This is a genomic window from Allocatelliglobosispora scoriae (assembly GCF_014204945.1).
GTDB lineage: Bacteria > Actinomycetota > Actinomycetes > Mycobacteriales > Micromonosporaceae > Allocatelliglobosispora > Allocatelliglobosispora scoriae.
On sequence record NZ_JACHMN010000002.1, the window covers coordinates 915,999 to 1,028,068 of the forward strand.

Consider the following 112,070-nt stretch of genomic DNA (forward strand, 5'->3'; position numbering starts at 1 on the left):
CGGACCTTCCCCGCCCAGCGCGGAGCCTGGCTCAGCAGCTGCTCAAGCTCCTCCGCGCGCGTCTCCGCGTAGTCCAGGACCGCGAGGACCCGGTGGCCGAGGCGCACCGCGTCGTCGATCACCGCCACGTCGAAGCCGACCGGGAGAAACCCGGCGACCCAGCCGTCCCGGTCGACGAGGTCGCACAATTCAAGGGCCAATCGGGTCTTACCGACGCCGCCCCCGCCATGCAAAAGGTACGCCGTGGAGGTGTACGCCGGCTCACGCAGGCACCAGTCCCGCAGAGTGTCGAACTCCGGCCGTGCCTGGAATTCCGTGACGCGGTTCTTCGGATCGAGCCACCATGACGGACGGGGCTCCTCCGTCGGTGGCGGGCTGGGCGCGAACCCGGACCGCCGGAACAGCTCCCGCGCCACCTCGGTGCGCCGGGTCGCTCCGTCCCGCCATGCGGTTCCCGGCCGGTGCAGGGAGGTGTTCGCGGCGACCAGACCTGGGAGATGCTCGGCTATCACCGGCATTGGGATGATCCAGCCGCCCAGCGCCGCGTCGCGGTCCCGGGTGGCCTTGATCAAGCCGATGACACGTCCGCTTTCGCGGTCGAGGACAGCTCCGCCGCTCATGCCTGGCGGTATGGCGTCGCCGGTCACCTTGAGGAGTCCTCCGCTGACGCCGACCACACGCACCGCCACCGTGTCCTCGGCCGGGCCGGCGGTCAGCGTACGCAGACTGAAGCCGTGCCCGCTGACCCACGCTCCTGTACGCAGCTCAACCGTACCGAGCCAGGCTGAGGGAAGGGCGATCGCCTCGGCGATGACCAGCACGGCCAGATCGGGAAGCGGCCAGAAGTCGTCGTCGCCGGGGTCCACGGGTATGACTGTCTCGACGGTCGCGATCAGCGTCCGCCCCTGCCAGACAACGGTCGTTCGCCCTGCCGACTCGGCCCGAGCGGCAGCCCCGACGACATGAGCGCACGTCAACAGCCGGTCCTGACCGATGAAGAAGCCGCTGCCAGCGAAGTACCCGTCAACGTGGACCGCAGCGATGCACTGCCGCAGGAGGTCGACCGGCTGGCTCACGCCCGCCTCAGCTAGCTGGCACCGCAGGATCGGCCGACGCCAGCGGCCAGTCCAGTTTGACCACCACCGATGCTTCGCCGGTCCCCTCGGCCAAGATGCTGACCAGCTGCCCCGACTTCACGCCGAGCTTCAGACCGAACTCCACGGAGATCTGCGACGGCCTGTCTGGCAGCCCTTCTCGGACGTGGGAGAGGATCCAGGACGATACGGACGAGATCTGCCCTCCGAGCGCCTCCGCGTGGAACAGCCGTGGTCGGGCGCCGACATCGCTCTGCGCTGGGACAGTGACTTCCGCGAGGATGCGCGTACCATCCGGAAGTTCGACCTCGACGATCTCAGACCTTGCCCCGGCCATGCCGTCCTCCCCGCGCTGCATCCGATGGGGACAGCAAACCGGAACTCCCGCCCCCTGACAAGTATTCATACAGACAGATGTTTCTGCCAAGCACGGATGATCAACCCGCATCTGCGGCGTGCTGGAGGATTTCACGTCCAGGTTCAGCCTCGACGCTGCCGACTACGACATGATGGGCCCGACCCTCGGGATGTGCCGCCGGTGCGCCAACGACGGCGACACCTACCGCGCGGGCGCGGTAGGGCCAGCAACAGCATTGATCCAGTTACCCAGTCGAATAACGACAGCTTCATCACACGTCCTCCCCTATGGCTAGCGGTCGCCGCGTCGCCGGACGCTGCTCGACGCCGAGCCCGCATGCCTGACCGGTGGACTGCTGGAACCTCGGGAGCGTTGCCCGCTGAGCCGCCATGGCACCGATGCCGACCAGTGCCGGACGATGATCCTGACAATTCGCCGTCAAGCCAGATGCTTTATACGGCGGCCGACGGCAACGAACTCGTTCAGGCTCTGGCGTCAGCAGTTGGACCGTGATGCGGTCGGCCGTACAGCCCGCTGGCGCTATGCCCGCCCGGCATGGATGAACGCGCTCCACCGGCTGGGGCGCAGCGGCTCGCGGTCGCGCAGTGCCACGACAGCGTCGTGCAGCGCTCCAGCAGCCCTACCTGCCATCAGCTGGCCGTCTTCGGCGACCGAGGTGTAAAACTGCTGCACGACCTGAAAGCTCGTGTCGTCTGCTACGGACCACAGTGTGGCAATGACCTGACCCCAGCCGTGGTACTGCATCGCGCTGGCAAGGCTGATCGCCTCATCCGGATTGGACGTACCCGTGGTGGCGGTCTGGCAGGCGGTGAGTACGGCCAGATGCCGGCCAGGCCCGGTTGAGAGCTCGTTCATGGTGAGCAGGCCGTCGCGCAGCAGGATTCCACCACGTGACGGGCGTTCAAGGTTCTGCGTGCCGTGGCAGCTCAGGTGGGCGATGGAGTATCGGCCAAGCGCGTCCTTGACGGTTTGGACTGTTGCGGAATGCTCGTCGAGCACCAGGGAGCCGTCCAGGAGCGACTGGATATGCGATATCTCCTGGCGCACCTGCGGCAGGGGCGCCGCACCCGGTGTTTCGTTCATTCCTACCAGCACCATGGTGCCCGGGTCTGACGTGCGGGGCGTTGACGGTGTCTCGCTGAGGGCGCGCAGGGTGGGCGTGTAGGAGGAGATCACCCGGTCCAGCACGGTCGCGCCGGAAACGGTGTGGTCACCAGCGGCGTGAACGGGAAAGAGCGTCAGCGGGCCGGTCGGGCACCACCACACGTGAGAGATCGTACGCCGGTCCGTGGAGGGGGAAAGGCCGAGCAGCGTCATGACAGGTGCGGTGGCGGCATGCCAGAGCCAGATCAAGGTTTCGGTGATGGTGCGCTCCATAGCGAGGCGATTGACCACGCTGCGGTGGCGATCGAACGTCGTCAGCGCGTTCAGATATCGGCCGTGGTTCTGAAGCACCGTGGGGAGGTCGAGATCGGGCAACTCGACGACCCGTACGCTCGTCTTGTCCACGATGAGTGCGTCGGATCGCCAACTGCTCACGTTCAGCAGGACCACGATATCGCTGTCGCCCATTCCACTGCGCAGATCGTCGATGCGAGGCGGTTTCAGCAGGTGCTGCCAGCCCTCCAGCTCACGTACGCGGCCGACGAGTTCGTTCCACCTGCGCATGAGGGCTCGGGTATGGCTCACGCTGTCATCGAAGCCGGCGGTCAGGTTGGGGTTGTCGAGCTCGCCTCGTACGGCCTCCATCTCGTCGGCGAGTTGGGGATGGTCCTCGCGCAACGCCGTCAGATCGGTGTTGCCGTCGAGAAGCTGGGTCCAGAGCACCCCGCGGGCCTGCTCCAGCAGTTCGACTGCGAGGTCGGGCTGACCTGCGGCGATCGCGGCGGCACACGCTTCGCCAGCCAGTCCCCTGGTCGGGGCGAGTGCTTCCTGGGCGTCCTCGTGGTCCAGCCCGCGCCACGCCAGCAGGGGCAGCACGTCGATGGCGATGGTGAACGCCCGGCATGCTTCGTGCCATTCGCCCGCTGTCATCGCCACCTGCCCCCATCTGCGAGCGGCAGTTAGCCGGCTGAGGGCGGGCAACAGCTCGTCTCGCGCTGCCTCCTCCCACAGCCGTGCCGCCTCACGCCATCCGTCGCCGCTGTCGCCATCGCGCAGGTGGCGGATCAGCAACGCGTTGGCCAGCAGGTCAAGCAGCATCGACCGTTCGAACCGGCCGGGTGAGAGCGTGGCCAGCGCCTGAGCGCCGAGCATGATGATCTCTTCGAGATCCTGCTCGTCCTGGGTTCGAGCAAAGCGCTCATTGATCATTACGCAGAGGAACACCTGGATGGCAGCCCAATTGGCCGACTGGTCGGCCATCACGGTTGCCAGTTGACGTGTCTCATCGATGGTCCGGTGCAGGGGGGCGATGTCCTCCTGCGTCTGCAAGCGGCTCAGCGCGGCCATGGCCCGGTTTAATATGATCATGGCCTGCATTGACTGATCGGCGTCGAGATCGGTGCGGGCGCCGTAGGTATCCGCCCCGGCATAGCTGTCGTCCGAGCCAGCAACCGGGTCCCGCATCCATCCGATCATCTGGAATAGAGTCCGGGCCATTGGCTCGAGCTCATCGGCGTTCACCAACCCATCGAGCGCGTCATCCACACCTGCCAGGTCCGTCGACGACCCGGCGAGCAGATAGCGCGCCTGCCGGAGGTAGGCCAGGGTCGCACGCCGCTCCTGCTGTTCAGGCTCGTCGGCACCGATTCTGATGGCGCGCTCCAGCGCGGAGACGGCGTTGTCGAAGTCGGCGGCGACGCCGCGCACGAAGAAGCTGAGCCACAGCGCCCATGCGTGTTCACTAAGTGTCGCGGCGGTCAACATACCAGCGGCCTCGGCGATCGCCACGGCTTCACCAGTGATGAGGACACCGTCCGAGACGTATGCGACAGCCGCCGCCCCCGACGGATCGGCCCGCAGGCTGAACCCAAGATCGATACGGGCGCCTAATGCCGAGCCGAGCCCTTGCAGGAGCGGCAGTCGCGCTGCCGGCTCAGCGGTCAGTGCTAGCGCCTCGCGGCGAAGATCGATCACCTCATCGAGATCGGCCACGCCCTCGGGCGGTTCGTACCGTGTCCACAGATCGCGGGCGAGGCTTTCCAGGTCGGACGCACGACGGCCGGACTGGCCCGCGGCATCCAGACGCTGCCGCCTGAACTCGATGGCCAGGTTCAGATCTGCGGCGGCGCCGGTGAGGCGATAGCGCTCCCTGTGGCCGATGGCGAGGTCGAACAGCCAGGTATCACGCGCCGGATGATCGGTTGGCGCCAAGCCAACCACGTCCACGAGTATGGCGATGCACTTGTCGAGGTCGCCGCCTTCGCGAAGCGCCCGGTAACGGCTCCAATAGGCATCGGCAAGCAGCCCCTGCTGGATCACCCGATCACCATCGGACTCCGGCAGGACTTCCACCACCCGCTGGCGCGTGGCGATCTCCTGCTCCAGGTCATCGATGATCCCGCTCTTCTGGTATGCAGTGTCGAACCCCCAGGCGAGATGCTTCAGTCCGCTGGTCAGCGTCGCAGACGCGACAGCAGCCGCGTCGACGGCGATCTGGCTGTGCGCAATCCACGCCTGCAGGTCCTGCTGGATCTCCGATACCTCGTGCCGGAGCCGGAACGCGATGCTCAATTGCAGGTGACAGTCAGGTTGAATGCCGAGGTTGCGCTCACCCGGCGCGGTACCCAGAAGCCGGGCCTCGATCTCACGGTCGAGCTCCCCCGCATCGCCCGTGAACCGGTACCTACGCCGGTGCAGTTCGGCGAGTTCGCAGTGGAAGTGTCCCGCGGGACCGCTGTGCTCAGCGGCCTGGATGGCGGCGCGGGCGAAGTCGAAAGCACGGTCGAGGTCTGCGACGTCCTCGTAGCGATGGAACCTGATAACCAGCGCGTCGCCGACGTGGGCCAGTCCCGCCGCCTGATGACGGTGCCCCGTAGGTGTGACCTGCGCTCCCCGCTCGAAGGCGGTGACGGCTTCGTCGATGGCAGAGCGTTCACCGGTGGCGAAGAACCGGGATCGCCACGCTCCCCCCAGTTTGGACAGCCAGGTTGCCAGCTCCGGATCGGTGGGATCGGCCAGGTCAACGGCTTCGGCGAGCGCACCGATCGCGGCATCCACGTCGCTGACCTGGCGAGTAGCTCTATATCGGGCCAGTAGCCGGTTGGCCCAGGCCGCGAGACGCACCGGGCGCTCGCGGGCGTCGGCGGGCGTCAGCACCACGGCTCGGGCACGCGCCTGCACGGCGAGGTCAAGGTCGGCGGCATCCTTCGACTGCTCGAACAGGTTCTCCAGAGCCAGTCCAAGGTTGCCCGCGAACACCGCCTGGTCTGCGGTGTCGCTGCTGTGATCGAGAGCGAACTGATAGAGCTCGATACAGCGCCGGATGTCGTCTGCTCGATGCTCCAGCCAGAACCGATCGATCAGAGTGTTCGCCAGACGGTTGGCGTGATCTGGCCGGTCGGAGTCGGCGGTCGCCAGGGCCCGCTCCCTGAGCTGAATCGCTTCCTCCAGCATGCGGGGATCGCGCGTGGCCTCGTACTTGCTCACGTAGCGGGAGGCCAGCGCGGTCACATACCACGGCGGGGCCTCATCGCCGCGGATGCGTACCGCATCGGACATGGCCTCGATGCAGCCGTCCAGGTCAGCCTGCTCGCCAAGGCGCTTGTACCGCTTGTGGAGCACGTCATCCAGGCTGGACAGCCGCCGAGAGCGGGTAGTGCCCCCGCGCGGGGTCAAGGCGAGGCTGGCTCGGTGGGCGGCGATCGACTCTTCCAGATCCTGCAGCATGTCCAGGAGATCGAACCTGGTTTCCAGGCGTACGCCCAGCGTGAGCAGATGCGCGGATCGTTGTATGTCGTCGTCGGACAGCTCGACGCAGTGCTGGGCCAGCGTGATGCATTCGTCGAGATCCTCCTGCCTGCCGGTGAGCTCATGGCGCTGATGCAGCAGGTCTTCCAGCGCCGAAACGCTGGTGATGCGCTCGGCAGGGTCGGTGGATGATTCGCATTCCTGGCGCGCGGCGGCAATCGCGGCGTTCAGTGTCTCCGGTTCACCGGTGAGCTCGAACTTGTCGGCCAGCGTCCTTCGCAAGGCCAAGAAGGCGGTCGCCCTGTCCTCGGGCGCCGTGGCTACGTCCAGCAGGCGGTGCAGCGTCGCGATGAGGGCATCGAGCGTGGCCACCTCGGGCGTCTGTACATTACGCGCCTGTTGCGCCAGGGCGAGCAGGCTCAAGCGGTCGGACAGGTCTCTGCGTTCGGCGGCTGGCGTCAGGTCCACAGCCTGCTGGGCGAGGTCGACGGCGCGCAAGACGTCGAGGGGATCTGCGTGCCGTATGTGGCGGGCGAGCCACCGGTCGGCCTCCACCGCCAGGCACTCGGCCCGCTGCCGGTCATTGACCGCCAGCGACCGCGCCTGCTGGGCCAGCCGGAGGGACTCCTCCAGGTCGGAGTCGCTCTCGTTTGCGGCGTCACGGGATGCGAGAACGAATGACAGGTCAAGGCAGAGCTGCATCTGCGCCCGGTGCCCGCTGGGGGTGAGCTGTAGCGCCTGGGTGAGCATGCGCACGGACTCATCGGCGTCCTGTGCGGCGCCGGCCCACCCGTCGATCGTGGATCGGCGAAACAGCGATCGGCCCAAGGCTGCGTAGCGACGGGCCATTCGTACCGGCGCGACGCCCTCGGCGAGCAGGGACCTACGCCGTGCATCGATGGAACGTGTCAGATCAGCCTGGTCGCCGCTGAGCTGGTGACGAGTACGTCGCAGATTTGCCATGAGACCCGCCCGAGCGGCGGAGAACCTGCCGGCCACAGTGATCAGCTCAGTTCCGCAGAGACCGGATGCGCATAGATCAAAGGCGGTTCCTCAACGCCCTGCCGCCACTGCAAGCACAGCCGTTCGGCGATGACCTTCTCTGCCGCGCTGTCTGCGGGCAACGGCACATGCAGCTGTTCCAGTAGCTGGAAACGGTAGAGATCGAAGCAGACCTCCAGCGTATCGCCGTACGCCACAGCTGCGGTCGTAGCCGAGCGATACGCCAGCGCGGCCGAGGACAGCGGAATCAGGATTAGTAGAAGCCAGTACCCGGTGGTGGCGAGCAGCCCGCCCGTAGCCGCCGCCGAGACGGTGCAGTACACCGCCAGCGACACCATCATGTCCATCCGCATCCGCCGGTCGTCGGCTATCTCCTGCATCCGGTCCGGCAGCAGCGGGTACAGCCGCGGCCAAGCCACCACCGCATCCCATCCATACCGCGAGCCCGCCCGGCCCTCACTGGCCGACAGCGCGTTACCGAAAGTGGTAGGCAGCAGCGTAGAACCGGGTGGAAAGCGTTTGCGCCACAACGCTCCGATCTCACCGCTGTCGATAAGCGCCTGCTCATCGCCAGCTGCGGCCTTAGCCAACAGGAACTCCTCGCGCCGAATCAGGCGGTCACGTCGGCGGCCTTGGCGCCAGATGCCCAGGGAACTCAACGGGCGAAGCCAACGCGGCCATAACCCTTCCAAGGTCCGCACCAGTCCCAGCAGAGCTGGGCTGAGCAGCAGAGCCAGCATCAGGCTGAGCACGAGGGCAACGAGGATCGCGGCAACGGATGTGTGCGTCATGTTGCGCCACAGCGCCGTCAGGTCAACGCCGCCCGGTGCGCCGGCCTGGACCAAGACGATCACAAACAACCCGGCTAGCGCTGTGGGAAGGAAGGCGACAATGAAGAACCTGTGCAGAAAACCGTCGAGGCCGAGGCCGGATACCTCCATGTCAGGCGCCCGCGGGATCGACGGAGACCCGGCGCACCGGACCGTGACCGTTACGGCACAGCGGCATAGAGCGATGATCAATGTGAATCCGCACCATGGTGAAGTCACAGCTCTCACATGACAACTGGATGATCTGGTAGCGGGGGCGCCCAGGCAGGACAGCCCCGTCGCTATCGCCAAAGCCGCGAGCGGCCCCGATGAGTCTCGCCCGGCTGCACCCGCCGATCGTCTGCCCGCCGACGAGTACGGCCACCTGGTCGACGTCCGGGGCGTCGGCGAAGACCGCATCCAGAGCCTCGGCGAGGGCATCGACATCGATGCCGGGCGGCAGGTCAAGAGTGGCATCAGGCGCTGATGGAGGCTCGGCGTCCAGCAGGACCGCATAGGGGCTATGAGGCATGACCAACTGTAAGTTGCCCGATGACCACGCGCTGTCCCGAAAATGATCGCGACCACTCTGGACATGAGCGAGGATGTCGTCACCTATCTCGGGATCCGGCGGACAGCGCTACCGCAGGACTGCGAACGGCCGCGGCAAACCTACTGAAGTTCACGAGTCGGGGCCTGTGCGTCGGTTGTGGCTGGTCAGGGTGGGTGTAGGCCGGTGGCAAAGGGGCGGTGACGCGGGCGCCGCCCTGGAATGAGAACCATCATGTCGACCCGGCGCATCCCCAAACACCTCATCCAGGCACGACGAGCCGAGACCGGCGAGACGTACCAGCAGGCCCACGCCGCACTCGCCCGCCAGATCCCTGAGGCCCGCCTGCGCGCTCCCGAGGACGACTCGCCGTGCGTCGGCCGGTGCACCTCCCAGTTCAAAGCCGCCGACAGTGCCAGCCACGACGGCGGATCCATGGTCGACTGCGCCGCATGCCCCGGCGCGGTATGCCTCGAATGCCAGACCCGGGCCGTCGACGAGCCCTTCGCCAGATGCAGCCCCTGCGAGACCGCGATCGAGGACCTAGCCCGAGCCCAGCGACTAGCCGACCGCTGCGCGGGCCGCATCTGCATCACCAGAGCCCAGGCCGGCACCTCCGACTCCGCCTCCTACATCTGCGACCTCTGCAACGAGCCCACCTGCCACTGCGGCAGGCCCGTCGAGCACGGAATCATGATCTGCGACCCTGCGACCCTGCGGCAACTACGCCGGTGATACATGCCAGACGACCACGACGACTACCCCGCCCGACGCCTGGAATACCTGACCGGGCTGATCGTCAAGCGAGGCGGCGGCAGCTACCGCCACCTACACCGCATGCTCGGCACCAGCAACATCTTGACCGCCGACGCCGAAGACCAATACGAGGTCATGGAATACGCCCACCGCTGGGCCGCCCGCCTACGCAAAACACGCAGCTAACCGACCTTCGTGTCGCGGCGAAGACCTGCAGATTCGCCGCGACACGAGTCGCAGACGGTACTTAACCGCAACGGGTTCCCCAAGGTGGGTGCCTGTATCCATCTCAATTAAGAGACAGGCAACACCAAGCTCGACCCCTACGTCCCAGGTGTTCCCAGGATCAACTCTGAAGAAGATGAGCCACGTTGGCACTCCATAAAAGCTGTTCAGCGGGCTATTTAAATCGATAAGTCACGTGACTTAACATATATAAGGTCGCTGCAACTAGCTGCTAGACCGAAGGGTGCGTGCTAGCAGCTAAAAGTTTGCGAGATGCGAGACCAAAACGGTTACGTTTCCTGTCTCCAGCTAATACAAGAGACACTCACCGACCGTGTTCCTTCTCCCATAACTCCATCAGGGCGCCGCCATCACCGAATAGGACGCCAGCGCTTCTCGCCAAGTCGCCCGATGGTGACTGTCCATTTTCTACCTTTGAGAGATACCCGCTGCTGTAATGGAGGTGCCTTGCGAGAACCCTCAGCGACATGCCAGCGTTCACCCGTGCTGCCCGGAGTGCTCTCCCGAACTCATTTGTTGATCGTCTGGATGCCGTGGAACTGCTGGTACGTCGAGTTCTAGCGGGCTGACCGACAATACGATCTTCACAGTCGGCCCTTCGTTGCATCCAGGACTCCAGTTCGCGCCCTGGGTCCCGAGACCATGCCTCGACCATGACCGCTAGAAGCCTGCGCGTTGGAAGCGTGGAACCTGCCAAAGCAGCGAAGATCGCAGACTTGCTCACCTTGGCACGGCCGGCCACCTCGGCTATCTCTCGAAACCGGCCAGGCGGCGCGCTTTCTCGTAGCGCGCGAAGAGCCAGCCCGAAGCGGGCCAATGGCCCGTCATCAGGGGAGAGGGATGTTGTTCGTGCTACCACTCTTCTACCGTTCGGGTACGCAAGTCCTTTGAAGTCCGTTCAAGTCCGTGTGCATTGCCGCAGGAAACCTGGCGTATTTGAATGAACAAGCCGGGAAACACCGGCAGGAAACAGCCCCCGCTCGCTCTCGTTGGCGCGTGGTCGAAGCGGGGGCTTTCGACCGAAGGAGTCCGAATGAACGGCTGGCTCGGCTTGGGAGCCATTGTCTCCCAAGCCGGCGCGTTTCGGAAGGGTCAGGTCGCGCCGTACAGGTTCGCCTGCTGCTGTCCGTGTCACGCGCAACATGGTTGGAACAGGGCCCCCAGTTCCATCAATTTCCCCCACCACCCGAGTTCTGTGATGGTGCTGGTATTAGTGGTGGCCAGTTACCCTATGTGGCTGAAGGCTGCGGGATTCAGTTTCGACCAGAGCTCCCGACTGGTCTCGACGTTGGCTGAGGTGTCAGTTCATCTGCACTTGGTCCACATCGCTGCCGGAGCGCCAGCAGCCCTCTTGACGCTGATGCTGGCGATACGTGCGTACCGACGCTGAGGGCGGAATTAGCCTTTAGGCAGTTAGCGGGGGCTGGCCATGACGAGCCTGCCCCCGCCTCGCTGGGGCCCTTCCTCTCACTGTCTAGCCGCTTAGCCCGAGCGGATTTGCCGGGACCGGGCAAGCCGATCAAGTGCGACCTCGGCGGAGTTGCGCAACTCGACTGAGACACTGGGCAGATGTGGTCTCAATTGGTCTGCGCAGCACTGCCAACCCTGACCTTCAGGTGAGCATGATGACTGGGACTTGGGCACGTCTGTCGCGCGTCAGAATCTTTGGCACAGGGGTTTGTTGGTCCTGAGCTAAGGAGTTGACCATGGGTCGTCCGCCCCAGTTCCCGGTCGAGGACAAGCTGCGCATCGTGCTCAGCGTCCTGTCCGGGGAGATGACGATCGTCGAGGCCGCGAGGCGCAACCAGACCAGTGAGCAGTCGATCGGCCGGTGGAAGCAGCAGTTCCTCGAAGGCGGGAAGGCGGGTCTGGCCGAGGGCGGCCGGGTCGTCGACAACCCGCGTGAACGGGCCCTCCAAGAGCAGATCGACGAGCTGACCAGCGCTCTCGGCGAGGCGCATGTCGAGTTGCGGGTGTGGAAGAAGTCCGCGGAGTACCGGCTGGCCCCTTCGAGGACCTCGAGGTGATCCGCGTAGCTGCGGCGATGCCGGTCTCGAGGTTCACAGCGCTGACCGGCATCCCGCGTCGCACCTACCACCGGTGGCAGGCCAACGCCCGGGCCGGCGGTCGGGCGAAGGGGCCGTGGCCGGCACCGGTCGTCGACCTGATCGAGCCCCTCGTGGCGAAGTACGCCGACGACTGGCCGGGCTGGGGACACCGCAAGATCTTCGGCCTGATGCGCGCCGACGGCATCGCGGTGTCGATCTCCAGTGTGGAGCGGGCGATGCGCCGCCGCGGCCTGCTCCAACCCGTCGACTACCAGGGCCTGCGCCGGGAACTGGCGAAAGCGCGCAAGGCGGCGTTCGCCGACCCGCCGACCGGGCCGTTGCAGGTGTGGCAGCTGGACTTCTCCGAGTACGAGACCACCACCGGCGGGGTCTGGCGCCTGGCCGGGGTCTGCGACTACTACTCGAAATACGAGTACGGATGGCACATCGCACCCACCTGCACCGGCGCGGACGCCATCGCCTCGGTGCGCCTGGCGATCGCCGAGGCCGAACGCCTCGCCGACGGAGTGCCTCTCGCGGAGCAGCTCACCGACCCAGCCACGGGGAAGATCACCCGGATCAAGCTGGTCACCGACAACGGCGGCGCGTTCAAGGGCCACGCCTTCGCCGCGTTCATCGCCTCCCGCCCCGAGCTCCTCCACATCCGCACCCGCCGCAAGAGCCCAGGCCAGAACGGGGTCCGGGAACGCGCATTCGGCAGCCTCAAATACGAGCACCTCTACCGGATGGAGATCGAGACCCTGCCCGACCTGCACCGCGAGGCCGAAGCGTACCGGCAGGTCTTCAACCACATCCGCCCGCACGAAGCCCTCGGGTTCTACCGGCCGATCGAGGTCCACCACGATCCAGGACTGAAACCCCAGCCCACACCCAAGATCCCGAAACCCAACCTTCAACCGACGAATCTTGAGCCAGGTTCTTGACGCGGGACATTGCGTCTCAGCTCGGGCGTCGCGGAGGTTGTAAAGCGCGTGATTGGGAACCGCGTTGTCCTTGCCCACCACCTGCGATGCCTCCCCTTGTCGTCAGTGGATGCCTAGTCGCTGCCTACCTCATGCCGTTGTCCCGGTGGCTGCTAGACCTGAGAATGCCGCTTCCGGTCGGATTGACTGGGTCCATCGAAGAAAGCGAAATCGATGGAGGTAGGCGGAATGGATCAGCCAGCACTCCCCCGGCGCGGCCGGCTTGCCTGCCACTCCCGGATCGTCGCGGGGCACCAAGGGCAAGCGCGCCCGACGCGTCCCCATCATCGAGGAGCTGCGCGACCTCGTAGGCGCCCGTCTCGACACCGCTAAGACACCGACCACCCGTCTGTTCACTGGCCCGCGCGGAGGACGGATCAGTACCGCCGTCCTGCGGGACGCCACGCGCTGGGACGAGGTGATCCGGAGCTTGGGTTACGAGCACCTGCGGCGCCACGACCTCCGGCACACCGGCCTCACCTGGATGGCCGACGCAGGGGTACCCGTGCACGTCCTAAGAGTCATCGCCGGACACGGCTCGCTCACCACGACACAGCGCTACCTACACCCCGACCGGCGGAAAATCGACGCCGCCGGTGCGTCCCTGAGCGCCCACCTGACCGGCCCCAGGTCCCCCGATGGTCCCCCGCCGATCAAGGAGAATGACGAGGACGAATCTCCCGAAACGCCGTAGATCACGAAAGAGCCCCGCTGAACTGCCATAATGGCAATCAGCGGGGCTCCTTATTGCTGTCGGGCTGGCCGGATTCGAACCGACGACCCCCTGACCCCCAGTCAGGTGCGCTACCAAGCTGCGCTACAGCCCGATGCTGCCCCATCGGATCTCTCCGCTGCGGCAGCCCGTACAGCGTAGCGCACACCTCGGACTGCCAGCGAAGGCACCCTCCGTGTCCGCTTCAGTCCTCCTCGTCCAGGTCCAGCCCCGTCGCGTTCGCCGCGAACCCCAGCTCGTCGGCGACCAGCTCGATGCTGTTGGTCACCGCTCGCTCCGCGTGCCCCACATCGGCCTCCCGCCGGATCAGCACCGGCCGCCGCGAGCTGGTCGCGTGCTGCAGCGCGGCGGCCATCTTCCGGGCGTGCAGCGGGTCCACCCGGCTGTCCCCGTCGAACACCGTGAACAGCACGTGCGGATACTCGGTCTCCTCCACCACCCGGTGATACGGCGAGTACGCCAGCAGCCAGCCGAACTGCTCGGCGTCGGAGACGGTGCCGTACTCGCCGCTCCAGGTCATGCCGAGTCCGAACTTCTCGTAACGGATCATGTCGAGCAGCGGCGCGCCGCAGATCGCGGCGTTGAACAGCTCCGGGAACTGGGTCACCGCGGCGCCGACGAGCAGGCCGCCGTTGGAGCCGCCCGCGACGCAGAGCCGGTCGGGGGTGGTGATGCCCTGGTCGGCGAGCCACTGGGCGGCGGCGCGGAAGTCGTCGAAGACGTTCTGCTTGTTGGCGAGCATCCCGGCGCGATGCCACTGCTCGCCCTCCTCGCCGCCGCCGCGCAGGTTGGCGACGGCCCAGACGCCGCCTGCGGCGACCCAGGCGGCGATCTCGGAGGAGAAGTGCGGGCTCCAGCCGACGTTGAAGCCGCCGTACCCGTAGAGGACCGTGGGGTGGGGGCCGGGCGGGGTGTCGCGGTTAGTGATGAGGAACATCCGGACCGGGGTGCCGTCGCCGGAGGTGTAGGTGACCTGCTTGGCGGTGATGCCGTCGGGTACCGGGGCACCGGGCGGGCGGGCCCAGACGTCGACGCTGCGGTCGCGGCCGTCGAAGCGGTAGACGGTGGGCCGGGTGGCGAAGTCGGTATAGGTGAACCAGGCCTCGCTGTGCTGGCCGGGGCCGGTGCGGAGCTGGCCGACGGTGCCGACGCCGGGCAGGGCGATCGTCTCGAGGAGCTCACCGGTACCGAGGTCGTGGACGGTGAGCTCGCTGACGGCGTGCCGGGTACGTGCGACGAGCAGCAGCTTGCGGGGCAGCTCGGGTGCGTCGAGGATGGCGTAGTCGGCGAGCACCGCGTCGGGGTCCTCGGCGATCAGGTCGCGCCAGTCGGCGTACCCCAGCCGGTCTGGCGTGGTGACGCAGAGCCGCCAGCGCGGCGCGGACCGGTTGGTGAGGACGTAGGCGCGCCCGTCGTGGATCTCCACGTGGGTGAAGGCGTCGTCGGCCTCCTTCTGGACGAGCTCCAGTTCCGGGTCGACGGCGTCGAGGTCGGCGACGTGGATGTTGTTGCGCGGGTCGGTGCCCTGCTTGTCGGTGACGGTGAGCCAGCGGCGGTCGGTGGAGATCCCCACGGTGAAGTAGCGACCAGGACCGGCGTCCTCCCCCGCGACGAGCCGGTCGGTGTCGGGGTGGTCGCCGAGGCGGTGCAGGTAGACGCGGCGGTAGAGGTAGCCGGTGCCGTCGGGCATCGAGTCGCGGGGCAGGTGCCGCACGTAGTAGAAGGCCTCCTCGCCGGGCACCCAGGCGAGGTTGGTGAACCAGGCCCGGTCGATCGGGGCCTCGACGAGTGCGCCGGACTCGACGTCGAGCACGTGGATGACCGACTCCTCGGAGCCGTTGGCGGAGATGCCGTAGGCGACGTACCGGCCGTCGGGCGAGGGGGTGGCGAAGTCGAGGACCGTATGGCCGGTCGGGTCGATCGCCATCGGGTCGATGAGCAGCCTGCGGGTGCTGTCGGCCCGGATGACCCAGAACGACGCGTGCTCCTGGCCGGCGTCCCGGCGGGAGTAGAAGAGCTGGCCGGCGACCCGGGTCGGCGACGACACGGTGCCCGCGGTCAGGAGCCGGGCGACGCTGTCGCGGAACGGCGTGCGACTCGACCAGCTCCGCCGGTGTGCGGTGAGCAGTTCGTCCTGGGCCGCGGACCACTCCTTGGCCTGCGGCGAGGCCGCGTCCTCCAGCCAGCGGTAGGGGTCCGCTACCGGCTGGCCGTGAATCATGTCGACGATGTCTAGCCGTGGCGCGTCGGGGTAGGCCGTCATGCCTTGAGTGTTACCCACCAAAGCACGCCGCTGTATACACCGGATATCCAACTCTATGAACCGGACGGTTCACCTCACTACGATGCGAAACGCATGACCAGGCGGTTCCGCAGGAGGAGGCGCACATTGCGTGAGAAAAACTCATTCGCGTTGGCGGCGATCGGCCTCCGCAAGGCGTTCGGCACGAAGATCGCCGTCGATGACCCCGATCTGATGGTCCCCGCCGGTTCGCTCTTCGGGCTCGACGGCCCCAACGGCGTGGGCAAGACCACGACGCTGTCCATGAAGACCGGCCCGCGCGATCATGAAGCGGCGTCTGGGACCAAGCACGGGGCACGGGCTGGGCGGATGTAGCGCGGCACGGGCTCAGCGCGGCGCCAAGATCGTCGCGACTCTTCAAGAGTTGGTGTTATCGGTGGGTTAGGAGCTCGACGACGAGGAGCCGATCGAAGCTCAGGGCGGTCCCCCCGGCGCAAGCTCCGTTCGGACGAGACGCTCGCAGGTGTGCCGACGTGTGCGATCCCGCCCCGCGAAGATCACGTCTAATTCAGGAAACCAGACGTGATCATGGGCCATGATCACGTCTGGTTCAGGGAAAGCGACGTAATCACCCCACCACTCTTCGGCGACGCGAGGCGCTCGCATGGATCCTCCCCATGTGATCACACCGTTTTCCCCAAAGATGGCCTGATCAAGGTCCTTGATCAGGCCATCTTTGGGGAAAACGGTGTGATCACCGAACGACGAGCTCGCCCTTAGGACCAACTCTTCAAGAGTTGGCCCTAAGGGAGCGCGATCAGTCGCGGCCCTGCCAGGTGGTGATGCAGGCCTCGTTGCCCTCGGCGTCCGCCAATACCCAGAATCGCGGGGCCGCGGCGTCGGAGAGCAGGACTCCGCCGGCGGCCAGTGCCGCCGCGATGCGCTGCGGTGCCTCGTCGTGCGGCACCGAGACGTCGAAGTGGATGCGGTTGCGCTGCGGCCTCGGGGCATCCATCTGCTGGAACCAGATCGCCGGGTTCTGCCCCAGCGGGTCGACGATCGGGTCCTCCGGGCCGGGCGAGCCGGGCTCGTCGGCATAGCCGAGGATCGCCTTCCAGAAGGGACGGATCGACGCGATGTCGAGCGCGTCGATCGCGATCTCCAGCACCTGCACCGACCGGGCCCCCGCCCGACTGCGGTTGCGTGGCGAGGCCCAGCTCGGCGACGGCGGCGGAGATCTGCTGGCTCAGTTCCACGTCCCGGACGTCCGCCCAGGCGGAGGCGGGGTTCTGCAGGGTGACGATCACGTGGTCCGCGCGCAGGTCGAGCCGTAGCCGCCCTGCGTCGTCGGGGCCGGTGAGCGCTGCGGTCCGGGACGCGACGTCGGCGGCCTGCGCCAGCGAGGCGACGGCGATGTGGGTCCGGATGAAGCCGAGAACGAACCGCCAGCCCAGGTCGCTGACCGCATCGGAGATCGCTTGACGGCTCAGCCGCTCATGAGGTGCCATACCCGCATCCTGGCACCACCCACCGACACCGCACCGCGATCACGACACGGGTGAGAGCGCGCGCCGGTATCGGGTGACGGGCAGGCCGCGCCAGGTGTCGCGGGCCGACTCGGCGAGGAAGCCCAGGTGGCGGTAGAAGCCCTGCGCGTTGGTGTTGGCGTCGACGACCCACAGGACGCACTCCGCGTACCCCGCCGCGGCCAGGAAGGCCAGCCCGTCCGTGACGAGCAGCCGCCCGGCGCCCAGACGCTGAGCCGCGGGCAGGACGTAGACGGCGTGCAGCTCACCCTCGGGACCGGTCTCGGCGGGTCCGCTGAGGCAGCACCCGATCGGCACCCCGCCGGACTCGACGAGCCCGATCCGGAACGCGGGGTCCTCGGCGACCCGTGCCCAGTTGGCGGCGGTGCGGACCAGGTCGAGGCCGTCGACCATGGCGCGGTTCAGGTGGCCGTAGGTCGCTTCCCACGAGACGAGCTGGATCGAGGCGATCGCCTCACCGTCGGCGGCCTCGGCGACACGCAGGCTGAGGGGCACGAGGGCAAGGCTACCGCGCGGTTGTCACCCCGCCCCTACTCGAAGCGGGACGGATCCCCGGCGCCGACGCGGATGATCTCGGGCTCGTCCTGGGACAGGTCGATGACGGTGGTCGGCTCCGTCCCGCAGTCACCGGAGTCGATCACGGCGTCGAGCACGTGGTCGAGGCGCTCCTTGATCTCCCAGCCGCTCGTCAACGGCTCGGTCTGCCCGGGCAGGATCAGCGTGCTCGACAGCAGCGGTTCACCGAGCTCGGCCAGGAGGGCCTGGGCGACGGTGTGCGCGGGGATGCGTACCCCCACGGTCTGCTTCTTGGGGTGCAGCAGCCGGCGCGGAACCTCGGACGTCGCGGGCAGGATGAACGTGTAACTCCCCGGAGTGACGGCCTTGACCAGCCGGAACACCGCGTTGCTGATCTTCACGAACTGCCCGAGCTGCGCGAAGTCGCGGCAGACGAGCGTGAAGTGGTGCCGGTCGTCGAGGTGGCGGATCTCGCGGATGCGGTCCAGTCCCGCCTTGTTGCCCATCTGGGCCCCGAAAGCAAAACAAGAATCCGTCGGGTACGCGATGAGTCCCCCCTCGCGCACCACCTCGACGACCTGCTTGATCGAGCGAGCCTGCGGATTGTCGGGGTGCACGTCGAAATACCTGGCCACCCCGTGAGCCTATCCCGTCGGGCCGCCGCCGTGACCCAACCGGCTGGTTTCGCGGCTTGTCCGTCGTTGTAAAGATGTGGAGATGGTCGATGTCGCGCCGAGGATATTCCTGTCCTATGCCCACGATTCGGCCGAGCACCAGCAGGCCGTCAAGGACCTGTGGTGGCTCCTGCGCGAACTGGGCATCGACGCGAAGCTCGACATCGCCGACGAGCAGCCCGGGCAGAACTGGCCGATCTGGATGCAGCAGCAGATCGACGCCGCCGACTTCGTACTGGTCATCGCCTCGCCGGAGTACCGCCGCCGCGCCGACGGCGAAGCACCGCCCGACGAGGGCCGGGGCGTCTGGTACGAAGCCCACCTGCTGCGCGACATGGTCTACGACAGCAAGGGCGGCGCGCTGCGGCGGATCCTGCCCGTGGTGCTGCCCGGCCGGTCCGCAGCCGAACTGCCCCGCTTCTTCGGCCGCGCCACCAGCAACCACTTCGTCGTCACCGCGATGACCGAGCCTGGACTCGGACGGCTGCTCGGCGTGCTGCTGGGCGAGCCCGGCACCACCGAGACGCCGCTCGGCCGACGGCGGCAACCCGCACCGCTCGTGCATGAGCTGGCGATCGACGTCACCGTCGACGCCGGACGCCTCCACAGCCGCGTCGAACTCGCCGGAACCCTGCTCAGCGAACAGGACGCGGCGATCCCGCTCGGGCTCGCCGACGCCTGGAGCGTCCTGCGCCGTCCGCCGCTGGAAGCCGGCGGCGAGCTCGCCGAACGGGGACGGGCGCTCACCGCCGCCCTCTTCGACCCGGACGCGCTGGCCCGGCTGACCTCGCTGATCACCGAGTCCGCGCTCGGAACCGCCGTCGACGTCGTCGTCACCACCGACGGCGCCGGGCTGGCGCTGCCCTACGAGCTGATGCGGCTCGCCGACGACCGGGCCTTCGCCACCGTCGCCGGGGTACGCCTGACCCGCCACGTCCGGGGCATCGACCGCGCCGACACGGCACCCGTGGCCGGGCCGCTGAAGATCCTCGCCGCCGTCGCCGCGCCCGAGCGGACCAGCAACCAGCCGCTGGACGTCGAGGCCGAGATGCAGGCGATCATCAGCGTCACCCAGGGCCTCGACGCCGAGGTGACGATCCTGGAGGTCGCCTCGCCGCAGCAGATCGCCAACGCGCTGCGCCGCGACCCCTACCACGTGCTGCACCTGTCGGCCCACGGCTCACCGGTCGGCCTGGAGATGGAGGACGAGGACGGCAACGCCGTCCCGGTCGTCGCCGCCGACCTGGTCAAGGTGCTGCGCCACGGCAACCGGCCGGTGCCGCTGATCGTGCTGTCGAGCTGCGCCGGTGCCGGCGGCGGCGACACCGGCCTCGCCGCCACCCTCGTCCGCCAGGGCGCCGACCGGGTGATCGCCGCGCAGACCACCATCTCCGACCCCTACGCCACCGCCCTGATGTCGCGCGTCTACCAGCGGCTCGCCACCGCCAACGGGTCGGTCGCGGAGGCGCTGGCGTTCGCGCGGACCAGCCTCTTCGACGAGGCGACCGCCGCGACGGCCCGCACCGGCCACGCCGTCCGTCCCGAGCACGGTGTGATGACGCTGCTCACCTCCGGTTCCGACGCGCGCCTCTGCGATCCGGCGGCGACCGTCGTGCACCTGCGCCGGCCCATGCTCGCCCCGTCCGGGGCCGGGGTGCGGGAGCTGGCTCTCGGAGAACTGATCGGCCGGCGCGGTCCCCTGCGCAGGACCCTGCGGGCGCTGCGCGACGACCCCCGGTCCCTGGCCGAACACGGGCAGACCTGCGGCGTCGCCCTCACCGGCATCGGCGGGATCGGCAAGACCGCGCTCGCCGGACGGGTCATCGCCCGGCTCAGCACCGACGTGGAGCCCTGGAGCACCGCCGTCCACATCGGCGAGTGGAACCCTTCCGAGCTGCTGATCCGCATCTCCGAGGCGGTCGGTGACCCCCGCGTCAGCGAGTTCCTCCTGTCGTCCGCCGACGACGCCGACAAGCTCGCGCTGGTGTTCGCGCTGCTCTCGCGTACCCGGCTGCTGCTCGTCTTCGACGACTTCGAACGCAACCTCACCGTCGGCGGCGACCGGTTCAAGGACCCGGGGTTCGCCGAGATCTTCGCCCGGCTCTGCGACTCCACCGGCGCCGGACGGGTACTGGTGACCTGCCGCTATCCCATACCGGACGCGGACGACCTGCTCAACGTCGACATTCCGCCGCTGACACCGGCCGAGCTGGACCGGTTGCTGCGCCGGCTGCCCGCCGTCGATGCGCTCGTCGGCGACGACCGGCGGATCATCATCGAGACCATCGGCGGGCACCCGCGATTGATGGAGTTCGCCGACGCGCTGCTGCGCGGGCAGTCCGGGCGGGGGCGGCTGCGGGAGGTGGCGGTGCGGTTGCGGCGGCTCGCGGCTGACACCGAGGTGAGGATCCCCAAATCCAAGGCCGGTGCTCCGGGAGCGGCGGAGGCGGCACGGCAGGTGGTGCTGCTCGGCAGCCGGGACATCCTGCTGGACGAGCTGCTCGCTCTGCTCACCGGAACGCAGCGGGAACTGCTGCTGCAGGCTGCCGTCAGCCGGATGCCGCTGCCGCTGGGAGACCTGATCCTTGCGGTTCACGGTGAGGCACCGTCATCGGCTGATGCCCGCCGCACCGCCGAGGACGCGGACCGACTGATCGACCTGACGCTGCTCGCGACGGTGGAAGGCGAGCTCCAGGTGCACACCTGGGTCAACGAGGCGCTCGGGTCGCATCAGGGGGTTGAGCTGATGACGCGGCAGGTCCGCGCCATCGCCATGCACATCCAGCGACTGGATTCAAGGAGAGCTATATACAGTGATCTCACCGAACTGGGTCGTCACTATGCGGCGGTCGGGGACTTCGACAACCTAGCCCACTTCGCACTCGACGTATGTCGACAGCTTCCCGGCGAGCTGACCGTGGCCGCATTCCTCAACGACCTGAGGCCAATGCTCGCTGATGATCATCCCCTTTATCTCACGCTCTTGGATCGCGAGCGCGAGGCACTGGCGAATACGGGCAATAGCATCGCCACCTCGCGGATCGTTAATGAGATGCTTCGGCTCACTCGTTCGCGGGCCTCCGCCGACCCCGCCGACATTGAATACCAACGAGACCTCAGCATCGCCTTGAATAGGCTGGGCGACCTCGCCCGAGCAGCCGGCGACATGGTCACCGCCCGAGCCAGCTACACCGAAAGCCTCACCATGGCACGCCGACTCACCGCAGCCGACCCCACCAACATCCAATACCAGCGCGACCTCAGCGTCTCCCTGACCAAGCTAGGCGACCTCGCCCGCGCAGCCGGCGACATGGTCACCGCCCGGACCAGCTACACCGAAAGCCTCACCATCGACCGCCAGCTCACCGCAGCCGACCCCACCAACATCCAATACCAGCGCGACCTCAGCATCTCCATGAACAAGCTAGGCGACCTCGCCCAAGCGGCCGGCGACATAGACGCCGCCCGGACCAGCTACACCGAAAGCCTCACCATCCGCCGCCAGCTCACCACCACCGACCCCACCAACATCCAATACCAGCGCGACCTCAGCATCTCCATGAACAAGCTAGGCGACCTCGCCCAAGCAGCCGGCGACATAGACGCCGCCCGGACCAGCTACACCGAAAGCCTCACCATCCGCCGCCAGCTCACCGCAGCCGACCCCACCAATCTCGAATATCAGCGCGACCTAAGCGTCTCCCTGAATAGGCTGGGCGACCTGGCCCAAGCAGCCGGCGACATAGCCGCCGCCCGGTCCACCTATACCGAAAATCTCAACATCGCGCGCAAACTCACCACCACCGACCCCACCAACATCCAATACCAGCGCGACCTCAGCTACTCCCTAACCAAGCTGGGCGACCTCGCCGAAGAACTAGGCGATATGGCCACCGCCCGAGCCAGCTATGCCGAAAGTCTCACCATCGACCGCCAACTCACCACCACCGACCCCACCAACATCCAATACCAGCGCGACCTCAGCATCTCCCTCAGCCGGGCAGGCCTGTTGGAGGCAGTTGGCGGAAATCCAACGGAGTCGGCCGTCTACATCCGTGAGGCCAGGGCGATCGTCCAGCGGTTGTCGGAGATAAATCCGGCAGATGCCCAATACCGTCAGGACATCACCTACTTCGATGCACTACTGGAAGAACTCACCGATCGCTGATGACGGCTCTCCGCGAGCCACTACGGGAAACGCCGGACCAGCCGGCCGACGGCGGCACCGATGACCGACCCGATCATCGACCCCGCCACCACGTCCCCCGGGTAGTGCACCCCGGTGTGGATCCGCGAATAAGCCACCCCCGCCGCCAGCGCGTGCAGCGGCGCCGAGGCCGGGACCAGCACATCCCCCACCGCCGTGGCGAACGCGAACGCCGAAGCCGAGTGCCCCGACGGGAACGACGTAGACACCGGCATCCGCACATGCCGCGACGCCGCCACCGCAGCTGCCGCCCGGTCCGGTCGCCCCCGCACCACGGTCGTTTTCACGGCAAGGTTGACCACCGCCGACGTCAGCGCGATCGCCGCGGTCCCGGCGAGCGCCGCCCGCCGCCCGCGGGCCCCGGCGACCAGGGCGAGCCCGCCGGCGATGCCGAACCACAGCCGCGAGTAGTTGGCCGCCGTGGAGAGCCCTCGCATCCCGATGTCGAGGTTGGGTGTGCTCGTGCCCGCGACGGCGGCGTAGACCACCCGATCGACCTGGTCCATCTCGGCGACGATCGCGGCCGCCCGGCCGCGCAGGGACCGGCGGGCACGAGACGACGCAAGCGTTACCGGACGGTGATGACGCGGGGCATCCATCCTGCGAGACTACGGCGGTGGACCCTTCCGCGCAGAAGCCATCGCTCATCAGCCGGATCTACGCCCTCGCGGCGCTGACCGCCCTGGTGCTGGCGGTGGCGACCTTGGCGTACCTGTTGGTCAATCAGATCCTGGTCCTGATCGGCGCGATCGCGGCGCTGCTCGTGGCGGTCTTCGCGGCCTGGACCGCGCTCATCAACCGCGGCGTGCGGCGTGCGGTGAGCCTCGGGGTCGCGGTGCTCGCGCTCGCCGGTTCCGTGCTGCTGCTGGGGGCGAAGGGCTTCGTCGGCGTGGGGATCGTGGTGAGCCTGACGGTCGCGTCGGCGCTCGCGGCGCGGGCCGCGATCGGACGCCACCGGCCGCTCGGGCTCGGTGAGGCGCTGCCGCCGGGCATGGTCGCGGTGGGCCGCGCCGACCGGCCGGTGCTGCTGCTCAACCCGCTCTCCGGCGGCGGTACGGTCGAGCACACCGACCTGCAGGCGCAGGCGCGCAAGCGCGGTATCCGGACCGTGGTCCTGGGCGAGCGGGACAACCTGCGCGGCATCGCCGAGCGCGAGATCACCGCGGGCGCCTCGGCGATCGGGGTGGCGGGCGGCGACGGCTCGCAGGCGCTCGTCGCCGATGTCGCGCGGCGGCACAACGTCGCTTTCGTCTGCGTACCGGCGGGGACCTTCAACCACTTCGCGCTGGATCTCGGGCTCGATCGGCAGGACCCGGTCGCGGCGCTCGACGCCTTCGGCCCCGCCGTCGAGCGCCGCATCGACCTCGGCATCGTCAACGACCGGGTCTTCGTCAACAACGCGTCGATGGGCGCCTACGCCACGATCGTGCAGTCCGAGGACTACCGCGCGATGAAGTTCGCCACCACGGCGGGTATGCTGCCGGACCTCATCGGCGCCGACACGACCGGATTCGACCTGCACTTCGTCGGGCCGCAGGACGAGGCGTTCAGCGCGGCGGACGTGGTGCTCGTGGCCAACAACCCCTACGCAGTGGTGACGCCGGTGGGGCTGGGGACCCGGCCCAGTCTCGACACCGGCGAGCTCGGCCTGTTCGCGCTCCGCGCTCGGGCGCAGGACCCCCCGGTGGTACGCCACGCGGTGCTGACCTGGTCGGCGGCCGAGTTCCGGGTGGACTCGTCGGCGACGGTCGCGGTGGGGCTGGACGGCGAGGCGATCCAGCTCGAACCGCCGCTCGTCTTCCGCACCCTGCACCGGGCCCTGCGCGTACGCCAGGCGCGCCACTCCGTGGCCCCGGTCGCGCTGGGCCACGCGCCGGGTGTCCGGCAGACCGCGGTCGCGCTGCTGCGCCTGGTCGTCGGCCGTCCCGCGTGGTCGTCGGCCGCCCGGGCGGCCGGGGTCACGCCGCCGCGACCGTCGTAGGCCGGCCGGCGGCGGGGATGCGGCGGTGCGCGCCGGGGCCGGGGCGGGCGACGACGTCCCTCGGCGAGTCGATGTCGTGGCCGTCCGCGCAGGTCAGACGGGTGCGGACGGGGGCGCCGCAGTCGCGGTGGGCCATCTCGACCGGCGAGCCCTCGGGGTCGGCGAGGTAGCGGTCGCCCCACTCCCAGATCGCTACGAGCACCGGGTAGAGGTCGAACCCCTTCGGCGTCAACCGGTACTCGTGGCGCTCGCGCTCGCCCGCCGGACGGTACGGGTGCCGGTGCAGCACACCCCGCTCGACCAGCATCGCGAGCCGGTTGGTGAGCACCTGCCGGGGGATGTCGGTGTGCTCGCGCATCTGGTCGAAGCGGCGCACGCCGTTGAAGACCTCGCGGAGCACGACGAAGGTCCAGCGCTCGCCGAGGATCCCCATGGCCCGGGCGACCGTGCAGTTCTCGACGGACCAGTCCAGCGCGGGTGGGTGCATCACACCACGCTAGGTCTTGTTGACAGACTCAGCAAGCCGGTGCGAGGCTGAGTTCATGACGCAGACTCAGAGTCCTTCCGAGCCGAGGACCCGCACCTTCACCTGGGACGACCCGTTCGGAGTCGACTTCGCGGCCGTCGCCAAGCTCAGCGGGCTGGAGCTGATCCAGGAGATGATCGCCGGACGGCTGCCCGCCCCGCCGATCATGCGCCTGATGGACATGGAGAGCATGGAGGCGCAGGAGGGCCGGGTCGCGGTCACGATGCGGGCGCAGGAGTTCCACTACAACCCGCTCGGCGGGGTGCACGGCGGCGTCATCGCCACCCTGCTCGACACCGCCGCCGCCTGCTCGGTCCACACGACCCTGCCCGCCGGTACGTCGTACACGTCGCTGGATCTGACCACGAAGTTCCTGCGGCCGGCGTCGGTCGCCTCCGGCCTGCTGCGCTGCGAGGGCCGGGTCATCTCGCGCGGCCGGCGGACCGCGCTCGCCGAGGCGCAGCTCACCGACGAGGCCGGGCGCCTGATCGCCCACGCGACCTCGACCTGCCTGATCTTCGAGCTCTAGGCCCCGCGCGCCGGGAGCGGCCCGGCCCGGAGCGGCGCGTCCCTGGCCTGAGCCCCCGTCACGTTTTGCAGCAAAGCGTGGCCATTTCGCTTCGCGAGGCCACGCTTTGCTGCAAAACGCCCCGGGTTGACCGCGCGGCCAGCCCGGGGCGGGTCAGAGCGGCTTGATCGCGCGGGTGGCGAAGTAGCCGGGCATGTGGTCCTTCGTGCCGTCGGCGTGGTGCGGCGCCTCGCTGAAACCGCTGATCAGGAACCCCGCCGCGAGCTGCCCGCCGATCTGCTCGGCGAGGCTGTGGCTCCACTCCAGCGGCGCGTCGGCGCCGAAGCGCTCCGCGCGCTCCTCCGCCGTGTAGTGGGTGACGTCGCTGTAGGGCAGCTTGTGCTTCACGACCATCTCGCCGGTCTTGTCCAGCAGGACGCTGTCGAAGAGGTAGAGGTCGGGGTTGAGGAACCCCGCGAGCAGCGTTCCGCCCGGCCGCAGCACCCGGAAGCACTCCCGCCAGACCGGCGCGAGCTCCGGGCTGAACAGGTTCGAGACCGGGTGGAAGACGAGGTCGAAGCCGGCGTCGGGGAAGGCGCTCAGGTCGCGCATGTCCCCCAGGACGGTACGCAGGTCGAGCCCGTCGCGCCGCGCCACGAACTCGTCCTGGCCGAGCTGCTTGGGGGAGTTGTCGAAGACGGTGACCCGGGCGCCGGCCGCGGCGAGGGTCGGACCCTGCTGGCCGCCGCCGGAGGCGAGGCACAGGACGTCGGCGCCGACGAGCGGCGGAAACCATGACGGGTCGACTGGTTGGTAGCCGATGAGCACCACCGACCAGTCGCCGTTCCGCGCTCGTTCGATCACGTCGGACGAGACAGGCCGAGACCACTCGTCCTCCTGGTCCACCTGGATGTCCCAAGCGAGACGGTTATGGGCGACGGGATCGATCTCAGAGGTCATGACCACGGAGGTTAGCCGCTGATCACGACTCGACCAACGCGGTTTACCAACACCACACCGACAGCCCCGCACCTGTGGCCGTCGGCGTCTACCTACTTACGTGGTGAGGTCGAACTCGCCGGCCTTGACGCCCTCGATGAAGGCACTCCAGTCACCGGCGTTGAAGGCGAGCTGTCCGCCCTCACGGTCCTTGCTATCGCGCAGGTGAACCTGCTCATCGGCGTACCGCGCCTCGACACACGCACCGTTGGTGCCGCTGCGGGTGCTTACCCGCCAGGTGTGGTTCAGGGCCCTCACGCTTGCTCCATCTCATTCGGTTAGACGATTTGGTGGACCATGTCGCGAATGAGCTTAAGGGATTCGGCCTTGCTGAGTGACGCGGCGCGAAGCTCGTCGAAGACAAGCCGATAACGATGTGCGTCGGTGTCGTCCTCGACCGACATGCCGTTGACCGCCTCGTTGAAGACGATGGGCTGATCGGGCGGCGGGAACTCGATGATGGTGAAGCTCGCGGTCATGCCCGGGTGCAGCGCGTGGACGAGCGGCAGGATCTGGATCGAGACATGCGGGCTGCGAAGCGTGACGTCGACCAGGTGCAGCAGCTGCGTGCGCTGCACCTCCGGCCCGGCGAAGCAGCGCCGCAGCACGGCCTCGTCCATCACCGCCCAGAGCTTGAGGGGCTTGTCGCCGACGAGTCGGCGCTGGCGGGTCAGCCGGATCTCGACGAGCCGGTCCGACTCCTCCGCCGTCAGCCGCGGGATCGCCTGGCTGTTGAGCGCCTTCGCGTACTCCTCCGTCTGCAGCAGGCCGTTGATCACCGCCGCGTCGAAGCAGAGCAGTGACGTGCCCTCGTCCTCGAAGCCGATGTAGCTGGCGTACGGACCGGTGATGCTCGAGCCGAAGTGGCTCCACCAGCGCCGCTCCTTGGAGTCGCGGGCCAGCATCTCCAGCTCGCGGTGGATGTCGGGGTTGGTGACGCCGTAGAGGCTGAGCAGGTCGCGCAGGTCGCGGGGGCGCAGCGCCTGGCGGGCCGTCTCGACCCGGCTCACCCAGGAGTCGGAGCGCTCCAGGCGCTTGCCGACCTCTTCGCCGGTGAGCCCGGCGTCCGTGCGCATCAGCCGCAGGATCAGCCCGAGCCGTCGCCGCCGGACCGTGGGATTTCCGCTGGCCATGGCCACTCCTCCCGAGTTAGCCGCCATCTTAGTGTCGACGCCGTCACTCTGAGGTACCCGGACACGGGTGACACCTCCCCCAACCGTGTCATATTCCTGCCGCCACCGGTTAAATTGGGCAGCCGATTCTTGCAGTTGCGTAAATCGTCTGCGACGCTGACGGGGATGGATCTCGAGGAGGTGCCGCGATGGTCGACCCGACCACAGTGGAGTCCGCCGTGGAGCACGGTGAACCGCCCGCTGAACCCCCTGCTGGTTGCACCGATCCGGGCGTGTGGCAGATCGCTCACGAGCTCTACCTAGCCCATCGTGGCCCGTCCGGACAACCGTGTCCAGAGTGCGGTGAGGCCTCCCCGTGCGCCGGCGACGACCTGGCCAGGCAAGGCCTCGCCACCGCGCTCGGCGAGCAGGTGACGATGTCGGGCTACTGGCAGGCGCTCGCCGGTCTGCGCCGTCGACGCGCCACCGCGGCGGCCTCGTGAGCCGCCTGCCCTTCCCCGCCGGGCTCATCGATCTCTGTGTTCAGGTTCTCGCCGAGCATCACGACGACGGCACCGGCACCTGCGCCGCGTGCCGACGGCGCCTGGGCGACTGCAGCGCCCGCCGCAATTGCACAAATGTGCTGCGGCGCGCCGGCTACAACCCGGCGAAGTTCGACACCACCGCGCTGATGGGTGAGACGGCCTACGTCAGGCCGGCCTTCGTCTTCGAATAGCACGGGGCAGACATCTCCTCCCGCACCGCCTGTCAGGGGGTGGAGGCGGGCCTGGGGAGAGCAGGGGACACGGACCGCACCCCGTTCCCCGCCTGGGCGGGAAGCTTGCGAAAGCTCGTTTCCCGCCCATTGGTGCGTCCGGAGCCCGGTCAGGCGCTGCGGAACGCGTCGTAGAGCGCGCGGACGGAGTCCTCGCCCAGCGCCGCCATCGTGACGAGGCGTTCGAGGTCGCCGAGGAAGTCGGCGGGCCCCCTCGGCTCGAGGAACCCGCGCTCGACGCAGAGCGCCAGCGTCGCGCTCTCGTCGAGGCGGTGCAGGTAGAGGAAGAGGTTGGCGCCCTTGGGGGTGTTGGGCGGCGCCCAGCCGGTGATCCGGGTCGCGCCGAGCAGGCCCGGGATCGTGGCGACGGCGGCGGCCGCGGCGGCGGGATCGGCCCGGCGGCTGATCTTCTCCGCCGGGGCGAAGCGGACGTCGTTGAAGAAGCAGTACCCGTCCGGGGTGATGCCGCGCCGCTCGGCCGCGGCCGCCACCAGCGCGTCCAGGGCGCGCGGGTGGTATTCGCAGTGCCAGTAGGAGTTGAGCGCCGCCTGCACCGCCCGGCGCAGGAACGCCGCGACACTCTCGTCGGCGATGCCGAGCCGGAACAGCGCGTTCTGGTTGAAGGCACCGACGAGGTCGCGGCTCTCACGGTGGAACCTGGTCGCGACGATCGTGCGCAGCGCCGCCTCGCTCTCCCCGGCGTACGCCGCGAGCAGCAGCGACGACGCGGCCAGCAGCACGACCGACGGCGCGACTCCACCGTGGATCGCCAGCGCCCTCGTCGCCAGTGCCAGCGCCGGGGACTCGATCCGGGCCCAGACGAAGTCGGGCGCGCGATCGCCCCGAACGCTGGCGATCATGCGGTCCGGGATCTCGGCGAGCTGCTCGGACCAGAACGCGAGCGCCTTCGCCTCCCGCTGCCGCCCTTCGGCGGAGGCCTCGTAGGCGGCCCGCTCCAACGGCTGCTGCCCCGCCGGGCCCGGCTCGGCACCGGCGAGCAGGGCGTCGAGGTCGGCCAGGACGATGCGCAGGCTCCAGCCGTCGAGCGCCATGTGGTTCAGGGCGAGCAGCAGGGTGACCGGCCGGTCGTCGCGGCAGAGCACGGCGACCCGCAGCGGCAGGTCGGTCGCGTTGTCGAAGGCGGCCGCCACGAGCCGCGCCGCGACCTCCTCCTCGTCGGCGTCCCGGTGCACCTCGACCGGGATCTCGCCGCTGCCCCGGGCCTCCTGCCGGGGTCCGTCGGGGGTGTCGTAGTAGACCGAGCGCAGCGAGTCGTGCCGCTCGACCAGCACGCGCAGCGCGGTGCGGACCGTGTCGAGGTCCGCACCGGCCGGCACGTCGCAGCGGGCGGAGAGGTTGAGCGAGGCGTCACCCGGCGGCAGCCACGCGAAGACGTCCCAGATCGCGATCTGCCCCCAGGTGAGAGGTCCGACGCCGGTGCGGGCCGCCTGGAAGCGCAGCGGTGCTTCACTCATGAGACTCCGTGGTGTACGCGGGATGTGCCGCTCCCCACCGTGTCACAGTGGAGCGGCTGCGCACATCAACCGGCTCTGCGCAGGAACCCCCGCTTCGCGGGCGGTGCCGCCGCCTCCCACCTCGCGACCTGCCCGCCACCGCGGCGATCGGCGCCGTGCTGCCACACGTTGCGCGGCGGCGCCGCCACCCGACCGCCGAACACGGGGTCGCCCCGCAGGATCGCCCGGTGCAGGATCTGCAGCTCCGCACCCGGCTCGATGCCGAGCTGCTCGGCGAGGGTGGCCCGGCACTCCCGGAAGAGCTCCAGCGCCTCGGCCCGGCGGCCGCACCGGTGCAGGGCCAGCATCGCCTGCCCGCGCAGCCGCTCCCGCATCGGCAGGGACCGTGTCAGCGCCACCAGGTCGGTGACCGCCTCGACGTGCCGGCCGAGGGCGAGCAGGACGTCGCCGTGGATCTCGTGTGCGCGTACGCGGGCCTCGATGAGCCGCCGCGACTCGTCCTCGACGGCGGGGGTGTCGCGGGCGTCGGCGAACGGGTCGCCGCTCCACAGGGCGAGCCCGCCGGCCAGCAGCTCCGCGGCCTTCGCGAGCTCACCGCGGCGGAAGGCGACCTCGGCGCGCTCGACCATCGCGCCGAAGCGCAGCGAGTCGAGGTCGCCCTCGGCGACCCGCAGCACGTAGCCGGAGGCACCGTGGCCGATGAGGCTCTCGTCGACGAGGGTCCGCCGCAGCCGGTGGACGTAGACCTGCATGACCTTGTGGGCGTTCGCCGGCGTGCGGCCCGCCCACAGCTCCTCGACGAGCGCGGGGCCGGGGATCGGACGGTTGGGCCGGCTGAGGAAGACCGCGAGCAGCCGGCGCAGTGAGGGTGCGAGCGGGACGGCTGTTCCGTCCCGGTGGGCCGCAAGCGGTCCCAGGACCCGGAAGGTCGTCACCGCGGTGCGGTGCCAGCCATCGAGCCGAGATGGTATCCAGACATCAACGTATCCCCCCGTGGCGTTCGGGATCCTCCCGACACCGGTCAAGCATCGACGGATGCCAGCCTCCGGCACAACGTCCGCTACTCCTGAGGAAAACACCCAGGTCGCAAGGGGTGGGATGGGAACGTCACACGATGTTGTGCTCCGCCAGGGCGATGCCGCCGCGGAAGCGCCGGACGTCGAGGGAGGAGATGTCGATCGCCTGCGGCGCTCCGAGATAGAGGTCGCGGATCGCCGCTCCCGCCGCCGGCCCCATCTGGAAGCCGTGCCCGGAGAAGCCCGCCGCGTAGAGCACCCGCGACATCCCCGGCACCTCCCCGATGATCTGGTTGTGGTCGGGTGTCACCTCGTAGAGGCCCGCCCAGGCCGACCGGATGCCGGCGTCCAGGATGGCCGGTGCGCGCCGCCCGATCAGCTCCACCAGCCGGTCGAGCCACTCCCCCGGCTCGTAGCGGGTGTCGAAACCCGGCGCCCGGTCGTGGTCCGAATAGGAGACCGCCAGCCCCGGACCCTCGCGGTGGAAGTAGAGCGTCGTGGGCATCTCGATCGTCAGCGGCGTCTCGCCGAGCCCGTCGACCGGCCCGGTGAAGACCACCTGCCGCCGGATCGGCACCACCGGCAGGTCGACCCCGGCCATCGCACCGACCGCGCCGCTCCAGGCACCGGCGGCCACTACCACGGTCCCGGCCGTGATCAGACCCCGGCCGGTACGCACACCGCGCACCACACCGCCGTCGAGCTCGATCCCGGTCACCTCGACCCCGGTGAGCAGCCGCGCACCGTGGCCCCGGGCGGCTCTCGCATACCCCTGCACCACGGCGTCCGGCGTCGCCTTCGCGTCGTCGGGCGACCACAGGGCCGCCACGATCCCGTCGGTGGAGATCAGCGGCGAGATCCGCTGCGCCTCCTCGGCCCCGATGATGTGGCTGCGGATGCCGTACTCCCGCTGCAGCGCCGAACACCGCTCGAACTCCGGCAGGTCGGCGGCGTCGGCGATGAGGAAGAGGTACCCCATCCGGTGGAAATCGATCTCCTGGCCGAAGCGGGCCCGGAACCCGGCGTACTCGCCGATGCCGTGCAGGCCCATCTCCAGATTGACCCGGGTGGTGTACGCGGACCTCGCCCCGCCGGCGGCTTTGCTCGTCGAGCCGGCGCCGAGCGTGTCGCGCTCGACCAGCGTGACCCGCACTCCCGCCGCGGCGAGGTGGTAGGCGCAGCTCACGCCGATGATGCCACCGCCGACGACGACCACGTCCGCATCCGTCATGCGAGAAATCCTCCCAGCCGCCCGGCCGCCGGGAAAATCTTGCGGCCGGGGTTTACCGTTCGGGCCATGTCGTACAGCCCGCCCCCGGACTCCTTCACACCTCCACCGACCGCGCAAGCACCCAAGCCCAAGCGCACCCTGCGCACCGTGCTCATCATCGTCGGCATCGTGCTCGTCCTGTGCTGCGGCGGCCTGGGCATCGGCGGCTACCTGCTCTACCGCGGCATCGACGAGGCGACGGGACCGGCCAACGACGCCACCGACGCGTTCATCGACGACATCGAGGCCGGCGCCTACCCGCAGGCCTACGCCCGCTACTGCGACCAGGTGCAGCGGAGGATCTCGGAGGAGACCTTCGTCCGGACCCAGTCGGCGCGGCCGAAGATCACCGGCCACGAGATCACCGGCACCAGCGTCAGCAACATCAACGGCAGGGTGTCGGCACGGGTCACCGTCAAGGCCACCCAGGCCGACGGCACCATCTTCACCCAGACCTTCGTCCTGGTCCGGCCGGATGAGACCTGGCAGATCTGTGAGTGACGCGACCGAGCCGCGCCAGCGCAGCCGGGTCTTCGGCGAGGTGGTGCAGGCCTACGAGAACGCCCGGCCCGACTACCCGGCGGCGCTCGTCACCGACGTGATCGCCTTCGCCGGACCCGGTCCCGCCCTGGAGGTCGGCGCCGGGACGGGCAAGGCGACGGTGGCCTTCGCCGCCCACGGGATCGACATCACCTGTGTGGAGCCGGATCCGCGGATGGCCGAGGCGCTCAGCCGCAACTGCGCGGCCCGCGTCATCGTGACCCCGTTCGAGTCGTGGCAGCCCGACCGCGAGTTCGGCCTGCTCTACGCCGCCCAGTCCTGGCACTGGGTCGACCCCGCGCGGCGCCTGGACCTGGCCCACGCGGCGCTGGCACCGGGCGGTGCGCTCGCCCTGTTCTGGAACAGCTTCTCCACCACCGACCAGCCGCTGCTCGAAGCGCTGACGGCGGTCGACACCCGGCATGGCGTGCCGGTCGGGTTCACCCCGCACGCCCGCCGCACCGAGGAGGTGCGCGCGGAGCGGACCGGCGCCTTCGACCAGGAGTGGCAGAGCCTGGACCTCGTCGACGACAGCCGCTTCACCGATCTGGAGATCCGCTACTACACCGGCGAGCGCACCTACACGACCGCCGACTACGTGGACCTGCTGGCGTCGATCTCGCACTACCGGATCCTCGACACCGAGCAGCTCGACGGCGTACTCGCCGAGGTGGCCCGGGTGATCGACGCCCGCGGCGGCACGATCGGGCTCGACATCACCACGGACCTGGCGCTGGCCCGGCGGATCTGACGCGCGTCGTGGTCCCCGGCAGGCGCGCCGGGGACCACGACGTTCTCAGCTGGTGGGCTGCGGCGTCGGCGGCGCCGTGGGCAGCACCGGAGCCGGTGCTCCCGGAGCACCCGGAGGGCCCGGCAGCGGGAAGCGGCGCGTCTGCGGCGGCTGCTGCCGCAGCGGACCCCGTTCGCGCTGGTCCACGATGCGCGGACCCCTGTCGAAACGCTGGTTGTGCTGCCGCTCGTGCCGGTCGCCGTGGTGGCTCACGAGCGCCACCACGCCGCCGCCGACCGCGCAGCCGATGAGCAGGCCGACGAGGCCCACGGCGGTGAACTGCAGCGGCCGGCTCTGCAGGAGTCCCCTGGTCGCCGGCGCGGGCGCGGGCGCCGGTGCCGGAGCTGGTGTCGGCTCCACCGGCGCGGCCGGTGGCGGTGTCGCGGTGCCTTCTTCGTCTGGGGTATCGGACATCTTCACAGGATGTGCGCTCAACCTCAAAGCACGCTGGCAGTCCGGGCCCGCTGGTAGCGCAACCACCCGAACGCCAGCAACGTCTGTGCGGCCAGGTAGGTCAGCATCACCCAGATCGGCGGGCCGGGCAGCTCGGCGGCGCCCGCCGCGTCGACGGCGATGAGCAGGTCCGAGGTGAGGAAGAGCAGCCCGCCCAGGCCGGTCCGCCAGCCGAACGCCGACGACGTCGCCGCCGTCGTCGCCAGCGCCAGCCCGTAGGCGGTCATCGGCACGGCGAGCCCGATCTCCGCCAGCCCCGGCCACAACCAGATCAGCGCGGCGCCGAGCAGCACCGCGACGCCGATCGGCACCGCCAGCACCGGCCAGCGGCGCAGCCGGGCCAGCGCACCGTGCCGGACGAAGGTGGTGATGTAGCAGATGTGCGCACCGAGGAAGAAGACCATGCCCGCGAGGAACCACAGGTCGCCGCTGCCGAGCAGGGCGATGTCGCCCGCCGTGGAGAAGGCCAGCGCCGCGGTGAACCCGCGCACCGGCACCGCGCTGCCCCGGGCCGCCCGCCACAGCCACAGCGCCAGCAGCGGCATCAGCAGCGGCTTGGTGATCCAGAAGACGACGTCGTTCTCGACTCCGGCACTGATCAGGTTGGCGACGGCGACGACGGCGTACGCGATGAGGACCGGCATGGGTGATCTCCAGGGTGTGGGGTTCGGGCAGCATACTGTCCTGATGGGTTCCACGACAGTGCGGGTGACCGTGCGAAACGCCCGGTTCCAGCAGTGGCAGTCGCTGCTCACCAATCGCAACGCCCGGCATCGGCACCGGCAGTTCCTCGTCCACGGCGTACGCCCGATCAGCCTCGCGGCCGAGCACGGCTGGCAGTTCGCGGCACTGCTCTACCCCGGGGGCCGGCGGCTGTCGCGCTGGGCCGACGACCAGCTGTCCCAGGCGGGCGGCGACCTGGTCGAGATGGCCCCCGAGCTGCTCGACGAGCTGTCGGGCCGGGAGGAGACGCCCGAGCTGATCGCGGTCGTGACGATGCCCGAGGACGACATCGAGCAGATCCGCGTCGACGGCGGCCCGGTCGTCGTCTTCGACCGGCCCGGCAGCCCCGGCAACCTCGGCACGCTGATCCGCTCCGCCGACGCGTTCGGCGCGGGCGGCGTCGTCGTCACCGGCCACGCCGCCGACGTCTACGACCCCGCGACGGTCCGGGCCAGCACCGGTTCGATCTTCTCCATGCCGTCGGTACGCGTGGACGCGCCCACCCGGGTCGCCGGCTGGCTCGCCGGGCTGCGCGAGTCCGGTTCACCGGTCCGCCTGATCGGCACCGACGAGTCGGCGACGGTGGAGCTCGCCGACGCCGACCTCACCGGTCCGCTGGTGATCGTCGTGGGCAACGAGACGACCGGCATGTCCGCCGCGTGGCGCGACGCCTGCGACGAGGTGGTCCGCATCCCGATCGGCGGCGCCGCGAGCAGCCTCAACGCCGCGGTCGCCGGCAGCATCGTCCTCTACCAGTCCCACCTGCAGCGCCGCGCCCCGTAGAGCGCCCACCTCCTGAATTTTAATGCTGGACACGCCGCGAAAAGCGTCACAAAGGTCAGGATCGACTTCGCGCTAAACGATCCTGACGTTTGTTGCAGATCCCGCGGCGTGTCCAGCATTAAAGTTCAGGGTGGTGGAGATCTCGGCGCACTACGGGCGGACGATGGGGGTCGGCGAGCTTCTTGCCGCCGCTGAGCACGCTGAGCTGGTCGAGTTCGACGTGCGGCGGTGCGGCGACGGGGTGCTGGTCTGCCATCACGATCCGCGGGTGGGGGGCAGGCGGGGGCCCGCCGTCGGGGCGCTCACCTATGCCGAGCTCTGCGCGGTGGCGGGGACGGACGTCCCGACCTGCGAGGAGGTCATGGCCGGTCTGGCGGGTCGCGCTCGCGGGCACATCGACCTGAAGGAGTCGGGGTACGAGGACCGGCTGGTCCAGATGGCGATCTCCCTGATGAGCGAGGACGGGTTCGTGGTGACGACCACCGCCGACGAGTCGATCGCGCGGATCACGCGGGGTTTTCCCGGCGTACCCACCGCGTTGTCCTTGGGAAGGCAGGTGCACGACGCCTGGCCGCTGCGCCGGGTCGCGGCGTGCGGGGCCTCGGGCGTGGCGCTGCACCGGCGGCTCGCACCGGCGCTGCTGGGGCGAGCGGCGCGGGCCGGGCTGACCACGATGGTCTGGACCGTCAACGGCGACGCGCAGATCGAGCGGTGCCTGCGCGATCCGCGGATCGACGTGCTCATCACCGACCGGCCGGACTTCGCCGCGAAGCGCCGCATCGCAGTCGGACAAATATGATGCAATAGGGCATGCTCGCCAACCCCTGGACCGACTGGACGTTCGGCGACTTCACGATCATCGACCTCATCGCGGCGACCACCAACGCCTTCAACGCGGCGCTGCTCGTGCGGCGGCCCGACCACTACAAGCACTTCACCGTGTCGGCATCCTGATCTTCGCCGTCATGGGCGGCGTCGCCGGCGGCATCAGCCGCGACGTGCTGCTGATGCAGATCCCGGCGCCGCTGCTCAATCCGATGTACCTCGTGCTGACCATCCTCGCGGCCCTGCTCGCGATGCGGATCGAATACAACGCGGGCCAGAAGTTCCGCGAGGGCCTGTTCCAGTTCGCGACGTCGCTCTCCCTGCCCTGGTACGCCGTGATCGGCGCCGGCAAAGCCCTCGACGCGGGGCTGCCGCTGCTCACGGCGGTGGTGATCGGCGTCGTCGGCGCCACGGCCGGGCGGTTCATCATCGACCTGACCTGCGGCGTCACGCCGAAGCAGTTCATCCGGGGCGAGTGGTTCGTGGGGACGGCGGTGCTCGCGTCGGTCGTCTACGTGGCGTGCTTCGCCTGGCTGCACTGGGGTGTGTGGTCCTCGACGCTGGCGGCGTTCACGGTCGCGTTCGTGTTCCGCTACACCGCGATGCTGCGCGGGTGGGAGGAGCCGGAGCCCTGGATGCCGCCGGAGCTGGCGGTGGAGACCCCCCGCCCCGCCATCCAGGACCAGCTCCGCAAGGAGTTCGGCGACTCCTGACGCCCCGGACACCACGCCCGCGGGCCGCCGCGGCCCGGGCGCCGAGATCGCCGCAACTCTTCAAGAGTTGGTCCCATTGGACCGCATGGGTGCGCCACGCGCACCCATGCACGTCACGATCAAGATCGCCGCAACTCTTGAAGAGTTGCGACGATCTTGGCGCACGAGCCCGGAAGCAGCGAGCGGGGCTGGGCGACAGGTACTAGTTGATCAGGTCCAGGTAGGCCTGGGCGATCACGGCATGGCCGGGCAGTCCGGGGTGGACCTGGTCGTCGGCCCAGTCGGCGGGGCTCGTCGACGCCAGCACCGTGTTGAAGGCGGCCTGGGTGCGCACGTGCAGCGCGTTGAACTCCTCGGCGAGCGTCGCCACGACGGCGCAGTAGCGGTCGGTGTCGGCTCGCTGGGGTTGCGCGGGGTCGGGCTCGATGAAGTACGGGTCGGCGAGGATCAGCCGGCAGCCGGTGCGCTCCACGACGGTCTTGAGCAGCCCGCGCAGCGTCACGGTGAACTCGTCGATCGGGACGGCGTCGGCCTCGTATCCCGGCTGGTGCGCGCGCCAGATGTCGTTGATGCCGATCATCACCGACAGCCAGTCGGGCTGCTCGGCGATCGCGTCGGTCTCCCATCGCCGCACCAGGTCGCGCACGGTGTCGCCGCTGATGCCCCGGTTGACCCAGGTCAGTCCCACGGACGGATGGCGCGCGGTGGTGAAGGAGCGGACCAGGTTCATGTAGCCGTCGCCGTAGGGCGCGTACTCGTCGCGGCGGCCGCAGTCGGTGATGCTGTCGCCGATGAAGACGACCCGCTGTCCCGGTTGGAAGATCATGAGGTAACCCTTTCAGCCCGCGAAGCGGTCGACGGCCCGGCCCACGGCGTCGCCCGGGCGGTAGGAGTAGGTCAGCCCCGCGCCGGGCTGACCCGCGCTGTCGCCGACCGAGGCGGTGGTGATGACGAGCAGGTCCAGGTCGGGACCGGCGAAGGTGCACGAGGTGACCCGGGAGGTGGGCAGGGTGACGGTGCGCTCCAGCGTGCCGTCGGGCGCGTAGCGGCGCACCATCCCGCCGCCCCAGGCGGCGACCCAGACGAAGCCCCCGCCGTCGATGCACATCCCGTCGGGCATCCCGGCGTCCTCGGGGAACTCGGCGAACGGCCGCCGACCGCTGATCTCGCCGGTGGCGAGGTCGTAGTCGAAGGCGTCGATGCGCCGGGTGGGCGTGTCGATGTAGTACATGGTGGCGGCGTCGACGGACCAGCCGAGGCCGTTGGAGACGGTGACGCCGTCGAGGATCCGGACCAGCCTGCCGTCGGCCGGGTCCAGGCGGTAGAGGGCGCCGGTCGCGGAGCGCTCCTTCTTGTTCATGGTGCCGACCCACAGGCGCCCGGCCGGGTCGGCCTTGGCGTCGTTGGCCCGCAGGTCGATCTGGACGGTGTCGTGAAAGGGGATCAGCGGGTGCAGGGTGCCGTCGGCGTCGGCGAGGACGACCCCGGCCGACATGCAGAGCACGACGCCGCCGCCCGCTCTCGGTACGGCGGCGCTGACCAATTCGTCGAAGGGGGTCTCGCCCGCCTCCCCGGTGGCGAGGTCGCGCCACAGCAGCCGCTCGGCTCCGACATCGACCCAGCTCACCCGGCCTGTTCGATCGTCGAACGATGGTCCCTCGCCGAGTACGCAGGGCCGGTCGTCGAAGATCTCGGCTGACGTCATGGCAGTGAGACTACCGATCCCGCGCACCGGCGTCAGGCGGCAATCACGGTCGGTCACGGTGTGCCAGGTCACCGAGGTGCACGCCCAGAATAGTTGAGCGTTCAATAAAAGAGGGCTACGCTGGGGAGCATGACCACGGCGTACCCACTGGATCTGCATGAAGCCGCCGCCCTGCCGGCGAGCCGCGACCAACGCGTCTGGACCCCGCAGGACGGTGCCCTCCCCGCGCTTTACCTCAGCCACGGCGCTCCCCCGCTCTTCGAGGAGTCGTCATGGATGACCGAGCTCTTCGATTGGGCACAGTCGATGCCCAAGCCCAAGGCGATCCTGATCGTCAGCGCCCACTGGGAGTCCGCCCCGGTCAGCCTCTCCGCCAGCGGCACCGCCGTGCCGCTCGTCTACGACTTCGGCGGTTTCGCGCAGCGCTACTACGAGATGACCTACCCGACGCCGGACGCCGCCGACCTGGCCCGGCGGGTCGCCGCGATGCTGCCCGCCAACGAGCGCGTGCACCAGCACCCCAGCCGCGGCCTCGACCACGGCGCCTGGGTGCCCCTCAAGGTGATGTACCCGGCGGCCGACGTGCCGACGCTGCAGCTCAGCCTGCCCACGCACGACCCGGCGAAGCTGCTCGCACTCGGCGCACGCCTCAAGCCGCTGCGCGACGAGGGCGTGCTCATCATCGGGTCCGGCTTCATGACCCACGGCCTGCCCTTCCTCAGCCGCGGGCACTTCACCGGCGCCGAAGGCCCTCCCGGCTGGTCCCGCGACTTCGACACCTGGGCCGCCGAGGCGCTGGCCCGGGGCGATGTGGACGCGCTCGCCGACTACGCCCGGCTCGCGCCCGGGATGCCTTACGCCCATCCGACGGTGGAGCACTACACGCCGCTGTTCGTCACCCTCGGCGCCGCGACCGACCCCGAGGCACCAGCGGTGACCACGGTCGACGGCTTCTTCTTCGGCCTCTCCAAGCGCTCGGTCCAGGTCGCCTGAGATCGGCGGGGCAGCGCCGCCGCCCCGCCGCCTCTATCGTCTGGCCGATGGCCATCAACACCACCCGGGGGTACGCCCTCCTGCCGCTCGCTCCGATCCCGATCCTCGGGGGGCAGGTGGGGCTGCTCATCCTCTTGCGCGCGTTTCCCCTGGACGCGTTGAGCGGTCTCGCCGTCGTCGGCACCAACCCCGGCTTCATCCTGGCCGCGCTGACGACCGCCGTGATCGCCTGGTTCGCCGGACGGTGGGCGGCGGGTTGGGCACTGGCGCCCGCCGCCACGGCGCGATCGCTCGTGCTGCCGCTGCTCGGCACGCTCGTCGTCACGGCCCTGATCGCGCTGATCCCCTACGAGAAGCCGGAGCTCATCGCGGGCGCCCTCGTCTGGCTGGTGCTGATGGTCGCCGGGCTCGCGGGTGCGGCACAGCTGTCGGCCGCCGGGCATCCGCGCTGGGCCGGTCTGGCCGGTGGAGCGGCGGCATTCGTCGCACTGGAGCTGAGCGTGATCGTCGCGGTGCTGCTGCGCTTCACGCCGACGCCGGAAGAGCCGCTCTCCCTGGCCGGCGCCCCGCTCTGGTACCCCAGCTCCCTCGGCCTGGATCTGCCGCTCGGCTCGATGTGGTTCGTCGGCGACCTCGTCGACCTCCTGCCCATCGCACTGACCGCACCGTCGGTCTTCGTGGTCGCCTTCGTCCTCGCCGGATCCCGCCGCCCCTCATGAGCTGAGCGAAGTTAAGAAAACTTGACACGATGTCTGCGACGCCTTACATTTCACCATGTCAACTTTGTTTTACATGGGAGGCAGACATGTCGTACGAGGAGAAGGGCGCGTGGGTCTACCTCACCGTTGTCATCGGCGCCTACGGCGGCTACCTCGCGGTGCTGATCGACCGGCTCGGGAGCACGCCCGTCAGCGAGGTGCCGTTCGTCGGCACGCTGCTGTGGAGCCTGGGCATCTCGATCGGGCTGTCGATCGTCGGCCGGATCGCCGTGGAGATCGCCAAGCCCAGCGACAGCTACCGGGTCGACGCCCGGGACAGGGAGATCAACCGGCTCGGTGAGCGGGTCGGCGGGGGCGTGCTCGCGGCCGCCATGATCGTCCCCTTCGGCCTCTCGCTCGCCGACGCCGACAACTTCTGGGTGGCGAACGCCATCTACGCCGCGTTCGTGCTCTCCGCGCTGGTCAGCACACCCGTGAAGCTGATCGCGTACCGCCAGGGCATGTAGTCGCCTGCCCCCTCCCGCTCACTGCACCTTCGCTCTCCGCGCTTTCGCCTGCTGCGCTCTCGCCGCACACACGGCGCCATTCGCCGTGCCCTCAGTCCATTCCGCCAGGAGTTCCCATGTCCTCACCGCAGCGCCTCGCCCGGATCGCCGGCTTCTTCTACCTGCTGCTCGCCGTCTTCGGCGGCTTCGCCGAACTCTTCGCCCGATCCAACGTCGTCGAACCCGGCAACGCCGCCGCGACCGCCGACAACATCGTGGCGCACGCGACGCTCTTCCGGATCGGCTTCGTCAGCGACCTGATCGGGGTCGCCTGCTTCCCGATCGTCGCGATGCTGCTCCACCGGTTGCTCCGGCATGTCAGCCGGGAGGGGGCCCGCGCGATGCTGATCTTCGTGATCATCGCGACGGCGATCACCGGGGCCAACCTGCTCAATCATTTCGCCGCGCTGACGATCGCCACCGATCCCGGGTTCGCGGCGGCGCTCGGAGCGGACGGTTCCGACGCGCTGGTGCTGCTCTTCACCAGCCTGCACAGCCACGGGTACCTGATCGCGCAGGTCTTCTTCGGACTGTGGCTGCTGCCGCTGGGGTGGATGGCGTACACGTCCGGGCTCTTCCCCAAGGCGCTCGGGGTGACGTTGATGCTCGGGTGCGTCGCCTACCTGGTGGATCTGCTGCTGCGGTTCCTGGCTCCCGCTCTTGGCGGGGAGATCTCGGCTTTCGTGCTGATCCCGTCAGTGGTCGCGGAGTTCTGGATGGTCGGCTACCTGCTGATCAAGGGCGTCCGGGCCACCGCATGACGAGATCTTGGCGTGGAGGTGTCGCTGGAGCGGCACCTCCACGCCAAGATCTTCGCTGCATCTAGCCAAGATCGCAGATCTTGGCTAATTGGGCTTGCCATGACGAGCCCTCAACGCCATGAGTTGCGATCTTGAGCGCTACACGGTTCACCTAGCGCGAATCCTGCTCTCCCTTGACCTGCATCAGATGCACCCAGAAGGCGCCCGTCGCCATCGGCACACCGCAGGCCACCTGGAGCCCTTGAATAGCAAGGGTGCTTCCCTCGCACGGCACATCCGTTGTGCCGCAGGACTCACATGAGCCCTCGAATGGTTCATGCTCAGCGAGCAACTCACGGGCCACCGCCCACATCCTCAGATCCGCGCACGCATCAGGCGGCTCCTCCGGCGGATCAGCCAGGTCAAAGGGCGGTATGGAAGCACCCACACCGCGAGTGACGTCAGTCATGATCTTCCCTCCCAATCGAATGGATCATTTCGGGAGGCGGGGCGACGAGGTATGGCGCAGTCCCCTCCTCCCTGAGGAATGGACTGCGGTTCGTGCCGTTCGACGCGCTGAGGCGGAAGAATCGGAAGCATCATCGTCGGCTGAACCATCCAGCGTGGGAGTACATACAGCCGATAGACCGGGTAGCCATCGGCATTACCTAGCTCATCCGCATCCACGTCCAACTCCCGCTCTGCACCTAGCACGAATTGCACTGTCCGATCTGCAAGTGGGACAGTATCGATGCGACGCCCCGATGTAGACTTACCCGATGTACGAGTAGTCGCAGCTAAGCCGGCATGGAATAGGGTCAGGGCGATGCGATTTAAAGTCGAAACACTGCACGGCAGTAAGAGTTTGCCGTACCGGCGAGGACTCCTCTCAGGATTCCTCTGGAAACTGATTCGTGAATCGTTGTCCCTGACGCAGTCCCAACTGGCCGAGGCGCTTCAAGTAGACATCGCCACCATCCAGGGCTGGGAGACCGGGCGACGCCCGTTGACGGCGATCCGCATTGCCGACTTGGCGCACCTGCGCATACGACTCATCCGACACGGCGCGCATCCACACCTGTTCAAGGTGCTCTGTGACGCCATAGAGGCCGACCTGATCATCGAGTTCGCCATCGAGCATGGCCGCTCCGTGGCCGACTCACGCTGGCATCCGCTCGCGGCCACCGTTCATCGGCGCGACCTGACGAACCTGATCACCTGGCCCTTCACCGGTGTGCTACCCACGCAGCTCAACGGGCTGGTTCGAGAAGCCTCTTCACGACGCGGACCCAGCTCTCATCGACCGGCATTGAGCGTTAGTGAACGGACTCGATTCTTCACACACCTCCTCGCCGTAGCCGACAGGAAGCGTGACCCGGCAGATGCCCTGCTCAGACGCCAGGCTACCTACCTTCTGGCGTTCGACTCCGAGCAGAGCACAGCTGCCTGGCTTGTCGACGAGCATCGACGCGCACTACGCTCCGCACGCTCTGGCGATGACGTTTCCACCTGGGTCGAAGTCCGGTCGGCGTCCGTCGCACTGGCTCGATACGGCTTTCACGAACCGTTGCTCGATTTCGTCGGAAGCGGCCTCGACAGCGATACCCAAGCCCTCGCGAACATCAATTACTGGGCGTACTGGGTCGGTGAGGTCGCCGACACGTACACCGATGACGGCTTCATGCGGTCTAACGACCCGCGAACGGCTAACGGGAGTCGCCTGCTGGAACACCTCGTTGATCGGCTCGACACCGGCCACGAGCAGATCGAGCTCTACATTCACACGCTGTGGCATCTACTGTTGATTCGCCCTGGCATGGCACACCACCTGCCCGAATTGCGGTCCCGAGCGCAGGCGGGGATCGGAAACCTTGACAGCGCGAACCTGACTGGCCGAGCGCGGCAGAAGCTGTCTGACGTAACGTACGCACTCAGACTCTCGTAGCTTGGAGTGACCACGTGATCAACCCTGAGGACACCCGATCAGGTGACGAACGTGACGGACAGGGCATTGCCCAGTTCGCCTTCGAGATGGGTGTCCTCAAAGGAGTTCGTCGAGCAGGTTGGTGGCACGCAGGCATCCGTGATCCGGAGTCCGTGGCCGAGCACAGCCTTCGCGTCGCCCAGTTGGCCGCGCTCCTCGCTGCCGAGGAGGGCGGCGACCCGGCCCGAGCAGCACTCCTCGCGATCTGGCATGACTCCCAGGAGACCCGCACGGGCGACCTGCCGCACACCGCCAAACGGTATGTGACCGGTCCGGATCCTCAGTCGATCACGGCAGATCAGACGGCCGCAATGCCCGGACCGGCCGCGAAGGTGGTCCGCGAAGCGGTTTCGGAGTTCGAGGCACGGACCACCATCGAAGCGATGTGTGCCCGCGACGCCGACAAGCTCGAATGCCTCATCCAGGCGATCGAATACCGGGCGGCGGGTAACACCTCGGTGCAGGGCTGGATCGACTCGTCCCGGCGCGCTCTCGTCACGCAGACCGCGATGAGGGTCGCCGACGCGGCGCTCGCGATGTCACCGCTGAAGTGGCGGGACCGCTGACAGCGGATTGATCGCGTTGTTTCCGTGAAATTGGCCCCTCAACAGCAAGGCGAGGGGCCAATTTCACGGAAACAACGCGATCACGAGCCGCGAGTCGCGCTCGGCACGCGCATACGCCGAGATGCCGGGTGCTGTCCGCCGACAGCACCCGGCATCCGGCAACGACCTAGAGGGCGGTACGCACGGGGGCACGCCCCGCCGACTGGTCGTTGGGGTTACCGAGAATGCACAGGAGGGAGCAGGCGGTCGCCGAGGACGGCGCCGTCGTGGTGGGCGGTGTGTTCGGCGGTGCACCGGCAGCGGTGAAGGTGGCGCTCGCCGTGTTGGTCAGCGGCAGCAGCACCAGGAACGTCGAGCAGAACACCTGCTTGCTCGCCCCCGGCGCCAGGGTGAAGGTCCCGCCGGCGGAGACGCAGCCCGGCACCACCTGGTCGTTGATGGTCACCCCGGCCGCGGCCACGCCGCCCGAGTTGGTCACGGTGATCCGCCAGTACGCCGTACCCAGCAGGCCGAGCAGCCCGACGGGGGTCGTCTTGGCCCACGGGCCGGGACCACCGGGACCGCAGCGCGAGGCCCGCGTGTCCTGGCAGATCTCCTTGTTGACCGTGACGACGGGCTGGCACTCGGTGCCGGGCGCGATCGGCACGGTGACCGTGTTGGAGGTGAAGGCGCCGGCCGGATCGGTGCCGCTCGCCGTGTTGGTGACGCTCGTGACCGAGCAGGCGCTGCTCAGCTTCGTCTTGAAGCACAACTGCGGCGCGTCGCCCTGATAGCTGACGACGATGTTGGGCTGGTTGCCGCCGGTGAAGTCGGCGGTGCTGAGCAGCACCAGCCGGGCGTTGACGACGATCGCCGGGTTGGCGGCGACGGAGATGCCGGACAGGTCCAGGCTGCCGTCGGGGGCGAAGGCCGGCGTCGCGATCACGGTGCCGCCCGGGTCGGTGACGGTGGCGGTGGAGTTGCCGAGGTCGACGTTGGTGAGGGTGATGTTCTCCAGCTTCGCGTCGCGGTATGCCTGGACGTGGCTGGTGCCGCCGTCGCAGTAGAAGGCGCCCGGGGTCAGGTTGACCGACGCTCCACTGCGGACACACGGGGAGCCGCCGGTGGCCGGGTCGACGGAGAAGAGCACCCCGGCGTCGCCGAGCGCGACGAGGCACTCCGTGGTCTCGTCGTAGTCGTAGCCGTAGTCGCGGGTGGCGCCGCCGTTGACGTTCGGGTGGGTCTTGGGGAAGGGGAAACCGGCGCAGACGGCCGACGCGGTCCAGTCCCAGCAGCCGGTGCCGCCGGCGAGGGAGCCGCCCCAGAAGGGGAAGTAGCTCTGCAGGTGGCCGTTGGGCGCGGTGACCGTCTCCGGGTTGAAGGTGAGCGCGCCGTTGGCGACCGAGCCGAACCCGCCGGGGGCGGCGATCGGCGTCCCGTCGATGGCGAAGCAGCCCACCACGGGCGGGCCGCCGGTGACGACCGGGGCGCAGGCGCCGCGCTCGCTGCCGTCGGTGCCGTAGGAGGTGAACGCGGCGTAGGAGTAGGAGCCCGCCGGTCCGACCGTCTTCGGCGTCGCCCACCCGGTGCAGGCGGCGGTGGTGGCCGGGTCGAAGCAGCCCAGCCGGACCGGTCCGCCGCTCGGCGAGGAGGAGGCGAAGACCTTGCCGCCGGCGAGCGTCAGCGATCCCAGGTAGTTGGCACCGCCTGGATTGTCGTTGTTGCCCGGGACGACCGCGGTGTAGGGCTGCCCCGCGCACGGGGTGAGTGACGCTATCGTCAGGCAGAGCACCTTGCCGGTGGTGTCGACGCCGTACATCTTGCCGTCGACGGCGACGAAGCCGGCCATGCCGTTGACCGCCGACGGCGAGCCGCCGAACGCGGTGAGCGGGACGTAGCCGCAGTTGGCCCGGTTAGGCATGTCGAGGCAGCCGACCCCGACGGAGGTGGTGGTGACGGCGGCGTAGAAGAGCTTGCCGGGGTAGGCGGGGTCGGTGACGTACTGAGGGGCCAGCGTCGACTGGATGTCACCGGTGAACCCGGCGCCGAGCGGGCCGACCGCCGTGTTGAGCGGCCGCGGCCAGGGCCCACCAGCGCAGGGCGAGTTGGTGAGCAGGTTGGTGCAGACGACCTTCGGCGCGGCGTGGTAAAGGTGGTGATAGGTGTTCCACGCCTCCACCTCGCCGTCGGGTCCCCGGTAGACATAGGCGGTGAAGCCGTCGCCGCCGGTCGGGGTGGGCTGGGTCTGCACCGGTGGGAGCAGCAGCCGGGCGAGGTTGGTGCCGCCGGGGTGGGCGTCGGGGTTCGTCGCGCGGACGGCGACGGTGCCGGTGGCGGGCTCGGTCGCGCCGAAGGTGGTGCCGTCGGTGGACCAGTTCGGCACCCAGCCCTGCGGGGTGCGCAGCGAGCCGGGCACGTAGCTCTGCGATCCGGGGGCACCGGCGATCTGGTCGGTGATGCTCGCGACCCCGCGCGCGCCGCTGTCGGCGTAGGAGAGCACCCAGTTGATCACGTCGCCGTGGCTCGCCGGGCTCGCTCCGGGGTGGGTGGTGTTCTGCGCGCTCTTCGTCAGAACGCTTGCGGCATAAGCGGAATGCGCATCCGCCGACACCGACGCATTCACCATTCCCAGCACGACGGACAGGCTGGCGGCCGCTGCCAGAACAATCGATTTTCGGGGTGATCGCACGATGACGAACTCCTTTGTCGGTTCAGGTCGGAGGAGTGTCCAACCAGGTCACGGTGAGGACCACCGCAGCGACCGTACCAAGGAGATCTATCAATACGCATGAATGACAATATGGGAATACGGTCTTTCACCGGATCGAGGGACAAGAATTACTCGATCCTAATATGATTCACGTTGCCGTCGTCGACGTCAGTCGTCGACGAGGTCGTAGATCCGGCGCTCGGGCAGGTGCTTGCGCGCCTGCGCGCCGTCATAGGTCGCGAGATAGGCGTCACGGGCGCGAGCCTCGATGACGGCGTGCCCCATCACCGGGCCGAGCCGGGCGACCTCGATGGTCTCCGTGCCGGTCAGCGGCAGCAGCACGGTGACGCCGTCGACTCTCGTCGCGAGGTCGACAAGCCGTTGCTGCTCGTCCTCGGCGAGGTCTGCGAATGCCGCGAGGAAGCAGGCCGAGGGGATGCCGACGAGCGATGCCCCGCCCTCCTCCTCGATCATCGCGACAGCCTCTGCCACGGCCATCCCTCGCAGCCGCGCGTAGGCGAGCAGAGCGGTCGTATCCAGGACCACCCGGACCACGGTCACTCGTCGCCCGCTGCCACAGCCTGCGAGTTCAGCGCGTCGAGGGCCTGGAGCCGCTGGCGCTGACGCTCGACACCGGCATCGGTGACGAGATAGCCGGCGTCGCGCAGCACCGCCCGCGTGCGCTCGTGGCGACGACGGAGCCTGATGGAGTCCGCGATGTAGGCCGAGGCGTTGGGGACGCCGTCAAGCACCTCTCGCACATCGTCAGGCACGTAGATGCTGATCTTCCGCGGCGATGTCATACCTTTTAGTATAGGTATATCGCCTAAGATCACAAGCACACTGAGGATCAGCCGCGCGCTCCGCCGAGGCCGATCAGGGCCGCGAGCCCCAGGGCGCTGCGCGGCGAGTACGCCGTCCGCCACAGCCCGCCGTGCGCCGCCCCGAACGCCTCCTCCTCCCAGACGTGCTCCCGCAGCGGCAGGGGGTTGTGCAGGTCGTGCACGAGCAGCGCCGCCATCAGGGTGTTGCTCGTCGCGGGCTCGAAGACCTCGACGTCGAAGACGTGCGCACCGGCGTAGGCGGCGGCGAGCGCCCGGTTCTTGATGACCGACCTGGTCCGGGTCGGCGGCGCCACCTTGAAGCTGACCGTCGTGCCCGCTTCCCGTGCGACGGCCGCCCGCCACCGCTGCAGCCGCTTGGCGAGGGCGTAGTTGGGCCCCTGCTGCGGTACGAGACTGTCGCAGATGCCGGGGTCGGCCCCGGGCGCGTAGTTGCGCCGCAGCAGCTTCCCCGCGCTGAGCAGCCGGATCGGCTGGCGCAGCGTCCGCAGCAGCGACGACGACCCGTAGGCCCGCTCGGAGTGGGCGACCGCGTCGGCGGGGACGGCGAAGGCGTCGGTCGGGGTGGCGAGGAAGGCGAGCGCGATGTCGTCCCGCTCGGCGGTGAGGTGGGCGGTGAGGGCGTCGACCGCGACAGAGACCCGGACGTTGGTGGCGCCGTCGGCGTAGACGTAGTTGCCCAGGACCAGGGGCCCGTCGAGGCCGCCCAGCCAGCCCGCGAGCTCGGGCAGCTGGTGCAGCAGGTCCGCGCCGGCCAGCTCGGCGGAGATCTCCCCCGCGCCGAGCGGCATCGGCACGTGCAGGGTGCCGGCCGACGAGCGGGCCGTGTCGAGCAGCCCGGACCAGATCCCCCGGCGGGGCAGGTCGACGGCGACGACCTCGGCACCCCAGCGCAGCAGCGAGCGCAGCGGGCCCATCTCGGCGCCGGCGCCGAGCACGACGACCCGGCGGTCGGCGAGGCGCAGCCAGTCGGGGTTGGCCATGACGAGGCGGACCGCGTCGGCGCAGCTCGGCTCGATCACCCCGGCGGCGACCCAGGCGTCGAGGCGCCGGCGCAGATCGTCCCCGCCCAGACGGTTGCCCTGGTAGGGCAGGGTCAGCTCGGCCTCCGGGGCGCCGCCGCCGACGACGGTGGCGGTTTCGAAGGCGGCGTCGGGCTTGTCGGCGAAGAGCGAGCGCAGGCCGATCTCGCCCCGGTCGGGGGTGATCACCCGCATCCGGTCGTGCAGGGACGTGAGGCCGTCGGCGGCGCTGCGGCGCGCGGCCGTTCCGGAGGAGAGCCCGGCCTCGATCAGCCGGTGGAAGTGGCGCACGTAGTCGCCCCGCCAGTGGGTCTCCTGCTCGGCGGCGCGGGCGCCGATCGGGTCGGCGGCCCGCAGGGCGTCGGCGACGACGGCCCGCCCCAGCGCCGAGGTGCTGCGCGAGGTGCCATCGTCGGAGCTGAGCGGGAACACCACACCGGAGGACGCGACCATCGGGCCACCGTAGCGAACGATCACGGCCGGGGACAGATCAGGTACCAAATCGCCGTAAAGGGATGAATTTCACATTCGTCACCCAGAATTGGCGACCTTCTGTGCTCATGTGGTTACGGTGAGCTAATGGCTGAGCTCGAAACGATCCCCCGCGCTGAGCTGGACACCCTCCAACGCGACACCCTGCACCTCGCGTCCAGCCCCACCGCCGACGTCCTCACCGAGGGATACCGGTCAATGGTGGAGATCCGGGCGGCGTACCGGCGGGCGCTGCATGCCCGCGACGAGGCCGCAGCCCACCTCGTCGCGCACGAGGCGTGGTCGCTGGGCGACATCGCGCACGTGCTCTGCGGGCACCGCCACCACACCGAGCGGGCCGCGGTCATCCTCGCCTGGACCCAGCCGCCGGACCGCCTGCCCGGCGCGCAGCGTCGGCTCCACGACGCGCAGCGGACCGCCCTGCGGCTGCGCGGGCTGCTCACCCTCCTCACGGGCATCGTCGAGGAACGCCTCGCCGAACCGCCGCAGCAGTCGGAACCGGACGCCGATCCGGTCCAGCGGCTCTTCGACGCCGAGCAGCAGATGCAGCGGGTACGCACCTTCCGCGACACCACCGAGGCGACCCGGGACGTGATCGGGGCGACCCTCGTCACCCACCACGGCTGGCGCCTGCGCCAGGTCGCGGCGATCGCCGAGGCGGAGACGACGGACATCTCCGCCGCCTACGCGGTCGCCCGGCTCTCCTCGCCCTCCGACGCCGACACCGGCGCGCTGCGCGAGGTCTCCATCCTCGCCCGGCACCTCGGCGCGGAGGCCGACCGGCTCACGGCGATCCGGGAGGCCGCCGCCGCAGAATGCCAGGCCGCCGGACTGCCCGGCCTGCTGCCCTAGGCCGGGAAGTCGCGACGGCTATCGGCGGCTCCGCACCATTTCAGGAGCTCAGGACGGCTTCGCGGACCGGCGCGGCTTCCCGAGGTGCGGCGTCACGGCCGAGCGCCGCCATCTCCAGGTCGCGCAGGACACCGCTCAGCTCGATCGCCATCGAGACGGGCAGAACCGGCTCGGCCAGCGCGTACCAGGCGCGGAAGTGCTCGAACATGCCCCGCAGGCGCTGCCGCTGGATCCAGAACTCGCGCTGGTCGGGGGCACTGCGTGCCCGCTCCAGCAGGGTACGCAGGGCGACGATCCGGTCCGCCGCCATGATCAGCATGACGGAGCGGCTCGCCAGCCGGGCCGCCTTGCCCGACATCATCGCGTCCTGCTCGATCGCCAGCCCCCGCACGATCGGTCCGACCCCCTCGGCGACGCTGTCGCGCAGCACGATGTCGACGTCGACCGTGGCCGGCGCGTAGATCGGCATGTCCTGCAGCAGCGCGCTCGCGATCATCACCGGCGACGCGTCGGGCTCGTGCTCGACGAGCGTGATCGCGACCCGCATGGCGTGGTTGAGGGCCGGCGCCTCGTTGATCACGTGGCCTTCGTAGTAGAGCCTGGAGAGCCTGAGCGCTCTCTCCACGATCGGGTGCCGCGGCTTGTTCAGCACGGTCACGCCTGTCGGTCGCGCCGGGTCAGGCAGCAATGCGGTTGTCATAGTGCGCTCCTTTCCACAGTAGGGGCGCCTGCCAGTCGGTCTCTGGCAAGGCGCACGGCGCCGCCGTGTGCGCACTTTGCACACAAGGTGACGAGCAACGCCGCCAGAGACCGACTGGCAAGCGCCCTGAGGGGTGGTGGGGCGACGGGCTGCGAACCGTCGCCCCTCTCGAACCCGGCCGGCTGGCGGGAAGCCGTACCGGGGAGTTCTGCGCGTCCGCCCGCACCAGCACCTGCCGGAGCCGGTTGGCGGGGTCGACGCCGTAGAGCCAGGCGGTGCCGGGGTGCCGGGCCACGTGCGGCCGGACCTCGGTGAGGCCGAGCGTGAGCCGTTCGCCGGTCCAGCCGTCGAGCAGCACGGTCACCCTGTCCCCGGGGGTGAGGCTGTCGACGTCGGTGCCGGTCTGCAGCCGGCCGGTGAGCGTGCTCATGCGCGTGCACCTCGCCGGTGCCGCGGTTCGGTCGTGACGATCTGCATTGGTCCCTCCGGCATACGTGCGCACATCGCGCTCTCAGGAAGTAGCTTCGCCGCTATCCATCGAATCCGACAGATGACAGGCTGGGGACCGCTGTTGGGGACACCGTGTCACCACAATGTCCACTCTAGGTAGTGGAGATCGCCATATGTCTTCGCACGTCAGCGATCGGTTGCAAACTATCTCCATCGCATCGGAGCGCGGGATTATCTGCCCAGGGTGTGCGGACGTCAAGGTGACAACCACCGAAATCTGACCGTTATCAAAGCCGAATACATCCGCCCTGGTCGCCCACTCGTGACGGTGAGTGACGAAATTCGGTCGCGTCGGGCGAAACGCCGTAGGCTTCGGTCATGACACCGCGACTGGCCGTCACCGGCGCCACAGGTCTGCTCGGCGGCCGGGTCGCCCGGCGGCTCGCCGCAGCAGGAATAGAGCAGCGCCTGCTCGTCCGCGATCCGGCCCGCGCACCGCAGCTCGACCGCGCGACCCTCGCCACGATGACCTACGGCGACCCCGTCGCGGCCCGCCAGGCCCTCGACGGGGTCGACACGCTCTTCATGGTCTCCGGCTCCGAGGCACCCGACCGGGTCGAGCATCACCTCGCCTTCATCGACGCGGCGGTGACAGCGGGGGTGACACGGATCGTCTACACCTCGTTCTTCGGCGCCGCCCCGGACGCCACCTTCACCCTCGCCCGCGACCACTGGGCCACCGAGCAGCACCTCGGCGCATCAGGGCTCGCCGTCACGGTGCTGCGCGACAACCTCTACCTCGACTTCCTGCCGATGCTCGCCGGAGCCGACGGGGTCATCCGGGGCCCGGCCGGCGACGGCAGCGTCGCCGCCGTGGCGCAGGACGACATCGCCGACGTGGCGGTCGCAGTGCTGCTCGACCCGGCCCCGCACGCCGGCCGGGTCTACGACCTCACCGGGCCCGAGGCGCTGACGCTGGCCGAGATCGCGGGCGTGCTCACGCACTCGACCGGCCGCCTGATCACCTACCACCCCGAGACGATCGACGAGGCGTACGCCTCCCGCGCCTCCTACGGCGCGCCGGACTGGCAGGTCGACGCGTGGGTGAGCACCTACACCGCGATCGCCGCCGGTGAGATGGCCCGGGTCACCGGTGACGTGGAGGCTGTCACCGGCCGCCCGCCGATCGGGCTGGCCCGGCTGCTGTCCTGACGGGGGCCCGCCGGTGCGGCAGGCCCCCGATCCCCGGCTCAGCCGTCAGCCCACGCAGAGGGCCTCGACCTGCGAGGTCCAGTTGCTGCCGTAGGCGCCGATCTCGCGGACCGTCGACTCTCCGGCCGCGAGCTGCGGCCGGGGGTTGAGCATGTCGATCGACGCGTGGCCGAGGGCGCCGGTGACGATGGTGCCGACCGCCGAGACCTGCGTGTTGAACGGGCAGTTGTTGGTGGTCACGGTCTTCGGCGAGAGCGCGTTGTTCGCCGAGAGGAAGGTGATGCGCGACATCGACGGCGCGGGTGTCCCGCAGATCGCCTGCACCGTAAACGAGTAGTTGCCCGGCGCACCGTAGTTGTAGGCCGTGGCCCGCGCGAAGAGCAGGTTGGGGTCAAAGGTGAACTCGTCGATCGCGACCAGGCCGTTGGCGTTGTCGAGGTAGTAGCCCCCGCCGAAGACCTTCTTCCCGGCCGGGCAGGCCGCCTGCGGGAACTTGTCGTTCACGTTCGGGCCGGCCGTGTTCTCGACGAGCACCAGGCCCGCGATCGCCCCGGGAGGCGCGCAGACCACGAAGGCCTCGACGCTCCACGGCACGCCCGTCGGGATCGCCTCGATCCCCCAGACCGTCGCGACGGTCAGGCCCGGATTGACGAACGCCCTGGTCATCAGTACGTCGCCGAAGCCGTCGTTGATCCGGCCGCCGACACTGATGATCCGGTCGTTGACGTTGTTGCAGCCGACCGTGATCGACTTCGGCGAGACCGCGTTGGAGACGCCGACCGCGCTCGCCCGGTAGAGGCCGATCGAAGCGCTCGCCGGCGATGCCGGACCGAAGACCGCCAGCGAACCGGCGATAGCGGCGAGCACCGCGAGACGGGTGATGAACCTTCTGCGCATGAAAACGTGTTCCTTTCGATGTCACCGCCCAGGTCGGCGGTGGTGACACGGAGTCTCCGCAGACCGATCAGGGTGCCGTCACGGCCGCGTCAGGGCGGGCGCCGCGCTCACCATGACGCCACCGTGACACCCGTCGCCACGATGGGGACATGCGACGAATCCTCGGCGGCATGACGGCCGCTCTCCTGATCCTTCTCTTCGCCCCCGCCATTCCCGCCCACGCCGTCAGCGAGCGGCACGAGCAGACCAGCACGACGTCACTGGTCCAGGACAAGTCGGCCACGGTGGCCTGCGCCGGCAACAAGATCGTCGTCGGAGTCGGCGCGTACATCAGCGGCGGCAACGGCGGCGTCGCGCTGACCGGCGTCGTGCCGGCCGCCGGGCTGGGCTCGGTCACCGCCTACGCCAACGCCCAGGCCAACCACTCCACCCCCTGGTCTGTCACCGTCTTCGCCGTCTGCCGCTACCAGCCCAACCTCGGCACCGAGCGGGTGGCCGCAGCAGCCGTCGACGGCAACACCGCGACAGCGACCTGCACCGCTAACAAGGTCGTGGTCAGCACCGGCTTCCGCATCAACGGCGCCCTCGGCGGCGGCAAATACCTCACCGGCATCCTTCCCTCGGCCGACATCTCCTCCGTCGCCGTCACCTCCAACATCCCCGCCACCGCGGCCTCTCCGCTCTACACCTTCGCCCTCTGCGCCTGGCCGCAGCCGCAGAGCTGGCAGCGGACCAGGTCTGCGGGCCTCGTCACCGCGACGGCGACGAAGACGGGCCTCGCGGACCCGCCGGCGATGCAGTACGGCTGGGCGGAGACCTTCGGCGGCGGAGCTGTGATCACCGGCACGGGCGCCGCGCTGATCGACGGCTTCGGTGCGAACGCCGCGCTGGAGGGAACCTTCGCCCACGCGAGCCGCGTCGCCGGGTCCTCCCTGGCGACGGTCGGTTCGCGATCAGTCGGACTCGACAGCGGCGAGTGGGGAGTCGACACCTACGGCGACTGGATCGGCGCCTGGTACGCCGCCGAGAGCTGAACGCCGATCGCCGCCATCGCCTCCCGGTAACGGGTCTGTGCCCGCTGGGCCTCCCCGTGCTGGCCACCGGCCACCAGGGTCTTGATGAGGGCCCGGTGGCCGGCCTCGTCATAGGGATCGATCGTGAGCAGGCGCATCAGGTGCGCCACGGCGGCACCGGTGTCACCGAGCTTGCGGCCGAGCTGCGCCAGCATCCGCAGGGCGCTGACGTAGCCGGCGCGGGCCTCCTCGCGCAGCGCACCCGACCACTCCGAGTAGGGCTCGTCTTCGAAGACGTCGGCGCGGTAGCTGCGGACCGCCACCGCGAGCAGCCGGTGCGCCTCGGCGAGCGCGCCGCGCTCCCGCAGCCGCCGCCCGTGCCCGACATCGGCGAGGAACTCCTCCACATCCACGTGCAGGCGGGTCACGTCGAGCCCGATGCTCGCCTGGTCGGCGACGATGAAGTGGTCCGTCGGCAGCGACCGGTCCGGGTCCAGCACACCGCGCACGATCGACAGCAGCACCGAGAGCCGGTGCCCGGTCTTGCTCTGGTCGTCGTCGGGCCAGAGCAGCTCGCAGAGCTCACCGCGGGGCACCGGGCGACCGCGCCGGGCCACGAGGATGCGCAGCAGGTCACGGGCCTTGCGGGACTGCCACACCGTCGGCGGCACCGGCTGGTCGTGCAGGCACACCTCGAACCGGCCGAACGCCTTGATCGACACCGGGCTCTGCGATCGCGCCTCCCGTATCGGCACGCCTGCCTGGACCAGCGTGTCCGCCGCGATCAGCGCGCCGAGGCGGTCGTCGGTGTCGGCGTCGGGGAGCCCGCCGATCGCGACCCGGGTGGCCGCCGCCGCGACGACGGCACCCGCCGCGGACCAGATCGCGTGCGCCTCCCGCAGCGCCGCGCGAGCCCGCCGCGCGTCCGGCTCGGCCGCCGCCCGCAGCTCCAGGGACTCCGCGAGCCCGGCCCGGTCCCGCTCCGCCCGCGCCACCCCCGCCGCCTCCAGCGCGAACGCCGTCGCAGCCTCGGCCTCCCCCGCCTGCAGCGCCACCCAGCCCCGCGCGAGCAGCGCGGTGACGACCACGCGATCCGAGGCGAGCCGCCCGGCCTTCTCGGCCGCCGCGGCCGCCGCCGGTCCGTCCTGCGCCATGAGTACGCGGGCCAGCCCCGCCAGCGCACAGACGAGGAACTGGTTGAGACCGCCCTCCTCCGCCAGCGCGATCGCCGACTCGAAGGCCGCCCGGGCCTGCTCGGTCCAGCCCCGGCGCCGGTAGACCTCGCCCAGACCCAGCTGCGCCGCCGCGGTGCGCCGCGACCCCATCCGGCGGGACAGGGCCGCGGCCCGCTCGTACTGCCGGATCGCCTCGTCGTAGCGGCCGAGCATCAGCAGCGCGTCACCCTCGTTGATCAGCGCGATCAGCCGCAGGTTGGAGTGGTTGGCGGCGAGCGCGCACTGCCCGGTCTGCCGGGCCGCGACGAGCGCCTCCGGGTAGCGCGCCTCCAGCAGCAGCTGATAGGTCTGGCTCGTCAGCACCCGCGACCGGACCACGATGTCGCCGGTCTGCTCGGCGATCGCGAGCGCCTGGACGAAGAGCTCCTCGCTGTCGGCGGTGTTGCCGGCCATGTTGTGGCACAGCGCCGTGCTGACATAGGCGGTGGCGAGCGCGAGGTCGTCGTCGGCGGCGACGGCGACGGCGGTCGCCTGCAGGGCGATCTCCAGCGCCGCGGCGGTCTCGCCGAGCTGCAGGTGCGCCGAGGAACGCCAGGCGAGCAGCAGCGCCGCGTCCCGGGACGGCTCCGTGCTCTCCTCGGCCCGGGCGAAAACCTTCAGCGCCGCCCGGGACTCGCCCCGGTGGTAGTGGAGCTGCCCCATCCGCCAGGCGATCCCGGCGTCCCAGCTCGGTTCCGCGTCGGCGACGACGGCGTAGGCCTGCCCGGCCTTCATCGCCGAACCGCCGGTCCGCAGCGCGTCACCGAGCAGGAGCTGCCGCTTGCGGCCACGCCGCTTCAGACCCGGAGCCGTCAGCACCTCGATGAGCGTGTTCGCATGCCCGGCGGCGAGCAGGTCGTCCCCGTGCTCGTCGATGATCCGGCCACACTCGACGGTCAGCCCCGCCCGCGCGTAGGCGCGCAGTGCGGCGATCATCGGCCCGTGCCGCTCGTAGTGGGCCGCCGCGGCCGCGAGCAGCTCCGGCGGGGTGGCCGTGTGCCCGGCCAGCCGCGCCACGGCGGGGGCGAGGCGGTCGCCCTGCGGTCCGCGTACCAGGAGACCGGTCTTGACGAGAGCGCGCACCGCGCCCGCCGCCGGGTGGCCGATGACCTCGCACAGCGCGGAGGTCACCGGGGCCAGCTCCGCGACGTCGTTGAGCAGCGCGAGCGTCGGCGGTGGCAGCTCGCCGAGGATCTCGTGCTCGATGTAGCCCGCGACCGGGCCGTCCGGTGCGGTGAGCAGGTCCAGCGTGGCGCCCTGACCGGGCGTGAGGAGATCGGCGCCGAGCCGGACCAGGGCGGGCCAGCCCGCGGTCGCCTCGTGGAGCTGGTCGGCGAGGTCGGGATCGGAGAGCCCGTAGTCGGCGGCGAGCAGCTCGGCGGTCTGGTCGTCGGTGAGGGCGAGCTCGGACGGACCCAGCTCGACCAGGCGGCCGCGGCCGAGCAGCCGGGCCGGGGAGACGGGCAGCGAGTGACGGGAGGCGATGGCGACGCTCGCCTCGTCGGGCAGGGCTTCCAGGGCAGCGAGCAGGCGCCGGGCCTGGCCGACATCGAGGGCGGGAAGGTCGTCGATGACGAGGTGCTGCTCGGTGCCGATGAGCTCGATCGCGCCCGCGCCGGTGGTCCAGCGGGCCTGGGCGGAGGTGGGCAGACGGCGCAGCGCGCTGGTCTTGCCGTAACCGGCTGCGGCCACCAGGAGGTGAATCCGCTGGTCTGCCATGCCCCATAGACTCCCGTAGCTGCCTGTTCCGGGCAAGCGAATAGTCGACAGGTCGCCCCATGATCGGCGCAACTCTGGAAGAGTTGCGCCGATCATGGGGCGGCCGGGGACCACGGAGCCGATGCCCGACATATCCTTGTACCTTTCACCGGCGGGATGAGGGATGGCGATGGGCGACGACCTGCGCGAGGCCGAGCGGCGGCTGCAAGCGGCGCAGCTGGCGAGCGATGTCGAGGCCCTCGACCGGCTCCTCGACGACCGGTTGATCTTCACCGGCGGCCCGGACGGCGCTGTCTACTCCAAACAGGACGACCTCGACGGGCACCGCTCGGGTGTGCAGGTGATGACGAAGGTCCAGGAGGAGGAGCTCACCGTCCTCACCGAGGGGCGCACCGGCGTGACCTGGTTCCTCGGCACGCTCGAAGGCACCTACGCGGGCGAGGCGTTCGCGGTGCGGCTGCGCTACACCCGGACGTGGCTGCTCGACGACGACCTCGGCTGGCGGATCATCGCGGCGCACTCCAGCCCGGCCTGACGGCTCGGCACGGTCAGACCGGTGCGGCCTGCGGCTCGGTCGCCACGTCGGCGGCGGTGTCCGCCGCCCGGGCGCGGGCGATGAAGGGCAGCGAGAGCAGCGACAACGCACCCGACAGCACATATGACACCGGGTAGCCCCAGACGTCGGCGGCCCGGCCGAGCGCGGGCTGGGCGACGATGCCGCCGCTGGAGCTCATCAGGGAGTCGAAGGACAGGATCGTCGCCCGCTGCTGCGACGGGATCAGCCCGTTGATGAATGCCTGCCGGATCGGCGTCGTCGCGGCCGAGAGCAGCCCCCAGGCCACGATCAGCGCCAGGACGACCCAGAAGTCGCCGACGAGCCCCATCCCGATGACGAGGAGCCCGGCGAGCCCGCCCGCGGCGAGCAGCGCGGTGGTGCGCCGGTGGAAGACCCGCCGGATCCGGGACGCGAGCAGCCCGCCGACGATCTGCGAGCCGGCCACGATCGCAGCGACCAGACCGGCCACGCCGTAAGCCTGCTCGTCACCGTAGAGCTCCAGCAGGTAGGGCTGCAGGGCGTAGAAGACGTAGATCCCGACGCCGCCGGTGAAGACCGCGGCGAGCATCATCGACTTCACCGCCGGGACCCGCCAGCCGTAGTGCACCGAGTCGACGACGATGCGCCGCATCTCGGCGAGCGGCCGCCCGCCCCGCTGCGGGGTGAAGCCGACGTCGCGCATCGTCACGAACGCCACGATGAACATGACCAGCAGCACCACGGCACGCAGCACGAACGGCACGCCCAGGTTGGTGACCTGGGCGAGGTAGCCGCCCGCGATCGAGCCGGTGAGCATGCCGACTCCCCCGATGACCTGGGCACGGCCGAAGACCGCCTCCAGCGAGCCGGTGTAGCCGGTCGCGGTCAGCGCGTCGACCAGCCAGGCCTCGGTCGCGCCGGAGAAGAACGTGAACCCCAACCCGAGGAGCACGGACACCGCCGCCCACGCCAGGAACGACGCCTCGACCCGCCACAGCAGCACGTAGAGCCCCGTCGACGCGGCCAGGGTGACCGTGCCGAGCAGGAACGACACCCGCCGGCCCCACATGTCGGCGACGATCCCGGTCGGCACCTCGAAGAGCACCATCCCGGCGGTGAAGAACGCGTTGGCGGTGAACGCCTCGAGGTTCGACAGCCCCGCGTCGAGCAGGAAGATCGTGTTGATGCCCCAGATCAGCGACATCGCCAGGGTGTTGCCGAGCGCGAGCGTGAAGTAGGTCCTCTTGATCGACTCCGGGGTGGCGATGGGCGGGGCGTGCACCGGAGCTGTCACCCCGACATCATCCACCACGGGTCCGACACCGTCGCGACCAGCACTAGCCGACGTCGACCGGTCCTCCGGTGCGCCAGTAGAGCCCGTTCTCCCGCGCCATCAGCCCGGCATCGATGAGGTAGCGCCGCAGCGCCACCCAGTCGGTCTCGTAGAAGGCCCGCAGCACCGCGTCGACCTCCCGCTCCGGGATCCGTACGCCGGGCTCGAAGGCGGCGGCGACGTGTTCGAGCAGGACCCGCCGCTTGCCCGCCTTGGCCGGCATCGTGACGATCCGGCCGTCCTTGAGAAAGGTGTTCAGGACCCGTTCCTCATCAGCACTCACCTCAGCACCGTAAACGCCGCCGCCCGCCGGGTGCGCGCGGTTTTCCGTCACGTTTTGCAGCAAAGCGTGGCATCGCTTCGCGAAATGGCCACGCTTTGCTGCAAAACGTGGCCGGGTAGGGCCCGCTGGACGGGGTCGGGACGGATGATGGCGGCGTGACGCACTACAGCAGGCTTTCGAAGATCGTTGTTGACGTTCCGGCGGCGGTGCACGACACCGAGGTGGCCTTCTGGCGGGGCGCGCTCGGCGTGCCGCTGACCAGGTTCGAGCGCTTTCCGGACTTCCACGGGGCGGAGTTGACGGCGGACGGGTTCGGGCTCCTGACGCAGGAGATCAAGGAGGGGGAGCCTCGCGTACACGTCGATATTCACACCACGGACCGGGCGGCGGAGGTCGCGCGCCTGGTGGCGCTGGGTGCGGCGGTCGTGGACGACGGCCCGCACTGGACCGTGATGCGCGACCCGGCCGGGCTGGTCTTCTGCGTCGTGCCCGACCCCGACGTCGACGAGAAGACCGGCCACCGCTGGGACCTCTGAGCACCGACTCTTGAAGAGTCGGTGCTGTTCGGCCTCGTGAATAGCACCGACTCTTCAAGAGTTGCGGGGATCTTGCCCCGGGACGAGATCAGGCGATCTTCGCGCCGCTGTGGATCGCCACCGCGTCGTGGGCGACGATGTTGGCCGTGAACCAGCCGTTCGCGTCGACGGTGATCACCGGGCCGGTGCAGGTGGTGGCGCTGGACTTGCTGCCGTGGATCACGTCGCAGTAGCGGCCCGCGGCCATCCCGGTGCGGTAGCTGCGGCCGTTGACCGCACCGTCCTCGTCGTTGATCGTGAGGTAGCCCTTGTCGCCGCGGCCGAAGGCGATGTGGTTGTTGCCGTTGTCGTACCAGTTGATCACCGACGTGCCCTTGACCGCGTTGTGGAAGCCGACCATGTTGGCGACGACCAGCCACCGGTGCTCGCAGACCCAGCCGCCGGAGAAGCAGGTCGCGTTGTTGGTCTTGCCCGCGCCGTTGGAGGGCGGACCGGTGTCGTTGTTGGTGAAGCTGTAGCCGCTCATCACCGACGGCGAACCGTAGGGCCAGGCCAGCATGAACGCGTTGGCCAGCGCGTAGATCCCGTTGTCCTTGTAGGTCAGCACGTAGCCGCCCTCGCGCTGGGTGTCGTGGTTGTCGACGAAGACCACGGCCTTGGCGCTGCTGATGTGCCCCCACGGCTCGCCGAAGTTGACCAGGTAGGCGAGCTTCTCGTTGCGGAAGACCCGCCCCAGGTCCTTGCCGTACCGGAACTCGTGCACGTCGCCGTTGCCGGTGTACTCGGTCGGCTGGACCGGCTCACCGGCACCGTAGATGACCTCCTGCACGATGTACGCCGACCGCGACAGCTTGCCCTTGATCGCGGCGATGTCGGCGGCCGGCATGTGCTTGCTCGCGTCGAGCCGGAACCCGTCCACCCCGAGTGCGAGCAGGTCGTTCATGTAGGAGGCGATCTTCGTGCGGACGTAGTCGCTCTCAGTGGCGAGGTCGGCGAGGTTGACCAGCTCGCAGTTCTGCACCTCGTAGCGGTCGCCGTAGTTGGCGATGTCGTCGTTGCCGTTGCGCCCGCAGTGGTGGAAGTCCTGCGTCTGGTAGATGCCGGGGTAGGTGTAGGGCGTGAAGGTCGAGCCCGCCCAGCCGGTGCCGGAGCCGACGCCGGTCATGTGGTTGATCACCGTGTCGACGAGCACCTTGACGCCCGCGTTGTGGCAGGTGGTGACCATCGACTGGAACTCCGCCCGGCTCCCCTTGCGGGACTCGATCCGGTAGCTGACCGGCTGGTAGGCGACCCACCACTGCTGGCCGCTCGCGTGCTCCTGCGGCGGGGAGACCTGGACGTAGCCGTAGCCGTTGGGGCCGAGGAAATTGGTGCACTCGGCGGCGACGGACGGCCAGTTCCACTCGAAGAGGGTGACGATGACGTCCTTGGTCCCGGGTGGCGCGGCGGCGGCCGGGGCGGCCGGCACGGGCAGCAGCGCAGCGAGCACGGCGACGAGGGGCAGAGCGAGTAACCGGCGATAACGCATCGAAGCTCCTGGGGGATGACGGCCTTCTGAAACGTTGCTGCAAATTTACGAGCAGGTTTCAGGCATGTCAACGCTTGTCGATCAGCCTGGCACAGTCCCATGTGGGCACCGCCGGGCCGGTGTCGATGACCGCTGACCGAAAGGTCTTGCAGGGTCACCCGGACGGGTGTGACCTGGGCCACCAACACCCGGATCGGGAATGCCGCCAGGTCGCGGCGATTTGGTGCTGGTAGCGGCACGCAGTCAGCGCCGCTCTCCAATCCAGCGCGAGATTCCACCGCTAAGAGGTCTCATGACTACGCTCGCCGCCGAGCTCGACACCACGGCACCGATGCCCGGAGACCTGATGACCCGGGCGCAGCGGGTGCGCCTCGTCGTCGTGCTCGGCTCGCTGATCGCCATCGGCCCGCTCACCATCGACATGTACCTGCCCGCCCTGCCCAACATCACCGCCAACCTGCACACCACCTCGGCCGCGGTGCAGCTCACCCTCACCGGCACCCTGCTCGGCCTCGCGATCGGCCAGCTCCTCATCGGGCCCGTCTCCGACGCCGTCGGCCGCCGGGTGCCGCTGCTCGCCGGGCTCGCGCTGCACGTCGTCGCCTCCGTGCTCTGCGTGGTGGCGCCCAACATCGCCGTGCTCGGCGCCCTGCGCGTGCTCCAGGGTCTCGGCGTCGCCGCCTCCTCGGTGGTCGCGATGGCGATCGTCCGCGACCTGTTCAGCGGATCCGCCTTCGCCAGTCTCTTCTCCCGGCTGATGCTGGTGATGGGCGCCGCGCCGATCCTCGCCCCGACGCTGGGGAGCTGGCTGCTGCAGTGGACCGACTGGCGCGGCGTCTTCGTGGCCCTCGCCCTGCTCGGCGCCGCGCTCATCGTGATCGGCCTGATCGGCCTCAAGGAGACCCTGCCCCCCGAGCGCCGCCGCTCCGGCGGCATCGGAAGCACCCTGCACGTCTACGCCGAACTGCTGCGCGACCGCACCTTCGTCGGGCTGGTCGTGGTGGCCGGACTCGCCATGGCGTCCCTGTTCTCCTACGTCGCCGGGTCGTCCTTCGTCCTGCAGGAGCAGTACGGCCTCAACGAGCAGCAGTTCGGCTTCGCCTTCGGCGCCAACGCCTTCGGCCTGATCCTCTCCACCCAGCTCAACGTGCGGCTGCTGCGGCGCTTCAGCCCGCAGCAGATCCTCGTCGCCGCGCTCGCCGCGGGCAGCGTCGCCGGTGTCGCGCTGCTGCTCTTCGCCGTCACGGAGGTCGGCGGCCTGCCGGCCATCCTCACCTCGCTCTGGTTCCTGCTGACCTTCGCGGGTCTCGCGCTGCCGAACGCACCGGCGCTCGCGATGTCCCGGCACGGAGAGGCGGCGGGTACGGCGGCCGCGCTGCTCGGCGCCGTCCAGTTCGGCATCGGCGCGGCCTCGGCACCCCTCGTCGGCCTCCTCGGCACCGACAGCGTCGGCATGGCGATCGTCGTGGCCGGCGGCATGGTCGCCTCGCTGATCGCGATGTTCGTCGTGGTGCTCCCGGCCGGTGTCCGAGCTGCCCCGGCAGTCGCCTGACCAGCCGCGCCGGTCGGCGAAAATGTCGGTGCCCTCTCGTAGGGTGCGGTTATGAACGACATCTCATCGATCGGCGGCGAGCGCGCCGACCTGCTCCAGACCTTGGCGAAACACCGAGGCCTGCTGCTCTACACCGTGCAGGGCCTCACCGACGAGCAGGCGGCAACGCGCACCACGCACAGCGAGCTGTGTCTCGGCGGCCTGATCAAGCACCTCACCAACGTCGAGCAGCGCTGGGGGCGGTTCATGACCGGCGGCGCGGCGGCGATGGAGAGCGAGCCCATCGACTGGGTCGGCCAGTTCCGGATGGTCGACGGCGACACCCTCGACGGGCTCCTCGCCGACTACGAGAAGACCGCCGCGACGACGGTCGACCTGATCACGACGCTCGACCTCGACGTGTCGCACCCGCTGCCCGAGGCACCCTGGTTCGAGCCGGGTGCGAGCTGGTCGGTGCGGCGGGTGGCGCTGCACATGATCGCCGAGATCTCGCAGCACGCCGGGCACGCCGACATCCTGCGCGAGGCGATCGACGGCCAGAAGAGCATGGGCTGACCGGTTCAGGCGTCGAGCAGCTGCGGGCCGCCATCGGCTCGCAGCCGCTCCCGCAGCTGCGCCAGTGCCCTGGTGAGCAGCCGCGAGACGTGCATCTGCGACAGCCCGAGCACCTCGGCGATCTGGGACTGGGTCAGCTCCGCGGAGAACCGCAGCTCGATGATGCGCTGCTCCCGTGGCGGCAGCTCCGCGAGCCGGCGTCGCAGCGTCGTGCGGAGGTCGACGGCGTCGATCGCGGAGTCCGGTTCACCGAGCAGGTCGCCCAGGACGCGGTTCGGGCTGCCGGCGACGGGCAGAGTCAGCGAACGCGCACGATAGGCCTTGGCGCAGTCGCCCGCCTCGATCACCGCAGTGGTGCCGATGGCGAGGTAACCGGCGATCTCCGCGGTGGTCGGCGGACGCTGCAGCAGCTGCGCCAGGTGGTCTCGGGCCGCCGCGACCTGCTGCCAGCGGTCGTGCAGCTGCCGGGGCAGCCGCACGCTCCAGGTCGTGTCCCGGAAGTGGCGCTTGACCTCGCCGAGGATCGTCGGCACGGCATAGGTGGTGAAGGCGACGCCCCGGTCCGCGTCGTAGCGGTCCACCGCCTTGATCAGCCCGAGGACGGCGACCTGGGTCAGGTCGGCGAGCGGTTCGCCGCGATGATCGAACTGGCGGGCGAAGTGCGTCGCGAGCGGGAGGTAGCACTCGATCGCCCTGGTCCGAACGGCTGCGCGGCGGGTGTCGCCCGGGGGCAGCTCGCCCAGCTGCGCCAGCAGCGTCATGCCCGGATCGGATCCGGACCGTCGCGTCCTGCGGGCGGCTGGACGGGATGCCTGTGCGGTTGCGGTCATCGGGGCCTCCACGGCGGGCGAAGTCAGCTGGCCTGCACTGAATCTCGCCACCGGGGACCGGAGTGACACGCAGATCGTAACGCGCAAACTCCGCACCGTTACCACCCTGGTGGGTTTCATTCCGGTTAACCGATCGCCCCATCGGCCCGCGACAGCCGGTCAGCCGAAGTGGACGATCAGCTCGGCGCCTCGACGACGCTGCTCGCAGGGGTGCGGCCGACCGCAGGCCCGGCACTCCCCCGTCCCGCCCGGGCGGTGGCGGCGCACCAGGCTCAGCCCGAAGACCGCCTGCGCCGATGAGTAGCGGCTGAACGCGTCCCGCACGGCCGCCTGATCCATCGCACCCTCGCTCTCCTCGGCCGCGAGGTCTGGGCGGTGGCAACACCTTCACGGTAAGTTCGCCGCCGCCTGCACGCGTGCCGAGCGCGGAGAATGGCACGGGAGGTGCCCGCGCAGGCCGAAGCCGCGCGGGCACCACCCGTGATGGCTACAGCGTCAGGGTCCAGCTGTTGATGTAGCCCGTGTCGGCCGAGGCCGCGTCCTGCGCCCGCAGCTTCCAGGTGCCGTTGGCGACCTCGCTCGACAGGTTGACCGTGTAGGTCTGGTTGATGTTGTCGGCGCTGCCGCCGGTCCGGTTGTGCAGGAGGTAGAGGGTCCCGTCCGGCGCGACCAGGTTCACGACGAGGTCGCCCTTGTACGTGTGGACGATGTTCACCGCCACCGTGGAGGTCGCGGTGCCGTTGCGGTTGCAGCCCGCGATGGTGATCGGGCTCTCCACCGCGGCCCCGTTGTCCGGGATCTGCACGTCGGCGGCGTTGGTGCCGGTGCAGCCCGGGGCGCCGGTGACCGTCAGGGAGTAGGTGACTGTGCGGGTGGCGCCGGTGCCCGTACCCGTGATGGTGATCGCGTAGGTGCCCGCGGGCGTGGACGCCGTCGTCGCGAGGGTGAGGGTCGACGAGCCGCCGGAGGTGACCGACGACGGCGCGAAGGTGGCCGTGGCCCCGGCGGGTAGGCCGGACGCGGCGAGGTTGACGGTCTGGGCCGAGCCGTTGGTGAGGGCCGTGGAGATGGTGGAGGTCACCGAGCCGCCCGGGGCGACCGAGCCGGACGCGGGGCTGGCCGCGATCGAGAAGTCGTTGGCCGCGGTGCAGTACTGCGCCTGCTTGTTGATGGCGCGGTAGGGGCAGTCGGCGTACTCCGACAGCAGCAGCACGGCGCTCTTGTTGCGGCTGGTCTGCGCGGTGATGATCTCGTCGGGCGGGTAGAAGCCGCCGTTGGAGACCGGGTACATCTCGAAGGTGTAGGTCCAGACCTGCTGGTTGCCCCAGAGCCAGTCGGTGATGTCGCCGTCGGTGATGTAGAGGTCACTGCCCTGCTCGGGGGTGTAGTTGTTGGTCGCGGCCATCTGCTGCCCGATGGCGGCGAAGGTGTTGCGCTGGTCGAGCGTGAGGCCCGGCGCCGTGTCGGCCGTCGTGTAGCCGAACGGCCACAGGATCAGCTCGCCGTAGGTGTGGAAGTCGATGTTGGCCTTGATCTGCTGCACGCCGCCGACCCGGCGGGAGAGCACGAAGTCGCGCAGGACCTGCGTCTCCGGCGCGGAGAAGGCCGACGGACCGCGGTAGGTCTCCGACGAGGTGCTGCCGCTGGACCCGCCGCAGCAGCCCCAGTTGTAGCCGAAGTTGCGGTTGAGGTCGGTGCCGACGTTGGAGGAGCCGCTGTTGGGCTGCCGGTTCTTGCGCCACGACCGGTAGGAGCCGGTGGCGATGTCGTACTCGCCGCCGTCCGGGTTGAGGTCCGGGATGATCCAGATCTCGCGCGAGTTGACGGCGGTCGTGACCTGGCTGTCGGTGCCGTAGGAGTCGGTGAAGAGGTTGGCGAGGTAGAGCGCCATCTCCACGGTGAGGTGCTCGCGGGCGTGCAGGTGCGCGTTGAAGAGCAGCTCCGGCTCGTCCTCGTCGGTCGCGACGTTGTCGGAGATCTTGAGGGCGACGATGTCACGGCCCTCGTAGGACTGGCCGATCACGGTCTTGCGCGCCAGCGTCGGGTGGTCCGCGACGATCTTGTTGATCTCGGCGGTCGTCTCGGCGAAGTCGTGGTAGCCGGCGTCCGCCGACGGGAAGCCGTTCAGGCCGGTGCCCGACGGGGACTCCGGGCCGGGCAGCGCCTCCAGCAGGAAGCCGAGCCTGCGGATCTGCGCGACCTCGTCCGGAGTCGCGGTGATGTAGACGTTGCCGTGTTCGACGAGGTCGATCGCGGCGCCGGTCCTGGCGACGGCGTTGCGATCGGCGAGGGTCTTCGGTCCGATGACGACATACTGCGCCGACGCGACGGGTGCGTTGCCCTGATCGATCGGCGGGATCGCGCCGGTGGCCGGTCCGGTGAAGGTGAGGGACGCGGTCACCGCCAGCGCGGTGATGAGCACGGCGACTCTCGGTCGCATGGGTTCCTCCCGGGGGTAGTGGAGACCCTTAGGAGATCATGAATTTATACGAGTATCAATGTCTACTCGCCGGACAGGATCGCCACCTCCAACCGCCGCAGGCGCGCTCCCGGCTCCATCCCCAGCTCCTCCGCGAGTGTCTCCCGAGCACGCCGGTAGGCGTGCAACGCCTCGCCGGGACGGCCCGCCCGGTAGAGCGCGATCATCAGCAGCTCCCACATCCGCTCGCGCAGCGGGTGTCGCGCGACCAGCCCGATCAGCTCCGCCGCCACCTGCGCGCAGCGGCCCAGCTCCAGCTCCGCGGCGAGCAGCTCCTCGGTGGCGTTGAGCCGCATCTCCTGCAGGCGCGCGACCTCCGCCTGTGCCCACTGCCCGGCCGCGCAGTCCGCCAGCGCCTCCCCGCGCCACAACCCCAGAGCCCGCCGCAGGTACGCCGCCGCGGCCTCCGGCGACCCCGAGGCGGCCTCGGCGTGCCCGCGGCCGACGAGGTACTCGAAGCAGTGCACGTCGATCCACTCGGCCGGGACCGCCAGCGTGTAGCCGGGCGCCCGGGTGGCGATCGGCGAGCCCGCACCCCCGGCGAGCAGCCCGCGCCGCAGGTAGGCGATGTGCGCCCGGAGCGTCTTGGCGGCACCCCCGGGCGGCGCGGTGTCCCAGACACCGTCGACGAGGGCGTTGCACGACACCACCTGGGGTACGCGCAGCGCCAGCAGCCCCAGGATCGTCCGCTGCCGCGGCCCGCCGAGCACCACCGCGCCGCCGTCCCCGCTGACCTGGAGCGGGCCCAGCAGGCGAATCTCCACCGTGGACATCAACTCCGCCCTCCACTCTATTGTGGAACTTCGATGCATCGATTCATGCATGGTACGGCCCGGTTACGAACAATGATCGGCTACTGATGAGTCGCAAATGCCGTCCTACGCACTGGCACGACCGGCCTCGGTACGTCGCCTCTCGGCACGTTCCGCGGCCCTCGGCACGTTTCGCAGCAAAGCGTGGCCTCCCGTAGGCGGGAGGCCACGCTTTGCTGCGAAACGGAGCGGGTTAGACGGGGACGAAGCCTGCGAAGAGCAGCAGGTTCGGCGAGCCCACGCCGGGGTTGATCACCACATTGGGGGTGGCGTTGTTGACCAGGGCGAGCGCCGTCTGGTCGGCGTTGTCAGCCGGGAACCGCCAGCGCCACAGCGCCGCGACGCCGGCCGCGTGCGGCGACGCCATCGAGGTGCCCGAGAGCGTGGCGTAGGCGTTGTCGGCGGTGCCGTACGCGGAGTAGATGCCCTGGCCGGGGGCGAAGAGGTCGAGGCACGGTCCGAAGTTGGAGAAGGTGGCCCGAGCGTCGGTGTTGGTGGTCGCGCCGACCGTGGTGGCCCTCGGTACCCGGGCCGGGGAGAAGCCGCACGCGTTGAGGTTGGAGTTGCCCGCCGCGACCGAGTAGTGCACGTTCGCGGTGATCGAGTTGGTCACCGCGGTGTCCAGCGGCGGGAAGGCGCTGCCGCCGAGGCTCATGTTGGCCACGCTCGGCGGCGCCGGGGAGAGGATCTGCTGCAGCGTGACCCAGTTGACCCCGGCGATGACGCCGGCGGCCGTACCCGAGCCCGCGCAGTTGAGCACCCGGACCGAGATGAGCTTGACCTGCTTCGCCACGCCGACCGTCTTGCCGCCGACCGTGCCGGCGACGTGGGTGCCGTGACCGTTGCAGTCGGCACCGGTGCCGCCGAACGCGTCGAAGCCGGGGACCGCGCGCCCGCCGAACTCGACGTGGGTGTAGCGGATGCCGGTGTCGATGATGTAGGCCCGGACGCCGGGTGCGGTGTTGGCGTAGTGGTACTTGTTGTCCAGCGGCAGGGAGCGCTCGTCGATCCGGTCCAGGCCCCACGACGGGGTCGGCGTCTGCACGCTGACCTGCGTCGTCACCTCCTGGTCCTGGGCGACGTACTCCACCAGCGGGTCGGCCGCGACCCGCGCCGCGGTGGCGTCGTCGGCCGCGATGGCGAAGCCCCGCAGGGCGGTGCCGTACTCGAAGGTCGTGCGCAGGTTGTACTTCGCCTTCAGCTCGTCGCTCGTATTCGACGGCGACGAGTCCTTGAAGACGACGATGTAGCTGCCGGGGACCGCGCCGGGCGACTCGGCGTAGAGCACCTTGCCCAGCGTGGTGTTCGCGCTCGCCACAGGCAGCGACGATTGGGCGGGTACGCCGGTCAGACCCACCGCGGCGGCGATACCCACCACGATGACGAGCCGACGGATTGAACGATTGTTCATTGGCCATCCTTCGGTTGATGTGACGGTGCGGCGGGTGCGCACATCTCACCGGTGGACGGTTGGCTTTCGGTTGCGGTTCGGTTGGGGTGCGGCGTCAGGATCGGTTGATCAGGATGATCGCGTCCAGGATGCGGTGCCAGTCCAGCTCGCCGAGCGGCCGGTCTGCGGTCGCGGCGACGGCCGCCATCGCGCCGAGCAGCTTCTGGCGCTGGTCGAGCAGCGCTGTGCCGCCCGCTTCGGCGAGGCGGCCGGCCTCAGCGGCGAAGCGCGCCGTTCTGGCGTACGCCACCAGGGTTTCTGGAAGCGCGACCGGCTCGACCGGAGCATCGTCGGCGACGAGCTCGACGGCGAGCCGGGCGCCGAGGGCCTCGGCGAGCGCGGCGAGGGCTGCGACCGTGGGATTGCCGCGACCGTTCTCCAGATTGGCGATGTAGGGCACGGAGAGTCCGGCCTCGACGGCGACCGAGGCGATCGTGCGCCCGGCGGCCGTGCGGCGGGCCCGCAGCCGCCGCCCCAGCTCCGCCGTGGATTCTGTTCTCACAAAACAAATCTTGCCACAGATTGTTCTGTCGGAATAGAGTCGCCGACCATGCGCGTCCCTCAGAACCGCGACTTCCGTCTGCTGTGGACCGGCGGCGTCATCTCCGGCCTCGGCTCCTGGCTGCTCATCATCGCCGTGCCTGTGCAGGTCTTCCGCCTCACCGGTTCGCCGCTCGCCACCGGGCTGACGGTCGCCGTCGAATCGCTGCCCGCGATGCTGCTCGGGCCCTGGGCCGGCGTCCTCGTCGACCACTGGAACCGGCGGCGCATCATCGTCGGCGCCAACCTCGCCAGCGCCGCCGGGGTCGGTCTGATCCTGCTCGGCGACACCCCGGCCCGCGTCGGCTTCATCTGGGCCGGGCTGCTGCTGGAGGCGGTCGCCGTCGTCCTCCTGCAACCCGCGACGCGCAGCATCGTCCCCGCCATCCTCGGAACCGGCGACGACCTCGTCACCGCGAACGCCGTCTCGGCCTTCACCGGCGGCGCGATGCGGCTCATCGGTCCCCCGCTCGGCACCGCCCTACTCGCCTGGGGCGGCATCGGGCTCGTCGCCTGGCTCGACGCGGCGACCTACCTCGTCGCCGCCGGGCTCACCTGCCTCGTCCGCGTCGCCGATCCCCCACGACCGGCGCTCGTCCTGCGCGAGGTCCCCCGGCACCTGGTCGACGGGCTCCGCCATCTGCGCCGGTCCCGGCTGCTGCGCGGGATGCTCGCCGCGAGCTGGGTCTACTGGGCGGCCAACGCCGCGCTGACCGCGCTGCTCGTCCCCTTCGTCGTGCAGCGGCTCGGGCGCGACGGCGGCGACCTGGGCTACGTCATCGCCGGGCTGGGATGCGGCTTCCTCGTCGGGTCGGCGGTCAGCGGGCGACTCATCGGCCCGTACTCGACGCAGGCGGTTCTGACCTGGTCCTATGGGCTGGTCGGGCTCGCGTTCCTGCTGCTGTTCAACGCGCCGACGCTGTGGGTGGCGGTGCTGGGAGCCGCGGCGGCGGGAGTGCCGGGGTCGGTGGCGATGGTCGCGACCCAGCACCGGATCCAGGTGGCGGCTCCGGAGGAGGTGCTGGGGCGGGTGGGCGCGGTCTTCTACGCCAGCGACGCCACGGCCGCCGTCGCCGGCGCCTTGATCGCCCCACTGGTCGTCGCCGTAAGCGGCCTCTCGACCGGGCTCAACGCGGTCAGCGTCCTCGTCATCGCGGTCGCGCCGATGACGCTGTTCCTGCTCCGCGACCCCGCCGGTGCGGAGAGTCGGTAGGCTATCCAGAGATCGACCTGTCTCACCACCATGGGGTGTCTCCGTGTCGTATGTCTTCCTCTCCTACGGCCACGGCGACGCAGCCGACTACGTCGAACGGCTCGCCGGATGGCTGGGCGAGGCCGGCGTGCCGATCTGGTACGACAAGGAGATCATCTCGGGTCACCGCTGGTCACGCGTCATCCAGCAGCGGATCGAGGGCTGCTCCGCGTTCATCGTCGTCATGACGCCGCAGGCGGACCAGTCGGAGTGGGTGGAGCGGGAGCTCACCCTCGCCGAGAGCCTGGGCAAACCGGTGCTGCCGATGCTGCTCGCCGGTCGGCCGTTCTTCCGGCTCGGCAACCGGCAGTTCGAGGATGTCACCGATACGGCGCTGCCCGGCTCGGCATTCCTCGCCACCGTCCGCAGCCTGGCCGGGGTCACTCCCCCGGCCCCGCTGACCGTCCTCGGGGCCGCCGAACCGCCGCCCGTGCAAACCGCCGAACCGGTGCCCGTGCAAACCGCCGAACCGGTGCCCGTGCAAACCGCTGAACCGCTGTCCCTGCGGTCCGGTGAACCGCTGTCCTCCGCGCGGACAGGTGAACCGCGGCAACGGCAGCCGTCGCCCGGCCGGCCGCGGCTCGGCACCCGGCGCGTCCGGCTCCTGGCCCTCACCGCGTCCGCGGTCGCCGTCGTGCTGGTCGGGTCGCTGCTCGTGCGGCAGTTCGGCCGGGAGAGCGACAAGCCGTCCGCGCCGCCGGACACCGCAGCCCACGGCACGACTCCGGCCCTCGCCATCAGCCCGGACGGTCGCCTCCTCTACGTCGCCATCACCCGCATGCACATCACCGGAGGGACCCGAACCCTCACGACCGGCAGCCTGGTCGCCGTCAACACACAGGCCGGGACCGTCATCCCGAACTCCCACGCCGAAAACGGCGGGAATGGCATGTCGATCACCAGCGCACCGGACGACGCCGCGATCACGGCGGACGGCAAGCGGCTCTACCTCGGCCGCTTCACCGACCCGTTCCTGATCCGGATCACCGCGCTGGTCCCGGAGCCGAGAGGTATCGGGCGAGGGGTGGACCTCGGCACCACTGCCGACCCGGTCGAGGGGGTCCGCAGCGTGGCGTTGAGCCCGGACGGCAAGCGCGCCTACCTGGCCGACGAGCCGACCGCCACCGTCTCCGTGGTCGACACGGTGACGGAGAAGCAGGTCGGCAATCCGATCACCGTCGGCCGGGCGCCGCGCGACCTGGTCATGAACCCGACCGGCACGCGGCTCTTCGCCGCCGGTTCGGCCGCCTCCACGGTCAGCGTCGTCGACACCGCGACCAACGAGGTCATCGCCGCCCCCGCCGTCGGCCGCGGCCCGCGCGGGCTGTTCATCAGGGGAGACGGGCGCCGGCTCTACGTCGCCAACGCCGAGGCGGGCGGAGTCTCGATCATCGACACCGGCGACAACACGGTGGTGACGCAGTTCCCTGCGGCCTGCGGAGCGCATCCGATCGCGGTGGCGGTCTCCGACCAGGGCAACCGGCTGCACACCATCTGCGAGGACTCCGACGTGGTCGGCGTCCAGGATGCCGGGAGCGGGGCGGCTCTCGGATCTCCCACCGCCCGGACCACGCGCCCGGCGAGGTCGATGCTGCTCAGCCCCGACGGGAAGCGGCTGTATGTGGCGGTCGTGGAGGCGAAGACGGTCACCATCACGATGATCGACACCACCACCAACACCGCAGTGATGGACCCCATCGTCGCCGACACCTGGCTCGTCGACGGTTAGTCGGCCACTCTTCGTGCCGAACCCGGGTGCTGCCATCGGCCAATGTGCGTCACACCCGTGACTCAGATGAATCCGAGTTCCTCATCCAGGGCTGTCAGGTCATTCGCCGCGCGCAGCGTGCGCGCGTCATCTGCACGCTGGTAATCCATCAGGGACTTGAGTTCTATCCGTCGGTGGCTGCCCACCATTCGGTACCGGATCTCACCAGCGTCGAGCAGCCCGATCAAGAACGGCCGCGACACGTTCAACAGGTCGGCTGCCTGCTGGCTCGTCAGCTCGGATTCCATCGGCAGCACCGCCACACCATGCCCCTCGGCGAGGTGCGACAGGACTCGGGCCAGCAGAACGACGGCCTCCCGAGGGACCGACAACTCGTCGTGGGGCGAATCGGCCACCACGATGTGGACCTCTTGCGGACCGTCCGGATGGTTGCGCAGGTAGGAGCGAACTCGATCTAGCGCCTGAGAGGCGACCTCGATAACACGAGCACTCGGCGGTTCAGCATTCAGCGGGATGGCGGTCACGTCGACCTCACTTGTTTGCGGTGCTAACCGAAATAATCATAACATCCGCAATAACCGAAACAACGGCGGTCGCCGACCTGCGGGAAGGGAGGCGGGAGCCCTAGATGGAGCTCGGCTGGATGTGCCTGGGGTGGTTGAGCCACCAGTAGGCGGCGATCCGGGCCGGTGCAGCGAGCCGCGAGTCGTCCTTGATCCGCCGCAGTACGCCCTGCTGGCGGGCGATCCCCGCCGCGTAGGCGACGGCGCGGGCGTTGCCGGCGCCGGCCGGGGTCGCGATCATGCCGCAGAGATCGTTCCAGAACGCGGTCGGCATCCGAGTATCGCTCGGCACGTGGGCGACCGACCAGATGGCGGCGTCGCGGACCGGGGCGGCCACGGTGGGATCCAGGATCAGCTCCTGTACCGCCTCCCGGCCGAGGTGATCACCGACAGCGGTGAGCGACTGGACCAGGTGCGACGCGAGCACGACGTCCGCGCGGCTGACCGGCGTGCGCAGCTCGGCGGTGATCACTCGCCCGGCCGATCGGCGGTACGGCGTGGCGGCGAGCATCCGTGCGGCGATCACACGGCGCGAGAAGTGCGGGTGCAGCAGGGCTTCCTCGACGAGCCAGGAGAGCATGAGATCGTCACCGGGTTGATGATCCGGAACGCATGCGGCGATCATCCGGGTGATCCGATCGACCAGCGGCTGATGCTGCCGGCTCGTCCGGCCGCTGGTATAGACACTGTGCACCAGCTCATCGCGGGCGATGGCGGGTGCCAGCGCCCGCCGCAGGCTGGTCTCGATGTGCGGTGTCCGCCTGAGCAGGTCGGCGGCCGCCATGCGCGCCGGGACGAGACGCTCCTGGGTGAGCAGCGCGGCAGCCTCCCTGGTCAGGATTGCCCGATCAGCCGGCGAGAAGTGCCCGCGAGTGACCTTCTCCGCGGCGGTCCACCAGGCGGCCTGCCGCGCCTGTTCGTTGATCGGCCGGACGATGGCGTTGATCACGTGCCGGGCGGCCAGGCGGCCGCCCGCGGCCTCCAGGATCGTCATCGGCTCGTTGAACACCTGGTTGGTGGGGTCGCTCACCACCGCGGCGCAGACGGCGATCAAGTCCGGTGCGAAGGCGCGGTTGCGCAGCAGCCGGTGTGCCGCCTCGTTGCGGTTGATCCAGCCCTGCCCGTCCGAGATGAGCAGCTCCCGGAGCAGGCGATCGGTGACGGCCGGGATGTGCGGTTTGATCGCTCGGCCCTTGGCCACGACGAGGCCGCAGCTCAAGGCATCCCAGTCGTTTCCCGTCATGAGCTCCGTGCTGAGTGCTTTCTCCAGCAACTCGTCCACGACCACGGGATCACTGACGGGGCGGGCCATCACCCGCTTTCCGCCGCCGCTATGAATTTCACGATAGATGAGATCCGCGGTGGCGGTCAGAATGGCCATCGGTAGGCCAAGCAATTCCTCATACCGGCGGATGACCGCATAACCGGGAGGGTCGACGCCCCGCTCCCATCGCGATATCTGCGCGCGATCCGCACTCCTCGTGGAACCTCCACCAAGGAATGCTCGGGAGAATTCCCGGGTTCGGTGCATTCCATGACTCGAGTCCAACAGCCGGTTGGCTCTCAGCAGCCATGCGACGCGCTGGACCCGACCCGGACCATCCGGACCGAAGCTGGTGACGGCAGGGGAGACAGGCCTGCCCCGCATTCGCGGCTCGTCCATGCTTCGAGGCTATGCGTTATCAATTGATCAGTGGCGATATTCGCGGGGGTTGCATGTTGCCAAAAGTTCAACAATTCCCATCGCGGGTGTACAGGCACGTCGCGAGAACACGCTCCTGCCGCCTGCGGACAGATGCGGCCGAACCTTCAACAAAAGCCTTGTGCCCGCAGCATTTGCCTACCTTCGAAGTAGAGCCAACCCCACCTATCGACGGAGGTAGCAATGCTCACCGAACTCAGGTCACCGACGTCTGCGAGGCGTCCGGTCGCCCGCCTCGTCGCGGCGCTGATGATCGTCGCGGCCGGTGCGATGGCACCGTTCGCCCTCAGCGAGCCGGCCGCCGCGGCCGCCTGCAACATCTGGCCCGGCACCAACGAGAACCGCCCCGGGGCCTTCCTCGGCGCCGGAGTGAACATCCGGACCGGTCCGGGCACCAACTGCGTCGTTCTCGGCGCGGGCTACACCAACCACAGCGTCACCTACCGCTGCTGGACCTGGGGCGACAACGTCAACGGCACCTCCTCCTGGACGCTGCTGAGGGACAACTCCACCGGCGTCACCGGCTGGGTGAACGACAGCCTGCTCAGCAACTTCGGCTCCCAGCAGTTCTGCTAGCCCGGGGACCAGGGCGGCGGCGGATCGGGCGACCGACCCGCCGCCGCTCCACGGGGTTGCCGGACTCGGCCACATGCCCGACTTCGCCGTGGTGGCCGCGACCGCGCCCGCACGATCGGAGCGGGCGACGGGCCGTGTCGAGGGCGACATCGGCGGACGGTGCCCTAGCGTGGGGGTGTGCGTACCGCCATCGTGTTGTTCACCCGCGACCTGCGGGTGCGCGACAACCCCGCGCTGCATGCCGCCGTGGCCGCCGCCGACCGCGTCGTGCCGCTCTTCGTCGCCGACCCCGGCCTGCGCGTGCACCCGCACCGGCAGCGCTTCCTCGCCGAGTGCCTCGCCGACCTGCGCGAATCGCTCCGCCAGCGGGGCGGCGACCTGGTCGTGCGCCGAGGCGATCCGGTGGCCGAGGCGGTGAAGCTCGCCAGGCAGGTCGGCGCGTTCGGCATCGCCGCCTCCGCCGACGTCAGCGTCTATGCCCGGCGGCGCGAGCGGCGCCTCACCGACGCCTGCGCGGCTGAAGGGATCTCGCTGCGGCTGCACCCCGGGGTGACGATCGTCGAGCCGGGCGCGGTGCGTCCGTCGACGGGCGGCGACCACTACAAGGTCTTCACGCCCTACTGGCGGGCCTGGCAGCAGGTCACGCCCCGCGAGCGCGCCGCGACGCCGCGCACGATCGCCCTCCCCGACGGCGTCACCGGCGCCGATCCGCTCACCGTGCTCGGGCCGGTCCCGGCCGCGAACCCGCAGGCCGCGCGGGGCGGCGAGGCCGAGGCGCTGCGGCGCCTGAAGAGCTTCGATCCATCGGGGTACGCCGACCAGCACGACGACCTGCCCGGTGACGCGACATCGCGCCTGAGTTCCTACCTGCACTTCGGCTGCGTCTCCCCGCAGGCGGTCGCCTCCACGGTGGAGAACGAGGCGTTCGTCCGGCAGCTGTGCTGGCGGGACTTCTACCACCAGGTGCTGCACTCGTTCGGCGATCTGCCGTCGAAGGCCTACCGGACCGGTGCGGTCGAGGACTGGCGCACCGACGAGCACGCGCTGGACGCCTGGCGGGAGGGGCAGACCGGCATCCCGATCGTCGACGCCGGGATGCGGCAGCTCGCGGCCGAGGGGTTCATGCACAACCGGGCCCGGATGATCACCGCTTCCTATCTGACCAAGCAGCTCGGGCTGGACTGGCGTGACGGTGCGGCGCACTTCATGCACCTGCTCACCGACGCCGATGTCGCCAACAACTTCGGCAACTGGCAGTGGATCGCGGGGACCGGCAACGACACGAAGCCCTACCGGCGGTTCAATCCCCTGCGCCAGGCTGAGCGCTTCGACCCGGACGGCGACTACGTCCGGCGCTACATCCCGGAGCTCGCCGGTGTCGAGGGCAAGGCCGTGCACCGCCCGTGGCTGCTGAGCGGCGGCCTCTTAGGCACCGTCGACTACGCGAAGCCGCTGATCGACCCGCCCCAGTGAGCAGGATCGCCGCAACTCTTCAAGAGTTGGTGCCTCAGGCCGCCGGGCCTTAGGACCAACTCTTGAAGAGTTGCGGCGATCTCGCGCGGACCTAGAGGGTCAGGGTCCAGGAGTTGATGTAGCCGGTGTCAGCGGTCGCCGCGTCCTGCACCTTCAGCCGCCACGTGCCGTTGCGGGCCTCGCTGGAGAGGTTCACGGTGTAGGTCGTGTCGATGTTGTCCGCGCTGCCACCGGTCCGGTTGGCCAGGACGTAGGTGCTGCCGTCCGGCGCCACCAGGGAGACGATGAGGTCACCCTTGTAGGTGTGGACGATGTGCACCTCGACCGTGCTCGTCGCGGAGGCGTTGCCGCTGCAGCCGGCCACGGTGACGTTGCTGTAGACGGTCGTGTTGTCCGGGATGGAGACATCGGTGCCGTTGGTGACCGCACCGCAGCCGCCGACCGCGTTGACCACCCAGGTGAACGTCGCGGTTCCGCTGGCGCCAGCGGCGTCGGTCGCCTTGACCGTCACGGTGTAGGTGCCGACGGTGGTCGGGGTACCGGTGATCTGGCCGGTGCTGGCGTTAATCGAGGTGCCCGGCGGGAGGCCGGTCGCCGACCAGGTGTAGGGCGTGGTGCCGCCGGTGGCGGAGCTGTTGACCGTCACCGCGGTGCCGACGACCGTGCTCTGGTTGCCGGGCCCGGTCACCGAGACGCCGCCGGGGGCGCCGCCGAGCGAGACCGCCGCGTTGTAGATGTCGGTGGAGAAGTAGCGCACCTCGGAGTAGACGCCGGGCTGCTGCGGCCGCGCGCAGCCGTTGCCCCAGCTCGTGATGCCGACCTGGACCCACTCGTTGGCGGCGTTGCGCTTGAACATCGGGCCGCCCGAGTCACCCTGGCAGGTGTCGGTGCCGCCGGCGGACCAGTTGCCCGCGCAGATCTCCTCGTTGGGGATCAGGCCGGAGTAGCCGCTCGCGCTCGCGCACTGGGTGTCGGTGATGAACGGTACGTCGGCCTTGAGCAGGTAGCGCTGCTGCGCACCGCCCTCCGTCGCCGCACCCCAGCCGGCCACCGTGAAGGTGCCGCTGTGCAGCGACGTGTCGGTGGCGATCTTCAGCAGCGGGCCGCTGATCGGGCTGGACAGGCGGATCAGCGCCCAGTCCTTGCCGTCGCCGTTGTAGCCGGGCGCCCGGTAGACGTAGTTGGAGGTGCGGGTGATCCGGGCCGGGTCCTGCAGGTCGACCGCGCCGTAGGTGGCGGTGATCGAGGTGTTGTTGCCGGTGGCGCCGACGCAGTGCGCCGCGGTGAGCACGAGGCTCGGCGTGTAGAGCGCGCCGCCGCAGCCCATCGAGAGCCGGACCATCCACGGGAATTCGCCCTGCGCCGCCCTGACGCCGCCGACCACCTGCGGGGTGACCCCGCCGTCACTCGCCTGGCCGGGGTTTCCCGCCCCGATCGCGCCCATCGTCGCCGCGAGCAGCGCGATCACGCCGACCCGCAACGCCGTCCGTAGTGTGTGTCTCACAGATCCTCCCAAGGTCTGCCGGGTGAGGTTGCTCGTGGCAGCCCTCACTCATGAGTTCCTTGGAAGGTAGCGGCTCCAGTGATGCATCACAATATGTCAATTTAGTAGATTGATGTGTCCTGCTCCGTCGTCATATACTCCTCTCTCTCCTTCGAGGGGCGACGCTATGAGACGACGACAGCCGGACCGGCGACCGTGGCCGGCGGACAGCTTCCTCGCGGAACTCGCCCCCGACGATCTCGAAGCGCTCATCGCCGCGGGCACCACCCGTGTCTACGACCGCCAGGCGGTGCTGATCGCCGAGGGCGCCACCGATACCGAGGCACACCTGCTGCTCACCGGCTGCGTCCGGGTGGAGGGCCACACGTCGGCCGGATCCAGCACCCTGCTCGCCATCCGCATCGGCGGCGACATCGTCGGCGAGCTCGCGGCACTGCACGGCAACCCGCGCTCCACGACGGTCGTCGCCGTCACGCGTACGTCGGTGCGGGTCATCGACGGGCTGCGGTTCCGGGAGATCGTCAACGCCCGCCCGGCGATCGCGGCGGCCATCCAGCGGACCGTCAGCACCAAGCTGCTCGCCGCCACCCGCTACCGCATCGACGTGGGCTCCTCCTCCGTGCTCGCCCGGGTGGCGCGGGTCCTGCTGCACCTCGGCGAGGTCTACGGGCGGACCACCTCGCCGGGCACCCTGATCGACCTGCCGCTGAGCCAGCGCGACCTGTCGTCGCTGGTCGGCGCCGCCGAGCCTAGCGTCTACCGGGCCATCACCGACCTGCGCCGCATGGGGGCGCTCACCACCGGGTACCGCCGGATCGTCATCACCGACCACGCCCGGCTCCACAAGACCGCAGACTCCTGAACGTGGCCACTTCTCGTCGGCTCCGGCTGATAGAAATATCGCTATGAATCCGTGGCTGATCGATCAGGTGGTCACCGATCCCGCGGCCATCGCGTCCTCGGCGGAGTGGGTCGCGGGGCTCGGCCCCCGCGGTGATCAGTTCGATCCCACGGTCCCGACATACGCGGTGCGGGTGCGGGAGATCGCGCTGCGGGAGCGGACCTGGCTACAGCTCCTGCGCGGGCCCGACGTGCGGATCGACATCCTGGCGATCCCGGGCAACCTCGCCTGGCACGAGATCAGCGACGGCGCGATCACCGCGCGATTCCCCGGCGTCGGCGGCGGCCGGCGGCTCCCCCTCGACGACCGGGGACTGCTCGCCTATTACGGCCAGCCGCAGCACTTCCTCTCCTTCGCCATGATCGCCTCATCGGACCGGCCCGGCACCGCCGACCTCCGGGATCTGCTGCGCCAGGACATCCACGCCGAGCGGCTCGCGACGGCCCGCGCCGCGTTCGCCGACGCGTCGACCGGCGACCCCGCGTCGCTCAGCGCAGCGCTGACGGCGGCGAAGTCGGCGACCGAGATCGCCTACCAGGCGGTGCGCTCGACCGGTGGCGCCGTCATCGGCGTCTACCGCGGCGACCGGCTGGAGTACCCCGATCTGTTCGGCCTCGGCCGCAACCCCGCCGACCACGACTCCTACGACCAGGGCGGCTTCTCGCTCTGGTACGAGGTGGTCGAGACCGCGCCGCAGGAGCCGGTCGGGCTGCAGAACCGGATGGTGATCGTCGCCGACGTCGCCGGCTACAGCCCTCGCCCCGAACCGCTGCAGGAGGAGATCCAGCACCGGCTGCACCGGCTGATGGCGCAGGTGGTCGCGGATCTGAAAGTACGCGAGGCCGGGGTGCAGCGGCAGCCCACGGGTGACGGCGTCAACGTGGTCCTGCCCGCGGACATCGACCACAGCACGGTCCTGCCGGTGCTGCTGCGCACGATGAAGACCCGGCTGGCCTACGACAACGCCGGGCACGACGACCAGATGCGGGTCCGCCTCGCGGTCCACATCGGAATGGTGCGCGTGGCGCCGCTGGGCTTCACCGGTGGCGGACTGGTCACCGCGAGCCGGTTGGTCGACAGCCTCGCACTGCGCACGGTGCTGCAGACGCGGCCGGAGCTGGAGCTGGCGGCGATCGTCTCCGACGTGGTGCACCACGATGTGGCGATACACGGATTCGCTGGTCTCGACCCGGCCGGATTCGAGGGCGCCGACGTGACCGTGAAGACGTTCCAGGGCAAGGGCTGGATCTGGGTCGCGGAGTGACTCGGGGCCGGGTCACTGCTCCCGGCGATAGAGGCGCAGCGCGACGGAGAGCTCCCCGGCGAGGACCGCGGTGCTCACCTGCCGGGGCAGCTCCGCCCAGCCCACGGCGGACTCCGCCTCGATCCGCCGGAACGTGCCGTCGGCTTCGGTGACGATCACCTCGATCGACCTGGTCGCCGGCTGCCGAGCGGCCGGCACCTCGTAGACGACCCGCAGGTGCACCAGCACCGTGGTCAGCCAGGACACCACGGCCGGCTCCCGGCGCACCCGCCTGCGCAGCGGTTCGCCGCAGAGCTCGTAGGTCGCGGCGAGGGTGGCCGGGAAGTCCAGCCCGAGCTGCTCGGCGAGAATGCCCGCGATGGTGTGGATGACGCTCTCCCGCTCGGTCGGCGCGGTCCCCGCCGAATCGGTCATGAGCGCAGCCGCAACCCCTGTCTCGTCCCGCATCAGGCGCCCGGCGAGTAGGCGAGTCGCGACATTGGAAGCTCCATTTCCCCACGCCTCCCGATAGGCAGACCGGCGGCCATTCTTGCTGCTCACAGCAAGAGTACGGATGTACGAGCCCACAACCTTGCACGAACCTTGCAGGCGGCTCGGAGGCCCTTGAAGGCCCGGATCAGGCACCGTACCGTCGAAATTACAAATAGCTTTCCGCACCCCCGCGAATAGCCATTGAGTACCATTCGGAGGTCGTCGTGGAATCACATTCATGAGAGAGGGGGAGCGGCACAGGACCGGTGCCACTCCCCCTCCCCGATCCGGGCGGGCTACCTCTGCGGGACCTCCGCCGAGCCGTCCCGCCCGTCGCGATCGGCGACGCTGCTCAGCAGCTCGCTCACGACCGCCAGGCAGCGCCGAGGCGAGTTGTCCCCGCCGCAGTCGACGACCAGATCCGCGCCACCGGCTCGCAACCGGGCCGGTGAGGTGGGGAAGTCGAGCGGGAAGCTCAGCTCCCACGCCTCGTCGCCGGCGGTGAGGTGATAGGTCAGCGACAGTCCGGTGAGGACCAGCCTGCTGTCCGGGAAGCAGCGGCGCAGCTCGGCGTCGAAGACACGCAGGAAGCTCGAGCCCCACGGGCTGGCGTGCCAGCCGTCGGGCACCCGGCGAGCGGCGGTGCCGCCCGACTGGCCGGCCCGGTGGTCCGCACGCTCGACATGCCAGGCCGACCCCGCGCCGGCCGGGTCGGCGATGATGCGGTCGCGGCGGGCCGAGGCGGCGATGGGGCTCTCCCCCGGCAGCACGACGAACTGCCCCGCGCTGAACCCGCGCCGGTCCCGGTCGAAGAGGTAGGCGTGCAGGGTCACGACGAGGTCGTTTCCAGCCTGGCGCCGGACCGGTCCCCGGACCTCGGGCCGGCTGACCCGGCGGCGCGCGCCGACCTCGTCGACCCGGATGTTGGCGATGCAGACGAGGAAGCGCTGGAAACCGTTGGCCTGCAGCGTTCGGTAGACGGTCGACGCGTCGCCGCCGCTGGGCTCGGCGAGGTTGAGCCCGTGGTGCGAGTGCCAGTCCCCGATGTGCTGCAGCCCGTGCCGTGCCTGCAGCGCTCTGCCCCGCTCGCTCAGGTAGCGCACGTCCTGGAAGAACGCGGCGGTCTCGTGCCGCGCCTGCGGCCCGGGCCCGAGGGTGAGCTGCACCGCCGGGGAGCCGCTGTGCGTCCAGAACCCGAAGAGGTCGCCCCCGGTCTCGCGGTCCGGGTACTCCAGCACCCAGTCGGCGATCTCCTCCAGATCCTGCTCGTAGACCATCACCCGGAACACGCCGCCACCACCTCGGCCAGGGTGGGCTGCAGCAGGTCGCTCATCGGAAATACCCGCTCACGGCGGCATCGGTCGCGATCGTGTCGTCGGGCTGCGGCTCCCCGGTGACGACGAGCAGGCCGCTGCGCGTATCGAAGACCAGCTCCTGGCCCGCCCCGCCCGCCACGTCCCGCAGGGTCGAATCCACCCCCGCCGGTCTGATGCTGTCTGACATCCGCGCTCCTCCTGAACCGCCGGCGGCCGGGCCGCTCGGGCAGCCCGGCCGATGGCTTCCTCCGTCAAGGATCGGACACCCGGACCGCCGGTTCTGAAGCGAACCTTGAATGGGCACGTAGAAGCGCTGCCGTGGCCATTCGGCCACGGCAGCGCGGGTCAGGTGGATCAGGCGTTACGCGGCGGGGCCGGCGAGCTGACCGGGGTCGTGTCGTAGGCGTTGATCGGGACCGTCGCGGGCACCCGGTCCTGCTCGGTCCCGGTGTGCTGCGCGTTGGCGGTGAGGTAGCCCGCGGCGGTCGTCACGATCAGCGCGGCGACGACGGCTGCCCGGCGGTATGTCTGCTGCATTTCCATGTCCTTCCTCCGGCCCCCGCTGGGGGCGCTGAACTTGCCTGGACATAGAAAACCCGAGGTGGGGGTACACGAACCACTGCACACGATCGAATCTGCGCAGACTTCGGCCACCGCGATGGTCCGGGAAGCGACACAGGGCGCCGTGAGCCTCAGGCCAGGCGGGCCAGCAGCGCCGTCAGCCGATCGGGGTCGGGCAGGCCCAGCGCCGCGAAGATCGCCTGCGCTGCTGCGGCCTGGTGCCGGACGAGTTCGGGATCCTCACCGCTCGCCCGGTGCGCGGCGGCGAGTCCGGCGTACGCCCGGCCCAGCTCGCGCTGATCACCGGAGGACTCGGCGAAACGCATCGCCTCGGCGTGCCGGGACCGGGCGTGGTCGGCGTGGCCGCAGTCCATCAGCGCCTCACCGAGGTTGTTGAGCACCTCGATCTCGTTGCGGCGGTCGCCGATCTCCCGGAACCGGGTCAGCGCCTCCTCGTGCAGCTCCACCGCCCGGTAGTGCTGGCCGAGCAGGCCCTGCGCGGTGCCGAGGTTGGTCATCGCCGTCGCCTCGCCCACCCGGTCGCCGAGCTTGCGGAAGGCGTCGCCCGCCATGCCGTGCAGCCGCACCGCCACGTCCAGCTCCCCTCGGCGCTGATGCACGCCGGCGAGACTGCCCCAGGCCCGGGCGAGCGCGTCACCGCTGCGCAGCTCCTCGCAGATCGCCTGCGCCGCGCGGTACTGCAGCATCGCCTTGTCGAGATCGTTCATCGACTCGTGGATCGCGCCGAGGTTGGTGAGGGTGCGGGCCTGGCCGATCCGGTCGTCGATCCGGGCGAGCAGCTCCAGGGCGTAGAGCTGCTGGCCGATCGCGTCCTCGTTGGCCCCCTGCCGCCAGGAGATCCGGCCCAGGGTGCCCAGCGCGCGAGCCAGCCCCAGATCGTCGCCCCGCTCGGTGAACAGGTCCACGCTGCGCCCCAGCAGCTGCTTCGCCTCCTCGAAGTCGGCGAACCGGGTCAGGGTCGACCCGAGCTGGAGCAGGGCCTCCGCCTCGCCGGCGCGGTCCCCCAGCGCCTCGGCCGTCCGCAGGGCCGCGCGGTTGAGGGTGAGCGCGTCGGTGAGGAACCCGCCGTGGTCGAGGTAGCGGAAGAGCACCACGGCGAGCTTCAGCAGGTACTCCGGGCGGCCGTGCTCCTCGGCGTGGACCGTGGTGGCGAGCAGGCTGGTGCGCTCGCCGTCGAGCCAGGCGAGCGCGGACGCGGGGTCGGGCAGCGGCGGGCGCGCCAGGTCCGGGAGGTCGACGCGGGGGCGCCGCTCCCGCTCGTCGGGCATGAGCACGTCCATCGCCGCCGAGGCGGTCGAGAGGTAGTAGCCGAGCACCGATGTGATCGCCTCGTCGCGATCGGCGGGACCGTCGGTCGATTCGACGAGCTGTGCGGCGTAGAGCGCCATGAGGTTGTGCATGGCGTAGCGCTCGTGCGCGATCGGCCGGATCAGGTTGGCCTCCGCGAGCTCCCTGAGCAGCAGGTTCGCCCGCGCCGGCTCGATGCCGCCGAGCGCCGCCGCGGCGTAGGGCGTGACGCCGTCGCCGGGGTGCAGGCTGAGCAGGCGGAACAGTCGCGCGGGCTCCTGGGGCAGCGCGTCGTAGGACCAGCGGAAGACCTCCTGCACCGCCGTGGTGGAGTCGGCGTCGGCGTCGAGCGCGGAGAGCACCGAGGACCGGTCGGTCAGCTCCGCCGCCAGAGCCGAGAGCTCCTGCCCGGCCCGCAGGGCCAGGCCCGCGCCGGCGAGGGTGATCGCCAGCGGCAGACCGCCGCAGCAGCGGGCGATCTGCTGGAGGAACTCGACATCCGCGGACTCCCGGGCCGGGCGGATGTATTCGCGCAGCAGCTCGACGGAGTCGTCGAGGTTGAGCAGGCCGAGGTTGAGGGCGAGGCCCTGGTTGCGGGCGACGAGCCCGCCTAGGCGGCGGCGGCTCGTCACGATCACCAGCGACCCGGGCGCGGTCGGCATCAGCTGCGCGACCTGCTCGGCCGCGGCGACGTTGTCGAGCAGGACGAGCACCGGGCGGCGCTCGGCGAGGGTGCGGTAGAGGGCGCGCTTGGCGAGGGTGTCCGGCGGGATCCGGGCCGGCGCGACACCGAGGGCGGTGAGGAACTCGTCGAGGACCTGCCCGGTCTCCGCCGTCCCGGCCGGGCCGAACGCCCCGAGGTCGGCTTGCAGGCACCCGCCGGGGTAGCGGCCCTTGATCCGGTGCGCCCAGCCCACGGCGAGGGTGGTCTTGCCGACGCCGGGCGGGCCGAAGATCCCGACCAGCCGCACCGAGTTGCGGCTGCCCCGCTGGTCGGCCTCGAAGATCCCGTTGAGCTGGCCCAGCTCGGTGCCCCGCCCGACGATCGAACCGAGCGCCGGGACCAGGGTCGACGGCGCGACCGGTGCCGCGGCGGCCGGCGCGCCGAGCGTCAGGCTCGGGTCCTGGTGCAGCATCCGCAGGTGCAGCGACTGCAGCAGCGGCGAGGGCTGCCGGGCCTCCTGCGCGAGCAGCCGCTTGGTCAGCTTCCGGTAGTGGGCCAGGGCCTGCCCGACATCCCCGGCCCGGTAGAGCGCGACCATGTACTGCTCGGCGAGGCGCTCGTTGGTGAAGTGCCGGGTGACCAGGCCCCGGATCACGTCGAGCAGCTCGACGTGCAGGCCCGCGTCCAGCCAGGCGCGGTTGCGCGACAGGCACGCCTCGAACCACTGCTGGCGCAGGGTCGCGCCGTGCTCGCGCAGCCACAGGCTGTCGGTACGCGCGAACGGAACCCCCCGCCACAGCTCCAGCGCGTCGTCGAGCATGTGCCGCGCCGCCTCGCCGTACCGGGTCGCCTGCCGCATCAGGTGCCCGAACAGGTGCACGTCGACGAGCAGCGGATCCACGTCGATCGTGTAGCCGTCGCCGGTCTTGCGGACACCCACCCCGAGCGGCTTGAGCTTGTCGCGGATGCGGGAGATGTAGACGTGGACCAGCGACGCCGCGGGCGGCGTATCGCCCCAGACCCGGCTCAGCAGATCCTCGATGGACACCGCCTCGCCGGCCGAGAGGAGCAGCACGGCGAGGACCGCCTGGAGCTTCGTCGGCCCGCCGTCCACCTCGACCTCACCGGAACGGATCTGCATGGCTCCCAGCAGCCGAAACACCGGTTCCTCTGGCATCGTCACGAGTACATGGTGCAGAGTGTCCAGTCGGCAGACAAGGCTCATAGGACCTATCCGGGCCGATCGGTCCGAGCGGTCACACCAGTTGGGCCGCCTGGAGCCGCGCGTAGGCGCCGTTCGCCGTCACGAGGTCGTCGTGCGGGCCGACCTCCTCGATCCGGCCGTCGCGCATCACCACGATCCGGTCGGCGTTGCGGATCGTGGAGAGGCGGTGCGCGACGACGAAGACCGTGCGGCCCCGCACCAGCCGCTCCAGCGCCTCCTGGATCAGCCGCTCCGAGTGGGTGTCCAGCGCCGAGGTCGCCTCGTCGAGGATGAGCACCCGGGGGTCGCGGATCAGCGCCCGGGCGATCGCGAGCCGCTGCCGCTGCCCGCCGGACAGGCGCGCGCCCCGGTCGCCGACGACGGTCGCCTCGCCCTCCGGAAGCGCGTCGACGAACTCCAGCGCGTTGGCATCGGCGAGCGCCTGGCGGACCCGCTCCGGCGAGACGTCGGTCATGCCGTAGGTGACGTTCTCGGTGATGCTGCCCTCGAACAGGATCGGCTCCTGCGGCACGATCGACAGGCTGGTGCGGTAACTGCGCAGGTCCAGCTCCTCCATGTCGCGCCCGTCGAGCAGGATCCGGCCGCTGGTCGGGCGCAGGAAGCCGATGACGAGGTTGAGCACGGTCGACTTGCCCGCGCCGGAGGGGCCGACGAAGGCGATCCGCTCGCCGGGGGCCACGCTCAGGGTGAAGTCGCGCACGGCCTGGACGGTGTCGTAGGCGTACCCGACGCCGTGGAAGTCGATCGCACCGCGGACCTGGTCGACCGTCGCGCGCCCGGCGTTGCGCTCCAGGTCGGGGGCTTGCAGCACCTCGCCGACGGACCGGACCGACTCGAGTCCCTTCATGATCTGCGGACCGAGGTTCATCAGCATGATCACCGATGTGGTGAGGCTGCCGAAATAGGCGCTGAGCATGACCACGTCGCCCGCGGTGATCGGCGCCCAGCCGTAGTAGGCGACCAGGGCCGACCCGGCGAGGCAGGCGACGCCGATCATGTTGAGCGACATCCACGACAGCGCGCCGAAGCGGCCGTTGACGAGGTCGACCCGCAGCCCCGCGTCGAGGACCCGGCTCAGCGTGCCGTCGACCCGGCGCATCGCCGCCCGCTCCAGGCCGTGCGCGCGGGTGATCGGGATCAGCGTCGTCATCTCCGAGACCCGGGTGGAGAGCTGCTCCACCTCGCGGCGCAGCACCTCGTTGTCGGTGCGCATGCGGTTGCGCAGCTTCATCGCCAGCAGCGCCGCGCACGGCACCAGGACGAGGAAGACCGGCAGGAAGACGGGTACGCGCACCGCGATCACCACGAGGCCGCCGACGAGCATCATCGTGGCGGCAAGCCCCATGTCCCCGGCCTGCTGCACCATCGTCTCGATGCTCTCCACATCGCGGATGACCTTGTTCTGCAGGACGCCCGCGCTCATCCGGGTGTGGTAGCCGATGGAGAGCTGCTGCATCCGGCCGACCAGGGCCGAGCGCAGACCGGTGCCCATCCGGCGGACCGCCGTCGACAGGCAGCGGACGAAGAGCACGTGGAAGGGGTAGTTCAGGGCCAGCGCGGCGAGGAGCAGCAGTGTGTTGAGCCAGAGCTCGCCGATCGGCCGGTGCTGCACGACCACGTCGATCACATTGGCCGTGACCAGGGGCAACAACCAGGTCGGGCTGTGCTTGACCGCGAAGGCCACGACCGCCAGCGCGAGTCGCGCCTTGTCGTCGGCGAGCAGATACGCGACGGTACGCACGGGGTGCTCGCCCGAGTAGCGGCGGTCCATGGGATTAACGTGGGCGGACATGACCTCGATCATGGTGTGATCAACGTGGCTTGGCGAGAGGATTACCGCATGATGCGCGTCGCAGTGACCGGTGGCAGCGGCAAGTTGGGCCGTGCCGTCGTGGACGAACTGGTCAGCCACGGCCACCAGGTGACCAACCTGGACATCGTGGCGCCTCGGGAGCAGCGGTGCCCGTACACCAGGATTGATCTGACCGACTTCGGGCAGGTGGTGGAGGCGCTGACCGCGATCGACGCCCGGCACGACGGCCTGGACGCGCTGGTGCACCTGGCGGCGATCCCCGGACCCGGCGCCGCCGCCAACGCGGCGACCTTCCACAACAACGTCACCAGCAGCTACAACGTCTTCTCCGCGGCACGCCTGGCCGGGATCAAGAACGTCGTGTGGGCGTCGAGCGAGACCCTGCTCGGGCTGCCGCTGGAGATCCCGCCGGTGGCGATCCCGATCGACGAGGAGCAGGACGCCCGGCCGGAGACGGCCTATTCGCTGGCGAAGCTGGTGGACGAGACGATGGCGGCGCAGTTCTGCCGCTGGGATCCGGCGCTGAAGATGGTCGGGCTGCGGTTCTCCAACGTGATGGAGCCGCACGACTACGCGCAGTTCCCCGGCTTCGACGCCGACCCGTCGGTGCGCAAGTGGAACCTCTGGGGCTACATCGACGCCCGCGACGGGGCCCAGGCGGTCCGCAAGGCGCTGGACTACCAGGCCACGGGCCTGGAGGTCTTCATCATCGCCAACGCCGACACGGTGATGAGCCGCCCGTCGGCGGAGCTGGCGGCGGAGGTCTTCCCCGGCGTGCCGATCAGCCGCGAGATCACCGGTACGCAGACGCTGCTCAGCATCGACAAGGCCCGCCGGCTGCTGGGTTACGAGCCGCAGCACTCCTGGCGCGGCCACGCCTGAGTCACGTTTTGCAGCACAGCGTGGCCTCGCTTCGCGATGAGGCCACGCTTTGCTGCAAAACGTGACGCGGGCCGACGCGCCTCGCGGGGCGGCCTCGCTCCTCAGGCCTGGGAGATCTCCGTCTCGTAGCGGCGGCGCAGCTCGTCCGGGAGGTCCTTGTCGGCGAAGCCGCTCAGGGCCCTGGCCTCCAGGTTGTCCGGGATCATCGCGCGGACCCGGTCCGGGTAGCCGAGACCGGCGGCGGCGATCCGGACCTCCGCGGGCGCGGTGAGCGAGACGGCCGTCGGGCCCGAGATGCGGGACGCGAAGTCCCAGTCGGTGCCCGGCGGCGCGGAGGCGCAGAGGAAGTAGGCGTAGACCCAGCGGACCTGGGCGAGCTCGCGCACGTCGGCGGGGTCGGTGCCGAACGTCTCCGCCACACAGATGATCTTGTCTTCGGCGGCGACGTCGTGCCCGTGGTCGTGGTGCTCGGCCGGGGAGACGTGCTCCAGAATCCCGGCCACGGTGATGTCGAGCTGCTCGTAGAGCCGCTCGACCGGGGTGCCCCGCAACGGGACCACCACCAGCAGCGCGGTGACCGCCAACGCCACGATCGACGCCTCGACGCGAAGCCAGTGCGCGCTGCGCCGCAACCATCCGGTGACGTCGATTCCCGTGGACATAGGCGCCATGATCGCATCTCCGATCGGCGCGGTCCATGCTCGCTGCGCTCCGGCCCTCCCCGCGCCCGCTACCGCAGGGCGGCGAGCAGCTCCCGCTCGCGAGCGGCGCTGAGGCCGGCCCGGCGCCCGCGGTCCAGCCCCTGCTCGCGTTCCCAGACGAGGGTGTCGGCGAGCAGGTCGCGACGCGGGCGGTGCCGCAGCCCGGCCGCCACGGCGGCGGCGCCGCTGCGCGCGGAGAATCCCTGCCAGTCCGGGTCGGCGATCCACAGCGGCAGCGACTCGGGGCCCATGTACTCCGCCACACCCTGATCGACCAGCCACGACGACGGCGCCGCGACGACCGGGCCGGTGTGCCCGCCGAGCTCGCGCGACAATCCCAGCCACTGGCTGAAGGGCTCGATCGGCCCGACCGCGTTGAAGATCCCGGTCGTGCCGGACTCCGCGCCGTCGAGCAGCCACGCGGCGAGATCGCGCACGTCGATCGCCTGGGTCGGCCGGTCCGGGGTGTCGGGGACGAGCATCGGGCCCTCGGGGTCGCGGGCGGAGCGGGCCACCCAGTAGCCCGATCGTCCACTGTGGTCGCCGGGCCCGCCGATCAGCCCGGCCCGCGCGACGAGCAGGCGATCGCCCAGCGCCTCCATCGAGGCGAGCTCGCAGGCGGCCTTCGCCGGACCGTACTGCTCGATCGCGACCTCGTCCTCGGTCGCCGGCTCGAGCAGCTCCGCCGACTCGTCCGCGCCCGGCGTCGCGTGGGAGGCGTAGATGCTGCACGAGGAGACGTAGCTCCAGTGCCCGGCCCGCTCCCCCAGCGCCCGCAGCGCGCCGCGCACCAGGCCCGGCTGCCAGGAGACCTCGACGACCGCGTCCCAGTCCCGGTCGCGCACCGCGTCATAGGCTGCCGGATCCCTGCGGTCGGCCGCGACGTGGACCGCTCCCGGGGCGACCGCGCCGCTCTCGCCCCGGGCGAGGCAGGTCACCGAGTGCCCGCGGCCGATCGCCTGGCTCGTCACTTCGCGGCCCAGCCACGCGGTCCCACCCAGCACCAGAAGCTCCATCACCGGAGCCTGGCACGCGCCCGCAGCCCTGCCAACTCCCGTTCACTCAGGGCGGACACGTCCGGTGTGCCCCGAGCGCGTCACAGGTCCCGGGGCTCGCCCGAGATCAGGCCGGGCTGAGAAGGCAGAACTCGTTGCCCTCCGGGTCGGCCAGGACCGTCCACGAGACGGCACCCTCGCCCAGGTCGACAGCGGTGGCGCCGAGAGTCCGCAGTCTCGCCGCCTCAGCCTCCGGATCGTCACCCGGGTAGGGGCGGATGTCGAGGTGGACGCGGTTCCACCCGGTCTTCACGTCGGGCGTGCGGAGGAACCGCAGGTAGGGGCCGACGCCCTTGGCGGAGCGCAGGAGCGCGTCGTCGTCGGTCACCTGGTGCGGGATCCAGTCCATGGCCTCGCTCCAGAAGCGGGCCATGGCTCGCGGATCCGCGCAGTCGACCACCACCGCGGCGATCGGGCCGGTGTCCCGATAGAGCGGCCGGGGGTCCAGCACGCAGAACTCGTTGCCCTCCGGGTCGGCCATGACCGTCCAGGGGACGTCGCCCTGGCCCACGTCGGCGAGGGTCGCGCCGAGTCCCCTCAGCTCGGCGACCAGCTCCGCCTGATGGGCCGCCGACGTGGTGGCGAGGTCGACGTGCACGCGGTTCTTCGCGGTCTTGGGCTCGGGGGAGGCGATGAGGTCGACATAGACGGCGGCGGGATCGGGGTAGACCAGGCCCTCGGGTTCGAGGTTGGTCACGCCGGGTCCCTCGCTGGAGACTCCCCAGCCGAGAACCTCCGCCCAGAAACCGCCCAGCGCGGAGTCGTCCCGGGCCTTCATATTGATCTGCACAAGCCTCGTCCCCATGCCGATCATGCTCTCATGACGGGCGGCGCCACCAGCGCCCAGTTGACGGACGCACTACGTTTGCTGTGAACCCGGCGTGGGCACACCCACTCGCAGGAGTGCGGCACGACCGAGGCGATGAGTGGGGTGGGGATGGCACGCACGCGTGAGCCCGGCAAGGCGTACCGAGCGAGGTTGGTCCGGCTGTTGTCCCGCGGCCCGCGGCGCCCCAGCGACCTGGGCTGGCGGGCCTGGTTCGGCGTCGGCAAGCGCACCGTCACCGAATTCGTCAAAGACGACCTCGGCGACCACGCCGCCGCGCTCACCTACTACGGCGTGCTCTCGATCTTCCCCGGCCTGCTCGTGCTCATCGCGGTCGTCGGACTGCTCGGCAAGGACACCTCCCAGTCGATCCTCGACAACGTGCAGGCGCTGACACCGGGACCAGCACATCAGATCATCGTCGACGGCATCAAGAACCTGCAGGAGAAGCAGACCACCGCGGGCGTGATGGCGATCGTCGGTGTCGTGATCGCGGCCTGGTCGGCCACCGGCTACATGGGCGCCTTCATGCGGGCCGCCAACCGGATCTTCGACGTGCCCGAAGGCCGTCCACTGTGGAAGACCCTCCCGATGGAGATCCTGATCACCGGTGTGACCGGGATCTTCCTCGCCGTGAGCGCGCTCGCCGTCATCTTCACCGGCCGCCTGGCCTCCGCCGCCGGCCGGGCGATCGGGGTCGAGGAGGAGACGGTCCGCGCCTTCGACGTGGTCAAGTGGCCGGTCCTCATCCTCGGGGTGGCGCTGCTGCTCGCGCTGCTCTACTGGGCCGCGCCCAACGCCCGGCAGGGCGGCTTCCGCTGGGTCAGCCCGGGCAGCCTCGTCGCGGTCACCGTCTGGGTGATCGTCTCGCTCGGCTTCGCCCTCTACATCTCGCGCTTCGACTCCTACAACAAGACCTACGGCACCCTCGGCGGCGTGATCGTCTTCCTGGTCTGGCTGTGGCTCACCAACGTCGCGGTGCTGCTCGGGGCCGAGTTCGACGCGGAGCTCGCCCGCGCCCGGGCCATCGCGGCCGGGCTGCCGCCGACGGCCGAGCCCTATCTGCCGCTGCGGGACATCCCGGCTCAGGACCAGCCGGCTCCGACGCAGCTCCCCTCGGACAGCAGCGACGACGTCGGAGCCGACACGTAACCGGTCCCGCGCGGCCCGGACCGCCGGCTAGTGGGCGAGCGCGGCGCGCAGATCGCCGGCCGCCGAGGCGAAGCGCTCCCGCGCGTCGGCGGGGCCGACCCCGGCCAGCAGCATGATCGACGCTATCGTCACCGAACCGCCGGCCTGCCGCAGCGCCCCGTCGATCAGCTCGTCCGGGCAGCCGGTGATGGTGGCGACGAGCCGGTGCGCGCGGGCCCAGAGCTTGTCGTTGGTCGCGGTGAGGTGGACCATCAGATCGCCATAGGTCCGGCCGACCCGGATCATCGTCAGGGTCGAGATCATGTTGCAGACGAGCTTCTGGGCCGTGCCCGCCTTGAGCCTGGTCGATCCGGCGACGAACTCTGGTCCGACGACCACCTCGATCGGCACGTCGGCGATCTTGCCCAGCGGCGAGTCGGCGTTGCAGGCGATCCCGACCGTGAACGCACCGGCGGTCCCCGCGTAGCGCAGGGCCTCGACGGCATAGGGCGTGCGGCCGCTCGCGGAGATGCCGACCACCGCGTCGGCCTCGGTGATGCCGATCCCGGTCAGGTCGGCGACGGCGAGCTCGCAGGAGTCCTCGGCGCCCTCGGCCGCTGTGATCATCGCCGATGGGCCGCCCGCGATGAGCGCGCAGACCTCATCGGCGGTGGTACCGAAGGTCACCGCGCACTCGCTCGCGTCGAGGACGCCGATCCGCCCCGCGGTGCCGGCGCCGATGTAGACGAGGCGGCCGCCGCGGCGCATCCGGTCGGCGATGGCATCGACAGCGGCCGCGATCCGAGGTGCGGCGAGCGCGACCGCGGCGGCGACGAGGGAGTCCTGCTCGTTCATGAGTCGGACCAGGTCAGGCGTGGAGAGCCGGTCGAGATCCTGCAGGCCGGGGAGCCGCTGCTCCGTGACGAGCCGGGCGAGTTCGTCGGTCATGCCGTTGATCCTGACGGGTCGCCTCGAAGAAAAGCAATACTACTCGCAATTCATGTGAAGAATTCCTTCAGGCTGGCCGAACTATTCAGGCGGCGACCCGGCCGCCGATGAGCTTGCGCAGGAGCTTGGTCCGCTTGCGACCCGCCTTGCGCCGGTGTACGCCGACCCAGCGGCTCGAGCTGTCGAGCGCGGCGAGCTCCGCCAGCCGCCCACCCGCGAAGCTCGTCGCCGAGCCGAAGTGGCTCTCCGCGTCGGCGGCCTGCCCCACGAGGTCGGAGTCGGCCTCCCACCAGGTCGCGAGCCACTCCTCGACCGCGGCGGCGAGATCCTCGTCGTCCCGGTCGACGAGGCCCTCGGGCCACCGCTCCAGCAGCCACGCCCCGACCGCCTCGGCGAGATCGGCTGCCCGGTCCGCCTCGGCGACCCGGCGCCGAGCGGTGATCCACTGCTCGACCGCGCTGCTGTCACCGCCGCAGGCGCGCACGAACGCGGCGATCGTCTGCTCGCGCGGGATCCGGCCCCGGGTGAGGGCACCTGCGATCGTGCTGCGCGGCAGCCGGTCCCCCGCCGCCTTCGCCCTGCGCTCCAGCTGGGGATAGGAGAGGCTGGCCCGCTGGCGCAGCGCGCGCATGGCGGCGACGAACTCGGCGGTCGTGGTCACACGATCCAGATAGGGAGGTTGGAGCGCGGACAATCCTGTGGCCATGCACTCGGCTATACCCACAAAGGCATAGACCACACCCACTATCGCCTCGGTCACACATTCGGTGTACGCGACGGGAGTTTGGGGCCCCCGTCGAACGGGCAGTCAACTGATGCAACGGCGCCCCCCGCCGAAGGAGAAGAGGAGCTACAGCCATGACCGTGGCCGGAATCATTTCAGCGATCATCGTCGGACTCATCATCGGCGCCCTCGGCCGCCTGGTGCTCCCGGGCCGGCAGAACCTGCCGATCTGGCTCACCATCGTCGTCGGCATCATCGCCGCCATCGTCGGCACCCTGATCGCCCAGGCCGTCGGCGTCGCCGTCACCGACGGCATCGACTGGATCGAACTCGTCTTCCAGATCGGCCTCGCCGCAGTCGGAGTCGCCCTCGTCTCCGGCATGCGCGGCCGCTCCGCCGTGTAACTCGCAGCCGAGCACAAGCGAGCGGGGCCCCGGGACGTCGTCCCGGGGCCCCGCTCGCTTTGCCGCAGTTCACTACGGGTCCGACACCAGTGTCGCGGTGTAGACGGTGTTGGTGGCATCGCGATCCTGCAGCGGGTTGGGGAAGCTGATGACCTCCGCGCCGACCTGCTCGAACACCTCCGCGAGCACCGCGACGAAGTCATCCTCCGGCGGATCGTTGGACCACAGCGTGAAGACGCCGCCCGGACGCAGGTGCTCGGCGAGCCGCCGCAGTCCGGCGGCGGTGTAGAACGGGGCGTGGCTCGGGTGCAGCACGTGCGACGGCGAGTGGTCGATGTCGACCACGATCGCGTCGAAGCGCCGCCCCGGCTCGTCCCGGTCGAGGCCGCCGACCGCTCCGAGCAGCGCGAAGAAGTCGCCCTGCCGCAGCGTGCAGCGCGGATCCCCGGCGAGCTTCGCGCCGAGCGGGATCAGTCCCCGCCGGTGCCACTCGATCACCTCGCCGAGCGCCTCGACCACGACGAGCGAGCGCACCCGCACGTCGTCGAGGACCGTCTCCGCCGTGTAGCCCAGGCCCAGGCCGCCGACGACCACGTCGAGCTCCGTCCCGGTCAGACGGTCCAGCGCGAGCTGTGCGACCGCGATCTCGGCCGCCGTGAACAGGCTCGACATCAGGAAGTCGTCGTCGAGCTTCACCTCGAAGACGTCGGCGGCGAAGAGGGGATCCCAGCGCCGCCGCAGGCTGATCTCGCCCATCGGCGTCTGGCGCCAGTCGAGCTCCTGGAAACGAGCAGTCACCGTGTGTCCTCAATCCGCGCGTGGGCAGGCCCTGACCGTACGCCCCCGGGGACGGCGGATCGCTGAGGTCGCGGCGGCGATCCGCGACTGTGCCAAGTCTCGCCGTCCGCATTGCCCTCATCGGCGAAGTTACCAAGACTGATGTGAAGCACTTCCCGTGGTCAGCTGCCCGGCTGACACGCCCCCACGTGAGGGAGTCATCGCCATGCCCAGACCCAACACGCTGCGCGTCGTCCTGATCGAGGCCGCCGTCGCCGGTCTCCTCGTCGTCGGCTGGCAGGTCGGCACGACCGCTCCCGCGGTCGCGGACGTCACCGAGACCGCCTCGGTCAGCGCCGGTCCCAACACCTTCAGCCAGACGCAGCCCACCGGCAACCCGTCGCAGTACGACAGCCAACTCGAACGCTGCCACACCGGGCCGAGCTACCCGCCGATCACGCCGAACCCGATCCTCGCCGAGCCGCTGACGACCGCGGTGCAGAGCAACCTGCCGATCAGCGTCAAGGTCGTCTTCGAGGGCAACCAGTGGTACGGCACGACCAAGCTGGTCTTCACCAACCGGTCGGCCGCCTCCTACCACGTCGACTGCGCCGTGATCATCTTCCGGGGACCCTCCAACGCCGACCAGCACTACTACTTCAACTCCGCGCCGACCGGCCACCCACAGTCGGACTACCTCGAGGTGAAGAAGGGCGACGGCACGTCGTTCTACATCGTGCGGCTCGGCTTCCACGACGTCCCGCTCGCGCAGCGGACCACGCTGCCCGGCGGCACCTTCGCCTGGCAGATCGGCGGGGCCCCCGCGGCCAACCTGAGCCTGGCGCAGATCCGCGACTCGATCCGCTTCTACGGCGACCTCAACCTCGCCGCCAACACCGGCCTGGTGCAGAAGTACGCCACCCAGCGGCTCGCCAACTGATGCGCCGCCGCAGGGCGCTGCCGCTGTTGGCGCTCGCCGGCACGGTGGCGGCCTGCGGCAGCACCGCGCCGCAGGCCGCCACCCCGCCCGAACCACCGCTCCTGGTGATGGCGGAGGCGTCGGCGCAGCGGCAGTTCGGCCTCCTCGCCGGGGGCGACTGGCTCAACGCGTGGGACATGTGGACGCCGACCGCCCAGGCGCTGATCCCCCGGGGAGAGTTCGGCAGGCTCAACAGCGCCTGCCCGCTGCGGCTCGGTGTCCCCTACCTCATCGACGGCCGCGACCTGGCCGCGCCCGACGCCGCCACGATCACCTGGCACCGGGGCGACGAGACCGGCACCACGACCCTGCGCCTGATCGAGGGCGTCTGGCGGGTCGAGCCCGACGCCGCTCTGCGTACGGAGGTCTCCCTCGGCGCCGACGCGGCGCTGGCCCGCCGCCGAACCGCCGCGCTGTGCCGCTGAACGGAGGCCAGCCGACCCCCGTCGGTGCACACATATTAATTTATAAATTTTGATGAACATGAATCCCTTAGCTCGCGCGGACCGGTACATCCATGCAGATGGCTGCGACCACGCCCGGTCCGGCCGTACGAGCAAGGAGGCTATCCATGATTGTCCGACGCCTGCCAGAACTGGTCACCACACTGTTCCGACTGGTCCTCGGTCTGCTGTTCGCGTTCCACGGCGCCACGTCGATCTTCGGGATCCTCGGCGGTGCCCGCGGCACGGGACAGGCGATCGCGGTCGGTGTGTGGCCCGGCTGGTGGGCCGCGTTGATCCAGCTCGTCGGCGGCCTGCTCGTGATGGCCGGCCTCGGGACCCGGATCGCGGCGCTCGTCTGCTCCGGCTCGATGGCTTACGCCTACTTCGTCGTCCACCAGCCGGAGGGTCTGCTGCCGCTCAACAACGGAGGTGAGCTGGCGGCGCTGTTCTGCTGGTCCTTCCTGCTCGTCGCGGTCCTCGGGCCGGGCTCGTGGTCGCTGGACCGGCTGCTCACCCGCCGCTCCGGCGCCCTCGCCACGGCCGGGGAGCCGGCCACCTCCTGACCCGGCGGCACCGCGCCCGGCGCCGGCGCAGCCGCCGGGCGCGGTCACCGTCAGCGCGGGGTGACGTCCCAGCGCCACTCGGTCAGGGCGGGACGGCCCGGCAGCTCGCCGCGACCGGTCGCCCAGAGCAGCGTCGGCCAGCGCTCGGTCTCGGTCGGGGCGTCGGGGAACAGACGCCGCAGCACCCGGTCGCAGAGGTCGGCCGGCGGCACGAAGGACAGGCCCAGGCCGGACGCGACGTCGTGGGTGTGTGCGAGCACCTCGACAATGCCCATCGCGGCGAAGCCCTCCGGGTCGGAGACGCCGAGGCCGTGGAACGCGCGAACCTCCGACGGCGTGATCGTCACGACGCCGACGAGCAGCGCGGCGCACCCCTCCAGCACCTGGAGCACGCCCGCATTCCCGCTCGCCGCCTCGACGAAGATCGAGCTGCGCGGCCCGCCGTCACGCGCGGGGAGGCAGACCACCGGGACGTAGGCGTCCGTCGGCGGCTGCTTCGGCCCGAGCTGCAGCGCGTAGGCGAAGAGGTCGTCGGCGGCGTGCTCCAACGTCTCCCAGCAGCTCCAGGTGAGGCCGCCCGCGGGCACCCGCCAATCCAGGTGCAGGGCGGGGCGGAGCAGGCTGACCGCGCTGCTCACGGCGAGGTCGACATCATCGGCGGTGACAGGCGTACGCATCGGCCGACCATAACCGGACCCACCGACGGATTCTCAGTGCGTAGGAGCCCCTACACGATCGGCGCATCGACCACTATCGTGATCGGAGACGTCGTGGGCTCGTCCGGTGTCGATCGTTGAGGCGGCGATCGCGCAGTTCCACCGGGCGGTCCGGGAGCCGGTGTCCTTCCACACGAGTGCCGCACGCGCGCTCGTGCCCACAGGATGGATCCCGCCGGAGCAGACATCCCGGCGGGCGGCCGAAAGGACTGACCCATGCGGGTCTCGCCACGCCCACCTCACTCACCCCGCCTGCGCGCGCTCTGCGCCCTCGCCGCGGCGACGATCGCCACCGCAGGCGCCGGCATCGCGGTGCTCGCCGCCGCGCCGCCCGCGACCGCCGCGGCGGCCTGCCAGGTGACCTACCGCGCCGATCAGTGGACCGGCGGCTTCGTCGGCTACATCAAGATCACAGCCGGGAGTACGCCGATCCACAACTGGACCGTCTCCTGGACCTACGGCGGCGACCAGAAGATCACCTCGTTCTGGTCCGCCGCCGTCGTGCAGACCGGGGCCGCCGTCAGCGCCACGAACCTCGCCTACAACGCCGACATCGCCGCCGGCGCGAGCCTCGAATTCGGCGTGCAGGGGACCTGGGCGACCGCCAACCCGACCCCCACCAACCTGCTCCTCAACGGCGCGCCCTGCACCGCGACGTCGCCGTCCCCCTCCGCCCCGCCGTCCCCCTCGATCTCCCCGTCCCGCTCGGCCTCCGCCTCCCCGTCGGCCTCCGCATCCCCCTCGTCGTCACCGTCGGCCTCAGCGTCGCCCTCACCGTCGGCCTCGGTTTCGCCGAGTCCCTCGGCGAGCCCGTCGGGCAACGGCGGCTGCGGCACAGCGGTCCTCTGCGACGGCTTCGAGGGCCAGTCGGCCGGCGCTCCCACCGGGGCGTGGACCGTGGCCTACCCGGACTGCCAGGGCACCGGGGCGGCGACGGTGGACACGACGGTCGCCTACCGGGGCGGCAAGTCCATCAAGGTCACCGGCACCGCCGGCTACTGCAACCACGTCTTCGTCAAGGCGACCCGGGACCTCAGCACGATCGGCAAGACCTGGTACGCCAGGTTCTACGTCCGCCACACCACCGCCCTGCCGGCCGCGCACGTCACCTTCGTCGCCATGAAGGACACCGCCGACGGCAACCGCGACCTGCGGATGGGCGGCCAGAGCGGTGCCCTGCAGTGGAACCGCCAGTCCGACGACGCGACCCTGCCCGAGCAGAGCCCGGCCGGGGTGGCGCTGAGCACGCCGCTCGCGGTCAACTCGTGGACCTGCGTCGAGTTCATGGTCAACGGCACCCTCGGCACGATGCAGACCTGGACCAACGGCACCGAGGTGGCCGGGCTGCGCGAGGACGGCACGCCCACGCAGAACATCGACTCCCAGTGGCTGAGCCGCGCCAACTGGCGGCCGACCCTCAACGACCTGCGCCTGGGCTGGGAGAGCTACGGCGTCGGCGCCGACACCCTCTGGTTCGACGAGGTGGCCCTCGGCGCAAGCCGCATCGGCTGCTGACAAATGGGGGCAACTCTTCAAGAGTTGTTGCTTCAGGCCGCCAGGCCTTAACAACAACTCTTGAAGAGTTGCCCCCTTGACGATCCTCAATGCTGTCGCTGGCAACAAATATGCTGGCCAGGGCACATAGGACGATCCGTTATCAAAACGTGGCGTGTCGATGCTCTTGACAGGAGCCCGGGGCGAGACGAATCTCGGCGCAGAGAGCGCTCTCCGATCCGTCCCACCGTCCCCCGCGGCCCGGCGTCCCCTGCCCGGTGCCGGGCCGCCCTGCACCCTCCTCCAGGGAGTTCTCATGCGATCGGTTCTCCGTCCCGCAGTCCGACGACATGGCCCCATCTCGATCGTCGCGGCGGTCGCCGCCACGATCGTGCTGCTCATCGGCTACGTCATGACCGTCTCGACCACACCCGCCCACGCTGCGCCCGTGCTGCTCTCCCAGGGAAAGCCCGCCACCGCGTCCTCGGTGGAGAACGCGACCTTCCCCGCCTCGGCCGCCTTCGACGGCAACACCGGCACCCGCTGGGCCAGCGCCTTCGCCGACCCGCAGTGGGTCCAGGTGGACCTCGGCGCCTCGGCCGCCATCTCCCAGGTCGTCCTCACCTGGGAGCCGGCCTACGCCCGCGCCTTCCAGATCCAGATCTCGGCCGGTGCCGGCGGGCCGTGGACCAGCATCTACTCCACCACCACCGGCACCGGCGGCACCCAGACGCTCAACGTCTCCGGCACCGGCCGCTACGTCCGGATGAACGGCACCGTCCGGGCCACCGCCTACGGCTACTCGCTCTGGGAGTTCCAGGTCTTCGGCGAGACCGGCCCGCCCGCGGGCTGCACCACCAACGCCTCGCAGGGCCGACCGGCCACGGCGTCCTCCGTCGAGAACGCGGGCGTCCCGGCCTCAGCCGCCGTCGACGGCAGCACCGCCACCCGCTGGGCCAGCGCCTTCGCCGATCCGCAGTGGCTCCAGGTCGACCTCGGCGCCACCGCCTCCATCTGCGGAGTCACGCTCACCTGGGAGGCCGCCTACGCGAGGTCCTTCCAGATCCAGGTCGCCGCGAGCGCGTCCGGGCCGTGGACCAGCATCTACACCACCACCACAGGCACCGGGGGTACGCAGGCCCTCACCGTCTCCGGCACCGGCCGCTACGTCCGGATGAACGGCACCGTCCGGGCGACCGCCTACGGCTACTCGCTGTGGGAGTTCGTGGTCCGCACCAGCACCGGCACCCCGCCGAGCACCAGCCCGAGCCCGAGCACCTCACCTCCGCCGGACAACGGCACCTTCTGGGGCGACACCGCGAGCATCCCGCCCGCGTCCAACGTCGTCATGCTGAAGATCCTCAACCGGACCAACGGCAAGTACCCCGACAGCCAGGTCTACTGGAGCTACAACGGGGTGGCGCACTCGATCGCCGAGCAGCCCTACTTCGACATGCCGGTCAACACCGCCGGGCGGATGTACTTCTACCTCGGCTCCCCCACCAGCCAGTATTACGACTTCATCGAGTTCACCGTGGGACCGGCGGTCTTCAACGGCAACACCACCCGGGTGGACGCCTTCGGCTTGAAGATCGCGATGCGGCTGCACGCCCAGGACGGATACGACGTGCAGATCGGCGAGGACCAGGCGACCTTCGCCGAGGACCGGGCGGTCACCTTCCAGAAGTTCATCAACGAGGTGCCGGCCGAGTTCGACGTCCTGGCCCAGGCACAGGCGCCCTACCGGATCATCGCGCCGGGCAGCCACCCCAACTTCCGGGCGGGCGGGGTCAACGCCAACTACTTCACCGCGTACGCCAACTCCGTCGGTGTCAACGCCGCCACCTCGGACATCTTCGGCTGCGCGGGGGTGCTCGCCAACAACCCGTCGATGTGCGCCAACCTCAACCGGCACGTGGCGACCCTGCCGTCCTCGCAGTGGGGCAACCCGGCGAACTACTACCTGACGGCACCCGCCAACTACTACTCGAAGTTCTTCCACGACCACGCGATCAACAAGCTCTCCTACGGCTTCCCGTACGACGACTACGCGGAGCAGTCCTCGTTCGTCTCGCACGGCAACCCGCAGTACCTGCTGATCGCGATCGGCTGGTAATCGGCGGCTGAGCACCGAGAGCCGGACGATAGCGGCATATGCCCGCTATTGTCCGGCTCTTTCGTGTGTACCGCGCGAACCAGCGTCACCGCGGGACGTGAGACCCGTTGCCCCCAGGGAGGACCAGCACCTCTGAGTCGAATTCGGACAGTCCACTATAGAAGTGAATAACCTTCTATAGTAGTTAAATATATAACAGATCAAACAATAATGCGCTATCGATGTCCTGATAGCGCACCTGTCGCGTTCCTCCCAGCACGAAACCGTCCGGCAACACCAGACTTCGATTGTCATGGATTGGGCTCGATGGTCATTTTGCGAGGAGGAGCGAATGAAGCACACGTTGTCGGCACGAAAGAGTGCCGCATGCGCGGCAATGGCGTCATTGGCGGTGGTGATCGCCACCGCGGCCCCGGCTCAGGCGGTCGACGGCAACCTGCCGGGTGGCACGAGCATCTCGGTCACGATCAGCACGCCCGCCAACGGCGCGGTCCGCCCGCCCGGCCCGGTACCGGTGACGGGCACCGCCGGGGTCGGCACCGGCGTACCGCTGATCAGCACGTCGCTCACCTACGTCCTGGACGTCTCGGGCAGCACGGCCAGCACCAACGGCTGCGGTGGCGACCAGGACGGCGACTCGACGGCGAACACCGTCCTCGACTGCGAGATCATCGCCGCGAAGACGCTCAACGGGCAGACCCTGGTCCCGCCGGTCGCGGGCACCATCGGCTCCGTCGGGGCAGCGGCCTTCGGCCAGACCGCGGCAGCCGCCGACGTCGGTCCGGCCGCCGGTGACCAGCTCTTCACCGGCCCCGGCACGGACGCCAACGGCAACGGCACCCGCGACATCGACGAGGTGCTCTCGGGCGCCTTCATCTCCGGCGGCCTGCGGCAGTTCCCGCCCACCAAGAACGTCGGCGGCTCGACGAGCTTCGCCGACGGCATCACCGCGGCGGTCACCGCCGCTACGGCGCCGCCGGACCCCGCCGGGCGTACCCTCCGCAGGGTTGTGGTCTTCCTCTCCGACGGCCTGAACAACGGGCCGGACATCGACGGACCGCTCGCGGCCGTGCCCGGTGTCGTCGACATCTTCACCTTCGCGGTCGGCACCGGCTCCGGCTGCGGCGGACCCACCGGCAACACCCTGCAGCGGATCGCGACCACCACCGGCGGCACCTGCACGGAGGTCGACGACCCCGCCGACCTGCCGAGCATCCTGCCGAGCGTGATCTCCTCCGAGCTCAGCACGCTCTCGCTGCAGGTCGACGGCGGCGCCTTCACCCCGATCGGCAACGGCAGCATCAACCCCGACCTGCCCCAGACCGGGCCGGCGAGCGTCACCTACAACACCGCCACCGCAGCGCTCACCGCAGGCCAGCACCAGATCTGCGTCCGCGCCTTCGGCAGCGACGGCGGCGGCACCGGCTTCGTCACCGACTGCCGGACCATCATCATCAACGCCCCACCGGTCGTCTCGGCCGGCGGTCCCTACTCCGGCCAGGAGGGTACGCCGGTCGGCCTCGCCGCCAGCGTCGTCGACCCTGACGGACCCAGCCTGACCACGACCTGGACGATCGCACCGCAGTCCGGAGTGGACGCTGGCGCCACCTGCGCCTTCGCCAACCCGGCGGCCACAGCGACCACCGTCACCTGCACCGACGACGGTGTCTGGCTGCTGACCGAGACCGCCAACGACGGGATCAACCCGCCGGTCTCGGCGAGCACCACGCTCACCCTGACCAACGTCGCACCGCAGGTCAGCATCTCCGCCCCGGCCAACGGCACCCTCTACACGAGGAACACGCCGGTCGCCTTCACCGCGCCGTTCACCGACATCGGCCGCAACGACAGCCACACCTGCACGGTCAACTTCGACGACGGCACCCCCGTGGCGAACGGGACCGTCGCGGAGACGCCCGGCAGCGGTACCTGCAAGATCAGCCACGCCTTCTCCGCCGTCGGCCCGCACAACGTCCTGGTCAAGGTGACCGATGACGACGGCGGCTCGGCGACGGCAGTGGTCCGGGTGGTCGTCTACCGCCCCGGTGGCGCTTTCGCGCTGGAGGCGAAGGGCCTGCTGCTCACCATCGCCCGCACGCCCGACGTCGTCTGCCCGCCGAACGACGCGCGGACGACGGTCGCGGTCAACGCGGCACCGCTGCTGACGACCGGTGTGCTCAACGCGAGCTGCGTCCTGGACCCGGCCACGGGTACCACGACGGCCCGCGCGACGGTCGACGGTGCCAACATCCTCAGCGGCCTGATCAACCTCACGGCGATCGAGAGCACGAGCGTCTCCAGTGCCAGCGGCATCACCCGTACGTCCCGGGTCGTCGGCACGATCAACGGTACGCCGATCGGCACGAGCGCCCCGACCACGATCGGGATCCCGGGGGTGGCGGTGGTCTACCTGAACGAGTCGACCACCAACTCCAGCGGTCAGCTCGTACAGAACGCGGTCCGGGTGGAGGTGCTCGGGCTGCTCGGCGTCATCACCGAGACCATCATCCTGAGCGACACCTACCTGGGCTGATGATCCACTAGGGACGCCGCGTCCCCAAAGGTCCACGATCGCCGCAACTCTTGAAGAGTTGCGGCGATCGTGGGTTGGATGCGGGGGGGGTGGGCTCAAGATCGCCGACTTTGGACATGATCGCGACTTGTGGACGCTGCGCGTCGGCTGATGTCCGATTCGCCGATTATCCGCGCCCAAAGTGAGCGATCATGTCTAAAGTCGGCGATCTTCAGCAATCCCCCGAACCTGCCCCCTTTACTCGGTGTCGGGCTCCGATGACCCGACCAATTCCGCTGACGGCGTCAGGCCAAGCTCCGCCAGGAAGGGCCCCAGGCACTTCGCCAGGAACTCGGTGCGCTGCGCGACAAAACCGTTGCTGTCGCCGTCGACAAGGCTCTGCCACGCGGCAACGGGGATACCGTGGCTCTCCAAGACCCGCGATCGGTGCTCGGGCGCCAAATTGATCAACGCGGACCGGACGGAGGTGCCGTTTCTCGTCGGCAGGATGACCCGGTTGGCGGGTCGGTAGTCCCGGTCGACGACATGGCGGAAGAGAGTGGAATCGCTGGTCGCGAGGAGTTGATCGGTCCGGATCGGATCACCGGCCGGGTCCAGCCGATCCGGAAACACCGCCAGCTCCCAGATGAGGTATGCGCGTGTGCGAGCGCTGTTGAGGTTGAACTTCTCCGGCAGCGGTTCCACCACCGTCGACCTGGGTTCCAGCTTCCCGTGGCCATTGGCGAAAGCGATCATCTCGTCCAACGCACGGCGCACCGCAGTCGAGTTGGCGCTGGCAAACGCCTCAGTCCAGGAGGTGTTCCAGAACCACCGGCGCAGTGTGGCGAGCTGCGCGCTCGATGGACTCTTGCGGTGGTGGAAGAAGACGGTGAGCAGCATCAGCTGGTGCGCGTAGGGCAGGAACTTGAAGAGCGGTACCTTGATCTCGCGCTGCAGGAACCCGGTGGCAGCCGCCATCGCCACCACCGTCTCCTCGGCAGCGGTCGCGACCTTGCCGTCGACCCGCCGGACCACGGCGTTCCAGTCGGGGGCCATGACGTCCTGCTCCCCGGCGATGGCCAGCACCGCCCTGAAGATCGTCTCGCGACGCGGCTCCCCGAACCCCATGTCGCCGATCTGGCTCACGATGTGGTCGATGCGCTCGGCGAGAGTGACCTGCCCGTGATCGCGGAAGGTGAGGGCGGAGACCATCTGGTCCGAGGTGATCTTCTGCCCGCTCTGATTGATCCGAGAGAAGACCTCGACCGCCTGGCTGAGGTTGCCGCCGACAAGATGACTCAGCGCGATCTTGTAGGACTTGATGCGTTGAGCCACGAGCTCCGCCTGCTCGACGAGGGCTTCAGCGGTGGCGGAGTCCTCCCGCTCCATCACTGCGCGCGAGAAGGCGAGGAAGTCCAGCGTCTTGCGTACGGAGTGCAGCGGCAGGAGGTAGGCGGGCGTCTCTCCAGCACGTGTCTGATGCCGGTATACGGCGTGGGTGTCGCCGCCCCGGAGATCCCGATAGATCCGCCAGCGCCACTCCTTGGCATCGCTGCCCAGCACCTCTTCACTCGCCCGGAAAAGGCAGCCGAAGAGGGTGGACACCCGCTGATGGCCGTCCAAGATGTAGGACACACTGGTCCCCGGCTCCGGATCCGGGATCGCGATGTCACCGATCTGCTCCAGACTCGCGACCGTATCCTCGGTCTGCCACACCAGCAGACTCCCCACCGGGTAGCCGCGCTCGATGCTGTCGAAGAGTTCCAGCATCTGCTCAGGGCGCCAGACGAACGGCCGGTTGAAGACGGGGACCCTGAGTCGGCCGGAAGCGACGCGTTCCAGCAACTCGTCCATCATCACGACCTCGGTCTGGACGGACATCATCGTGCTCAGGCTTGGCATGGATCCGTCCTCACAAGACTCGCGCGATCAGGGCTAGCAGGTAGAGCAACTCGTCGTGTACGTCGTCGCCGAGACTGCGAAAGTCGTCGACGGTCAGCTCCAGACCCTGAGGGATCAGCGGGCTCGGCAGCTGTTTGCGGTATCCCATGCGCCAGACCTTTTCCGCCTCCGGGGCCAAGGCGCCGACAAAACGCAGCGGAGTCTTCTCCAGCCCCTTCTTCATGTCGATCCACCCTTGCGCTTGCGTGCTCATCTGTCGGAGGCTGCGTAACAGCTCATCGGCCTGCGGATGGTCGGAATACACCAGAACAGCGTCAGGCAGATAGTTCTCAACCTCTAGGCGTGACCAGATATGCACGATCGGCTCGTCCGGAATATCCCAGTCGACGGAATCCGGCGACCGCCGCGGAAACGACCTGCGAGCATCGTTGTCTTTCACGACGAGTACCCGGCACACATGGTGGAACCGCGCAGCAGCCTCGTCCGCGATGGCGGCTTGCTCGCCCGTCCCACCCGAATGATCTATATGCAACCAGTTCTTCTCGACTGCCGCCTTCATCTCGGGGCGGTAAGCGGCGAGAACCGCTCGCAGGAAGCTGCCATCGTTTCGTGCGTTCTCAACCACGACGACTGCCGGCTGACTAAGGTCATGTGCGATGGTCGTGACGTTCTCATCCGTTATGAGCACCGGCTGGCGGTTCTCCCTGCCCTGCCAAGCAGACGCCTTCGAGGCGTTGGCGATATACGTCTGCCAGTCGACCTTCTTCGGGAAGTTGTCCTGCAGATAGCCGATCGCCACCTGCGCCACCGCCGGGTCCGGAAGCCATGTGTGCCGCGCCTCGACCGTGAAGGTGAGGATATTGAAGAGGGAAACCTGATGGTCGTTCTCCTCGGAGAAGACCTCCTCAGCGATCTCAAGCAGCATCGTCGGCCGCCCTGCGGAGTTGAGCCGCCGCGAGGGCGCGCACCTCTTCGAAATCCTCGGTGAAAACACCCGGCGGCCACCAATCGAGCTGGCCGGACTCATCGATGGCGATGCTGCGCGCCATCGCCTCGCGCCCGTCGTGCTGCACGAAGTAGAGGCCCACGTCGGCCGGGCCGACCGACTCGTTCTCGGCGATCCTGCGGCGCAGGCGCAGTAGTAGTGCCTCGCTGTGCGTCTCGATCAGGAACCGGTTGCCGGTGGCCCGGGCTGCTCGAAGGTAGAGGTCCGCGAGCTGTGCGTGCGCAGCCGGGTGGAGATGCAACTCCGGCTCCTCGATGATGTGCAGGGTAGGCGTGTGCGTCGACGTGACCTCGTCAAGAGCCTGCTGAACGAGCATCGGTAGGATCTGGGTCACCCCCGAGCCCGCGTCGGCGATATTGACGCTCAGATGTGGATCAACTCTCGATCGCAACGACGTGGTGAAGAGCCTGCCATCGGGTTCCTCCTCCAACGTCCAGTCGGGCAGAATCTCGCGCATCAGCTCGTTGACCCGGCGACGGAGCCGACCATCCCTGCGCACCTGGTCGTTGGCGAGGATGCCGGACAGATACTGACCCTGATCTCCCACCGAGTCCGGCTCGCCCACCGGCAGGGAGTGCTCACGCCGCGGACGGTCCCGGAAGGGTGAGAGGTAGCTGATCCGCCCGAACGCAGCGGCACAGGCTCGAACGAGATCGAGATTGCCCGCCTCCGACGGCGGTACGGCTGATCGCGGCAAGTCTCTGGGCACCAGCCCGTCGAAATCGATGGGCCCGACCGTCATACTCGTTTCGCCGGCCGCATCGGTCCACGTTCTCTTGTAGACGTTGCGCTGCTGCAACCACTCCAGCAGCCACGTGCCGAAGCTCAACACGATCTCGGCTTTAGAGACCACCTGAAGGCGCTCTCCGTCAATGTTCTGGACCTGCGCAGAGACCGATTTTACGAGCCGGTCATTGAAGGTGAGATCGACGGTGACCTTGCCGTGCGAGCTGTGCCGATAGACCAGATCGGTAAAGGAGGCAACACTATCGTGACCCAATCTGTCGAGATCCAATGGCGCACGAGGACGCGATGCGGCCGACTCGACAAAGCCGGTATGAAAGACCATGGGCGCGCGAGTGAACGCGCTCTTGCCGGAGTTGTTCTTACCGAGTACGACGGTGACCGGCCGCAGGTCCAACGCCTGCTGTTCACGGAAGCACCGGAAATTGGTGAAAGCGATACCCGTCAGCATCTCAATTGCCCCTATCACGCGTTCGGCTACCATCAGTTCAGCGGGTACTGCTCCCACAGATCTCTGAACGGATCGCGCTCTTTAATTGCACGGCCAAGCTCGGGTCGAATTCGCTCGCAGCTTCCCAGTAGATCCTCGACGAGCGCAGCCACCGGCATGTGGAAAATCGGCTCACGATGGGCGATCCTGTTCCGAAGGCGGTAGAGTCCATCAATCTGCTGATCTGCGGCGAAGCGTGGCGTTCCTCGAGGGAAGGCCTTGTGCAGTGCGGGTACCCAGAGGGACTTCTCCCTGGACGCCGCGGTAAGGTAGCGCCAGAAATCCAGCGATAAGTTGGCGACGATATTGGCCGGGGTTGCTTTCTCTTTGAGCCGCGAAATTGCCTTGCCGATGTTCTTCTTGTTATGGAAATTGAGGTCCCGGCCGTCCCGCATTATGGTCGCCAGAACCGGGCTGGTCGGATCGCGCAGCCAATGATCCGTCCCCGTCCACCAATCAGTGATGACGGCGTCGTAGGAATTGCGCATCGCCAACTCCCACTCTCCGAGCCCTTTCATGATCTCTCCGCCCACCTCCCGGTCCCAATCGACGAGCGCAATGGCTCGGGCGCGATCACCGCGTGCGGCATGGACGAACTTCGCGAAGCGCTCGCGACCCAGCCAACTCTCGTACCAGTCGGTGTCAGACATGGGTGTGTACAACCTTCCCGTGAGGTGCTATCGTCAATTCAAAGCCCCGGACCGACCGATGACCCTTGCGGTTATGTCGCCGGGGCCTTTTCGTTGCCCACCGACGCCATCAGCGCAGCCAGAAATGGCGACACGGTGACCTTCTGTCACCGCACCGAAGCGGACGGCTGTCGAGGAATCAATCTGGCTTACGGCGGCGAATACGTCAATGGGCACTTCAGCGGCGTGCGGCGGCGATTGGCCTATCCAGTCCAAGATCTGACACTTCCCGGCATTCATGTGAGCTGATAGGTTCGAGGGCTTTGCACTTTGAACCTAGGGAGATTTCAGTGCGGGAAAGCCTCGACGAGGTAGTGGCACGGACCAGCAACTTCGGCTACCTGATGGCCTACGAACCGCTGCTCGCCTACGACGGTGCGGCGGCCCAGGCGCACATCTACAGCGATGTGGACACGGTGACGTTTCACGCCCGGCGCTTCGCCGAGGTAGTGACCCGCAAGGCAGCAGCCCTGCTCGGCCTGGAGGACGTGCCGCGATCGCTTCCCGACCGAGTCGCGGAACTCGACCGGCTGGGCGTGCTGGCTCCCTGGATGCAGCAGGCGATCTACGAGATCCGGACGGCGGCCTACGCGGCGATGCACGGTCACCTCCACGATCCGGTCAAGGTCGTCATTGCCGTACACGGCTGCTTCGACCTGGGCCTCTGGCTGCACAACACGATCACGTGCCAGCAGCAGGCACGCCCCTTCGTGCCGCCGCGGTTGCCCGATGGGACCGTCGCACAGCCCGAGCTACAGGCGTTGCTCGCCGCCCACGAACGGCGACTGATCGCGATCGGTTTGACGCGCCGGGCGAGCGCGGGCAGATCGGCAGCGACCAGGGCCGGCGCAACGGCTGATGCGATCTCCCGGACGACAGCCGAGCGGGACAACGGCACACTTCTACGTGCTCGAATGGGCGAATTGGAGAGCCATGCGGCGTCCTCCCTGCTCGGACTGGCGGACCGGCTGGCACAGGACGTTGCCCGCTACGAAACAGTGCATGACGCTTTCCGAGCGAGTGCGGAACGGGCCGACGCCGTCGTGGAGAGCGAGATGAAACTGCTGGCCATCGCGGCCTCGACACCGGCCGGATTGATCCCACGGCCGTCGGCGCCGATGAGCGCCAACAGCGGCTGCGGGCACTACCCCACGATCGTCGCCGGGGCGGGACGAGTTCGTCCTCAGTAGTAGCCGCGAAGCCGCGAACAACTAATGATGGCCGACAATGCTGGTTTATAGGCCAAATGTACATAAATAAGAAACGTTCATCGACTGCCGTACTCGGCGGTACTCAGCGAACATAGCCTGGCGCAAATATCCCGTACGTCACCCTCCCGCCGATCGATCAGTCGGCGGCTTCGAGCCTTCGGAGACACCCCACATGTCGGAGATCCAGCTCAGCCCCAATGCGCGGCAGTCCCTGATAGGACTGCTCCTCCTCGAAGGGGAAGCGACAAACCCGGTCCTCAAGACGCGATTCAGCCTTGAGATCGGCAAACCGGCGCGCGAAGCACTGATCAAGGCGGGATTTATCACCGCGCAGAAAGGCACGGAGAAAGGTACGAAGCAGACCATGTACCACACGCTTACCAAGTCCGGATGGGAGCGCGGACGCACGGAGATGACGACGCCTCCACCGACCAGCAGCGGAGCGGTCGCCTGGGCGCTGCTGCTCTACGGGGTGCTCGGCAGGATGGACCGGCTGATGACCGAGAAGAACCTCACGGTAGAGCAGGTCTTCTCCGCTTCCGATATTGGCGACGAGGTCCCCGCGATCGACGACCGAGCACCAGAGGATCGGGTACTCGACGCCTACTCGAAGCTGGCGAAGCGGCCCGGTGATCTGGTCAGCCTCGTGCATCTGCGGGACAGCCTGGCCGACATCTCGAAGGCAGATCTCGACCGCGTACTCAAGGCCATGGATCGCCAGCGGACCATCCAACTGGAGCCGGACCCCAACCGCAAGGCGCTGCCGCCGGAGGCTCATGAGGCGGCAATCTCCATCGGCGGTGAAGACAAGCACCTGATCACGATTGGCCGCGCGTGAACGACGACGAGAGGCGCACACTGGCCGCCCTCCGCCCCGAGTGGTCACCAACAGGCGAAGACGTATGGTCGTCGCCGCCTGCCCATGTGGATGGCCTCAACCCCGACGTCACGAGGGCAGTTTTCGCAGCTTTCGATCAGGCTGAGGTAAACAGCGTCTCCATGCCAGTCGGGGTGGTCATCGAAGGTCAGCATGGCTCAGGCAAGACCCACATGCTGAGTTGGATACGCGAACAGGTCCAGCGGCGAGCCGGCTACTTCTTCCTGCTCGGAATGCCGCACGGCCGCGGCTTCTGGGACACGTTGGTACAGGCGTATCTCGGTGGTCTCATGCGCCCAGCCGACCGTCATCGCGATCAGCTGACGATGCTGTTGGACGGACTGGCCGAGCGGGCCGACGTCTCGATCGATCTGCGGGCCCAAGTCACAGGACGCGCAGCGCTCACCGTGGAGGGCCTGGGCAGATTCGTCGAAAAGGTCCGTGCGAAGGACCCTAGGATAGGCAAGAATTGTCAGTTCACTCTCCGCGCGCTCGTGCTCTTCGGATCCGCTAAGCCCGACCTGCAAGATCTCGGCGAAGCTTTCCTCATCTCACGCAGCGACCGGGAGTCGGAGGACAGCTGGGCGAGTTGGGGCCTTCTACGGGAGCCCAAAAAGCCTCAGGAGACCCTCCAGGAGATCT

108 protein-coding genes, 1 tRNA gene and 1 pseudogene (2 of these 110 cut by a window edge) are annotated in these 112,070 nt (G+C 69.4%); 49 read left to right on the forward strand and 61 right to left on the reverse strand.

Translation table 11 applies throughout. The features are described from left to right. From F4553_RS09800 to F4553_RS09820, 5 genes are all read right to left on the reverse strand, one after another. A protein-coding gene (locus F4553_RS09800) for a S1 family peptidase (protein ID WP_184834691.1) crosses the window boundary here: on the reverse strand, positions 1–1,076 show its 5' end (the start). 4,636 nt of this gene lie to the left of the window's left edge; only the first 1,076 of its 5,712 coding nucleotides appear in the window; it begins with the start codon at positions 1,074–1,076; its stop codon lies off the left edge, out of view. A 7-nt stretch (positions 1,077–1,083) separates the two neighbouring features. Then, on the reverse strand, positions 1,084–1,431 hold the full coding sequence (locus F4553_RS09805; RefSeq protein ID WP_184834693.1) for a CU044_2847 family protein: 348 nt from the start codon (positions 1,429–1,431) through the stop codon (positions 1,084–1,086). A gap of 561 nt (positions 1,432–1,992) precedes the next feature. Then, the gene (locus F4553_RS09810) at positions 1,993–7,287 is read right to left on the reverse strand and encodes a CHAT domain-containing protein (RefSeq protein WP_184834695.1); all 5,295 of its coding nucleotides are present in this window, start codon (positions 7,285–7,287) and stop codon (positions 1,993–1,995) included. Positions 7,288–7,328: 41 nt separating this feature from the next. Next, positions 7,329–8,267, reverse strand: a complete 939-nt coding sequence (locus F4553_RS09815; RefSeq protein ID WP_184834696.1) for a hypothetical protein — start codon at positions 8,265–8,267, stop codon at positions 7,329–7,331. Between the two features lies 1 nt (position 8,268). Then, entirely contained in the window at positions 8,269–8,667 is a 399-nt protein-coding gene (locus tag F4553_RS09820; protein WP_184834698.1) for a hypothetical protein, read from the reverse strand. Positions 8,668–8,919: 252 nt separating this feature from the next. On the opposite strand from F4553_RS09820, the gene F4553_RS09825 reads away from it, so the two are divergent. Together F4553_RS09825 and F4553_RS09830 are read left to right on the forward strand one after the other, a co-directional pair. Further along, positions 8,920–9,420, forward strand: coding sequence for a hypothetical protein (locus F4553_RS09825; protein ID WP_184834700.1), 501 nt, complete (start codon positions 8,920–8,922; stop codon positions 9,418–9,420). A 3-nt stretch (positions 9,421–9,423) separates the two neighbouring features. Beyond that, entirely contained in the window at positions 9,424–9,627 is a 204-nt protein-coding gene (locus F4553_RS09830; protein ID WP_184834702.1) for a hypothetical protein, read from the forward strand. Between the two features lie 364 nt (positions 9,628–9,991). Here the strand turns inward: F4553_RS09830 and F4553_RS42925 are convergent, their stop codons facing one another. Next, on the reverse strand, positions 9,992–10,342 hold the full coding sequence (locus tag F4553_RS42925; RefSeq protein ID WP_376776200.1) for a helix-turn-helix domain-containing protein: 351 nt from the start codon (positions 10,340–10,342) through the stop codon (positions 9,992–9,994). A 1,051-nt stretch (positions 10,343–11,393) separates the two neighbouring features. Between F4553_RS42925 and F4553_RS09840 the strand changes: the two genes are divergently transcribed. From F4553_RS09840 to F4553_RS09850, 3 genes and pseudogenes are all read left to right on the forward strand, one after another. Then, the gene (locus F4553_RS09840) at positions 11,394–11,714 is read left to right on the forward strand and encodes a transposase (protein WP_184830645.1); all 321 of its coding nucleotides are present in this window, start codon (positions 11,394–11,396) and stop codon (positions 11,712–11,714) included. Beyond that, the gene (locus F4553_RS09845; RefSeq protein ID WP_221469632.1) at positions 11,711–12,679 is read left to right on the forward strand and encodes an integrase core domain-containing protein; all 969 of its coding nucleotides are present in this window, start codon (positions 11,711–11,713) and stop codon (positions 12,677–12,679) included. The genes F4553_RS09840 and F4553_RS09845 overlap by 4 nt, the downstream gene beginning before the upstream one ends. Before the next feature lie 286 nt (positions 12,680–12,965). Next, positions 12,966–13,412 (forward strand): annotated as a pseudogene (locus tag F4553_RS09850) (site-specific integrase); the annotation flags it as partial. 59 nt (positions 13,413–13,471) lie between these two features. On the opposite strand, the gene F4553_RS09855 reads toward F4553_RS09850, so the two are convergent. Together F4553_RS09855 and F4553_RS09860 are read right to left on the reverse strand one after the other, a co-directional pair. Next, positions 13,472–13,545, reverse strand: a tRNA-Pro gene (locus F4553_RS09855). A 90-nt stretch (positions 13,546–13,635) separates the two neighbouring features. Continuing rightward, positions 13,636–15,714, reverse strand: coding sequence for a prolyl oligopeptidase family serine peptidase (locus F4553_RS09860; RefSeq protein WP_184834706.1), 2,079 nt, complete (start codon positions 15,712–15,714; stop codon positions 13,636–13,638). Positions 15,715–15,840: 126 nt separating this feature from the next. On the opposite strand from F4553_RS09860, the gene F4553_RS09865 reads away from it, so the two are divergent. After that, positions 15,841–16,068, forward strand: a complete 228-nt coding sequence (locus tag F4553_RS09865) for a P-loop NTPase family protein (protein ID WP_376776201.1) — start codon at positions 15,841–15,843, stop codon at positions 16,066–16,068. Between the two features lie 442 nt (positions 16,069–16,510). On the opposite strand, the gene F4553_RS40860 is transcribed toward F4553_RS09865, so the two are convergent. Next, positions 16,511–16,861, reverse strand: a complete 351-nt coding sequence (locus tag F4553_RS40860) for a VOC family protein (protein ID WP_312875148.1) — start codon at positions 16,859–16,861, stop codon at positions 16,511–16,513. On the opposite strand from F4553_RS40860, the gene F4553_RS40865 reads away from it, so the two are divergent. Next, positions 16,830–17,027: a hypothetical protein gene (locus F4553_RS40865; RefSeq protein ID WP_246466265.1), complete on the forward strand. Its 198-nt coding sequence runs from the start codon at positions 16,830–16,832 to the stop codon at positions 17,025–17,027. The genes F4553_RS40860 and F4553_RS40865 overlap by 32 nt on opposite strands. Before the next feature lie 213 nt (positions 17,028–17,240). Here the strand turns inward: F4553_RS40865 and F4553_RS09875 are convergent, their stop codons facing one another. Further along, positions 17,241–17,735 carry a GNAT family N-acetyltransferase gene (locus F4553_RS09875; protein ID WP_184834708.1) on the reverse strand — a complete coding sequence of 165 codons (495 nt, stop codon included), beginning with the start codon at positions 17,733–17,735 and terminating at the stop codon, positions 17,241–17,243. Between the two features lie 35 nt (positions 17,736–17,770). Next, the gene (locus F4553_RS09880) at positions 17,771–18,391 is read right to left on the reverse strand and encodes an L-threonylcarbamoyladenylate synthase (RefSeq protein WP_184834710.1); all 621 of its coding nucleotides are present in this window, start codon (positions 18,389–18,391) and stop codon (positions 17,771–17,773) included. A gap of 82 nt (positions 18,392–18,473) precedes the next feature. Here F4553_RS09880 and F4553_RS09885 point away from each other — a divergent pair, with 82 nt between their 5' ends. Continuing rightward, complete coding sequence (locus F4553_RS09885; RefSeq protein ID WP_184834712.1) at positions 18,474–22,598, forward strand: CHAT domain-containing protein; 4,125 nt, start codon at positions 18,474–18,476, stop codon at positions 22,596–22,598. 20 nt (positions 22,599–22,618) lie between these two features. Here F4553_RS09885 and F4553_RS09890 read toward each other — a convergent pair whose 3' ends face one another. Continuing rightward, positions 22,619–23,143 carry a phosphatase PAP2 family protein gene (locus F4553_RS09890; protein ID WP_221469839.1) on the reverse strand — a complete coding sequence of 175 codons (525 nt, stop codon included), beginning with the start codon at positions 23,141–23,143 and terminating at the stop codon, positions 22,619–22,621. Between the two features lie 110 nt (positions 23,144–23,253). Between F4553_RS09890 and F4553_RS09895 the strand changes: the two genes are divergently transcribed. After that, positions 23,254–24,618: a diacylglycerol/lipid kinase family protein gene (locus tag F4553_RS09895; RefSeq protein WP_221469840.1), complete on the forward strand. Its 1,365-nt coding sequence runs from the start codon at positions 23,254–23,256 to the stop codon at positions 24,616–24,618. Here the strand turns inward: F4553_RS09895 and F4553_RS09900 are convergent. Beyond that, a complete protein-coding gene (locus F4553_RS09900) occupies positions 24,596–25,105 on the reverse strand; it encodes a winged helix-turn-helix transcriptional regulator (RefSeq protein ID WP_184834716.1) in 510 nt (169 codons plus the stop codon). The two genes, F4553_RS09895 and F4553_RS09900, sit on opposite strands and share 23 nt — an antisense overlap. Positions 25,106–25,160: 55 nt before the next feature. Between F4553_RS09900 and F4553_RS09905 the strand changes: the two genes are divergently transcribed. After that, positions 25,161–25,673 carry a PaaI family thioesterase gene (locus F4553_RS09905; protein ID WP_184834718.1) on the forward strand — a complete coding sequence of 171 codons (513 nt, stop codon included), beginning with the start codon at positions 25,161–25,163 and terminating at the stop codon, positions 25,671–25,673. A gap of 153 nt (positions 25,674–25,826) precedes the next feature. Here the strand turns inward: F4553_RS09905 and F4553_RS09910 are convergent, their stop codons facing one another. From F4553_RS09910 to F4553_RS09920, 3 genes are all read right to left on the reverse strand, one after another. Continuing rightward, positions 25,827–26,612 (reverse strand): class I SAM-dependent methyltransferase, encoded by a 786-nt coding sequence (locus F4553_RS09910; RefSeq protein ID WP_184834720.1) that lies wholly within the window; start codon positions 26,610–26,612, stop codon positions 25,827–25,829. Positions 26,613–26,708: 96 nt separating this feature from the next. Continuing rightward, positions 26,709–26,909 (reverse strand): DUF397 domain-containing protein, encoded by a 201-nt coding sequence (locus F4553_RS09915; protein WP_184834722.1) that lies wholly within the window; start codon positions 26,907–26,909, stop codon positions 26,709–26,711. A 20-nt stretch (positions 26,910–26,929) separates the two neighbouring features. Continuing rightward, complete coding sequence (locus F4553_RS09920; protein ID WP_184834724.1) at positions 26,930–27,784, reverse strand: helix-turn-helix domain-containing protein; 855 nt, start codon at positions 27,782–27,784, stop codon at positions 26,930–26,932. A gap of 188 nt (positions 27,785–27,972) precedes the next feature. Here F4553_RS09920 and F4553_RS09925 point away from each other — a divergent pair, with 188 nt between their 5' ends. Then, complete coding sequence (locus F4553_RS09925; protein ID WP_184834726.1) at positions 27,973–28,266, forward strand: hypothetical protein; 294 nt, start codon at positions 27,973–27,975, stop codon at positions 28,264–28,266. Continuing rightward, positions 28,263–28,499 (forward strand): hypothetical protein, encoded by a 237-nt coding sequence (locus tag F4553_RS09930; protein WP_184834728.1) that lies wholly within the window; start codon positions 28,263–28,265, stop codon positions 28,497–28,499. The genes F4553_RS09925 and F4553_RS09930 overlap by 4 nt, the downstream gene beginning before the upstream one ends. Before the next feature lie 149 nt (positions 28,500–28,648). On the opposite strand, the gene F4553_RS09935 is transcribed toward F4553_RS09930, so the two are convergent. From F4553_RS09935 to F4553_RS09945, 3 genes are all read right to left on the reverse strand, one after another. After that, entirely contained in the window at positions 28,649–30,013 is a 1,365-nt protein-coding gene (locus F4553_RS09935) for a condensation domain-containing protein (protein ID WP_184834730.1), read from the reverse strand. A 65-nt stretch (positions 30,014–30,078) separates the two neighbouring features. Then, positions 30,079–30,948 carry an AfsR/SARP family transcriptional regulator gene (locus F4553_RS09940; RefSeq protein WP_184834732.1) on the reverse strand — a complete coding sequence of 290 codons (870 nt, stop codon included), beginning with the start codon at positions 30,946–30,948 and terminating at the stop codon, positions 30,079–30,081. 172 nt (positions 30,949–31,120) lie between these two features. Continuing rightward, entirely contained in the window at positions 31,121–32,260 is a 1,140-nt protein-coding gene (locus F4553_RS09945) for an NAD(P)/FAD-dependent oxidoreductase (RefSeq protein WP_184834734.1), read from the reverse strand. Positions 32,261–32,326: 66 nt separating this feature from the next. Here F4553_RS09945 and F4553_RS09950 point away from each other — a divergent pair, with 66 nt between their 5' ends. Together F4553_RS09950 and F4553_RS09955 are read left to right on the forward strand one after the other, a co-directional pair. Beyond that, positions 32,327–32,800, forward strand: a complete 474-nt coding sequence (locus F4553_RS09950; RefSeq protein WP_184834736.1) for an Rv0361 family membrane protein — start codon at positions 32,327–32,329, stop codon at positions 32,798–32,800. Next, positions 32,793–33,590: a class I SAM-dependent methyltransferase gene (locus F4553_RS09955; protein WP_184834738.1), complete on the forward strand. Its 798-nt coding sequence runs from the start codon at positions 32,793–32,795 to the stop codon at positions 33,588–33,590. The genes F4553_RS09950 and F4553_RS09955 overlap by 8 nt, the downstream gene beginning before the upstream one ends. Positions 33,591–33,635: 45 nt before the next feature. Here the strand turns inward: F4553_RS09955 and F4553_RS09960 are convergent, their stop codons facing one another. Next, the gene (locus tag F4553_RS09960) at positions 33,636–34,043 is read right to left on the reverse strand and encodes a hypothetical protein (protein ID WP_184834740.1); all 408 of its coding nucleotides are present in this window, start codon (positions 34,041–34,043) and stop codon (positions 33,636–33,638) included. A gap of 23 nt (positions 34,044–34,066) precedes the next feature. Then, positions 34,067–34,726 carry a lysoplasmalogenase family protein gene (locus F4553_RS09965; RefSeq protein ID WP_184834742.1) on the reverse strand — a complete coding sequence of 220 codons (660 nt, stop codon included), beginning with the start codon at positions 34,724–34,726 and terminating at the stop codon, positions 34,067–34,069. Positions 34,727–34,769: 43 nt separating this feature from the next. Here F4553_RS09965 and F4553_RS09970 point away from each other — a divergent pair, with 43 nt between their 5' ends. The 4 genes from F4553_RS09970 to F4553_RS09985 all read left to right on the forward strand — a co-directional run bounded on the left by F4553_RS09970 (position 34,770) and on the right by F4553_RS09985 (position 37,126). Beyond that, entirely contained in the window at positions 34,770–35,588 is an 819-nt protein-coding gene (locus tag F4553_RS09970) for a TrmH family RNA methyltransferase (RefSeq protein ID WP_184834744.1), read from the forward strand. A gap of 133 nt (positions 35,589–35,721) precedes the next feature. Then, positions 35,722–36,387, forward strand: coding sequence for a glycerophosphodiester phosphodiesterase (locus F4553_RS09975; RefSeq protein ID WP_184834746.1), 666 nt, complete (start codon positions 35,722–35,724; stop codon positions 36,385–36,387). Between the two features lie 11 nt (positions 36,388–36,398). After that, positions 36,399–36,542, forward strand: coding sequence for a hypothetical protein (locus tag F4553_RS09980; RefSeq protein WP_184834748.1), 144 nt, complete (start codon positions 36,399–36,401; stop codon positions 36,540–36,542). Positions 36,543–36,553: 11 nt separating this feature from the next. After that, positions 36,554–37,126, forward strand: a complete 573-nt coding sequence (locus F4553_RS09985) for a trimeric intracellular cation channel family protein (protein WP_184834750.1) — start codon at positions 36,554–36,556, stop codon at positions 37,124–37,126. Positions 37,127–37,328: 202 nt separating this feature from the next. Here F4553_RS09985 and F4553_RS09990 read toward each other — a convergent pair whose 3' ends face one another. Both F4553_RS09990 and F4553_RS09995 read right to left on the reverse strand, forming a co-directional pair. Beyond that, positions 37,329–37,952 carry an SGNH/GDSL hydrolase family protein gene (locus tag F4553_RS09990; protein ID WP_184834752.1) on the reverse strand — a complete coding sequence of 208 codons (624 nt, stop codon included), beginning with the start codon at positions 37,950–37,952 and terminating at the stop codon, positions 37,329–37,331. A gap of 12 nt (positions 37,953–37,964) precedes the next feature. After that, positions 37,965–38,831 (reverse strand): SMP-30/gluconolactonase/LRE family protein, encoded by an 867-nt coding sequence (locus F4553_RS09995; protein WP_184834754.1) that lies wholly within the window; start codon positions 38,829–38,831, stop codon positions 37,965–37,967. A 129-nt stretch (positions 38,832–38,960) separates the two neighbouring features. Between F4553_RS09995 and F4553_RS10000 the strand changes: the two genes are divergently transcribed. From F4553_RS10000 to F4553_RS10015, 4 genes are all read left to right on the forward strand, one after another. Beyond that, the gene (locus tag F4553_RS10000) at positions 38,961–39,824 is read left to right on the forward strand and encodes a dioxygenase family protein (RefSeq protein WP_184834756.1); all 864 of its coding nucleotides are present in this window, start codon (positions 38,961–38,963) and stop codon (positions 39,822–39,824) included. A 47-nt stretch (positions 39,825–39,871) separates the two neighbouring features. Continuing rightward, the gene (locus tag F4553_RS10005) at positions 39,872–40,543 is read left to right on the forward strand and encodes a hypothetical protein (RefSeq protein ID WP_184834758.1); all 672 of its coding nucleotides are present in this window, start codon (positions 39,872–39,874) and stop codon (positions 40,541–40,543) included. A gap of 86 nt (positions 40,544–40,629) precedes the next feature. Further along, the gene (locus F4553_RS10010) at positions 40,630–41,049 is read left to right on the forward strand and encodes a hypothetical protein (RefSeq protein WP_184834760.1); all 420 of its coding nucleotides are present in this window, start codon (positions 40,630–40,632) and stop codon (positions 41,047–41,049) included. Between the two features lie 116 nt (positions 41,050–41,165). Next, positions 41,166–41,849 carry a DUF4386 domain-containing protein gene (locus tag F4553_RS10015; RefSeq protein ID WP_184834763.1) on the forward strand — a complete coding sequence of 228 codons (684 nt, stop codon included), beginning with the start codon at positions 41,166–41,168 and terminating at the stop codon, positions 41,847–41,849. 151 nt (positions 41,850–42,000) lie between these two features. Here F4553_RS10015 and F4553_RS10020 read toward each other — a convergent pair whose 3' ends face one another. Continuing rightward, positions 42,001–42,297, reverse strand: coding sequence for a hypothetical protein (locus F4553_RS10020; protein ID WP_184834765.1), 297 nt, complete (start codon positions 42,295–42,297; stop codon positions 42,001–42,003). A 357-nt stretch (positions 42,298–42,654) separates the two neighbouring features. Here F4553_RS10020 and F4553_RS10025 point away from each other — a divergent pair, with 357 nt between their 5' ends. Continuing rightward, positions 42,655–43,773 (forward strand): helix-turn-helix domain-containing protein, encoded by a 1,119-nt coding sequence (locus tag F4553_RS10025; protein WP_184834767.1) that lies wholly within the window; start codon positions 42,655–42,657, stop codon positions 43,771–43,773. Positions 43,774–43,859: 86 nt separating this feature from the next. Beyond that, entirely contained in the window at positions 43,860–44,378 is a 519-nt protein-coding gene (locus F4553_RS10030) for an HD domain-containing protein (protein WP_184840564.1), read from the forward strand. 166 nt (positions 44,379–44,544) lie between these two features. On the opposite strand, the gene F4553_RS10035 is transcribed toward F4553_RS10030, so the two are convergent. The 4 genes from F4553_RS10035 to F4553_RS10050 all read right to left on the reverse strand — a co-directional run bounded on the left by F4553_RS10035 (position 44,545) and on the right by F4553_RS10050 (position 49,384). Continuing rightward, positions 44,545–46,983: a DUF7617 domain-containing protein gene (locus F4553_RS10035; RefSeq protein WP_184840566.1), complete on the reverse strand. Its 2,439-nt coding sequence runs from the start codon at positions 46,981–46,983 to the stop codon at positions 44,545–44,547. Positions 46,984–47,235: 252 nt separating this feature from the next. After that, positions 47,236–47,613, reverse strand: a complete 378-nt coding sequence (locus tag F4553_RS10040) for a hypothetical protein (protein WP_184834769.1) — start codon at positions 47,611–47,613, stop codon at positions 47,236–47,238. Between the two features lie 11 nt (positions 47,614–47,624). After that, the gene (locus F4553_RS10045; RefSeq protein WP_184834771.1) at positions 47,625–47,870 is read right to left on the reverse strand and encodes a hypothetical protein; all 246 of its coding nucleotides are present in this window, start codon (positions 47,868–47,870) and stop codon (positions 47,625–47,627) included. Positions 47,871–47,917: 47 nt separating this feature from the next. After that, positions 47,918–49,384, reverse strand: a complete 1,467-nt coding sequence (locus tag F4553_RS10050; protein ID WP_184834773.1) for a hypothetical protein — start codon at positions 49,382–49,384, stop codon at positions 47,918–47,920. A gap of 126 nt (positions 49,385–49,510) precedes the next feature. Here F4553_RS10050 and F4553_RS10055 point away from each other — a divergent pair, with 126 nt between their 5' ends. Continuing rightward, the gene (locus F4553_RS10055; protein ID WP_184834775.1) at positions 49,511–50,275 is read left to right on the forward strand and encodes a hypothetical protein; all 765 of its coding nucleotides are present in this window, start codon (positions 49,511–49,513) and stop codon (positions 50,273–50,275) included. A 40-nt stretch (positions 50,276–50,315) separates the two neighbouring features. Here the strand turns inward: F4553_RS10055 and F4553_RS10060 are convergent, their stop codons facing one another. Next, positions 50,316–50,975, reverse strand: a complete 660-nt coding sequence (locus F4553_RS10060) for a metal-dependent phosphohydrolase (RefSeq protein WP_184834777.1) — start codon at positions 50,973–50,975, stop codon at positions 50,316–50,318. Next, on the reverse strand, positions 50,953–51,405 hold the full coding sequence (locus F4553_RS10065) for a hypothetical protein (protein ID WP_184834779.1): 453 nt from the start codon (positions 51,403–51,405) through the stop codon (positions 50,953–50,955). Before F4553_RS10065 ends, F4553_RS10060 begins: the two co-directional genes overlap by 23 nt. Positions 51,406–51,803: 398 nt before the next feature. Between F4553_RS10065 and F4553_RS10070 the strand changes: the two genes are divergently transcribed. After that, complete coding sequence (locus F4553_RS10070; RefSeq protein WP_184834781.1) at positions 51,804–52,637, forward strand: SDR family oxidoreductase; 834 nt, start codon at positions 51,804–51,806, stop codon at positions 52,635–52,637. A gap of 45 nt (positions 52,638–52,682) precedes the next feature. On the opposite strand, the gene F4553_RS10075 is transcribed toward F4553_RS10070, so the two are convergent. Continuing rightward, entirely contained in the window at positions 52,683–53,534 is an 852-nt protein-coding gene (locus F4553_RS10075; RefSeq protein WP_184834783.1) for a hypothetical protein, read from the reverse strand. 149 nt (positions 53,535–53,683) lie between these two features. On the opposite strand from F4553_RS10075, the gene F4553_RS10080 reads away from it, so the two are divergent. Beyond that, the gene (locus F4553_RS10080; RefSeq protein ID WP_184834785.1) at positions 53,684–54,568 is read left to right on the forward strand and encodes a hypothetical protein; all 885 of its coding nucleotides are present in this window, start codon (positions 53,684–53,686) and stop codon (positions 54,566–54,568) included. Here F4553_RS10080 and F4553_RS41790 read toward each other — a convergent pair. Further along, positions 54,526–57,480 (reverse strand): AfsR/SARP family transcriptional regulator, encoded by a 2,955-nt coding sequence (locus F4553_RS41790; protein WP_184834787.1) that lies wholly within the window; start codon positions 57,478–57,480, stop codon positions 54,526–54,528. The two genes, F4553_RS10080 and F4553_RS41790, sit on opposite strands and share 43 nt — an antisense overlap. Positions 57,481–57,643: 163 nt before the next feature. Here F4553_RS41790 and F4553_RS10090 point away from each other — a divergent pair, with 163 nt between their 5' ends. Then, positions 57,644–58,015: a nuclear transport factor 2 family protein gene (locus F4553_RS10090; RefSeq protein WP_246466271.1), complete on the forward strand. Its 372-nt coding sequence runs from the start codon at positions 57,644–57,646 to the stop codon at positions 58,013–58,015. A gap of 13 nt (positions 58,016–58,028) precedes the next feature. Here the strand turns inward: F4553_RS10090 and F4553_RS10095 are convergent, their stop codons facing one another. Together F4553_RS10095 and F4553_RS10100 are read right to left on the reverse strand one after the other, a co-directional pair. After that, positions 58,029–59,309, reverse strand: coding sequence for an MFS transporter (locus tag F4553_RS10095; protein WP_312875149.1), 1,281 nt, complete (start codon positions 59,307–59,309; stop codon positions 58,029–58,031). 43 nt (positions 59,310–59,352) lie between these two features. Continuing rightward, positions 59,353–59,631: a DUF2087 domain-containing protein gene (locus tag F4553_RS10100; protein WP_312875150.1), complete on the reverse strand. Its 279-nt coding sequence runs from the start codon at positions 59,629–59,631 to the stop codon at positions 59,353–59,355. A 155-nt stretch (positions 59,632–59,786) separates the two neighbouring features. On the opposite strand from F4553_RS10100, the gene F4553_RS10105 reads away from it, so the two are divergent. Continuing rightward, positions 59,787–60,167, forward strand: a complete 381-nt coding sequence (locus tag F4553_RS10105; RefSeq protein ID WP_184834789.1) for a VOC family protein — start codon at positions 59,787–59,789, stop codon at positions 60,165–60,167. Positions 60,168–60,255: 88 nt separating this feature from the next. Here F4553_RS10105 and F4553_RS10110 read toward each other — a convergent pair whose 3' ends face one another. Then, entirely contained in the window at positions 60,256–61,695 is a 1,440-nt protein-coding gene (locus F4553_RS10110) for an alpha-amylase (RefSeq protein WP_184834791.1), read from the reverse strand. 292 nt (positions 61,696–61,987) lie between these two features. Here F4553_RS10110 and F4553_RS10115 point away from each other — a divergent pair, with 292 nt between their 5' ends. Further along, positions 61,988–63,247, forward strand: a complete 1,260-nt coding sequence (locus F4553_RS10115) for a multidrug effflux MFS transporter (RefSeq protein WP_376776202.1) — start codon at positions 61,988–61,990, stop codon at positions 63,245–63,247. Between the two features lie 51 nt (positions 63,248–63,298). Then, the gene (locus tag F4553_RS10120; protein ID WP_184834793.1) at positions 63,299–63,802 is read left to right on the forward strand and encodes a DinB family protein; all 504 of its coding nucleotides are present in this window, start codon (positions 63,299–63,301) and stop codon (positions 63,800–63,802) included. Between the two features lie 5 nt (positions 63,803–63,807). Here F4553_RS10120 and F4553_RS10125 read toward each other — a convergent pair whose 3' ends face one another. The 6 genes from F4553_RS10125 to F4553_RS10150 form a co-directional block, all read right to left on the reverse strand. After that, positions 63,808–64,563 carry a SigB/SigF/SigG family RNA polymerase sigma factor gene (locus tag F4553_RS10125; RefSeq protein ID WP_184834794.1) on the reverse strand — a complete coding sequence of 252 codons (756 nt, stop codon included), beginning with the start codon at positions 64,561–64,563 and terminating at the stop codon, positions 63,808–63,810. 228 nt (positions 64,564–64,791) lie between these two features. Then, on the reverse strand, positions 64,792–64,971 hold the full coding sequence (locus F4553_RS10130; protein WP_184834795.1) for a hypothetical protein: 180 nt from the start codon (positions 64,969–64,971) through the stop codon (positions 64,792–64,794). A gap of 148 nt (positions 64,972–65,119) precedes the next feature. Next, positions 65,120–67,072 (reverse strand): M14 family metallopeptidase, encoded by a 1,953-nt coding sequence (locus tag F4553_RS10135; protein ID WP_184834796.1) that lies wholly within the window; start codon positions 67,070–67,072, stop codon positions 65,120–65,122. A 62-nt stretch (positions 67,073–67,134) separates the two neighbouring features. Continuing rightward, a complete protein-coding gene (locus F4553_RS10140) occupies positions 67,135–67,884 on the reverse strand; it encodes an AfsR/SARP family transcriptional regulator (protein ID WP_184834797.1) in 750 nt (249 codons plus the stop codon). A gap of 232 nt (positions 67,885–68,116) precedes the next feature. Then, positions 68,117–69,334 carry a S8 family peptidase gene (locus F4553_RS10145; protein WP_184834798.1) on the reverse strand — a complete coding sequence of 406 codons (1,218 nt, stop codon included), beginning with the start codon at positions 69,332–69,334 and terminating at the stop codon, positions 68,117–68,119. A gap of 94 nt (positions 69,335–69,428) precedes the next feature. Next, a complete protein-coding gene (locus F4553_RS10150) occupies positions 69,429–69,875 on the reverse strand; it encodes a helix-turn-helix domain-containing protein (protein ID WP_184834799.1) in 447 nt (148 codons plus the stop codon). A gap of 48 nt (positions 69,876–69,923) precedes the next feature. Here F4553_RS10150 and F4553_RS10155 point away from each other — a divergent pair, with 48 nt between their 5' ends. After that, entirely contained in the window at positions 69,924–71,126 is a 1,203-nt protein-coding gene (locus F4553_RS10155; RefSeq protein WP_184834802.1) for an MFS transporter, read from the forward strand. Positions 71,127–71,169: 43 nt separating this feature from the next. Beyond that, the gene (locus F4553_RS42335) at positions 71,170–72,894 is read left to right on the forward strand and encodes a TIR domain-containing protein (protein WP_184834804.1); all 1,725 of its coding nucleotides are present in this window, start codon (positions 71,170–71,172) and stop codon (positions 72,892–72,894) included. 62 nt (positions 72,895–72,956) lie between these two features. Here F4553_RS42335 and F4553_RS10165 read toward each other — a convergent pair whose 3' ends face one another. Beyond that, a complete protein-coding gene (locus F4553_RS10165; protein ID WP_184834806.1) occupies positions 72,957–73,418 on the reverse strand; it encodes a helix-turn-helix domain-containing protein in 462 nt (153 codons plus the stop codon). 100 nt (positions 73,419–73,518) lie between these two features. Then, positions 73,519–74,838, reverse strand: a complete 1,320-nt coding sequence (locus F4553_RS10170; RefSeq protein ID WP_221469842.1) for a hypothetical protein — start codon at positions 74,836–74,838, stop codon at positions 73,519–73,521. Positions 74,839–75,342: 504 nt separating this feature from the next. Here F4553_RS10170 and F4553_RS10175 point away from each other — a divergent pair. Together F4553_RS10175 and F4553_RS10180 are read left to right on the forward strand one after the other, a co-directional pair. Next, positions 75,343–75,735: an SH3 domain-containing protein gene (locus F4553_RS10175; RefSeq protein WP_184834810.1), complete on the forward strand. Its 393-nt coding sequence runs from the start codon at positions 75,343–75,345 to the stop codon at positions 75,733–75,735. 177 nt (positions 75,736–75,912) lie between these two features. After that, complete coding sequence (locus F4553_RS10180) at positions 75,913–77,208, forward strand: cryptochrome/photolyase family protein (RefSeq protein WP_184834813.1); 1,296 nt, start codon at positions 75,913–75,915, stop codon at positions 77,206–77,208. A 91-nt stretch (positions 77,209–77,299) separates the two neighbouring features. Here the strand turns inward: F4553_RS10180 and F4553_RS10185 are convergent, their stop codons facing one another. Beyond that, positions 77,300–78,652, reverse strand: coding sequence for a trypsin-like serine protease (locus tag F4553_RS10185; RefSeq protein ID WP_184840575.1), 1,353 nt, complete (start codon positions 78,650–78,652; stop codon positions 77,300–77,302). Positions 78,653–78,878: 226 nt separating this feature from the next. Between F4553_RS10185 and F4553_RS10190 the strand changes: the two genes are divergently transcribed. Both F4553_RS10190 and F4553_RS10195 read left to right on the forward strand, forming a co-directional pair. After that, positions 78,879–79,574: a Crp/Fnr family transcriptional regulator gene (locus F4553_RS10190; protein WP_184834815.1), complete on the forward strand. Its 696-nt coding sequence runs from the start codon at positions 78,879–78,881 to the stop codon at positions 79,572–79,574. Between the two features lie 43 nt (positions 79,575–79,617). Continuing rightward, the gene (locus F4553_RS10195) at positions 79,618–80,877 is read left to right on the forward strand and encodes a hypothetical protein (protein WP_184834817.1); all 1,260 of its coding nucleotides are present in this window, start codon (positions 79,618–79,620) and stop codon (positions 80,875–80,877) included. A 12-nt stretch (positions 80,878–80,889) separates the two neighbouring features. Here F4553_RS10195 and F4553_RS10200 read toward each other — a convergent pair whose 3' ends face one another. From F4553_RS10200 to F4553_RS10225, 6 genes are all read right to left on the reverse strand, one after another. Further along, positions 80,890–81,291, reverse strand: coding sequence for a hypothetical protein (locus F4553_RS10200; RefSeq protein WP_184834819.1), 402 nt, complete (start codon positions 81,289–81,291; stop codon positions 80,890–80,892). Positions 81,292–81,644: 353 nt separating this feature from the next. Then, positions 81,645–82,637, reverse strand: a complete 993-nt coding sequence (locus F4553_RS10205) for a Mov34/MPN/PAD-1 family protein (protein ID WP_184834821.1) — start codon at positions 82,635–82,637, stop codon at positions 81,645–81,647. A gap of 40 nt (positions 82,638–82,677) precedes the next feature. Then, on the reverse strand, positions 82,678–82,851 hold the full coding sequence (locus tag F4553_RS10210; RefSeq protein ID WP_184834823.1) for a hypothetical protein: 174 nt from the start codon (positions 82,849–82,851) through the stop codon (positions 82,678–82,680). A gap of 167 nt (positions 82,852–83,018) precedes the next feature. After that, complete coding sequence (locus F4553_RS10215) at positions 83,019–83,201, reverse strand: hypothetical protein (protein WP_184834826.1); 183 nt, start codon at positions 83,199–83,201, stop codon at positions 83,019–83,021. 155 nt (positions 83,202–83,356) lie between these two features. Beyond that, complete coding sequence (locus F4553_RS10220; protein ID WP_246466756.1) at positions 83,357–86,374, reverse strand: AfsR/SARP family transcriptional regulator; 3,018 nt, start codon at positions 86,372–86,374, stop codon at positions 83,357–83,359. A gap of 79 nt (positions 86,375–86,453) precedes the next feature. Then, a complete protein-coding gene (locus F4553_RS10225; protein WP_184834830.1) occupies positions 86,454–88,214 on the reverse strand; it encodes an ABC transporter ATP-binding protein in 1,761 nt (586 codons plus the stop codon). Positions 88,215–88,262: 48 nt separating this feature from the next. Here F4553_RS10225 and F4553_RS10230 point away from each other — a divergent pair, with 48 nt between their 5' ends. After that, positions 88,263–89,117, forward strand: a complete 855-nt coding sequence (locus tag F4553_RS10230) for an NAD-dependent epimerase/dehydratase family protein (RefSeq protein ID WP_221469843.1) — start codon at positions 88,263–88,265, stop codon at positions 89,115–89,117. A 101-nt stretch (positions 89,118–89,218) separates the two neighbouring features. Here F4553_RS10230 and F4553_RS10235 read toward each other — a convergent pair whose 3' ends face one another. The 3 genes from F4553_RS10235 to F4553_RS10245 all read right to left on the reverse strand — a co-directional run bounded on the left by F4553_RS10235 (position 89,219) and on the right by F4553_RS10245 (position 91,678). Then, entirely contained in the window at positions 89,219–89,779 is a 561-nt protein-coding gene (locus F4553_RS10235; RefSeq protein ID WP_184834832.1) for a hypothetical protein, read from the reverse strand. A 68-nt stretch (positions 89,780–89,847) separates the two neighbouring features. Continuing rightward, entirely contained in the window at positions 89,848–90,834 is a 987-nt protein-coding gene (locus tag F4553_RS10240) for a Rossmann-fold NAD(P)-binding domain-containing protein (protein WP_184834834.1), read from the reverse strand. A 106-nt stretch (positions 90,835–90,940) separates the two neighbouring features. Then, positions 90,941–91,678: a VOC family protein gene (locus tag F4553_RS10245; protein ID WP_184834837.1), complete on the reverse strand. Its 738-nt coding sequence runs from the start codon at positions 91,676–91,678 to the stop codon at positions 90,941–90,943. A gap of 132 nt (positions 91,679–91,810) precedes the next feature. Between F4553_RS10245 and F4553_RS10250 the strand changes: the two genes are divergently transcribed. Further along, positions 91,811–92,851, forward strand: coding sequence for a YihY/virulence factor BrkB family protein (locus F4553_RS10250; RefSeq protein ID WP_184834839.1), 1,041 nt, complete (start codon positions 91,811–91,813; stop codon positions 92,849–92,851). Positions 92,852–92,878: 27 nt separating this feature from the next. Here F4553_RS10250 and murQ read toward each other — a convergent pair whose 3' ends face one another. Beyond that, positions 92,879–93,778, reverse strand: coding sequence for an N-acetylmuramic acid 6-phosphate etherase (gene murQ / locus F4553_RS10255; RefSeq protein ID WP_184834841.1), 900 nt, complete (start codon positions 93,776–93,778; stop codon positions 92,879–92,881). 85 nt (positions 93,779–93,863) lie between these two features. Then, the gene (locus F4553_RS10260; protein ID WP_184834843.1) at positions 93,864–94,439 is read right to left on the reverse strand and encodes a hypothetical protein; all 576 of its coding nucleotides are present in this window, start codon (positions 94,437–94,439) and stop codon (positions 93,864–93,866) included. 197 nt (positions 94,440–94,636) lie between these two features. Between F4553_RS10260 and F4553_RS10265 the strand changes: the two genes are divergently transcribed. After that, the gene (locus F4553_RS10265) at positions 94,637–94,906 is read left to right on the forward strand and encodes a GlsB/YeaQ/YmgE family stress response membrane protein (RefSeq protein ID WP_184834845.1); all 270 of its coding nucleotides are present in this window, start codon (positions 94,637–94,639) and stop codon (positions 94,904–94,906) included. A 72-nt stretch (positions 94,907–94,978) separates the two neighbouring features. Here the strand turns inward: F4553_RS10265 and F4553_RS10270 are convergent, their stop codons facing one another. Continuing rightward, entirely contained in the window at positions 94,979–95,704 is a 726-nt protein-coding gene (locus F4553_RS10270; RefSeq protein ID WP_184834847.1) for a polyamine aminopropyltransferase, read from the reverse strand. A gap of 205 nt (positions 95,705–95,909) precedes the next feature. On the opposite strand from F4553_RS10270, the gene F4553_RS10275 reads away from it, so the two are divergent. From F4553_RS10275 to F4553_RS10285, 3 genes are all read left to right on the forward strand, one after another. Then, positions 95,910–96,623, forward strand: coding sequence for a hypothetical protein (locus F4553_RS10275; protein ID WP_184834849.1), 714 nt, complete (start codon positions 95,910–95,912; stop codon positions 96,621–96,623). Next, the gene (locus F4553_RS10280; RefSeq protein WP_184834851.1) at positions 96,623–97,087 is read left to right on the forward strand and encodes a hypothetical protein; all 465 of its coding nucleotides are present in this window, start codon (positions 96,623–96,625) and stop codon (positions 97,085–97,087) included. The genes F4553_RS10275 and F4553_RS10280 overlap by 1 nt, the downstream gene beginning before the upstream one ends. Before the next feature lie 146 nt (positions 97,088–97,233). Continuing rightward, positions 97,234–97,671 carry a DoxX family protein gene (locus tag F4553_RS10285; protein WP_184834853.1) on the forward strand — a complete coding sequence of 146 codons (438 nt, stop codon included), beginning with the start codon at positions 97,234–97,236 and terminating at the stop codon, positions 97,669–97,671. Between the two features lie 50 nt (positions 97,672–97,721). On the opposite strand, the gene F4553_RS10290 is transcribed toward F4553_RS10285, so the two are convergent. Next, complete coding sequence (locus tag F4553_RS10290) at positions 97,722–98,348, reverse strand: hypothetical protein (protein WP_184834855.1); 627 nt, start codon at positions 98,346–98,348, stop codon at positions 97,722–97,724. A 255-nt stretch (positions 98,349–98,603) separates the two neighbouring features. Here F4553_RS10290 and F4553_RS10295 point away from each other — a divergent pair, with 255 nt between their 5' ends. The 3 genes from F4553_RS10295 (at position 98,604) to F4553_RS10305 (ending at position 104,530) form a co-directional block, all read left to right on the forward strand. Next, positions 98,604–99,902: a cellulose-binding domain-containing protein gene (locus tag F4553_RS10295; RefSeq protein ID WP_184834857.1), complete on the forward strand. Its 1,299-nt coding sequence runs from the start codon at positions 98,604–98,606 to the stop codon at positions 99,900–99,902. 295 nt (positions 99,903–100,197) lie between these two features. Then, entirely contained in the window at positions 100,198–101,997 is a 1,800-nt protein-coding gene (locus F4553_RS10300) for a galactose-binding domain-containing protein (protein ID WP_184834859.1), read from the forward strand. Positions 101,998–102,328: 331 nt separating this feature from the next. Then, complete coding sequence (locus F4553_RS10305; RefSeq protein ID WP_184834861.1) at positions 102,329–104,530, forward strand: vWA domain-containing protein; 2,202 nt, start codon at positions 102,329–102,331, stop codon at positions 104,528–104,530. Between the two features lie 237 nt (positions 104,531–104,767). Here the strand turns inward: F4553_RS10305 and F4553_RS10310 are convergent, their stop codons facing one another. The 4 genes from F4553_RS10310 to F4553_RS10325 are packed head-to-tail and all read right to left on the reverse strand — an operon-like array spanning position 104,768 to position 109,301. Beyond that, positions 104,768–106,411, reverse strand: coding sequence for a DUF262 domain-containing protein (locus F4553_RS10310; protein ID WP_184834863.1), 1,644 nt, complete (start codon positions 106,409–106,411; stop codon positions 104,768–104,770). 10 nt (positions 106,412–106,421) lie between these two features. Next, entirely contained in the window at positions 106,422–107,336 is a 915-nt protein-coding gene (locus F4553_RS10315) for a hypothetical protein (RefSeq protein WP_184834865.1), read from the reverse strand. Further along, complete coding sequence (locus F4553_RS10320) at positions 107,326–108,612, reverse strand: AAA family ATPase (RefSeq protein ID WP_184834867.1); 1,287 nt, start codon at positions 108,610–108,612, stop codon at positions 107,326–107,328. The genes F4553_RS10315 and F4553_RS10320 overlap by 11 nt, the downstream gene beginning before the upstream one ends. Before the next feature lie 32 nt (positions 108,613–108,644). Continuing rightward, positions 108,645–109,301, reverse strand: a complete 657-nt coding sequence (locus tag F4553_RS10325; protein WP_184834869.1) for a hypothetical protein — start codon at positions 109,299–109,301, stop codon at positions 108,645–108,647. 329 nt (positions 109,302–109,630) lie between these two features. Between F4553_RS10325 and F4553_RS10330 the strand changes: the two genes are divergently transcribed. From F4553_RS10330 to F4553_RS42340, 3 genes are all read left to right on the forward strand, one after another. After that, the gene (locus tag F4553_RS10330; RefSeq protein ID WP_184834871.1) at positions 109,631–110,530 is read left to right on the forward strand and encodes a hypothetical protein; all 900 of its coding nucleotides are present in this window, start codon (positions 109,631–109,633) and stop codon (positions 110,528–110,530) included. Positions 110,531–110,723: 193 nt separating this feature from the next. Continuing rightward, positions 110,724–111,389, forward strand: a complete 666-nt coding sequence (locus F4553_RS10335) for a hypothetical protein (RefSeq protein WP_184834873.1) — start codon at positions 110,724–110,726, stop codon at positions 111,387–111,389. Next, positions 111,386–112,070, forward strand: the beginning of a protein-coding gene (locus F4553_RS42340; protein WP_221469844.1) for a helicase HerA domain-containing protein. The gene runs 1,784 nt beyond the window's last position; the window shows 685 of its 2,469 coding nt (coding positions 1–685); it begins with the start codon at positions 111,386–111,388; its stop codon lies off the right edge, out of view. Before F4553_RS10335 ends, F4553_RS42340 begins: the two co-directional genes overlap by 4 nt.

Bases quoted from the DNA above. Each gene is read 5' to 3' on its own strand.
- F4553_RS09805 (WP_184834693.1), bottom strand. From the start codon at position 1,431: ATGGCCGGGGCAAGGTCTGAGATCGTCGAGGTCGAACTTCCGGATGGT.
- F4553_RS09810 (WP_184834695.1), bottom strand. From the start codon at position 7,287: ATGGCAAATCTGCGACGTACTCGTCACCAGCTCAGCGGCGACCAGGCT.
- F4553_RS09815 (WP_184834696.1), bottom strand. From the start codon at position 8,267: ATGGAGGTATCCGGCCTCGGCCTCGACGGTTTTCTGCACAGGTTCTTC.
- F4553_RS09820 (WP_184834698.1), bottom strand. From the start codon at position 8,667: ATGCCTCATAGCCCCTATGCGGTCCTGCTGGACGCCGAGCCTCCATCA.
- F4553_RS09825 (WP_184834700.1), top strand. From the start codon at position 8,920: ATGTCGACCCGGCGCATCCCCAAACACCTCATCCAGGCACGACGAGCC.
- F4553_RS09830 (WP_184834702.1), top strand. From the start codon at position 9,424: ATGCCAGACGACCACGACGACTACCCCGCCCGACGCCTGGAATACCTG.
- F4553_RS42925 (WP_376776200.1), bottom strand. From the start codon at position 10,342: ATGGTCGAGGCATGGTCTCGGGACCCAGGGCGCGAACTGGAGTCCTGG.
- F4553_RS09840 (WP_184830645.1), top strand. From the start codon at position 11,394: ATGGGTCGTCCGCCCCAGTTCCCGGTCGAGGACAAGCTGCGCATCGTG.
- F4553_RS09860 (WP_184834706.1), bottom strand. From the start codon at position 15,714: ATGACGGCCTACCCCGACGCGCCACGGCTAGACATCGTCGACATGATT.
- F4553_RS40865 (WP_246466265.1), top strand. From the start codon at position 16,830: ATGTCGAGCGCGTCGATCGCGATCTCCAGCACCTGCACCGACCGGGCC.
- F4553_RS09885 (WP_184834712.1), top strand. From the start codon at position 18,474: ATGGTCGATGTCGCGCCGAGGATATTCCTGTCCTATGCCCACGATTCG.
- F4553_RS09890 (WP_221469839.1), bottom strand. From the start codon at position 23,143: ATGGACCAGGTCGATCGGGTGGTCTACGCCGCCGTCGCGGGCACGAGC.
- F4553_RS09900 (WP_184834716.1), bottom strand. From the start codon at position 25,105: ATGCACCCACCCGCGCTGGACTGGTCCGTCGAGAACTGCACGGTCGCC.
- F4553_RS09905 (WP_184834718.1), top strand. From the start codon at position 25,161: ATGACGCAGACTCAGAGTCCTTCCGAGCCGAGGACCCGCACCTTCACC.
- F4553_RS09910 (WP_184834720.1), bottom strand. From the start codon at position 26,612: ATGACCTCTGAGATCGATCCCGTCGCCCATAACCGTCTCGCTTGGGAC.
- F4553_RS09920 (WP_184834724.1), bottom strand. From the start codon at position 27,784: ATGGCCAGCGGAAATCCCACGGTCCGGCGGCGACGGCTCGGGCTGATC.
- F4553_RS09925 (WP_184834726.1), top strand. From the start codon at position 27,973: ATGGTCGACCCGACCACAGTGGAGTCCGCCGTGGAGCACGGTGAACCG.
- F4553_RS09935 (WP_184834730.1), bottom strand. From the start codon at position 30,013: ATGAGTGAAGCACCGCTGCGCTTCCAGGCGGCCCGCACCGGCGTCGGA.
- F4553_RS09945 (WP_184834734.1), bottom strand. From the start codon at position 32,260: ATGACGGATGCGGACGTGGTCGTCGTCGGCGGTGGCATCATCGGCGTG.
- F4553_RS09950 (WP_184834736.1), top strand. From the start codon at position 32,327: ATGTCGTACAGCCCGCCCCCGGACTCCTTCACACCTCCACCGACCGCG.
- F4553_RS09960 (WP_184834740.1), bottom strand. From the start codon at position 34,043: ATGTCCGATACCCCAGACGAAGAAGGCACCGCGACACCGCCACCGGCC.
- F4553_RS09965 (WP_184834742.1), bottom strand. From the start codon at position 34,726: ATGCCGGTCCTCATCGCGTACGCCGTCGTCGCCGTCGCCAACCTGATC.
- F4553_RS09970 (WP_184834744.1), top strand. From the start codon at position 34,770: ATGGGTTCCACGACAGTGCGGGTGACCGTGCGAAACGCCCGGTTCCAG.
- F4553_RS09980 (WP_184834748.1), top strand. From the start codon at position 36,399: ATGCTCGCCAACCCCTGGACCGACTGGACGTTCGGCGACTTCACGATC.
- F4553_RS09985 (WP_184834750.1), top strand. From the start codon at position 36,554: ATGGGCGGCGTCGCCGGCGGCATCAGCCGCGACGTGCTGCTGATGCAG.
- F4553_RS09990 (WP_184834752.1), bottom strand. From the start codon at position 37,952: ATGATCTTCCAACCGGGACAGCGGGTCGTCTTCATCGGCGACAGCATC.
- F4553_RS09995 (WP_184834754.1), bottom strand. From the start codon at position 38,831: ATGACGTCAGCCGAGATCTTCGACGACCGGCCCTGCGTACTCGGCGAG.
- F4553_RS10000 (WP_184834756.1), top strand. From the start codon at position 38,961: ATGACCACGGCGTACCCACTGGATCTGCATGAAGCCGCCGCCCTGCCG.
- F4553_RS10005 (WP_184834758.1), top strand. From the start codon at position 39,872: ATGGCCATCAACACCACCCGGGGGTACGCCCTCCTGCCGCTCGCTCCG.
- F4553_RS10010 (WP_184834760.1), top strand. From the start codon at position 40,630: ATGTCGTACGAGGAGAAGGGCGCGTGGGTCTACCTCACCGTTGTCATC.
- F4553_RS10015 (WP_184834763.1), top strand. From the start codon at position 41,166: ATGTCCTCACCGCAGCGCCTCGCCCGGATCGCCGGCTTCTTCTACCTG.
- F4553_RS10020 (WP_184834765.1), bottom strand. From the start codon at position 42,297: ATGACTGACGTCACTCGCGGTGTGGGTGCTTCCATACCGCCCTTTGAC.
- F4553_RS10025 (WP_184834767.1), top strand. From the start codon at position 42,655: ATGCGATTTAAAGTCGAAACACTGCACGGCAGTAAGAGTTTGCCGTAC.
- F4553_RS10030 (WP_184840564.1), top strand. From the start codon at position 43,860: ATGGGTGTCCTCAAAGGAGTTCGTCGAGCAGGTTGGTGGCACGCAGGC.
- F4553_RS10035 (WP_184840566.1), bottom strand. From the start codon at position 46,983: ATGGTGAATGCGTCGGTGTCGGCGGATGCGCATTCCGCTTATGCCGCA.
- F4553_RS10045 (WP_184834771.1), bottom strand. From the start codon at position 47,870: ATGACATCGCCGCGGAAGATCAGCATCTACGTGCCTGACGATGTGCGA.
- F4553_RS10050 (WP_184834773.1), bottom strand. From the start codon at position 49,384: ATGGTCGCGTCCTCCGGTGTGGTGTTCCCGCTCAGCTCCGACGATGGC.
- F4553_RS10055 (WP_184834775.1), top strand. From the start codon at position 49,511: ATGGCTGAGCTCGAAACGATCCCCCGCGCTGAGCTGGACACCCTCCAA.
- F4553_RS10060 (WP_184834777.1), bottom strand. From the start codon at position 50,975: ATGACAACCGCATTGCTGCCTGACCCGGCGCGACCGACAGGCGTGACC.
- F4553_RS10065 (WP_184834779.1), bottom strand. From the start codon at position 51,405: ATGAGCACGCTCACCGGCCGGCTGCAGACCGGCACCGACGTCGACAGC.
- F4553_RS10070 (WP_184834781.1), top strand. From the start codon at position 51,804: ATGACACCGCGACTGGCCGTCACCGGCGCCACAGGTCTGCTCGGCGGC.
- F4553_RS10075 (WP_184834783.1), bottom strand. From the start codon at position 53,534: ATGCGCAGAAGGTTCATCACCCGTCTCGCGGTGCTCGCCGCTATCGCC.
- F4553_RS10080 (WP_184834785.1), top strand. From the start codon at position 53,684: ATGCGACGAATCCTCGGCGGCATGACGGCCGCTCTCCTGATCCTTCTC.
- F4553_RS41790 (WP_184834787.1), bottom strand. From the start codon at position 57,480: ATGGCAGACCAGCGGATTCACCTCCTGGTGGCCGCAGCCGGTTACGGC.
- F4553_RS10090 (WP_246466271.1), top strand. From the start codon at position 57,644: ATGGCGATGGGCGACGACCTGCGCGAGGCCGAGCGGCGGCTGCAAGCG.
- F4553_RS10110 (WP_184834791.1), bottom strand. From the start codon at position 61,695: ATGCGTTATCGCCGGTTACTCGCTCTGCCCCTCGTCGCCGTGCTCGCT.
- F4553_RS10115 (WP_376776202.1), top strand. From the start codon at position 61,988: ATGACTACGCTCGCCGCCGAGCTCGACACCACGGCACCGATGCCCGGA.
- F4553_RS10120 (WP_184834793.1), top strand. From the start codon at position 63,299: ATGAACGACATCTCATCGATCGGCGGCGAGCGCGCCGACCTGCTCCAG.
- F4553_RS10125 (WP_184834794.1), bottom strand. From the start codon at position 64,563: ATGACGCTGCTGGCGCAGCTGGGCGAGCTGCCCCCGGGCGACACCCGC.
- F4553_RS10130 (WP_184834795.1), bottom strand. From the start codon at position 64,971: ATGGATCAGGCGGCCGTGCGGGACGCGTTCAGCCGCTACTCATCGGCG.
- F4553_RS10135 (WP_184834796.1), bottom strand. From the start codon at position 67,072: ATGCGACCGAGAGTCGCCGTGCTCATCACCGCGCTGGCGGTGACCGCG.
- F4553_RS10140 (WP_184834797.1), bottom strand. From the start codon at position 67,884: ATGTCCACGGTGGAGATTCGCCTGCTGGGCCCGCTCCAGGTCAGCGGG.
- F4553_RS10145 (WP_184834798.1), bottom strand. From the start codon at position 69,334: ATGAACAATCGTTCAATCCGTCGGCTCGTCATCGTGGTGGGTATCGCC.
- F4553_RS10155 (WP_184834802.1), top strand. From the start codon at position 69,924: ATGCGCGTCCCTCAGAACCGCGACTTCCGTCTGCTGTGGACCGGCGGC.
- F4553_RS10170 (WP_221469842.1), bottom strand. From the start codon at position 74,838: ATGGCCATTCTGACCGCCACCGCGGATCTCATCTATCGTGAAATTCAT.
- F4553_RS10175 (WP_184834810.1), top strand. From the start codon at position 75,343: ATGCTCACCGAACTCAGGTCACCGACGTCTGCGAGGCGTCCGGTCGCC.
- F4553_RS10185 (WP_184840575.1), bottom strand. From the start codon at position 78,652: ATGGGCGCGATCGGGGCGGGAAACCCCGGCCAGGCGAGTGACGGCGGG.
- F4553_RS10190 (WP_184834815.1), top strand. From the start codon at position 78,879: ATGAGACGACGACAGCCGGACCGGCGACCGTGGCCGGCGGACAGCTTC.
- F4553_RS10195 (WP_184834817.1), top strand. From the start codon at position 79,618: ATGAATCCGTGGCTGATCGATCAGGTGGTCACCGATCCCGCGGCCATC.
- F4553_RS10200 (WP_184834819.1), bottom strand. From the start codon at position 81,291: ATGACCGATTCGGCGGGGACCGCGCCGACCGAGCGGGAGAGCGTCATC.
- F4553_RS10210 (WP_184834823.1), bottom strand. From the start codon at position 82,851: ATGTCAGACAGCATCAGACCGGCGGGGGTGGATTCGACCCTGCGGGAC.
- F4553_RS10215 (WP_184834826.1), bottom strand. From the start codon at position 83,201: ATGCAGCAGACATACCGCCGGGCAGCCGTCGTCGCCGCGCTGATCGTG.
- F4553_RS10220 (WP_246466756.1), bottom strand. From the start codon at position 86,374: ATGCCAGAGGAACCGGTGTTTCGGCTGCTGGGAGCCATGCAGATCCGT.
- F4553_RS10225 (WP_184834830.1), bottom strand. From the start codon at position 88,214: ATGTCCGCCCACGTTAATCCCATGGACCGCCGCTACTCGGGCGAGCAC.
- F4553_RS10230 (WP_221469843.1), top strand. From the start codon at position 88,263: ATGATGCGCGTCGCAGTGACCGGTGGCAGCGGCAAGTTGGGCCGTGCC.
- F4553_RS10235 (WP_184834832.1), bottom strand. From the start codon at position 89,779: ATGTCCACGGGAATCGACGTCACCGGATGGTTGCGGCGCAGCGCGCAC.
- F4553_RS10240 (WP_184834834.1), bottom strand. From the start codon at position 90,834: ATGGAGCTTCTGGTGCTGGGTGGGACCGCGTGGCTGGGCCGCGAAGTG.
- F4553_RS10245 (WP_184834837.1), bottom strand. From the start codon at position 91,678: ATGGGGACGAGGCTTGTGCAGATCAATATGAAGGCCCGGGACGACTCC.
- F4553_RS10250 (WP_184834839.1), top strand. From the start codon at position 91,811: ATGGCACGCACGCGTGAGCCCGGCAAGGCGTACCGAGCGAGGTTGGTC.
- murQ (WP_184834841.1), bottom strand. From the start codon at position 93,778: ATGACCGACGAACTCGCCCGGCTCGTCACGGAGCAGCGGCTCCCCGGC.
- F4553_RS10265 (WP_184834845.1), top strand. From the start codon at position 94,637: ATGACCGTGGCCGGAATCATTTCAGCGATCATCGTCGGACTCATCATC.
- F4553_RS10275 (WP_184834849.1), top strand. From the start codon at position 95,910: ATGCCCAGACCCAACACGCTGCGCGTCGTCCTGATCGAGGCCGCCGTC.
- F4553_RS10280 (WP_184834851.1), top strand. From the start codon at position 96,623: ATGCGCCGCCGCAGGGCGCTGCCGCTGTTGGCGCTCGCCGGCACGGTG.
- F4553_RS10285 (WP_184834853.1), top strand. From the start codon at position 97,234: ATGATTGTCCGACGCCTGCCAGAACTGGTCACCACACTGTTCCGACTG.
- F4553_RS10290 (WP_184834855.1), bottom strand. From the start codon at position 98,348: ATGCGTACGCCTGTCACCGCCGATGATGTCGACCTCGCCGTGAGCAGC.
- F4553_RS10295 (WP_184834857.1), top strand. From the start codon at position 98,604: ATGCGGGTCTCGCCACGCCCACCTCACTCACCCCGCCTGCGCGCGCTC.
- F4553_RS10300 (WP_184834859.1), top strand. From the start codon at position 100,198: ATGCGATCGGTTCTCCGTCCCGCAGTCCGACGACATGGCCCCATCTCG.
- F4553_RS10305 (WP_184834861.1), top strand. From the start codon at position 102,329: ATGAAGCACACGTTGTCGGCACGAAAGAGTGCCGCATGCGCGGCAATG.
- F4553_RS10310 (WP_184834863.1), bottom strand. From the start codon at position 106,411: ATGCCAAGCCTGAGCACGATGATGTCCGTCCAGACCGAGGTCGTGATG.
- F4553_RS10315 (WP_184834865.1), bottom strand. From the start codon at position 107,336: ATGCTGCTTGAGATCGCTGAGGAGGTCTTCTCCGAGGAGAACGACCAT.
- F4553_RS10320 (WP_184834867.1), bottom strand. From the start codon at position 108,612: ATGCTGACGGGTATCGCTTTCACCAATTTCCGGTGCTTCCGTGAACAG.
- F4553_RS10325 (WP_184834869.1), bottom strand. From the start codon at position 109,301: ATGTCTGACACCGACTGGTACGAGAGTTGGCTGGGTCGCGAGCGCTTC.
- F4553_RS10335 (WP_184834873.1), top strand. From the start codon at position 110,724: ATGTCGGAGATCCAGCTCAGCCCCAATGCGCGGCAGTCCCTGATAGGA.